Raw genomic sequence first — 114,747 nt, forward strand, 5'->3', positions numbered from 1 at the left:
AATCCTAATTCACTTTTGACTTTGTCTATCCCTAGAACTGTCATTCGAGTGAAACCCAAAATAGCCTTCATAACTCCAAAAACTAGTTCTACATCAATTTTTCTTTGACTGTAGATTTTTTTTAGTCTCTGGTTCTGAAAGTTGCTGATTAATTTGAGATTTAAAATACTTTCAATTAAAATGCATTATTATCTTCTTATTAGTTTTTGAATTGCTTTCATACATAAATTTTTAAGTGGACATTTTAAACATTACATTCGTATAATTTGAGTCAAGTTATAATTTTTTTACATAAGTAAGGCACCTCGTTAATTTGGTTTAGTAGTGTTTATTAAATTATACGAAAGGGTCTTACTTTTTGAATAAAAATGCAAATTGTACTGATTTTGTAACGTGCTGACGCCCGGGGAAATGATATGAGCGAGAGACTACAGTCTCGAGCTATATCCCCAAGCAAGCATGCACGATCAAAATCGGAAGATTTTAAATATAAAGAGGACAAATCCATTGTTAAGGATTTGTCCTCTTATTTTGAGAATGGGGATTTATGCCCCAGCCTCCTCTATTTTATTTGAGTTTACTGTCTCATACTTATTTTCGTTTATTAAAACCAAAAGTTATTTGATTTGTTCTATTAAAATTATTTTTCTGATCTTAAATTCTCAAATTTTAATACTGGTTGACGAGCAGCTTTCGTTTCATCTAAACGATCAATAATCGTTGTATGAGGTGCTTCTAAAACTTTGTCAGGGTTTTCTTTTGCTTCTTTCGCTATTTCAATCATTGTGTCACAGAAATAATCTAATGTTTCTTTAGATTCTGTTTCAGTTGGTTCAATCATCATACCCTCTTCTACATTTAATGGGAAATAAATAGTAGGTGGATGAACGCCAAAGTCAAGTAAACGTTTTGCCATATCTAACGTTCGTACGCCATATTCTTTTTGTTTTGAACCACTTAAAACAAATTCATGTTTACAATATTGTTCATAAGGGATTTCAAAATGTTCTTTTAATCTTGCTTTAATATAGTTTGCATTTAATACTGCTGCTTCTGAAACTTCTTCAAGTCCTTTATTACCCATAGTTCTAATGTATGTGTAAGCGCGTAAATAAATACCGAAGTTACCATAAAATGGTTTAACGCGTCCGATTGAATTTTCGATATCATTATCATATTTATACACATCATTTTCTTTAACGACCATTGGTTTTGGTAAGAAACTTGCAAGTTCTTTTTTAACACCAACTGGTCCTGAACCAGGTCCACCACCACCGTGTGGCCCAGTAAATGTTTTGTGTAAATTTAAGTGAACAGCATCAAAGCCCATATCTCCAGGTCTAACTTTGTCCATAATTGCATTTAAATTAGCACCATCATAGTACAATAACCCACCGGCTTCGTGTACGATATTTCGAATATCCATGATGTTTTGTTCGAAGATACCTAATGTATTTGGATTTGTAAGCATAATTGCAGCAGTGTTTTCATTAACGAGTCGTTTTAAATCTTCTATATCAACTTCTCCACGTTCATTAGATTTCACTGTAACAGCTTTAAATCCAGCGAATGCCGCTGAAGCTGGGTTTGTACCATGAGCAGAGTCAGGAACGATGACTTCGTTACGGTGTCCTTCGCCATTTTTTTCATGAAAAGCTTTGAAAATCATAAGTGCTGTCCATTCTCCATGAGCACCAGCAGCTGGTTGTAATGTAACTTCGTCCATACCAGTTATTTCTTTAAGTTCTTCTTGTAAGCTATGAATAATCTCTAATGATCCTTGTACCTGTGATTCATCTTGTAGTGGGTGTGATTCAGCAAATCCAGTTATTCTTGCTATTTTCTCATTTACCTTTGGATTATATTTCATGGTACATGATCCTAGCGGATAAAATCCTGAATCCACACCAAAGTTTTTATTTGATAACTCTGTATAATGACGCACTAAATCTAGTTCTGCTACTTCAGGAAATTCAGCTTTATTTTTTCTGATAAATTTGTCATCTAATAGTTTATTAACTGCCCCATTATCAATTTCTTTTTTTGGTAAGGAGTATGCATAGCGACCTTCTTTAGAACGTTCAAAAATTAATGGACTAGATTTACTTACTGCCATTTATTTCACCTGCTTTCTTAACAAATGTATCAATTTCATCTTTCGTTCGTAATTCTGTTACTGCAATTAACATGTGATTGTCGAAGTTTTCTACGATCTCGCTTAAATCAAATCCACCTATGATGTCTTCTTGAATTAAAGCATCGTTTACATCTTTAACAGGTTTATCAAATTTAACAACAAATTCATTAAAAGATGTACCATTACTAACTTCAAATCCTTGTTGTTTAAATTGTTCTTTAGCATAGTTTGCATTTTCAAAATTTTGAACCGCAATATCATAGATACCTTGTTTTCCTAAAGCAGACATACAAATTGATGAAGCCAATGCGTTTAATGCTTGATTTGAACATATATTTGATGTTGCTTTATCACGTCTTATATGTTGTTCACGTGCTTGAAGTGTTAACACAAAACCACGGTTTCCATCTTGGTCTTCAGTTTGTCCTACTAGTCTACCAGGCGTTTTTCTCATAAGTTTCTTAGTAGTAGCAAAGAAACCACAATGAGGACCACCAAACTGTGTTGGAATACCAAATGGTTGCGTATCTCCCACTACAATATCTGCACCAAAACTACCTGGTGGTGTCAATAAGCCTAGTGCGATTGGATTTGTATAAACAATGAATAATGCTTTTTTATTTTCGATAAATGATTGGATTTTTTCTAAATCCTCTATCGAACCATAAAAATTTGGATATTGAACTGCAACAGCAGCAGTATCATCATCAATTGCATTTTCAAGTTTTTCTAAATCTGTAATTGTACCATCTAAATCAACTTCAACAACTTCAAATTCTTCGCGTGTTTTTACATATGTGTGTAACACATGTAGTGCTTGATAATGCATACCTTTTGAAACAACAATTTTATTTTTACGCGTTTGGTTAAATGCTAGAATACAAGCTTCTGCAAAACTTGTCATACCATCGTACATGGATGAGTTGGCAATATCCATATCTGTTAATTCACAGATTAATGTTTGAAATTCAAAGATAGCTTGTAACTCACCTTGTGAAATTTCGGGTTGATAAGGTGTATAGGCAGTATAAAATTCAGAACGCGAGATCATTGCATCTACAACTGCTGGTGCATAGTGATCATAAACACCTGCACCTAAAAATGTAGTATGTGTTTCTTTAGTGATATTTTTACTAGCAATTTTATTAAGCCTTTTAGTTAATGTGGTTTCAGATTCAGCATCAGGAATAGCTAATTCTCTGTTTAATAAAATGTCTTTGGGAACATCTCCAAATAATTCACTGATCGATTCAGCGCCAATTGTTTGAAGCATTTCATTTTTATCTTGATCTGTTAATGGAATATAACGATGACTCACAGTAACACCCCTTTAAATTATTTAGTAATTTGATTTTTCTTAACAATTTTTGCTTTTGCTTGTCTTTTTCTTATTTGTACTATAACTTCCTTGCCCATTTCAAATGCATCTCTATCAATTATAGCTAAACCAATAGACTTACCACTTAACGGAGATTGAGTACCTGAAGTAACTTCACCAATTTCATTTCCATCGATATCATAAACAGTGTAACCAGTTCGTGGAATTCCTTTGTCAATCATTTCAATTCCTACTGTTCTTCTCTTAGAACCATTTTCTTTTTGATCTTTTAACACGTTCTTACCTATAAAATCAGCGTCGATTAATGGTTTAGCAGCAAATGCAATTCCACCTTCATATGGTGTGATTGATTCACTTAAATCTTGTCCATGAAGTGGTAAACCAGCCTCTAATCTTAATGTATCTCTGGCACCAAGACCACATGGTTCCACATCATATTCTAATATTGATTCCCATAGATATGGTGTATCTTCTGATTTACAATAAATTTCGAAGCCATCTTCACCTGTATAACCAGATTGTGATAATATTACATTTTTTCCAAAGAATTCAACATCTTGTAGGAATTCAAATGGAGTCATCTGTGATACATCTTGATTCACATGTTCTTGAACAAAATTACGTGCTTTTGGACCTTGTATAGCTAATTGCCCATATTCTGTTGAAACATTTAAAACTTCAGCATCGAAATTTTCTGCTTGTTTTTTCATCCAATCAAAGTCTTTATCAGTATTTCCAGCATTAACGACTAGTAAATATTCTTTTTCACTAAGTTTATAGGTAATTAAATCATCAATGATACCGCCTTGTTCGTTACACAATGCTGTATATTGTGCTTTCTTTGTGTCTAAATTATCAGTATCATTTGAAAGTAAGTATTGCACTAATTGATCTGCTTCAGCACTTTTTATTAAAATTTCTCCCATGTGACTTACGTCAAATAAGCCCATATTTGTTCTTACAGCATTGTGCTCATCTTTAATACTTGAAAATTGAACTGGCATAGCCCAACCACCAAATTCAACAATTTTTGCACCAAGATCCACGAAGTTTTGATAAAGTGGCGTGTGTTTTAATTCATTTACCATTGCTAAACCCCCTATTATTGTATTAAAAAAGACAGAGTAGACTAAGCCTACCCTGTCAAAAATCCAGGAATGCGTCTCAGTATTATCCTTTTGCCTGAGAGTTTCGTTAAACTTGCACCTTCGGCGATGGTTAAAATCAATTATTAACCATTCTCTCTAATACTGGTCATTCGCTTTCATCGATTCCAATATTTTTTTATATGTAACTGGAAGCGACTTATTACTATTCACTTTGATGAATGCGATTTCATTATATCTTGAAACTCTAGTTGAATACAAGCTTTTTAGTTTAAAAAGCGGTTTATTATTTGCATTGGGTCTGTTGCTATCATTTTTAATTCTATCGTATAGAATTTCTATATCACAATCTAACCATACAACATGTTTTTGTTCTATTAATAAGTTAAAAGCATCATTGCCCTCGATGATGCCTCCACCTGTAGCAATGACATCAAATTGATTAACACATTCTTTTAAGTATTTAAACTCCAAGTTACGAAAACCTTTTTCACCTAATTGTTCAAAAATCTCTGGTATTGTTTTCTCTTCTTGTTGTACTATAAATTCATCTAAATCTACAAAAGTTAATTGATTGTGTTGTGCAATATATTTCCCTAATGTTGTTTTACCTGTACCCATAAAACCTATTAAAATAAGCGGTGTTTTAATTTTATTGTTCAAAAATATCTTCCTTTTGTAATTGTAGTTTAATTTGTTTATCATAATAAGACTCAATATTATCAAGTGTTTTTAGCTGAATATTAAATTGAGAAGAATATATTGCTATTAGTGATAAATATAGCATATAAATAACCATCACAAAAGGGTATATGTACCCGTTTATATTAGAATTGAATTGTTTTTTCAAAAGTACCTCCTTCATAATGCATTTTCAATTTTAATTTTATGTGTTTATTTTTTAATAATATGAACTGTGCATTTGTTACATTATTTAATAAAGTTATGTTTCCTGTATTATTTATTGTTTTGATAATCTTATTGTTTTTGAACTCATATCTATTAGTATTTTCTCTTGTGTCGAATTTTAATATTCGTCCCTTTTTTTCAATTTCTATTGCCGTTGAATTTCTTTGCAATAGTGCTTCGGTTAAGTCTCTAGAAAAAAACTCTATGTCAATGGATGATTCAAAATTAGACTGATGTTTTACAGGGGAGATTGATTTATATAACAAAGGTAACATTGTAAATATCAATAAAGTGATAAATAGTGCAAATAATACTTCAATGTAAGTAAAACTTGAATATTTATTTGTAAAAACATTTTTCATTAACTTGATCCTTTTTTCTTATACATAAATTTGAATTGGTTAATTTAATTTTGTATCCTTCAATATCGATGCCTTTTAGTAAACTTTCACGATCATTATGTTTTAACGTTAATAATATTATTCTTTTCATGTTTAAACTGTCAATTTTATCGTTGAAAGTATGATTTAATTGTAAAATCATAGGCAAAAAAACACTGCACATTAAAAGCATACAAACAAAAGCAATATATGCATCCATAAGTATACTACCGTTAATGCCTCTGTTTCTCATATCTTAATCTTCCTTTTTCAATATGAAATATTAATTTAAATAATTCGTTATCTACTGATAAAAAAATACTACCAAATTTATTTGTATTACCTTTATTGTTGAATGTTAAATATTTTAAATTACTTTTAGGATGTATATAAGTATTTATTGGAAAATTTATATCTTTATTTTCAGTTGATTGTTCTCTAACAATGATTTTATTCGAATAGTCGTTAAATATGAGTGTTATAGATTTATCATCTTTAATCGCTTTAGATTTCAAATAATTTAGTTGAATGATTAAAGTATTCATAAAGTTATTGTTTTCATTAATTTTCTTATCGTTTATTGATAGATGGTTTACTTGAATAAATAATAAGACACTAATGATACCCATAACTAATAGCATTTCTATATATGTAAATGCTTTGCTAGTTTGCAATTACTTCACCGTTATTTATAGTAATGGTTGATCCTGATTTACATTTTTTTTGATTTTCTTTGATATAGCCATCCGCAATCAGTTCATCTATAGACTGTGGTTTTTTATTATGTTTTAGAGTAAATTCTTCAACTTGACTTTCAATCATTTTTATTTGTGCTTCGCAACCAGTACTTTGAATATGTGAAGATTGTTTTGCAATATTGGGTATAATCAAAATCAATAATAAGCTTATAATTAATAATACAAGGAGCATTTCAATTAAAGTAAATGCACGCTTATTAAAAGACTGTTTTATTTTGTTCATTAAAAACCTCCAAATGTTATTATTTAATCGTTTGCATTAGATCGAACATAGGTAACATTATGACTAAATATAAGGAAATGATCAGTATCCCTAGCATGATAAATATAATTGGTTGTATAAATTTAATTATTAATTGTAAATACCGTTCAATTTTTGTAAATATGATTTCGCTATATAATTTTAATTCTATGTCTAGTTTCCCTGTCTTTTCACCCTCCTCAATAAAATTAATCAACCCTTCTTCAAAACAAGAAATCTTTTTTAAAATCTCACTTAACTTATGACCGCTTTGTGTACCTGTTGCTAATTTTCGAGCAAGGTAAATTAAATATGTGTCGTTTTTTTGCTTAGAATATATATCAACGATTGATTGTAAGGTCACGCCGTTTTTGTAAAACAATGCAAATTCTGTAGAAAGTCTGTAAGTTTTATAAAATTTAAAAAAGTACGTAAAATAGGGATTTTTAATATAATACTGTACTTCAAGTTAATCGATAATGTTTTTATGATTTTATAAAATAAATAGGAAAAAATTAAGCAGATTAATGTAATAATAAGCAATGCTTTAGGTAGATATATTAATATAGAGGATAAGATTAATTGAGTTTTTGATATTTCAACATCAAAGCTATTATAGAATGCTTGAAATTCAGGTATAATAGTATGATTTAAAATTATTAACATTCCTATAAAAATTGTGATTAATAGTAAGGGATATTGCAGTGTTCTAATTAGTTGTTGCTTTGCTTTGTGATTTCGAATCAAATAGTCTTTTGCATGTGGTAGTGTTGATGTGAGTTCACTAAATAATTCTGAGAAATATATTAACATGATAATAATTTTAGGATATTTTAGAAGTAATAGGATTTCATAACATTGTGCACCTTGATCTAGACGCGTATTAATCAAAGAAACTAATTTGGGTGATTTTATTTTTATATGTTGTAATAAAAATTTAAATGATTCCGATAATGTGAAACCATGTTGAAGTAAATCATGTAATCTTTGAAGTAAGTCAATTTGATTCTTTTCGCTGATAAGCATAAATCGAGGTGTATTAAAGATATCTATTGAGTGTTTCTTCACAAATTTCTCCTTCTTTTGCCATTTCTTGCAACTTGTAAGATAAATTTTTGAATGTGTTCGGAAGTGTAAGTTGATTTTCAAAATAAAAGTCTATATCTTCACGGTTTAATTGTTCATAAATAAGAGAACGTTCATTCTTTGAAGTGATTACTAATCTCTGATTAATAATACTTAATACCGTCTGTCGCAGTTCTTGAATCGTAATGCCCATTTCTAATAATCTACTCAATGCGCCTTTACAATTATTTGAATGTATCGTTGAAAGTACTAAATGCCCACTTAAACTTGCATGAATTACTTGTTTAGCAATCATTGCATCCCTGATTTCACCAATGAGTATTATATCAGGATCACACCTCAAAATAGCCTTAAAAGAATTAGCGTAATTAATACCTGCTTTTTCGTTGATAGACACTTGAGTAATTCCCTCAACTAAACGCTCTACAGGATCTTCTACGGTAATGATGTTAACATTTAAATGCTCCTTTGCGTGTACTATGAGCTGATACATTAATGTACTTTTTCCAGATCCCGTCGGACCGCTAAACAGTATTAACCCTTGTTTTTTATGAACTAGTTTAAATAATTGATTAATACTAAGTGCTTTTGCAGAATTTTGAAAGTATTGAGGTATAATTCTCACTACACAACTTTCAAATCCTAGAGATAAAGGTAAAGTTGAAACTCTTAAATAATATAATTGTTTGAGTTTGTAAGCATATCTTCCACTTTGCGCAGTGCTATGTGTTGAGACATCTAAGCCAGCCTGATATTTCATATATGTGAGCAATTTCCTATAAATATGAACTTCAACTGTTTCTATAGTGCTTAAATATTCTTTTTTCCTAAATTTAATGTGTACTTTGTTTTGGTCAGGGATAAAATGTACATCTGATACATTTTCATTAATAGCTTTATCAATAATGTTTTTAAAGAGTAACTTCAAAAAAACACCTCCTACAATAATACACGTAGGAGGTGTTAATATTACTTACTAAAGTTAAATTAACCATGCAAGTATGGATTAAGTTGTTCATCTTCAATCGTTGTATATGGCCCATGACCTGGGAATAAAGGTAAATCATCATCTAGCTTGAATAATTTATCTAATATCGAGTCAACTAATGTTTCATAATCACCTTTATATAAATCAGTTCTTCCTATACCTTGTTTAAATAAAGTATCACCAACTACAGCAAATTCGTCAAATATAAAAGATAAACTACCAGGCGAATGTCCAGGCGTATGAATTACTTTGAATTTAAAGCTTTCAATTTCCATAGAACCTTCATCAATCTTTTGTGGTGATACGCGACTTGTGACAGGCGTTAATCCATATTGCTTAAATTTCTGTGAACCATTTTTATCAGTATTAGTTAAAAAATCAAATTCACTGTAATGCATATAAACGGGCACCTTATATTTATCAACAATTTGATCTAAAGCACCAATATGGTCGAAATGAGCGTGTGTTAACAATACTGCAATGACAGGTTTATTAATTTGGTTTAATTTTTTTATAATTAATTCATAATCAGCCGCTGGATCAACTATAATGACATGCTTATCATTTTCAATAAAATAAGTATTCGTCTTAACTAAGCCCAATGCTAAACTAGAAATTTGCATTGTTAGCGACCTCCATTATCTAAATGATTTTGAACTGATTTTAGTTTATCATTCATTTTGCGAGATTTATCTCTTCTATCGTCAATTCTGATATTCGTACAAACTCTATCAATACCTTTATCAAAAGGTAATTCATGAATGGCTTGAACGACTTCAAATAAATCTTTCAAATCTCCTTCAATTAAGGTATTCATTGGTGTTAATTGATAGTCAATTTTACCTTGTGCTTTAAATTCTTTTAATTTCGTTTGTATCTCAGCAATATATTTGCTAACACTTGGTCCTTCTGTACCCACAGGTATAACTACTACATCTACTATAGCCATTATTTCACACCTTCCTTTTCAATTATATAAGTATAAATTAAGCCAGCAGCACCAGTAATGCCCGCATCATTACCTAATTTAGCTTGAACAATTTCTGTTCCTTGTTGTGCTGGTGTAAAAGTTAGATTATGATACTCTGTTTTTATATTTTCAATTAAAATCAAACCAGCTGTAGACATTCCTCCACCTAAAACAATATATTTAGGGTTACTTGTCACGCTGATAATACTGCACAAATATGCAATATAATTAGCTACACGCTCCGTAATAAAGATACAGAATTGATCTCCAGCTTTCGCTGCATCAAATACTGCTTTTGCGGTAACTTGATTATCTTTGATTAATTGAAGTATCGAAGATTTAAACGTTAATTTAGGATAATAAAAATTCACTAAATTAACAACACCTGTCGCGGAAGCAACGGTTTCAATACAACCTGATTTACCACAATTACATTTAAAGCGTTGATCATGGTCAACTCTAAAATGACCAATTTCAGCACCAGAGCCATTATGACCGTGCACAATTTCTCCGTTAGAAATAATACCGCCACCTAGACCAGTGCCTAATGTGATTGCAACTACATCGTCTGCACCATGTCCTGCACCTTTGTGCTTTTCACCTAACGCTGCAACATTAGCATCATTATCAACATAAACAGGACATTCTACAAATTGTTTGAAAATTTCTCTGACATTAACAGTTTCTTTCCAATATAAGTTAACTGCACCATTAACCTCACCTGTTTCAAAATTCACTGGTCCTGGTACACCAATACCAACACCTAACACATCTGAAAAAACAAAGTCAGAATTATCGACATGTTCAACGAAAGATTCATAAACATTTTTCAAAAGTGCATAACCTGTAACATCTGACGTATCAGTTTTTATAGACCATTTCTCAATTTGTTCTAATTGTTGGTCGAATATACCTAGCTTACAAGTTGTACCACCAATATCTGCTGCTAAGATAATTTTTTTCATGTATTTTATTCATCCTTCTCTTATTTTTAAGGAATGTTAAATTAAATCTTGATTTCATCAACAGTCTATTTTAATGTTTTACATGTTAAAATAGTTGTCTTCTTCCTTAAAATATATTTTTTCTCTGTATAAAACATATATATCTATATTAATATTTTTCATTTCACAAATGCAATGATAACGAATATAAAGATATATTATATAATCAATAACAAAAAATGTGGCTATTGATTGTTAACTGTTTAAACTGCCAATATGGTGTGTATCCATATTATAAAAACCACTTACTCATATAATGATTCAAGAAATTAGCGTTCATTTTTCCGTTGATTAATAATTAATTTAGATTTAATATAATCATCTTTGGTAATTAAACTATATTCATACAATGAATGTAATTCTTGTTCCATCATTTCATAAATATCTGACTTATCCTTAAAGTAAATGATAAAACCAAATTTTTTTAAAAGTTGTTGTACATCATAAAATGTATTAATCTCATGAATCACTGTCATCGCTCAATTCTTTATTTAAATTAATATAATCATGATTAGTTGGATCTATTTTTAATGCAGCTTTAATATGTTTTTTTGCTTTATCTTTGTTATCGATAGATCTATTTGCTACCGCTAGTTTGTAATTTAATAATGCAGAATCTGGAAAGTTTCTTAAACCTCTTTCCCATGTTGCCATTCCTTCTGATTTTGAATCTGTTGTCGCATTAATTAATCCTTTTAGGTAGTATGTTTCATCATCGGCATAACTTTTATTTACCGTGTGTTGTACCATATCTTTAGCACTTTTATAATTACCATGCTTCATTTCCTTTTCAATGATTGTATTATAAATATTATCCTCTTGAATCGTAAAGATGCGAATTTGAGCTGCAATAAATAAAACAATCATTAAAATTAGAAAAATCCAGAATTTATTTTGGTTGATTTTAAAATAATATCCTATAAGTGTTATTAGTAAACCACCAATGAAACCACCCACATGTGCTACTATATTTACATTTTGCATTAATAATGAAGCACCAATTAAAATGACTAGGACAATCAATAATTGGCCAATTAACTTTTGATTAAATTGTTTACCAATATACATAAACGCAAAAATGGCTCCAATTAAACCAAAAATAGCACCACTTGCACCAACGGAAACAGTATCCGTATTAAAAGATAAGGAAGCAAAATTACCAAATAAGCCAGAAACAAAATAAATAATTAAAAATCGCCAATGCCCAACAATAGCTTCCACTATTTTTCCAAAAATAAATAAACTCAACATATTCATTAATATATGTTCAAAATTATAATGTAAAAATATAGATGATATGAGTCTGTACCATTCTCCATGAACGACGTTAAAATGTACAAGACCTCCAATATCTAAAAGTTTCAAATCAGAAAAATGATTTAAAAATAGCACCATCGAAAGCCAAATAATAATATTAATTACAATTAATAAATATGTAACTGGCGCAAATTTAAGCATATGTTTTTCAATAGGATTATTATTTAATGCTCTTTGCTTATAAAAACCTTTTGTATGTTTCGTACTACGGTTAAACATAAATTTCATTAAATAATTGGGCATTATTTTATCCAAATGTTCAACTTGTCGAATAATCTTCACTTTGAATTTAACTGATTTTAGTTCGTCCAAATTTTCATTTGTAAATGTTTTATCAGTGTAAATATATAAATAATAATTTTGGGGTTTGAAACCTAAAAATGTAATAATATCTTCTTCATGGTCTTGAATTCTACTTTTATCAAATCTAACTTCTTGTGTAGAATTAGCACCAAATTTAAATATTGCAACAGATTGCTTTCTTTTATTTGCAAGCCAAATTTCAGAATCATCTTGATTACGATGTACAACTTGATAGTTTAAATATTTTGTCCAAGTATAAATTGACTTCCAAAAGTGCTTTTCAGTTATCATTTTTTCCTCCATTAATGCGTAGCCGCTATAATTAATTTTTGCACAGGTTGATCATGTGCTTCTATTTCAAAATCATTTATTTGGAAGTCATAAATTAAACTTATTGTTGGCTGTTGATGATGTGATAAAAATTTATCAAAATAACCCCCACCATAACCAATTCTGTAGCCTTTGTTATTGAATACTACACCTGGTACTATTAACAAATCTAAATCATTCGTTATTTCTGTATTACTTGTAACATAATTAATTCCTTTATCGTCAGGTGCAAGATTCGATAAATCATCTAAACCTTTAAATGACATTGTTTTGGTTTTATAATCAGTTTCTGGTACATATACATTTTTATCATCATTTAGCATTTTTGAAATGATTGGATAAGTATCGACTTCATGTGCCATTGACAGCACAATACCAATACGTTTTGCTGATTTATATTCAGATAAATTCAATAATTGTTGTGTTAAGTATTGATCAGCAGATAATTTTTGCTCTTGTTCGGAAAATTGTTTCATCTTTTTTATTATTTCTTTTCTTAATGAACGTTTACTCATATATGACACCTTCCCATTTTATATCCTCTTTTATTATAACGATAAAAATATGTTATGTCATCATACTGCTATTTCAATATATTTTTGAAAAAAAATAACCAGATTCAAATTTTAGAATCTGGTTAAAATTTTCATTATTTTGTTTCACGGTGCAAAGTATGTTTGTTATCACGAGCACAGTGTTTTTTCATTTCGATACGTTCAGGATTAGTACGTTTATTTTTTGTTGTAATGTAGTTTCTTTCTCCACATTCTGTGCAAGCTAGTGTTACGTTTACGCGCATGCTAATTCCTCCTTACCTTTTCAAAATACGACTTATTTATCATACCATTTAGTTATAAAATTGAAAAGTATTATTTTTTAATATAGACCATACCCATAGGTTTTAAAGAGAAAATAGGTTGTTTATGGTTTACTTTTTATCTTTTTCCTTAAAATAATAGTTAATTATATCGCGACCTAAGTCACCACCATTAAGCCAAGGTTCTGGAACAGGCTGATTCGTATATACAATTGAAAATGCTAATTTTGGATTTTCTATTGGTGCATAACCAACATAAGTTGAATTTACTTTTGGTTCACCATCTTGGAATACTTCTGCAGTACCAGTTTTACCAGCTGAAGGGACAACGGTATCATTGAAACTTTGATAGCCTGTACCTTCTTTTTCATTAAATGCCATTTTAAACCCTTCTTGTACTTGCTTAACTTGGTCTGATGTATTGTTAACTTTATTTAATACATCGCCTTTTACTTTCTGTTTAACTGGACCTAAGGAGTCTTTATTTGTTGCTTTTCTAATTTCTAAACCTACATGTGGTTGAATTCTATAACCATCATTTGCAATTGTAGAAGCATATTGTGATAACTGTAATGGTGAATAAGTATCATATTGTCCAATTGCTAAATCTAAATAATTTCCTGGATTATCTGTTAATGATTCTATCTGACCCCCAGTTTCATTTGGCAAATCGATACCTGTTTTAACACCTAAGCCAACTTGATTTAGCCCTTTTCGTAATTTTTGACCTGCTTCTGAAATATCAGTAGGCAATGTCATGTTTGGTGTGTATGGGGAACCAGCAATTTTTAATGCTGTTTTAAACATGTATACGTTTGATGAATGCATTAAAGCTTCTTTATCATCAATCGTTACTTTACCATCTTGGTTGAAGTATGAACGTTTAGAAAGACCCCCTGCAAATTTTAATGGTTCATCAACCATTTTCTCACCAACATTAATGGCATCGTTTTGGTAACCTGCTAGTAATGTTCCCCCTTTAACAGACGATCCAACAGCGTATTGTGACGTGAACGTTCCGATATCATAATCAGTTAAATCACCATTTTTATCAATTTGTTTCCCAGCCATTGCTAAAATATCACCATTATTAGGATTTTGGACAACCACTAAAGCATTGTCCATATCTTTAGCACCTTCACTACGTAATTTGCTTATTTGTTTTTCCAAATACTCTTCTGTTTTCTTTTGTAAATCAATATCAATACTTAAAACAAGATCGTCTCCACGTGATCCTTCATGAATTACTTGTGAATCAATGACTTCTCCTGATTTATCTGTTGTGTATTTCATTTCTTTCTTTTTACCCTTGAGAATATTATCGTATTGATATTCTAAATAAGATTTTCCTACACGATCATTTCTTGAATATCCTTTTGATAAATATTGTTCTGTTAATTCTTTTGGAATACCTTCTTGTGTAGTAGAGACATCGCCAAAAATACCGCGTAATGTATCATCATATGGATATTTTCGATCCCAATCCATCGTAGTATTAACGCCTGGTAAATCAGAAAGTTTTTGTGACACTGCAGCATATTCTTCATCTGTAACATCTTCGTTTTTAATCATTTGAGGATCTAATGCAGAACCAGACATCATTTCTCTAAATATTGCTAAAACTTGTAAATCTTTATCAGAAAATGAATCAAATTGTTTCTTTCCAATTTTTTTATGTAATGTTTCATCATATTGTTCTTGAGTAATACTTCCATCGTCTAATAATGATTGCTCTTTTTTCATTAATTCATCAGCTTTATTAGGATGTTTTAAAATCCAAAAATCTTGTTTATCTCGATCTGTAATTTTATCAGTATCCATTTTTATAAGTTTTGACAAATCATTAGCTATTTTTAAAACCTCTGATTGCGATGTTTTTCTTCCACGAGAAAAGGTAATGGCTTTTTTAGATGCATTATCTACTAGGACTTTACCATTTCTATCGAGAATTCTCCCTCTTGGAACAGCTTCATTAACAGTTAAATTTTCACTGTTTTTAATTAATTGCTTATAATGAGAGCCCTGCGCAATTTGCAAATAACCTAATCGTAAAACAATAATCGCAAAAATAAATACAATTAGACCAAACACAAAGCTTATTCTTTTATTCATCGTATTTCTTATTTTCTCATCGTTTGATTTTTCCTTTAATCTTTTTAGCAAAACAACATACCTCTATTCAAAAGTGATCACTTTAAATGATATATGAAATTGACACAGATTTCTATTATTTTAAATAAAAAAACGACGACCTGTGTAAGGCCGTCAAAAATAGAAGCTTAATTATTTAGCAGCGTTATATAATTCATCAACTTTTTCCCAATTTACAACGTTCCAGAAAGCACTAATATATTCTGGACGTTTGTTTTGGTATTTAAGATAATAAGCATGTTCCCAAACGTCTAAGCCTAGGATTGGTGTTTTACCTTCTGTAAGTGGGTTATCTTGGTTTGGAGTTGTAACAATTTCTAAATTACCATTATTAACAACTAGCCAAGCCCATCCTGAACCAAAACGAGCTGCAGCTTTATCTGCAAATTCTTCTTTAAATGCATCTAAAGAACCCCATTGTTCTTTAATTTTATCAACTACAGTTCCTTTTTCTTCAGAGTTTGGAGTTAATAATTCCCAGAATAATGAGTGGTTTAAGTGTCCACCGCCATTATTTCTAACAGCTGTTTGAATATCTTCTGGTACACTGTCTAAATTTGCAATAATTTCTTCAATTGATTTAGACTCTAAATCAGTACCTTCAATTGCTGCATTTAATTTAGTAACATAAGTGTTATGATGTTTGTCGTGATGAATTTCCATTGTTTGTTGATCAATATGTGGTTCTAATGCATCAGAACCATAAGGTAAGTTTGGTAATTCAAAAGCCATAAATAATCATCCTCCTAATTAATCTGTAAATAAAGCATAACAACTAAAAATGATTACAACAATGAATATGCTTACAAACTTATTCAAAAGTCATAAAATTATATTTGTTATCTTTAGTTCCTTTATTATTATATCTCAAAATAGTGGATTTTAAACATAATAGCCAAAGTATTTTAAAAATTCAATATAATTCAGACTAATGACCTATGTTTAGAAGGAAACTTTTTTGTAATAAGCGTCGATTGGTGCCATTTTACATTTAGAAATGCGTTGGCAATTTTAAGCATGCTGACAAGCTTCACATACTCCATAAACTTCTAATTTGTGGGTATGGATTGCAACTTTAGGTAAAAACGCCTTTATCTGTTCAATTGGACAAAAATCGATTATTTTTGTATCACCACAGGATTCACAAATAAAATGATGATGATGGTGATCAGTACACGCAATTCTAAATTTCATTTCACCATCGAGTTCCGTGCCCTCAACGATACCTAAGTCTTTAAATAAATGTAAATTTCTATATATCGTGTCAAAGGAGATACCTGGATAATCCTTATCTAATTTTTGCTGTATATGTTTTGCGTTAATATACTTATCTTTTTCTATAAAAACATTTATCATATCTCTTCTTTTATTTGTATATTTGTGTCCTTCTGCTTTTAGAATATTAATTGCTTCGTCTATTTTCATTATTAATAGCCCCTTTCACAGTTTTTAATTTGAACTTTTGATATGACATCATTATTGCTAATAAAAGAACAAGTAGTACGACAATCACGCCACCAGGGGAAATATTCATATAAAATGCTAATACAAGCCCTGCTATAACTGAAAATTCTCCAATTAATACACTCAATATAATAAGTTGTTTGAAACCTTTCGTCATACGCATTGCTATAGCTATCGGCAATGTAATTAATGCACTTACTAATAATATACCTACTACTCTCATAGATGCTGATATGACCATCGCGACTATTATGATAAATAAAAACTGTATCCATTTTGGAATACCTATAACTTTACTATATTCTTCATCGAATGATAGTATGAATAACTCTTTGTAATATAATAATATAAATGCTAATACGATGATAACGATTGCGATAATGGTTGATAAATCACTGATAGTTACAGCACTAATAGAACCAAATAATAAACCAACAATTTCTTGATTAAAACCATCTGCTAATGAAATAAAAATAGCACTTAATGCTATGCCTGCACTCATTATAATTGGAATAGCGATTTCTTGGTAATTACTATACGACGTCCTAAGCTTTTCGATTAATAATGCACCAATGACTGCGAATAATATGCCGAACCACATAGGATTAATAAATGTAAGTGCAGGTGCAATCGTCACGAAAAACATGCCAAAAGAAATACCACCAAGTGTAACGTGGCTTAATGCATCTGCGATTAAAGATAGCCTTCGAACAACAATAAATGCACCGATTAATGGGGCAATAAAGCCAATCAAAATACCACTTATCAGAGAGTATCTCATAAAATCAAAATTTAATAATGCCTCAATCATGATGAACAACACTCCCTATTATGTTGATGGTCTACAAACTGAATAGGATGACCGTATATTTTAGATATTTCCACTTCATCTAACGACTTAAAATCCTCTGTCGTGCCATGAAAATGTAAATGCTTGTTTAAACATGCTACTTCCGTAGCAGTATCTGCTACAACACCTATATCATGGGTAACTAAAATGATTGTTACTCCTTCATTTTTTAAGGTCTCTAATGTTTCATAAAATTCACTAACGTGTTTTGCATCTATACCGTTCGTCGGTTCATCTAGTATAAGTACTGAGGGATTGCTAATTAAAGCTCGCGCTATTAATACACGTTGTTGTTGCCCACCCGATAATTCTGCAATATTTTTATTAATTAAGTGACCTATATTCAAACTATTTAATACGGCTACCACTTTATGTTCATCATTTTTATTAAACCATTGAAATAACTTTTTACGTTTTGTAAGCCCGCTCATAACAACTTCTTTTACACTCGCAGGAAAGCCCGCTTTAAATGCTTGAGCTTTTTGTGAAACATAACTAATTTTATATAGAGATTGCTTTCCATTATATGCTTTGCCATCTACATATATTTCACCTTTTTGCAAAGGTAATAGTCCTAATATGATTTTTAGCAAAGTTGATTTGCCAGCACCATTTGGTCCTACTATAGCCAAAAATTGACCTTTATTAATTTTAATATTTATGTTTTCTAATACTTTTTTATTTTCAAAATAATAATCAATATTTTTTAATTCAAACACTGGAGTAGTCATCTTTTCACCTCGTTCTATACTATACAACTTGTTAACAATTATGTAAATAGTAATGTTTACGAATTAACAAAAAGGATGAAATAGAGCTCAATTATAAATTGAGTTTACTATTCCATCCTTCAAAACATTATTTGGTTATTATTCAGTCTTTTTAAGTGTTATTGCATTAAGATTTTATCTTTTAACTCAGGATCAAATTGCTGTTGTTTAAGCATTTCAATTTCAAATTTATACGGTGGTTTTTTATTCTTTTTATCTTCACCTACATATGGTGTTTCAAGTATTTTGGGAATATCTTTGAACGTATCATGATGAACGATATAATTTAAAGCATCAAAACCGATATAACCAAAGCCTATATTTTCGTGTCTATCTTTATGTGCGCCAATATCATTTTTACTATCATTTACATGAACAACCCTTATTCTATCGATACCAATAATCTTATCGAATTCATTTAATACACCATCGAAATCTTCTTTTACATTATAGCCTGCATCATGCGTATGACAAGTATCGAAACACACGGATAAACGTTCATTATGCTTAACGCCATCTATAATTCGAGCGATTTCTTCAAAATTCCTTCCAATTTCTGACCCTTTACCGGCCATTGTTTCAAGTGCGATGCGTACATTATTATCATTTGTAAGTACTTCATTTAGTCCTTCTATGATCTTATTAATACCAGCATCTGCACCTTCTCCAACATGTGAACCTGGATGCAATACTATATCTTTAGCTCCTATTGCTTGAGTTCTTTCAATTTCACTTTGCAAAAATTCAACACCTAAATTAAATACATGAGGTTTGACAGTATTCGCAATATTTATAATATAAGGTGCATGCACGACAATATTTGAAAGCCCATAAGTTTGCATCAATTCTTGACCTTGATCAATATTTAATTCTTCTATAGGCTTTCTTCTTGTGTTTTGTGGTGCACCTGTATAAATCATGAAAGTAGATTCACCGAATTTATGTGCTTCTTCAGCTGAACCTGCTAACATTTTCTTGCCATTCATAGATACATGAGATCCTAATAACATAGTAGTCACCAATCCTTTATTTATTTTTTCTGGCTTGACGATTTTGTTTCTTGCTGAATTTTTTACGCTCTTGACGTTTTAAATGTTCTAGATCACGTTGGAATTTTTTCTTATAGCCAGGTTTTACTTTTTTCTTGTTTCTCTTCACTTTGTTTTTTAATTCGTTTGTTAAATGATCATCTTTATTCTTACGTGATTGTCGTGTATTGTGTGCCTTTATTGGTGTCAATTCATCGTTTTTTATATCAACATTCTCAAATTGATAACCTCGCTGTTCAATTAACGCGATGTTTTCTTCTTCCTCAGGGCTGTATAGTGTAATTGCAACACCTTTATATTGACCTCTACCAGTACGTCCAACACGATGCGTGAAGAAATCAACATCATTTGGTACATCAAAGTTAATGACATGACTTACGCCTTCAATGTCTATCCCACGTGATGCTAAATCACTTGCGATAACAAATTGAAATTCTAAATTACGAATACGTTTCATTTGTTGTTTACGCTCTCTAGGCGTTAAACCACCATGAATCATACCTAATTTTAACCCGGCAGCATTTAACTGGTCTGCAAGTTCGTTTGCATTATCGCGACTATTACAAAATATAATACATAGGTATGGATTTAAAATATCAATGAGTTTTATCGTTTTTTCTATCTTTGCTTCTCCCTTTGTTGGAATTAAAAAGAATTCAATGTTTTTGTTATTCTTTTGAACATTTTCAATTTCAACGTATTCAGGATTTTCTAAATATTTATTTAAAAATGGATGTAATGATTTAGGTATTGTAGCACTAAATACAGCTATATGAGATTGTTCATCTAAGCGTGTAGCAATATGGTCTACCTCTTCTATTAATCCTAAATCAATCATTAAGTCAGCTTCATCCACAACTAAATAAGAAGCTAAGTGCACATGTAAATCCCCATGTTTAGCTAGGTCGTTTATACGTGTTGGTGTACCTATAATAAGTTGTGGTTGGTTCTTCGCGCGTTGTCTATCTTTTTCAATATCAGAGCCACCAATGAAAAGTTTAACAGTTAAGCCACCTTTATAATCAGCTAAATGGCTAGCAACATCAAATAACTGTTGTGCTAATTCTCTTGTTGGCGCAACAATGATTGCTTGTGGTTCTTTAACATCGACATTTATTAAATGTATCAATGGTAATAAAAAGGCATGGGATTTGCCAGTGCCTGTTTGTGATTGTCCAATTAAGTTTACTTCTTTTAATATTTTTGGAATTACTCTATTTTGTACTTCTGTAGGTTGATTAAAGTTCAAATTTCGTACCGCGTCAATTAAACTAGGATCTAAATTAAACTTATCAAATGGGTGATTTGCCATGATTTGGCCTCCTTAAATCTTCATCTTTTCTATTATAAAGCATTCACAAACGATTTTGAACTAATTATTTTTTTCTCTAACTGTTGATGGTAAATATAGTTTGAAAGTAAGAGAGGCTGGGACATAAAGTAATGCCTCAGCCTAAAGTAAATGGTAGTTCGTTGACTGAAATAAAATTTTAAATAGTATCTTTTCCAAAATCCAACTATTTTTAGTCGGAAGGATCAATGAAATTTTATTTCTTCTAGTTATATCAATAACAATTATAAATAATTAAACGGATCCGTATTGAGTTTAGATGCCTTAATTTCAAAAGTAATGTCATCCCGTCTAATCCAATTAATTAATAAGTCACATAAACCATCTTTCATTACATATTCACTATAATGATTAATATCTAATAAGTTAATACCCGCAATTTTTGCATCTAAGGCCTCATGATGTTTGATATCACCAGTTATAAAAATGTCTGCGCCTTGTTGATCCGCTTGATACTCAAATCCAATACCCGAACCACCTATAATCGCAACCTTTTTAATTGTTTGCTTTAAATTTCCAATAAATCTAACACTCGGCATTTCCAATTGTGTTTTGACATGCTTCACAAAAGTAGGTGCATCCATCTCAGATTCTAAATCTCCAATCATACCTAAACCATAATTCGCTTCTTTTTCCATTTCTATAAAATCAAAAACTGGTGTTTCATATGGATGGTTTGTTTTAATTAATTGTTCTGCTAAATACTTTTGGTTTTCATCAATCATAAATTCTAATTTAAATTCGTTAACTTCTTCAATTTTATCTAAGGTACCAATATGTGGTTGAGCATTAACAGTGGGTTTGAATTGCCCATTCCCTGGGCTCTCAAAGAAACAATATTTATAATTTCCTTCTTCAGCTAAACCTGCATCACTCAAAGCATCTTTAAATGATTTAAGATTTGCTTCTGGAATAAACACTTGCACTTTATAGTATTTTAAAATTTCTGGGTTTAAGATTTGTTGATTTTTCAATTGAAGTTTTTCTGCTAACATCGCATTAACACCTTTTGGGTAAACATCTAGATTTGTATGCAAAGCAATTAAATTCATATCATTTTTAATTAACTTTCGTAAAATAGCGCCATAACCATCTTGATGAATAATATTTTTAACACCTTTAAATATGAGTGGATGATGACAAATAATAGTGTTAAAATCATGATTTATTGCTTCATCAACGACCTCATTGGTACAATCTAAAGCGGTTAAAACACCCGAAATTTCAGCAGATTCATCACCGATTAACAAGCCAACATTATCCCATGATTCTGCAGTTTTAAATGGTACATGTTGATTTATTATTTGAAGTAACGTTTTAACTTTCATTTACAACACCTCATTAATTAAATTGATTTCGTTGTTAATTTCATTTAATCGCTCACTATGTTTTTCAGAGTTCAAATGACTTTTGATTTTTTGCAATGCTTGTCGTTCTCTTTCCCATTTTTTGAAAAATAATTCATGTTTCTTTTTTAATAAAATCGGTCCAAACTTTATTTCCGATCTAGTAAGTGTTTGTGGCTGTTCTTCGCAAAAATCTGCTACGATTATTTCATAGATATGACCTTTTTCTTCTAAAATTACTTCTTCAATAATATTATAATGCATGGATTCTAACAAATTTCTAATCGCGCTAGATTGTATGTTACTTTGTAAAATAAGCCTTGGATGTGCGGTTAATTTTTCTTTACCTTCCTCAAGGATTTTAGCAATTAATGGCCCACCCATACCACAAATTGTAATGGTATTAATTTGATCATTCGACTGTATTATCGATAATCCATCCCCTAGTCTAACATCAACATGATTTACCAAATCATGTTCTACAACATTCTTTTTCGAAGCTTCGAATGGACCTTTGATTACTTCTCCAGCAATTGCATTTTTGACTAAATTATTTTCAATCGCATAAATCGGAAGATATGCATGATCTGAGCCAATATCTGCAAAGCAATCTCCTAATATAAATGTACTCACTTTTTTTAATCTTTGATTTAATGTAACCATAAAAGCGCTCCTCTATGTAAATGTAAAAAGCTCTTTTGTACGACAAGGTACAAAAGAGCTGAAAAATTAATCCATAAAGTCTTTAAGACGTTTACTTCTACTAGGATGTCTTAATTTTCTCAATGCTTTAGCTTCAATTTGACGAATACGCTCTCTCGTAACACCGAAGACTTTACCAACTTCTTCTAGCGTGCGTGTTCTTCCGTCGTCAAGTCCAAAACGCAAGCGTAGTACATTTTCTTCTCTGTCAGTTAATGTATCTAAGACATCTTCCAGTTGTTCTTTTAATAATTCATAAGCCGCATGATCAGATGGACTTTGAGCTTCTTGGTCTTCAATAAAGTCACCTAAGTGGCTATCGTCTTCTTCACCAATTGGTGTTTCTAATGAAACTGGCTCCTGAGCTATTTTTAATATTTCTCTTACTTTTTCAGGTGGTAAATCCATTTCCTCACCAATTTCTTCTGGGGCTGGATCACGACCTAAATCTTGTAATAGTTGTCTTTGTACACGGATTAATTTATTGATTGTTTCTACCATATGCACTGGAATACGTATTGTACGAGCTTGGTCTGCAATTGCACGTGTAATTGCTTGACGTATCCACCAAGTTGCATATGTTGAAAATTTAAATCCTTTATTGAAATCGAACTTTTCAACTGCTTTAATTAAGCCCATATTACCTTCTTGAATTAAATCTAAGAAAAGCATGCCACGGCCAACATATCTTTTGGCTATACTGACTACTAAACGCAAGTTTGCTTCAGCTAATCTTGATTTAGCGACTTCATCGCCTTGTTCAATTCTTTTAGCTAATTCTATTTCTTCTTGCGCATTTAATAAATCGACACGTCCGATTTCTTTAAGATACATACGTACAGGGTCATTAATTTTAACACCTGGAGGAGCACTTAAATCATTAGGATTTAATTCAGCATCTTTGTCAGAACTATCTTTTTCATTTACCAAACTGATATCGTTATCTGTTAATTGATCAAATAGTTCATCCATTTGATCAGAATCCATCTCGAAGTTTTGCAATTTCTCTGCAATTTCTTCGTGGCTCAGATGCCCTTCTTTTTTACCTTTTTCAATTAAGTGTTTTTTTACATCTTCTAAAGTTAGAGATGGGTCAATTGTTTGCTTTTTAAGTGTAACTTTATTTCCAGACATGAAAAGGCCTCCCGAATATAATATCAACTTGAAACCGTGATATCATTTGATAGATAATCTTAATATTATCTACCCATAATTCATACGATTTATGCAAGTTGTTAAACCCAATAATATACAGATATATTCATTTTAAATTTAATTCATTCTATTTTTATTGAAGTCTACAATTTTTTCTAGGTAATATTTCTGCAACTCTAAATCACCTAATCTAGAAGCCTCCCGTAACTTATGATTAAGCGATTCAATCGTTTCTTCATTTCTATTTGTTAAAAGTGTGTTTAAATAATCATCGATTTCATGTTCATAGGGTTCTTCATTTATCATATAGTTATCCAATGATATAAATGCTTCTTTAATTTCATTTGAATCGATATATTGTAAAACATCACTAATATTAAACGTATCATTCTCAGAATAAAACTCATGTAAAGCATTAAATATACGCTTAAAATACTGATTTGTAAAGTCTTCTGTTTGAAGTAATTTATGATAATTCAAGAAAATATCCTTATCATTCATAAAATGTTTTAATAAAGCACGCTCTGCCTTTTCTTGTTTATTTAAATTAGTGAATTGTGGCACACTAGGAAATTGATATGACTGTGGTTGATAATAATCTTCACGTTGTCCTACTTCAATATTTAAACTGTCCATGCTTACTTTAAACAATTCTGACACGTCTTGCAATATTTTTTTACGTAAAATTGAGGACTTCATTAATGAAATATCATTCGTTATTTCTTTTAAATACCTTTCATATGCTAAATCATTATTTTCAATTTCTTCTTGATGCATATGCACTTTATAAAGAATGAATGCTTTTTTTTCATGTTCAACAAAATAATTAAATGCATCTGCACCGTGTTTTCCAATATACTCATCTGGATCCATGTTCTTCGGAAGTTGTACTACAAATACATTAAATCCTTGTTGTAACAATATTTGACCAGATTTTAAAGTGGCCTCACTACCAGCAAAATCCCCGTCAAACATCAGCGTCACATTTGAAGTGAGTTTTTTCATAAATGCGATATGTTCTTGTGAAATTTGTGTTCCCATACTTGCTACAACTTGATGTAATCCTGCATAATCGGCTTTTATCACATCCATAAAACCTTCGAGTAGTATAATTTCATCATTTTTACGTATCGCTTTTCTGGCTTGATCTACGTTGTATAATAATCTTCTTTTTTGAAATATCGGTGTTTCAGGACTGTTAAGATATTTTGGCTCTTGATTTGTATATGTTCTCCCAGAATAACCAACAGTTCGTCCTTGTGCATTTGTTAATGGGAACATAATTCTATCTCTGAAACGATCATAGTAGCTAAAATTTTCTTCGTTTCTAGACAATAAACCCGCTTCATATGCGAGTTGAATATCATAACCTTTCTTCTGTAAAAAGTCATGACAAAAATTTGCATTTTTTGGCGCATAGCCTATTTTCCGACTATCTATCAGTTCATCAGTAAAACCACGCTCTTTTAAATAATTTAACGCCGCTTCACCTTCAACAGTTTTTTTTAAGGCGTAATGATAATAATCTTGCATTAATTCATGCATTTCAATCATTTGCAAATCTTCAGAGGCAATTTGATGATTAGGATGTTGCTCTGACGCTGTTTGAGACGTTTCAACTTCAATATTTACACGTTCACCTAATAATTTTACTGCTTCAGTAAAAGAAACGTCTTTAATTTCTTGAGTAAATTGAAAGACGTTCCCTCCTTTTTTACAACCAAAGCAATGGCAAATTTGTTTGTCTTCAGAAACAGTAAACGATGGTGTTTTTTCATCATGAAAAGGACACAACCCAATGTAATTGCGTCCTCTTTTTTCTAATTTAACATATTCACTTACTAAATCGAGAATATCCGTTTTCTCTTTAATTTCATTAATTGTTGCTTGTTCAATTCGCAAAATTATCACCTATTAGACAGTAGTTATAATATTATAATAGAATTTCTTATTTTAGGAAACTATTTTGCTCAATGATACTAATAATATCATTTGCAGTTTCTTCAATCGCCTTATCAGTAACGTCTATCACAGGGCAGCCGATCTTTTCAACTAATTCATTGAAGTAATTTAGTTCTTCTACAATACGTTGCTCTGTAGCATATCTTGCATTATCTCCTAAGCCTAATTGTTTTAATCTTTCTTTTCTGATGCGATTTAATTTGTCTTCACTTATCTTTAATGCAATACATTTTGATGTGTCAACGTTAAATAAATTATCTGGAGGTGTTACCTCTGGCACAATTGGTATATTCATCACTTTATAACTTTTATGTGCAAGATATTGTGACAGAGGTGTTTTTGAAGTTCTAGATATGCCTAATAGAACGATGTCAGCTTTATCTAAACCTTTTGGATCTTTACCATCATCATATTTTACTGCAAATTCTATAGCATCAATCTTTTTAAAATATGCTTCATCTAATTGATGCACAAGTCCTGGTTCAAAATAAGGTTGTTCATCAATTTTATCTAATAATATATTCATCAGTGGACCCATAATGTCTACAGACTTAATTTGAAATTCTTTTATTTTTGCTTCCATATACTTTCTTATTTCTGGCTTCACTAATGTATAAACAACTATCGCTTCAGTGTCTTTTGCAACTGAGATTACTTCATCTACATTTTCTAAAGCTTCAATATACGGATACCTACTAATTTCACTTTCACATTGATTTGGGTTAAATTGTGAAATGCAAGCTCTTGCTACAAGTTCAGCAGTTTCACCTACTGAGTCAGAAGCAACAATAATTTTAATATTTTCCATTTAATACATACCACCTATTCATTTAGTAAAGAGACAAATATTTTTGTAATTGTTGTTTTAGATATACGGCCCTTAACTTCATATTTTCCATTTTCTTTTTTAATCACAATTGGTAAAGAATCTATTTCTTTTTCAATCATTAGATTTGCAGCAAATATTACACGCTCGTCTTCAAGTACAAAGCTTAAATTAGGCATACGCGTCATTATAATATTAACAGGCATCGTATGTATATCCTTACCTATCATTGACGCACGTAATAAATCCTTTCGGGAACAAACGCCTATAAAATCTCCTTCATTATTTATAACAAACAACGTACTAACATCCTCTAGAAATATTGTGCAAATCGCATCATAAACAGACATTTCATTTTTTACTACTACAGGGTGTGATGCGTAATCTTTAACAATATATTGTTTTAATTGATCAGCAATTAATTTATTTTTTGGCTTTCCGGAATAGTAGTAGCCAACACGTGGACGAGCTTCTAAAATACCAGACATCGTAAGTATTGCTAAATCTGGCCTCAAGGTCGCTCTAGTAAGACTAAGATGTTCGGCTATATGTTCACCAGTAATAGGTCCATTATTTTTGACAATATCAACAATTTGTTGTTGTCTTTTACTCAGTTCTATAAGACTTCACCCCTTTACTCATTACATTTAATTATACATTGAATTATAAATTGCTACAAATACATATATTTACTTGCTAATAATCAACCAATACATTAAAATTGTATTTAAAGCGAGTTAAGGGTGGTGAAAGCTTAACAAAACAATTGGCTACAATTTCAAATGAAGTTTCAAAAGCGAGTGTACACACTAAATTGGGTGGAACCGCGGGTTATTAAAAATTTATTAAAAACACATAAATTATATGTGATTAAAATTAATTAACTCGTCCCAAGACAATGATTAAGTTTTTTTTGGCTTTTTCTTTGTCTTGGGGCGTTTTTTATGTTAAAAGGAGTGTTTTTTTTGGCAAAAGATATGGAAACAATCGTTCAATTAGCAAAACATAGAGGTTTTGTATTCCCTGGTAGTGACATTTATGGTGGTTTATCAAATACATGGGACTATGGTCCATTAGGTGTAGAATTAAAAAACAATATTAAAAAAGCCTGGTGGCAAAAATTTATCACGCAATCTCCATATAACGTTGGGATCGATGCAGCAATTTTAATGAACCCAAAAACATGGGAAGCGTCTGGGCATTTAGGTAACTTTAATGATCCAATGATAGACAATAAAGACAGTAAAATTCGTTATCGTGCAGATAAAATAATAGAAGATTATATGGCAAATGAAAAAGGCGATGAAAATTTCGTTGCTGATGGTCTTAGCTTCGACGAAATGAAACGTATTATTGATGAAGAAGGTATTGTTTGTCCAGTAAGTGGCACTGCTAATTGGACAGATATTCGTCAATTTAATTTGATGTTCAAAACATTCCAAGGTGTTACAGAAGATTCAACAAATGAAATTTTCTTACGTCCTGAAACTGCACAAGGTATTTTCGTCAATTACAAAAATGTTCAGCGTACAATGCGTAAAAAATTACCATTCGGAATTGGCCAAATCGGTAAATCATTCCGTAATGAAATTACACCTGGTAACTTCATCTTTAGAACACGTGAATTTGAGCAAATGGAATTAGAATTCTTCTGTAAGCCTGGTGAAGAAATAGAGTGGCAAAATTATTGGAAAACTTTTGCCAGCCAATGGTTAAAAGATTTAAATTTAAGTGAGTCTGCTACGCGTTTACGTGACCATGATGCAGATGAGTTATCACACTACTCAAATGCAACAACTGATATAGAATATCGTTTCCCATTTGGTTGGGGAGAATTATGGGGTATTGCAAGTAGAACAGATTATGATTTAAAACAACATAGTGAACATTCTGGTGAAGATTTCCAATATCATGACCAAGAAACTGGTGAAAAATACCTACCATATTGTATCGAACCTTCACTTGGTGCAGATCGAGTTACTTTAGCATTCTTGTGTGATGCATATGCAGAAGAAGGTGTTGAAGGCAGTAAAGATTCAAGAACTGTATTACACTTCCATCCTGCATTAGCACCATATAAAGCTGCTGTTTTACCATTAAGTAAAAAATTATCTGGTGATGCAATTAAAATATTTGAACAATTAAGCGCAAATTTTGCAATTGATTTTGATGAATCACAATCAATTGGTAAACGTTACCGTCGTCAAGACGAAATCGGCACACCATACTGTATAACATTTGATTTTGATTCACTAGAAGACCAGCAAGTAACGGTACGTGATAGAGACACGATGGAACAAGTACGTATGCCGATTGCTGAATTAGAAAGTTTCTTAACAGAAAAAGTTAAATTTTAATTTCAATATATCTATCGACCTTTAAAAGTGGTCGAACTAAATGAAAAACGTCGATTTCTATAAATTGTATAGAAATTGACGTTTTTATTATTGTTTATAAAATTTAATGATTCATTGAAATTGACCCTATTTATAGAATTAATTTGAATTATCTAATCTTTGTAATTGATTAATAAGTTTTTGGCTTTTGAAATACATGCCAGCATATTCACTATACAACATTATCATCAATTGCGACATCTCATCAACGATATCTTGATGAATACTTAAAGCGCTCATTTTACTTATCGGTAAGTTTTGTAACACATCTAATAAATAAAGTGTTCTATTGGACAGTAGTAACGCATTGGGATCTTGTTGATATGCATGGGTTGAAATTGCACCATCAAATTTAAAACTATAGCCAATGAGCTTAGATTGGTCGTCATCACCAGTGACAACGCAATGATTAAATATTGCGCTGAAACCAAACTTAGCCATTGATTTAATCAATACGATGACTGACATCAGTTGGGCGGATACGCCACTTTTAATTTTAGCTAATACAAAGTGTAATAATTCGTAACTAAATTGTGACAGTTCATCATTATCAATGGATCGATCTATCGCTTCAGTACATAAGCTAGCGTAACTACTCTCATAAATATCTAATCGCAAATGGTAATTTTGATCGATGACATCTATTGAACTTAAAGTTCCCATGCCTTTCCATTTGGAATAAATAAACAAGCCATACACAAATAGTTGCGTATTAGCTTGCAAGCCACTCTTACTCTTTTTGGCGCGGCGAACCATAAGCGGAATTTTTGCACCGTATTCATTTAAAATTGTGATGATTTTATCGGATTCGCCATAATCAACTGTTTTAATAATAATTCCTTTTTGTTTGATTAACATTTTAGCTCACCGACTCTCAAATTAATCTTGATCTTCTAAATATCCCATTTGACGAATGAAGTTAACTTTGTTTCGCCAATCTTTTTGAACTTTTACCCATAGTTCTAAATACACTTTAGATCCTAATAATCCTTCAATGTCTTGGCGTGCCCTTTTCCCAACTTCTTTGAGTTTTTTGCCACCTTTACCTATAACTATCCCTTTTTGTGAATCACGTTCCACAAAAATAGTAGCTTCAATTCTCACTCGATCTTCATCTTCTTTAATCATTCGATCGACATTGACTCCAATCGCATGTGGAATTTCCTCATTTGTAAGATGTAATATTTTCTCGCGGATAAGTTCACTCACTACAAACTGTTCTGGATGATCAGAAATTTGGTCATCCGGATAATATTTAGGTCCTTCTGGTAAATAAGATTTAATAACATTGATAAAGTGCTCAACATTTAATCCTTCTAATGCAGATATAGGAACAATTTCAGTGAAATTCATATATTTTTTATATTTTTCTATTCTTGGCATAAGTTTATCTGGATGTACTAAGTCAATTTTATTTAAAACTAAAAATACTGGAGTTTTAACTGATTTCAACATTTCCATAATGTATTCATCACCGCGACCAATATCTTCATTAACATTGACCATAAACATAATGGCATCAATTTCTGATAACGTGTTAGTCGCAACGCGCATCATATAATCGCCTAATTTATGTTTAGGTTTGTGTATACCTGGCGTATCTAAAAATATAATTTGTGCATCTTCTTGAGTCATTACACCTTGAATTTTATTTCTTGTCGTTTGTGCTTTATCAGACATAATAGCAATTTTATGTCCGATGACGCGATTAACAAAGGTAGATTTACCTACGTTAGGTCTACCAATAATTGTTACAAATCCTGATTTATGTGCTGTCATTAGTTTAAATCCTTTCCAGAAAATCCTAGAGGTAATAAATCACTAACTGTAGATTGAATCATGTCACCCTTATGATTGGTCATATATACAGGCATTTCATCATCACAAAGTTCTTTTAACACTTGTCTACAAGAACCACAAGGCGAAGAAGGTGATTCTGCATCAACGGTTACAGTAATTGATTCGAAATCGCCAGGTCGATATCCATCAGCAATAGCTGCAACAAGGCTTGATCTTTCTGCACAAATACCTAATGGGTAAGCTGCATTTTCTACATTTGCACCGTGATATGTTTTACCATCTTTTGTAATTAAATATGCACCTACTTTAAATTTACTGTATGGTGCATAAGCATTACTTTGTGCTTTTCTTACTTCCTTAAAATAATCAGGTTGGTATGCCATAATTTAACACTCCTATTCAATTTTATTTTTGTATTGTTATTTCAAACTAACTACTGCATAGTATATAGATAGATTAAAAATCGTATTGTTTATTTTATAAAATATGGTAAAAAAACGATAAGTCCAATTGCCAACGCAATTACTGAAGCAAGCATAACACTAGCAGCTGCTGTATCTTTAGCTTTCTTTGCATAGTCATGATATTCATCTGTAATCAAATCCACTACATATTCAAGGGCTGTATTTATGGCTTCAAATGTTAACACGAATCCTATAGCAATGAGGATTAAAATCCATTCAACTGTATTTATTTTTAAATAAATACTAAGGAAAATAGTAATAACTGCAAAAATAATATGGATTAAAAACTTTTTGTCTTTACTAAAGAGGACCAGTAAACCTTGAAAAGCATATTTAAAACGTTTCATAACTACCTCTAATCTCTTGGCAAGCCATAGGCATTTAAAATTTCATCTTGACGACCAAACATTTCTTTTTCATCCACTTCATCCATGTGATCATAACCTAATAAATGTAAAAAACCATGAAGGGCGAGGAAGCCAAGTTCTCTTTCAAACGAATGTCCATATTCATCTGCCTGTGATTGAGCAACTTCAGTGCATATGATAATATCTCCGAGTACTCTAGGTATGTCTAAACCACTAATTTCGGGTTCATCTTCTTCTAAAGCAAAAGATATTACATCTGTTACCTTGTCTTTATCTCGATACATTTTATTTATTTGTTGAATTTCTGCTTTGTCTACAAATGTCACAGATAATTCAGCATCGTTTTCTATTCCTTCTTTTTCTTTTGCAAAAGTAAGAAGATCGTCTATTTGCTTAAACCAATTGTTATCAACTAATTCAGTATGATCATTAAAATCTATTGTAAACATTTACTCTTCTCCCTCATAACGATCAATTATTTTACTTACAAGCGGATGACGCACAACATCGTTTTGGTCTAAATGATGGATACTTAGACCTTTAACATTGTGTAACTTTGCTATTGCTTCTTTAAGGCCACTTTTAACACCTTTAGGTAAGTCAATTTGTGTCTTATCACCAGTTACAACCATTTTCGAACCAAAACCTAACCTTGTTAAGAACATTTTCATCTGAGCATGGGTAGTGTTTTGCGCTTCATCTAAAATAACAAATGCATCATCAAGCGTTCTCCCTCTCATATATGCTAATGGGGCTATTTCTATAACGCCACGCTCGATAAATCTAGCCGTTTGTTCTCTTCCTAAAACAGTATTTAAACCATCATATAATGGGCGCAAATAAGGATCTACTTTTTCCTTCAAATCACCAGGTAAAAATCCTAATGATTCACCAGCTTCTACTGCAGGTCTTGTCAACACGATACGTTTGACATTACCTTTTCGCAGTTGCTTAGCGGCATAAACAACGGCTAAAAATGTTTTCCCTGTACCTGCTGGTCCAACGCCAAATACCAAGTCATTATGATACATAGCATTGACATAAAGTCTTTGTCCCATAGTTTTAGCCCGTATTGTTTTACCAAACGCGTCTTTAGTAATTTCGTCATCATATAAATCTAATAAGTAATGAATCGTACCATTTTTTGCCATTTTAACAGCGGCTTCTACATCCTTGAGTGATATAGTTACGCCTTGTTGTATTACTTTTAATAAATTAATCAGTACTGATTCAGCTTGTTCTACATGCTCAACTATTTCACCTTTTACGGCTATTTCTTGTCCTCGAGCATGTATTATGACATCAAATCCTTCTTCAATTGATTTAAGATTTTCATCATTATTACCAATGAGTGCTTGTGCTTCATTGATGTCATCTATTTGAATAATTCCAGGCATATAGTTGCTCCTTTACAAATATATTCGTTTCTATTATTTTATCCTATTAGATTTTAAGTTACAAAAATAATCATGATGCATGATATGAAATAAGCATTATTATAAAATTAATAATTTGAATAAATCATACTGCAACTTCAATGTTATTATATCATGAAATATTCTCATATTATTTCAAAGTGAATTAAAAATTAACATAAATTGTTATTTTTATGTAAACCAGAGCATAAAGAAAGTATAGTATAAAAATTAACGATCATTATATATTTTGAAATTAAAAATAACTCAACTTATAAAGTCAAAATTCTAACTTTATAAGTTGAGTTTAAATAAATTTATAATTTTTTTGGTCTTTCTAAAACTTCAGACCAAATAATACCATTAACAACTTCATCATCAGCGAATCTATATTGAGCATTTGTGCCAGAGCTTTGAACAGAATGTGCATTCATTAACTGTTTTAAACGATAACGCTTAGTTCTCTCTGATAAATATTTATCAGAAATGATATCTCGTGCTTTTTTCTCGGTTCTTTGTATTTTTTTCTCAGTTTCACGATCGATTTCATTACGTACGTCTTCCATTTTGCCCATTAGATCAGCTTCAAGCTCTTTTTGAAGTGTATCATCTTGTTGTTTTTGCTCACGTTTTACTTTTTCAGCTTCGGTTTCATTATGTTTAGGAACCGTTGATGTTTCTTGTTGAGGCATTTCACCTTCCATCTTTTCAGCTCGTGTTTCAACAGGTTTATTCTGCTTTGGTGTATGTTCTTCCTGAGTAAAAGGACCATCATTAAATTGTTTTTCCAACTCAGAAAATGTTTTTCCTACTTCTTCAAGGAAACCGCGTTTTTTTGGTGGCGCTTCAGACTGACTTGGCTGTTTATTAGTTGGCGGTTGTTGTTTTTTTCGCTTTTTATGACTATCATCGTTAATAGCACCAATTATCGTAAAAATGACAGATACTACAAAGATAATAATACCTATATTCATTTAATCACCCCTATTTATTATTCCGGTGATTCATCATCTTCTTTTTTTGTACGTTGGTTAATAGAATTTCTCATACCAGTATCTGCTTCAACATTTTTTAGATTATAATAATCTTTCACTCCAAGATTTCCTGAACGTAATGCTTCAGCCATAGCTAGTGGAACTTCTGCTTCCGCTTCAACAACTTTAGAACGCATTTCTTGTACTTTTGCTTTCATTTCTTGTTCTTGTGCTACTGCCATTGCACGGCGTTCTTCGGCTTTTGCTTGTGCGATATTTTTATCAGCAAGCGCTTGTTCAGTTTGTAAATCTGCACCAATGTTCTTGCTAATGTCTACATCTGCAATATCGATTGATAAAATTTCAAAAGCTGTACCTGAATCTAAACCTTTACTTAAAACTGTTTTAGAAATATTATCAGGATTTTCAAGCACTTGTGTATGATGTTCACTAGAACCAATTGTAGAAACAATACCTTCACCAACACGTGCAATAATCGTTTCTTCTCCAGCACCACCGACTAATCTTGCAATATTCGCGCGTACTGTGATTCTTGCTTTTGCTTTAACTTCGATACCATTCATTGCAACACCAGCGATAAATGGTGTCTCAATTACTTTTGGATTTACAGACATTTGAACTGCTTCTAACACGTCACGACCTGCTAAGTCTATAGCTGCGCCACGTTCAAAAGGTAAATTAATATCAGCTCTTTGTGCAGCGATATTTGCATCAACAACACGGTCAACATTACCACCTGCTAAATAATGTGATTCAAGTTGGTTCGTTGTTAAGTTTAATCCTGCTTTATGAGCTTTAATTAAAGGTGATATTACTTTACGTGGAGAAACTCTACGTAATCTCATACCTACTAGGGTACCAATGCCTACTTTTACACCCGCTGCGATTGCTGAAATCCACAATCCAACAGGTACAAATGAAAATAATAACAATAATGCAATTACGACTATAACTGCTATAATTAAAATTCCAATCATACTCATTCTCCTTTATGTTTCTATTTCTCTCACAACAACTCGAGTACCTTCAACTTCCAGAATAGTAACTTGTTTATTCCGTAATATAAACGAACCATCTGAAACTGCATCGATACGTTCATTGTTATAAATAATAATTCCTGCTGGTCTCAAATCTGTAGATGTAGTTGCAACTTCTCCAACTAAATGAGAGCGATCTTTATGTGATGTATAACCTGCTTCTGCATTTGTAGAATCCTTCAATACAACTTTATCTAAAAACGGTATTTTACGTTTGAAAAATTTCACAAGTATCACCCACTCTATGATTGATAATATTAAGGCTACGACAACATTAGCAATCATGTACACTAGATTATCACCTAAAGTAACAATACTAAAAACGATTAATGCCATACCTATAATGCCAATAATTGCACCCACTACAAACAATTCAATGATAACGAATATCACACCAATAGCGAATAAAACAACAGAATAAAAGTTGACATCCCCTTTTACAAAAAATCCTAAAAAGAAAATGAATAATGCTAATGTTGATATAATTCCGACAATATTAATTTTATTTGAATATAACTGGTACAAAAAACCTAAGAAGATAATACAAGTTAATATCAAAGCACCTATTGGACTAACAATAAAGTTAGAGACATTGTCTATCCAGTTTCCGTTTTCAACAAGTTTGGTTGAAAAGATAGTATGTATACTGCTCATCGAAGGAATCACTTTATCACCTCACTCTCAATTTAATTATACATGAAATAAATATATGATTATACCGTTTACACAATAAAAATCATAATATTATTCATTTGTTATTAAATGATATTCCCAGAAAAACAATCAATTTCAACCTGCTGCACGAGTTGTACAATATTAACACTTGATTAACGTGATTATGGTGGTTTTTAAACTAAGTACTAAATTTTCTAATGCTTATGAAAATCATAAATAGGAATATATAAAATAGGTCATTTATTTAAGTTAATATATAAAAATAGCCTTAGCTGTATAAACAACTAAGGCTATTATGGTTTATAATTAATGTTGGTGTTGAGGGAGTCAACGAAACAATTAATTATTTGAATTTACGTTTACGTGCAGCTTCTGATTTCTTTTTACGTTTAACGCTAGGTTTTTCGTAAAATTCACGTTTACGTACTTCTTGAATTGTACCGCTTTTAGAAACTGTACGTTTGAAACGACGTAACGCATCTTCAAGTGATTCGTTCTTTTTGACTACTGTTTTAGACATGTGTATTTCCCTCCCTCCAAATATCAACGAAACTTTATAATCATTACACGGTAATTACCATGTATTAATTAGTATAATATATCTGATTAATGTGGTCAATTAGTAAAATTTTAATTTCATGATTCATTTTACACCATGCGAATGTGTTTCCATTGAATCATTGTCTATTAAATCTTATACAGTAACAGAATGTTCTGTTGTATTGGTAGCATGATGTACTACTCTTAGTAATTCGCCTTGATTGATTGGGTAATCAGGTTGAGTGATTTTTACCTTTACGAGTTCACCGATTAGAGATTCATCACCAGCGAATTGAACTTTCATATAATTATCAGCAAAACCTATTAATGTCCTTGGCTCACTGCCAACTTCTTCTGGAATAACTTCAAGTACTTCTTGATCGAATTTTGATGCATACGTCTTAGCAAGCTGATCACTCAAATGAATTAAGCGATGTACACGTTCATTTTTAATATTTTCATCAACTTGGTCGTCCATTCTGGCAGCTGGTGTGCCGATTCTTGAAGAATAAGGAAATACATGTAATTCTGAAAATTTGTGTTCAACAATAAAATCATATGTTTCTTGGAATTCTTCTTCAGTTTCACCTGGGAAACCAACAATGACATCACTTGTAACTGCTAATCCAGGTAGTGCTTCATGTAAAACGAGTCAATCGCTCTGAAAAATGAGCCATAGTATATTTTCTTCTCATTCTCTTCAATACTGAATCAGACCCAGATTGTAATGGGATATGAAGATGACGTACAACTTTGTTTGATTGCTCAATTACACTAATAACTTCATCTGTTAATTGACTTGCTTCAATCGATGAAATTCTAATACGCTCTAAGCCATCTACAGTTTCTAAGTCACGTAATAATTGTGCTAAATTATAATTTTTTAAGTCCTGACCATATCCACCTGTATGAATACCAGTTAAAACAATTTCTTTATACCCTGAATTTACCAGTGTAGTTGCTTGTTCTATAACTTTTTCAGGGTCTCTAGATCGCATTAAGCCACGAGCCCAAGGAATAATACAGAAAGTACAAAAATTATTGCACCCTTCTTGTATCTTCAACGAAGCTCTTGTTCTATCTGTAAAGTATGGAACTTCTAATTCTTCATATGTACGATTTTTCATGATGTTTCCCACACCATTAATTGGTTGTCTTTCTTTTTTAAACTCATTGATATAACCGATTAACTTCGTCCGATCTTGAGTGCCGACCACAATATCTACGCCAGGTATTTCCATAATTTCAGCAGGAGATGTCTGTGCATAACAACCAGTTACACATACCACTGCCTCTGGATTTTGTCTTATAGCACGTCTAATGACTTGCCTGCTTTTTTATCACCTGTATTAGTGACCGTACACGTATTTATAACAAATACATCAGCATTTGTTTCAAAATCAACACGGTCGTAATCTGCTTCTTTAAATAATTGCCAAATTGCCTCTGTTTCATAATGATTCACTTTACATCCTAATGTATGAAATGCAACTGTTGACATAAATATCACCCCAATAAATCTTTTTGAAAGCTTACAGCACTTAAAGTATATAACGGTGCAGTTTCAGCTCTTAAAATCCTAGGCCCTAGACCGACTTGGTATGCTGAACTACCAAATAACTTAATTTCTGATTCAGACAAGCCACCTTCAGGCCCAAAAATGATTAACACACGATCACCAGGTTCAAATTTTTGAACAACTGCCTTAAAAGTACTTTTTTCCCCACACTTAGCAGATTCTTCATAAGCAATCAATACATAATCATATTCATTTATAATATCATAAATTTCCTTTAAATTCGACTTATACTCTATTTCTGGAATAATTAGCCTATAACTTTGTTCAGCAGCTTCTTTTATAATTTTTTGCCAACGTTCTAACTTTTTAACAACTTTATTTTCATTTAGTTTTACAACAGATCTTTGCATACCAACAGCGATAAATTGTCTTGCACCTAGCTCTGTGGATTTTTGTATCATCCATTCATACTTATCCGCTTTAATTAACCCACTGCAAATTGTTATATGTTGTGGTAATTCAGAATCGATATCTATTTTTTCTATTAATGTAATTTCAATTTCCGCCATAGTCATATTTTCGATTTTACATTTATAAACGCTTTGATCTGAAAAAGTAATAATGATTTGGTCACCATTTTGATATCGCATTACCTTTGTAATATGATGTATATCATTTTGATCCGTAATAAAAAAACGCTGATTTATATCAGCGTTTTGGTCAATAAAATATCTCTGCATTGCTTAATCGCTCACTTTCTGTCCAACGATACATACCCAACCGTTGTCATGATTAATAGAAATGATTTTAAACCCTACACGCTTCATCTGTACTAAAATTGTTTCGTGTTTCTCTGTTATAATACCAGAAGTTATAAAATAACCATCTTTATTTAACGTATTATAAGCATCTTCAATCATTTCTTCAATAATATGAGCTAAAATATTTGCAATAACGACATCAAACTTTTCAGTTTCTTCTGTAAGTAAATTGCCTGGCGCAGCCTCAATAGCTTTAACACAATTATTTTTTTCAAAGTTTTCTTTCGCAACTTTAATGGCCATTTCATCTACATCAATCGCTTTTATGCGTTCTACACCTAATAAATATGATGCAATGCTGAGTATGCCTGAACCTGTGCCAACATCAATCACTGAATCATCTGACTTCACGAAAGTTTCAATAGCTTTCAAGCACATACTTGTCGTTGGATGATCACCTGTACCAAAAGCCATACCTGGATCCAACTCAATACACATTTCATTTTCGTCTTCTTTTTGATATGTTTCCCAACTTGGAACAATTGTAAATTTAGCAGACGCTCTAAACGGATGAAAATAATTTTTCCATTCATTTTCCCAATCATGTTCTTGAATTGTTTGTTGTTGATATTCAAATATTTTTGCATCCAACGATTCAATACTTTTAATTTTTTGAATCAAATCAATTTTAAAATCCTGAGTATATTTTATTTCATTAAAATATGCTTTAACTCTTACGCCATTAACTGGGTAATCATCAGGATTTAGTTCATAAATTTCACCAAATTTGTCAGCAAAATCATTTCGAAGATCTAATGAATCTTCAATAACGACTCCGTTTGATCCATGTTCTTCTAAAATATTAGAAATAATTGGTATGGCATCATGATTTGCAGTGATTGATATTTCAGTCCAGTTCATATTTTATTCTCCTTTAAAGAATCTTTTTGCTTTATCCTTAAAATTTGACGGTTGCTCAGTTAATGATTCACCATCAATTTCGGCAAATTCTCTTAACAATTCTTTTTGACGTTCATTTATCTTAGTAGGTGTGACAACTTTCACGTTGATAAATAAATCACCATAGCCATAGCCATGAACATTTTTTACACCTTTTTCTTTAAGACGGAATTGTTTTCCTGATTGTGTTCCGCCAGGAATTGTTAACATAACATGACCTTTTAAAGTTGGGACTTTAATTTCATCACCAAGTGTTGCTTGAGCGATACTGATATCTTGTGAAAAGTAAATATCGTCGCCTTCCCTTTCAAATGTTTCAGAAGGTTTAACTCTAAATACAACGTATAAATCACCTTGTGGTCCACCATTTTCTCCAGGCGCACCTTCACCTGCTAATCTTATTTGTTGTTCATTATCTACACCTTCTGGCACTGTCACATTAATTTTAACTGTTTTGTTTTCAGTTCCTTTACCGTGACATGTCGGACAAGGTTCTTCAAATTCTTGACCAGAACCACTACAAACTGGACAAACTTTTTCAGTTCTAACTCTACCTAATATCGTATTCTGTTCTACAGCAACATGTCCTGAACCATTACAGTAATGACACGTTTTTTTCTTAGTTCCCGGTTTTGCACCTTCACCATCACAAGTATGACAAGTTACATCTTTGCGTATTGAAATCTCTTTGCTTGTACCGAATACAGCTTCTTCAAAAGTAACAGTCATTGTATATTGTAGGTCATCACCTTTTCTAGGTGCATTTGGATCTCTTTGACGTCCACCACCGAAGAATGAACTGAATATATCTTCGAAACCGCCGCCGAAACCACTAAAGTCTTGACCACCAAATCCTTGGCCGCCAAATCCACCTTGTGGTCCATCATGACCAAATTGATCATAGTTTGCACGCTTGTTTTCATCACTTAACGTTTCATATGCTTCTGAAATTTCCTTGAACTTTTCATCTGCACCTTCTTCTTTATTGATGTCAGGATGATATTTTTTTGATAATTTACGGTAAGCCTTTTTTATTTCATCTTTAGAAGCGTCTTTACTGACACCCAAGATATCATAATAATCTCTTTTGGCCACTTTTATCTCTCCTTTTACGTTTGATTAAATTACTTATTAAAAAGGAAAAAGTCAAAGCCAATGTTCAATTGACTTTGACTTAATTTGGCTAAGCAATTGTGTCATATTCTGCTTTCAATAGCAATTAATAACTAAACTTATTTTTTGTCGTCTTTGTTATCATCATCATTTACTTCTGTGAAATCAGCATCTTCAACATTGCTATCATCTGAACCACTTGCTTGTTCACCTTGTGCTTGTTGTTGTGCTTGAGCAGCTTGCTCGTAAACTTTAGCAGACAAGTCTTGAACTACTTTTTCTAGTTCTTCTTTTTTAGCTTTAATGTCATCAATATCTTCGCCTTCAAGCGCAGATTTTAAAGCTTCTTTTTTCTCTTCTGCATTATTTTTATCATCTTCACTGATATTTTCACCTAAATCAGTAATTGTTTTTTCAACTTGGAATACTAAACTATCTGCTTCGTTTCTTAAATCACTTTCTTCACGACGCTGTTTATCTGCTTCAGCGTTTTCTTCAGCATCTTTTACCATACGATCGATTTCATCATCAGAAAGTGAAGAACTTGATTGAATAGTAATGTTTTGTTCTTTATTTGTACCTAAATCTTTTGCAGTAACATTAACGATACCATTTTTATCGATATCAAAAGTTACTTCAATTTGTGGTACACCACGTGGAGCTGGTGGAATATCAGTTAATTGGAATCTGCCAAGTGTTTTGTTGTCAGAAGCCATTGGACGTTCACCTTGTAATACGTGAATATCAACTGCTGGTTGATTATCTGATGCCGTTGAATAAACTTGTGATTTAGATGTAGGGATAGTAGTATTTCTTTCAATCAATGTATTCATACGTCCACCCATTATTTCAATACCTAATGAAAGAGGTGTTACGTCTAATAATACTACATCTTTAACATCACCAGTGATAACGCCACCTTGGATAGCAGCACCCATTGCTACTACTTCGTCTGGGTTAACACCTTTGTGAGGATCTTTACCTACTTCTTTTTTCACAGCGTCTTGAACTGCAGGAATTCTTGTTGAACCACCAACTAAAATAACTTCATCGATATCAGAACTACTGATACCAGCATCTTTCATAGCTTGGCGAGTTGGTTCCATCGTTCTTCTGATTAATGAATCAGCTAATTCTTCAAATTTTGAACGTGTTAAACTTAATTCTAAGTGTAGCGGACCATTTTCACCTGCAGAAATAAATGGTAATGAGATTTGTGTTTGAGAAACACCTGATAAGTCTTTTTTAGCTTTTTCAGCAGCGTCTTTTAGACGTTGTAATGCCATTTTGTCTTGTGATAAGTCTACGCCATTTTCTTTTTTAAATTCTGCAACTAAATAATCGATAATAACTTGGTCAAAGTCGTCCCCACCTAGTTTATTATCACCTGCAGTTGAAAGTACTTCGAATACACCGTCACCTAATTCAAGGATAGATACGTCGAATGTACCGCCACCTAGGTCAAATACTAAGACTTTTTGGTCTTGTTCTGTTTTATCTAAACCATAAGCTAATGCTGCTGCTGTTGGTTCGTTAATAATACGTTCAACTTCTAAACCAGCAATTTTACCAGCATCTTTTGTAGCTTGACGTTCACTGTCATTAAAGTATGCAGGAACAGTGATAACTGCTTTTTCTACTTTTTCACCTAAATAATCTTCTGCAGTACTCTTAAGGTTTTGTAATACCATCGCAGATATTTCTTGTGGTGTGTATGATTTACCTTCTACGTCTACTTTGTGCTCAGTACCCATATGACGTTTGATAGATTGAATTGTATTAGGGTTTGTAATTGCTTGACGCTTAGCAACTTCACCTACTTGAGTTTCACCATTTTTAAATGCTACAACAGACGGCGTTGTTCTAGCACCTTCAGGGTTTTGAACAACTTTTGGTTCGTCACCTTCCAAGATTGCTACACATGAATTTGTTGTACCTAAGTCAATACCTATTACTTTACTCATAAATAAATTCCTCCTGTTTGTTTTAAAAATTCGGTATTTTCATCAATAAAATTATTGATTTACTTTAACCATTGAAGGTCTTAAAACACGTTCCTTCAATTTATAACCAGTTTGTAGTTCTTGAGTAACTTGACCTGATTCATAATCAGGATTATCGTCTTGTACCACAGCTTGATGTACATTTGGATCAAACTGTTGACCTTCAGCCTCAATTTTTTCTAAACCGTTATTTTTCAATGCGTTCAACAAGCTTTCATAAACCATTTCCACACCTTTTTGTAATGATTTAAATTGCTCATCTTCGCCTTCAATTTGTAAAGCTCGTTCTATATTATCTATAGTCGGTAAAATGTCATTTAAAACATCTTGAGCTTTATATGCTTTCATCGTTTGATTTTCTTTTTGGATTCTACGCTTATAATTTTCAAATTCAGCATATAATCTTAAATATTTTTCTTCTTCTTCTTGAACATTATTTTTTAATTGTTGAATTTCTTCATCTTTAGGATCGATATCTGCCTCAGTATCCTCAGAATTTTCCTCTTGCAGATTATCTTGTGATTCGTTAGCTATTTCATCAGCATCTTCAACTGAAGTTGTTTGATTCGTTGGTGTTTCTTGATTGATATCTTCAGTTTTTTCGTTTTCATCGAATACTGATTCATTTTTTTCTGTCATTTTCTGCCCTCCAATACAATTCTTAATTACCAAATCGTATTTAGTAATTGTATTACATTCTGATAATTCATTGCTGTTGGTCCGATAACCGCAATTTGACCTTTAAGTCTATCGTCGATGTGATATTCTGTAGTGACAATAGAAATATCGCTCAAGCTTGATTCGATTTCCTGTCCAATCTTAACATTAATTGATGAATTTGACATTTCATCAAGTAGCTGAGTAATTTTGTTTGATTCAATATACTGCAATATGGGTTGAATAGAAGAAACGTTTGATTCGTTTAGTGCATCAATTAGTTTAACCTTTCCACCCATGTAAATGCCATTACTTTGATTATCAAAATGAACATCTATTGTATCTAACATGTCCTTTATAAAGTCTTTTTCAAAATCTGACTTTGCAAAGGCATTTAGTTCATTTTCTAAGCGTTGTTGATTTAACGCATTATATTTTGCAGTCACAAAATTAGCTATATTTGTCAATTCATCACTCGATAAACGTGCTTTGGATACTAAATGTAAGTGTTCAACATGACCAGATGTAAAAACAACGACCATGATTACTAAATATGCATTTGCTCGAATCAAGTGAATGTTATTAATAATATCTTTTTTGTGATTTGGACGCATTACCAACGTTGTATACTGAGAAGCGATTGAAAGTTCATTCGCGAATTCACTCAAAGCTGAGGAAATATCATAATGATTTTCAACCAGTAAATCTTCTAAACGTTGTATTTTTTTGTGTTGTTGATGAGATGTTTGTTGCAATAATTGATTCACATAATATCTGATGCCTGACTCTGATGGAGAACGTCCTGATGAAGTATGCGTTTTTTCTATTAAATGAAGTTCCTCTAGTTGTTTCATTTCGTTTCTAATAGTGGCAGGACTAACATTTAAATTATGTCGTTCAATCAGTGTTTTGGAACCAATTGGTTGACCTAAATCAACATAATCTTCAACAATTGCATTTAAAATGCTCAATTGTCTATCACTAATCATGTTTTCACCTCATTAGCACTCTTTTGTTTCAAGTGCTAATTATAATTTATCAAATTGGTCAAAGTAAGTCAATGTTAAAGCCTCAGTTTTTTTAAAAAATTAAACATTCAGTAAAAACGCTTCAAATACTAGGTTGCCAATTACTTTACCTCTCTCTGTTAAAGAAATGTAGTCACCTGTATCATAAATTAATTCTCTCTGTTTTAAATCTTTGATTGCTTCGTCATAAACGTCGTCAATCGTTTTATTAAACTTTTGATTAAAGCGTTTTCTACTTACACCTTGGTTCATTCTTAAACCTAGAAACATCTCTTCTTCCATTTGTTCACTTTCTGTTGGATATACTGAGTCAAGAATAGGTCTTTCGTTATTTTGTATCTTTTTAATATAGTGATTCACAGGATTTACATTATTGTAACGTTCGCCATTAACGTAACCACTTGCCCCTGCACCAAATCCATAATAACCTTCGTTTTTCCAGTAAACTTTATTGTGTTCTGATTCATGTCCTTTTTTACCAAAGTTTGAAATTTCATATTGATGTAACTCAGTCTCATGCATCCTATTTAATAAATATTCGTACATTTCTTCTCCGACATCTTCGTTTGGGATTTTCAGCTGCCCTTTACGATACATATTATAGAACTGAGTTTTAGGCTCTAAAATCAAGCCATAACTTGAAATATGATCAATATCCATCGATAATGCTTTTTCTAAACTATCTTTGAAATCTTCTAAGCTTTGTTGTGGTAAATGATACATTAAATCTAAACTTATAGAAGGTATCCCGGCCTGCCTTGCATTCGATACGGCTCTGTATATATCTTCTGTCTTATGAGAACGTCCTAATATCTCTAACAATTCAGGTTTAAATGTTTGAACGCCCATCGACAATCTATTCACACCATAATCCCTTAACAATTGCACTTTTTCTAAAGTTAATTCATCCGAATTCGCTTCAAAACTAAATTCTCCTTTAATTTCAAAGATTTCTGTAATTGCAATCAATAATTTCTCAAGTTGCTCATATGATAAAGCAGTAGGTGTCCCACCGCCGACAAAAACTGTTTCTAAGGATCTAACTTCACTTTGCTTCATTTCGTTTATTAAGCAATCTAAATACTGATCCACTGGTTGATTTTGTATAAAATATTTATTGAAATCGCAATAAGTACAAATTTTGACACAGAAAGGAATATGGATATATGCACTTTTAACTTCCATTTTGAGATAACCTTCTTTCGTTAAATAAAATAGATTAACATAACAAAAAACTGGGGCATAAATCGAATGGATTTAAGGCCCCAATATTTAATAAGTAATAATATTAATCTTCGTCCATCTTAAGCACTGCAAGGAAAGCATCCTGTGGTATTTCAACATTACCAACTGATTTCATTTTTGCTTTACCAGCTTTTTGCTTTTCTAATAGTTTTCTCTTGCGGCTAATATCTCCACCATAACACTTAGATAAGACATTTTTACCCATTGATTTTATGTTTGTACGGGCGACTATTTTTTGTCCAACTGCTGCTTGTACAGGTACTTCGAATTGTTGTCTAGGTATAAGTGTTTTTAGCTTTTCAACTAACGCTTTTCCTCTTTCGTATGCGAAATCTTTATGAACTATAAAACTAAGTGCATCTACTTTCTCTCCATTTAGTAATATATCCATTTTGACTAGGTCACTTTCTTTATTATCAATGAATTCATAATCAAAAGAAGCATAGCCTTTTGTGTTTGATTTAAGCTGATCAAAGAAATCAAATACAACTTCAGATAATGGTAACTCATAAATAATATTGACACGAATATCATCTAAATATTCCATATTAATAAATTGTCCACGTTTACGTTGACATAATTCCATAACTGCACCCACATAATCATTTGGTACCATCATTGTCGCTCTTACAAAAGGTTCATAAACTGTATCAATTTGATCTCTTTCAGGCATATATGCTGGATTATCAACAGAGATTTCATCACCATTTTTAAGAATACATTCATAAATCACAGATGGTGCTGTAGCAATTAGTTCTATTCCAAACTCACGTTCAATACGTTCTTGGATAATTTCCATATGCAGCATACCTAAGAAACCTGTTCTATATCCAAAACCTAATGCTTGAGATGACTCAGGTTCAAATTCTAACGAAGCATCATTTAATTGCAACTTTTCTAATGCCTCTCGTAAATCATTGTAATCTTTATTATCAATAGGGAATAAACCACAGAAAACCATCGGATTCATTTTTTTATAACCTTTTAGCGGTTCTGCTGCTGGACGATCTAGGTGTGTAATCGTATCTCCGACACGTGAATCATCTACATTTTTAATACTGGCAATGACATAACCTACATCCCCTACCGTTAGCTCGTTAACTGGTAATTGTTTAGGTGTATTGATACCTACTTCGGTAACTTCAAAAGATTTTCCCGTAGCCATCATTTTAATTTCATCACCCGTTTTCAAAGTTCCTTCAACAATTCGAATTGAAGAAATAACGCCTCTGTACGGATCATATTCTGAATCAAAAATCAATGCTTTTAATGGCGCTTCTGGATCTCCCTGTGGTGGTGGCACCACTTCTACAATTTTTTCTAATATATCTTCAATGCCAATATTTGATTTTGCACTGGCTAATACGACATCATCTTTATCAAGTCCTATTACATCTTCTACTTCTTGTTTTACACGCTCAGGTTCTGCTGCTGGTAAATCAATTTTATTTACAACTGGTAATAACTCTAAATCGTTATCTAATGCCAAATAAACATTGGCTAATGTTTGAGCCTCTATGCCTTGAGCAGCATCTACAACTAATATAGCACCTTCACAGGCAGCTAGTGATCTAGAAACTTCATATGTAAAATCTACGTGTCCAGGTGTATCAATCAAGTGAAACGTATAAGTCTCACCATCTTTTGCATCATATTTTAAACGCACAGCATTTAACTTTATTGTTATACCGCGTTCTCTCTCTAAATCCATTGAATCCAATAACTGTGATTGCATCTCACGTGATTCAACAGATTTAGTATTTTCCAAAATTCTATCTGCTAATGTAGATTTCCCATGGTCAATATGTGCAATAATAGAAAAGTTTCTTATATTTTCACGCTTGCTTAAACGATTTTCTTTATCCATGTATTATCAGTCTCACTTTCATAATTCTAGCCCGTAAATATGTATGACATTCTTTGATATAATAACGTTTTTATTTACTAATTGCAAACTTGATAAATTTAATAGTGATTTTTAAAGTTATGTGTATATTTTATCGTCTATGTAACTATTTTTATGTATATCTTTTGTCATTGTAATTAATATTGTACCATTTATCGCGACTTTACGCGTCTTAATATAAATAAATGATTGCAGAAACCTGGTTGTTTTGATAAAATATTTCTTGTTGTAATCAAATTAATTTTTGATAGCGAAGATCACACTTTTAGGAGGTGACAGACATGCCAAACATTAAATCTGCAATTAAACGTGTTAATACTACTCATGTAACTGAAGAACGTAATATTTCACAAAAAAATGCAATGCGTACAGCTGTGAAAAGAGCTCATACAGCAATCGACACTAATGCTGACGATAAAGCTGAATTAGTAAGCTTTGCATTGAAAAAAGTAGATAAAGCTGCTCAACGCAACTTAATACATTCTAACAAAGCTGCTAGAATTAAATCATCTTTAATGACAGCTGCTAAATAATTTAAAGTTCAAGCTTACGCTTGAACTTTTTTTATTTTAAAAATAACGTATTTCATGCTTCATAAAATCAGCCCAGAAATGTTTTGCAATAAGTAAAAATTCTTCTGGGCCTTTTTTCTCTCTATTTTATGATTTTATAAGATTAGCATTATTAGTGCACACTTTTGTTATAATTCATCGACAACATTATATACATTATGTACGGTTAGCTAAACCTAAAAACCGTCTAATTTATAAGGATAAAATAAACAGTTCAAGTATAAGGTGTTTATTCATATAAGATGACTTTAATTTATAATCTGTTTCTGCACAATTATCAATGATATTTAATAAACTTTCTAATTCATAGTGTCTTGCTTGATTTAAAGCTAACTTCACTCTATAAGGATGGACATTGATTGTTTTGGCAATTTGTTGACCACTATAACCCTTTTGTCCTAATATTTTACTTTGATAGAAAAGTCGATAATTACTCGTAATTAGAGCTAATAATTTTATAGGTTCCTCTTTCATTGCTATTAAGTCTTTAACCAATTGAATAGCTTCTGTTTTTTTATTTTTTTGGATATATTCAGTCAGTAAAAAAACATTTTGTTCCAAACTCCTATTAACAATTTGATGAACATCATTTTTGTTAATTGTCGTTCTATCACCTAAAAATAAAATGAGTTTTTCTATTTCTTGTTTAACAATATTAAAATTAACTCCAGTTAATTCAATAACTAGATCTAGTGCATCTTGTTTAATATCTTTATAATTTTCATGCAGTTGACTTTTTATCCAACGCTTTATGTCTTCTTCTGACATTTGTTCTATTTTTTTAATTTGTGCATGCTTTTTCAAAGATTTAACAACTTTTTTTCTTTCGTCTAGTTTAGAATGATTTACTTCAAATAATATTAAAGTGTCACCATCGTATTTTTCTATAAATTCTATCAGTTGATCAATATTATGATTTAATTCTTTAGGTGGCTTCTCACCAGTAAATACATATGCATTTTGTACTAGAACAGCCTTTTTATTAGAGAAAAATGGCATTGTCAGCGTTTCTTCAATTATTGGAGCTAAATCATTTTCATATAAGTTATATTTAACGAAATTGAATTCATCTTTTGGGTCATCTAAATATTGGTCAATGACTTCAGAAGCTTTTTTTTCAATTAGTTCAGGTACTTCACCATATATCGTTATTATATTACTGCTCATTCTTAGCACCCTTTCATTTCTATTACACATTTTTTAATTATAACACGCGTCATAGCTTCTCACTAATTAAAAATTTTAATTGAATTGTGAGTGTATTTCAATTTGGTTTTTAAATAAAATGTTCACTTCTCCGTTGATATTTGTTTGAAATATTTTAATGTCAAAAGATTTTAGTCTATTAATAATTTGATGATTGGGAAGTCTATATTTATTTTTTTCACCTACTGAAATGAGAGCTATTTTAGGTCTAATTGCTTTCAATAAATTATTACTTGTACTCGTACGACTGCCATGATGCCCAACTTTTAAAATATCAACATTGTATAAATGATATTTATGTATTAAATTCTCTTCATTATTTATTGTTGCATCTCCCATTAATAAAATTTTATAACTTTTGTACTGTATTAATACAATGATTGATTGTTCATTTAAATTATCAGAATTGGAAATTGTAGCATCTAACAGTTTAACTTCCGCTTTATTCATAAAAAAATGTGATTTATTTTTGAAATCTATTAATTTGATATTCTTTTTTGAACAGGTATTTTTTAAATGATTTAGTTCTTTAATTTTAAAGCTATTTGCATTAATTATAATATTTTTAATTTTTAAACTGTTTGTTAAATAATCTAGTTCACCGATATGATCAAGATGTGGATGTGTAACCACAACGTAATCAATCTTTTTTATATTATGTCGTTTTAATGTTGGTAAGATATGATATTTTGAAATACTGTGGCTCGAAAAGTTCTGTGTCGAATTAAAATTACCGCCCGTATCGATTAATAATGATTCGTGTAATTTAGTTTCAAATAACAGTGCGTCACCTTGTCCTACATCCAACATTGTAAGTTGGTAAGCGCGTACTTGAGGTAGAATAGTAGAGACAATATATAAGGCAATTAAACTAATTATCATAAATTTATAGCATTTATGAACGAATAAAACTAAACATAGAAACGAAATGAGACATATTATAGTTATTTGAAGATTATTTAAATTGGGAATATACCATTGATAAAGGTTGAGTTTATCAAAAATTCCGACCACTTTATCATGCAAAACAATTAATTGATTATATAAGTTGATTATAAATAAAGGTTTGATTGGCAAATGTATGATAAAAGTAAGAAAAATAACGAAGGGAAATAATATGAAAGAATAGAATGGAACAAAAAAGAGGTTTGATATGAGACCAATCATTGAATTTGATGAAAATGGATACAACTTAAGATAAATGAGCTTAGTTGTGCAATAAACGTGATATAGCACAAAGATTGAAAAATACCTAAATTCTTTAGCAATGGGCTAACAAAAAGGATTGAAAAAGGATTGAAAAAGTGATTAAAAAAGAAAGTCGAAATCCGACATGATAAATTAACAAGGGATTTAAAAATGTTAAAAATACGAATAAAAACCCTAAAATGTTCATTGAATTCTTTATAATGTATTTTGGAAATATGATTATTAACAAACTCATAAATATTGCTCTAACAGCACTTGGAGACATATTTGTATACATGCAATAAATAGGTAATAATATTATTAATATTAGTTTGGTTAAAAACAATGGACATTTTATCCTGTTTAGGATAAAGCATATGATTGCAATAATAATAGCTATATGTGTTCCACTAATAGCAAGTAGATGCGCAATGCCAATCTTTTTAATTGTATCTAATTCTTCTTTGTTCATAAACGATGTATCGCCTGTAATTAATGCAATTGTTTTTTCAGGGAAAGCTATTTTCCATTGTTTCATTTTTTCATAAATAAACGTTTTATGTTTATTTAAAGTATCAGAAAAAGTGCTTGTGTCTTCGTAACAACTTGAAAGGTGAATATTTTGAAGAATAAAAATAAGATTAGGTCTTGTATCGTTTTTTAATGATCTAAACTGTCCGTGTACCTTACAAGTTTTTTGGAACAAAAAATCAGAAACATTTTCTATTTCTATATTTTTTGATGCATGTATATTATAAACGTAAGTATAAAGCTTTTTATCTATTTTAATTTTACCTTTAAGTATACGATGCTCCAAATTGGGTTTTGTGATTAATTTCGCTTTTCCTTGAAATACTTTATTTATCATTGAAGAATGGTATTCTTTTTCTGATCTCAAGTCATTTTGAAACATCATAAAACTACTTAAAGATATGATAACTATTATTATAAAATGGATTAAATTAAAGCTTTTTCTTTTCATTATAATGACTAGCCCAAGTATTAAAATAAAAGATAAAAATTTATTAAATAGTAGCAAGTTACCAGCCAAATAAGCTAAAGCATAATAAATCAATTTTATTTATTGATTAAATATTGTGCTACGTGTTCTTGATTAAATGGAATTTTTTTATACACAATACCTGATTGTTTTAACAAATCTAAAGCATAATGATGATTATGATAGTCTTCAGCATAATAAATCGTTTTAATACCAGCTTGGATAATTGACTTTGTGCAATTCAAGCATGGAAAATGAGTAACATAAATCGTTGCGCCTTCTGTTGACACCCCTTGTTTTGCACATTGTAGCAACGCGTTCATTTCTGCGTGTATCGTACGAATGCAATGACCATCTTCCAACAGACAATCTTCATCAATACAATGTACTTCTCCAGACACAGAACCATTATACCCTCCAGCTATAATTCTATTATCTTTTACAATCGTTGCTCCCACAGACAATCTTTGACATGTAGAACGCAGCGCTAATAAATGGCTTTGCGCCATAAAGTATTCTTCCCATTTAATACGATCCATGATACTAAACCTCCAATTTATGTAAATTTTTAATGTGATATTTATAGATTAAATCGATTTTCGAAAAAACACAACAAAATTTTAGATTGTTAAATGTGAACTTAATTTTTCTATTGTTTTAGTACCGAATCCATTAATTTCTTTCAATTGATCAATAGATTTAAAATTACCGTTTTGCTCACGATATTCAATGATAGCTTTAGTTTTAACCTTTCCTATTCCAGGCATACTGGTGAGCTCGCTTTCTGTTGCAGTATTTAAATTTACTGTTGCAGCATCAATATCTTTTTTTCTGAAAAATTTGTTGCGGTTTCACTTTTATTCAATTGATTCTGAGCTTGTAAATGAGGTTGCTCCCCTTTTTCAGGAATATATATCATTTTCTGATCTATTAATCGTTCTGATAAATTAATGTTCGTTAAATCTGCATGTTCTGAAACGATAGCTTTATCCAACAACTGTTTGACGCGATCATTATTTTTCATTTTATAAACATTTGGATATTTTACCGCACCTTTGATATCAACATAAACAAATGAATCTTTTGTAGGGTCATTGCTTGGTGTTTCAGTTTTACTTGGTGTTTCAGTTTTATTCGATGAACGTTCATTTTTTTCATTTGGTTTGAGTTGGTTATGCTCTGATAATTCTATTGGTGCCATATCATTACTTTTTTTCATTTGTTCGTTATCACGGTTCATTAAAAATGATAAAGTTAAGGCTACAGTCACTATTATAAATAGCATAACACAGACTTTTATTGTAGAATTAAATTGACTAAATCTTTCTTTAAACAATTCCCATAATGATAACAAAAAATCACTCCTTTATAGTTTACACGCATAAAGGAGTGATTTTACTTTTTTATTTTTTAACAATGAAGAACAAGCGCTCTCCATCTTGATTATCATTCTGGTTTTCAAATTCAAAATCAACAAATGTCGTTATATGTTTAAAACCACATGATTCTAACATTTTAGTGTAAACTTCCTTTGAATAAGTCCTTTGGTAATGTGACTCATCAAATCTTTTATATAAGTTATCACTTTGTTTTATAAAAAATGTCATATCATGCCATACGCTTAATGGTTCTTCGCCACGAATAGCTTCCCAAGCTAAAAATACATTTTCTGTTTCATCAATATAACTTTGATTATTGAATAATGTATTCATCTTGTGTTCAGTATGGACATCAAACATAAATACACCCTCATTCAGCTCTAGATGATGATATACTTGCTGAAAAGTGGATAACACATCTCCATATTCTGTTAAATAATTTAAAGAATCACAAAAAATGGTTATTGCATCATATTGTTGGTTAAGGTCGAATTCTGTCATATCACCTTCTATCCAATTCACTTCACTGGATTTTTGCATTGCTATCGAAAGCATATCAACACTTAAATCCATACCTGTTATATTATCAAAGTCGTTTAATTTTGAGGTGAAACTACCTGTACCACAACCAATATCTAAGATAGTTGATTTGTTTTTAGCATAATAATTTACAATATCAAGCCATGATTCGTATGGCTGATCTAAAGTTAATTGATCATAGTAATAGCTCATTTCTTCGTATTGAGCCATTATTAATAAACTGCCTGTCCATAAGATTCTAATGGTGCATCACGATATAATTTCTCCAAGTTGTAATAATCACGTTCATCTTTATGGAATACGTGTACTACTACGTTGGCCAAGTCAATTAAAATCCATCTTGCTTCATTAAAGCCTTCCATTCGTTTTACTTCGACTTCCGCTTCATTTGCAGCATCTTTAACTGCACGTGCGATGGATTGAACTTGTCTTTCATTATTGCCGTGGCATACGATAAAATAGTCAGTCATATCGCTAATACCTTGAATATTTAAAGAAATAATATCTTCTGCTTTCTTATTCTCAGTTGCATTGACAGCTAAATTTAATAATTGATCTGATTTCATTTAATCATCCTTTACTCTTTTGTCACTATAATTGTAATAATTCAAGCAAGCAATCGTGGCATCATAAACGGTAATATCTTTCGTGATTAAATATAAAACAGTTCGCTTAGATATTTCATAAATGGTTTTATCTAAGCTACCTTGATTGTATGCTAAATCTCTAATTTCTTCAACGCCTGGGGTTTGACGACCAGGTTCAATATAATCTGCGATAAAAACTAATTTTTCTGTTTTAGTCATTTGAGCACGACCAGTTGTATGATTTTTAATGGCAAGTAACACTTCTTCATCGTTTACACCAAATTGTTGCTCCATTATAACAGCACAGACTGGACCGTGTAAGATTTCAGATCCGTAACTCAACAAGTTACTATCCAAATCATTTTGTCTAACAATCTGATACATAGATCCCAAATCATCGTACTTGCTATAATCATGTAAAATACCTGCGAGTTTTGCCTTATCTTTATCCCCATCATACTGTTCAGCTAATTTAACAGCAGTTTCTGCTACTCTTAGTGAATGATTATATCTTTTCTCAGGTAATTTGTCTTTAACTATGGAGACAGCTTCATCAAATTTCATATAATCCTTCCTCTCTGATATATTTCTCTACACTTTGAGGCACCAGCGTTTGAATATTGTTATGTTGTTTTACCCTTTCCCTGATGAGTGTTGAACTTATATCTATGCGTGGAATATTAATTGCTATCATATTATTTGGAACTTCTTGCTTTGCTTTACCACGATTCACAATTACAAAGGTTACCATTGATTTCAAATTTTCAATCGCATACCATTTTTCTAATTGAATATATTGGTCCGTGCCTATAACAAAAAATAGTTTAGCATTTGGATGTTTTTCTAAAATATGTTTAATTGTAAAATAAGTGTAACTTTGTCCCTTGCGTTCGACTTCGTCTAAATAAACAGATCCAAACCCAAGTTCGTTAATTGCACAATGGATCATATCAATTCTATATTTCGCATCTAAGTAATCATCATGCGCTTTGAGTGGTGACATATAACTTGGAATAAAGTAAAACAAATCTGGTTTAATAACATGATTCACTTCGCTGGCAACAACCATGTGAGCTGTATGAATCGGGTTAAACTGCCCACCATATAAGACTATCTTTTTAGACATTATGGTAATTGAATTTGTTTATTATCTTGTGATTCTTTATACAAGACAATCATAGACCCGATTACTTGAACAATTTCACTATGAGTTGCATCGCTTAAAGTTTGCGCTAAATCATTTTTGTCTTCAAAGTTATTTTGTAGTACATGTATTTTTATTAATTCTCTATTTTCTAAAATATCATTTAATTGTTCTATCATATTTTCACCAACACCAGCTTTTCCGATTTGGAAAGTTGGGTCAACATTATGTGCTTTACTTCTCAAAAATCTCTTTTGTTTACCTGTTAACATAAAATGCTCCTTTTATAAATAATTTAAAACTGTGTGTTTCATAACTTGCACGTCCGGTTCTGTATCTGTCCAAATTTTAAAACTTTCTGCACCTTGATAAACAAACATGTCCAAGCCATTATAGATTGGGTTACCTTGGGCTTCAGCTTGTTCTAAGATCGGTGTTTTAAAAGGTACATACACAATGTCACTCACTAACGTATCAGACTCTAAATGCTTCAAACTAATTGGTATTTCTTGGTTTGTGTTCATTCCTGCCGGTGTCGTATTGATGATAATATCGAATTCGGATAATGCTAATTCAGCATCGGATAATCTAATTTTATTTACATTCAAATTCCATTGTTCAAATCTGTCCAGAGATCTGTTTGCAATAGTAAGTTTAGGTTGTACATATTTAGTTAATTCATTCGCAATGCCTTTACTAGCACCGCCTGCACCTAAAATTAAGATATAGGCATGTTTTAAATCAGGATACACGCGTTGCAAGCCTTTAACATAACCTATACCATCTGTATTATAACCAATCCATTTACCATCTTCTATCTTAACCGTATTCACGGCACCTACAGTTTCTGATTGTTCATCAATTTCATCTAAAAAAGGTATAATACGTTCCTTATGTGGAATTGTTACATTAAAACCAGAAAGTGCTTTATCTGAAATAATTTCTCTTATTAGATGAAATTTATCTTCAGGAATATTAATCGCTTCATATGTTGCATTATAATTTAAAGATTCAAAATTAGCATTATGCATCACTGGAGATAAAGAATGATCAATTGGATGGCCTATTACTGCATATTTCATATTTTACACACCTTAACCTTACATAATTGAATTTCTTAAAATAACATCAACATTTTTTGGCACGCGCACAATAACTTTTGCACCTGCGTCTATCGTGATAAAACCTAATCCAGAAATCATTACATCACGTTTTTCTTTACCAGTTTCTAACCTTACAGCTTTAACATTTCTCAAATCAAAATTTTCAGGATTATGAGGTGGTGTTAATACAGATCCTAATTGATTTCGCCATAATTCATTTGCTTTTTCTGTTTTTGTTCTATGAATATTTAAATCATTAGAAAAATAACAGACTAACGGTCTTTTCCCGCCACTTATATAGTCTATACGTGCAAGTCCACCGAAAAATAATGTTTGTCCTTCGTTAAGCTGATAAACACGTTGTTTAATTTCTATTCTAGGCATAATTGTTTTTAGTTCATGTTCAGATACTAAATGTGTCATTTGGTGCGCTTGAATAATTCCTGGTGTATCATACATAAACGTCGTTTCATCAAGTGGAATATCAATCATGTCCAAGGTTGTGCCAGGAAACCTTGAAGTTGTAACAACATCTTTTTCGCCTACACTGCGTTCTATTAATTTGTTAATTAAAGTTGATTTACCTACATTTGTAGTTCCTACAATATATACGTCTTCATCGTTTCTGATACTGTTAATAGAAGTTAATAGATTTTCAATACCTTCATTTTTGTCTGCAGAAATAAGCACAACATCTTCAGCGTCAAGTCCATATTTTTTAGCTGCTTTCTTCAACCATTCTTTTACACGACGTTTATTTATTTGTTTTGGCAAAAGATCTATTTTATTCGCTACAAGAATAATTTTTTTGTTGCCGACGATACGTTTAATTGCATTGATAAATGAACCCTCAAAATCAAATACATCCACAACATTTACTATTATTCCTTTTTTATCTGCCAAGCCATTGAGTAAATTTAAAAAGTCATCGCTATCTAAACCTACATCTTGTACTTCGTTATAATTTTTCAGTCTAAAACATCTTTTACACACAACGTCTTCACGAAATAAGTTATGTTCTGGAACATAACCTGGTGCATCAGAATCTTCAGACTGTAAAGGTGCACCACAACCTATACATTTCAATACATCCAATTCACTCAATCAATTTTCCTCCCATTTTATATATCCTTTTTTTCTAAAATGTTGTAATAATCTGCGTTCAATAAGACGATTAAATTTAGTAATCAAGCCATCCGTTTGTTTAACAGGTACTACCATAATAGTAAATAAACCTCGTCTGTTACCACCAAATACATCCGTTAACATTTGATCACCAATAACTACTATCTCTGATGGGTGTAAACTCATAGAATGCATTGCAGGATCAAACGCACGCCCTCTTGGTTTTCTTGCTTTAAAAATATAATCTACTTTTAAAGATTTAGAAAAGCTACCTACTCTTTTTTCATTATTATTAGAAACTATTGTAATCGTAATGCCTTTTTGTTTTGCTTCTTCAAACCAAGTTTTAACTGCTTCTGTAGGATAGGCAACATCCCATCCCACTAGTGTATTATCTAAATCAGTAATGATACCTTTTACGCCAGATTTTGCAAGCTTATCTATATCAATTTGAAAAATTGATTGCACATATTCATTTGGCATAAAGTATTTCTTTATTATACCCATTATTTCTATTCACCTTTTTTATATTTTTTTAATTAAATTTTCTACCATAGTACTAGAAGATTTTGCTGCTTTTGTTAAAAATTCATCAAATGTGATACCAGCGTCTCCATCTGCTAAATCTGATATTGCACGAGTGATAATAAATGGTAAATTGAATTGATAGCAAGTTTGTGCAATTGCAGTTGCTTCCATTTCTGCAGCCATCGCTTGAGGGAAATTTGTTTTAATTTTCATTCGTTGGTCTTTTGTACCAATAAAACTGTCACCACTTACAATCAAGCCTACCTTAGCAACTAGTTGTTGATTTGTAATTACTTGTGTCGCTTTGTCAATCAATGATTTATCTGCTACGAATTGTGCAGGCATTTGTGGGATTTGTCCTAATTGATAACCAAATGCTCTGGCATCAGCATCATGATAAGCAACCATATCGCTTACTACGATATCACCAACATTTAACGATTTATCCAATGCACCTGCAGAACCTGTATTAATAATTAAATCAGGTTTAAACTTTTCAATTAATAATGTTGTTGAAATGGCTACATTTACTTTACCAATGCCACTTTGAGTTAATACGATTGCTTTATCATTTATATAACCTTTATAAAAATATACATGTGCAATATTAATCTCTTCTAAATTCACAAGTTTATTTTTTAAGATTGCTACTTCCTCTTCCATAGCTCCAATAATACCGATCATTGTTATTCACCTCAATTTAAAATCCTAACCTTAGTTATTCTATCACATTTAAACTGATAGCTCGACGATTGAAGCATATTTATATCAAATTATTACTTCATTATTTATCGTAAGAAATTTATGTAAATTTTCGCATTATCAATTTGATTTAACATGTAAATACATTGCTATTATTTTAAAACGAAATGGCAATGCTTATTTAATGCAAGTATAAATATAAAACAAACCATTCTCTAAGTCCTTATTATAAGCATAAAGAACTAGAGAATGGTTACTTAATAACTATATTCGTATTGTTAACTACCTATTAATTGTGTCAATCCTTGCAGTGAATATATACCTGTAACAATTGTGACTAAAACAGCTAAAATACCAAACCAAAGCATCCATGTCGGATGATGATAGTCCCCTACGATTGATTTTCGTTTACTAGCAATAAGTATTGTCGTTAATATAATAGGTAAGATAAGTCCATTTAAAGCACCTGCAACGATTAATAATGTTACTGGTTTTCCTAAGAATAGAAAAACAAAAGTTGAAATGACTATAAATGAAATTACAATAATATTTGTTTTGTTATAGATCGATTTATGCAATGTTTTTAAGAAAGTTGCACTTGTATATGCTGATCCAATAACTGAAGACATTGCTGCAGCAAATAATACAACACCAAATATACTTCGACCAATTGGTCCTAATACATGCTCAAATACTGAAGCCGGTGGATTTGTATCATTTAAAGTTACGCCCGTAACGACTACACCAAGTACCGCTAAGAATAATAATGCTCTAAGCACACCTGTTGTTAATATTCCTGAAATAGCCGCTTTGTTTACAAATGGCAAATAATGTTTACCACGGATGCCAGAATCTAATATTCTATGTGCACCAGCAAATGTAATATAACCGCCAACTGTTCCACCTACTAATGTGATAATAGGTAAAACAAGTGCTAAAGGTTGTTCTGGCATCACAAGATGTTTAGCTGCGTCAGCATATGGCGGGTTAGCTTTAAACATTACAAATGCAACAACTACAATCATTAAAACACCTAAAAACATCGTGACAACATCCATAATTTTTTGACCACTTTTACTTACAAAAATAAGTATTGCTAATACTGCTGTAATAGCTGCACCAATCTTTACATCTAAGCCAAAAATTGCATTCAATCCTAATCCCGCACCTGCAATATTACCAATATTAAATGCGAGTCCACCTATTGCAATTAATATCGATATAAAAGTACCTAATCCTTTAAATATTTCATTAGCTACTTCTTGTCCACGTTTACCTGTGACGACCAACACTCTCCAAATATTAATTTGCGCTCCTATGTCAATCAATATTGATAATAAAATCGCAAAAGCAAAACTTGAAGTGAACTGCGCAGTAAATACTGCAGTCTGAGTTAAAAATGCAGGTCCAATTGCAGATGTAGCCATTAAGAATACAGAACCTAATAATAACCTTTTATGATTTTTTGTAAATTCAAAATCCTTCGATTCTGTTTTTAATTTTTCTCCCATGTGTTAGCCTCCCAGCTTAGATATAGAAACGCCTTCTTTCGATAATCTTTCTCTTATTTTTGTAACAAATTCTAGTGCATGTTCACCATCTCCATGAACACAAATTGTATCTGCTTGAATATCAATTTCTTTGTTGTTTTTCGTAATTACTTTTTGTGATTTAACCATTTTAACAACTTGTTCAATGGCTTCTTCTGTGTCAGTTATTAAGGCTTCACTTTCTTTTCTACTCACTAATTGACCATCATCTTCATAACGTCTATCTGCAAACACTTCTGAAGCCGTAGTTAAACCAACAGCTTGCGCTTCTGTAACAAGTAGTGTATTTGATAATCCAACATAAATTAATGATTCATCAAAATCATATACAGCTTGAGCAATCGCATGTGCGATTGCTTTATCACGTGCACCCATTTGATACAGTGCACCGTGTGGTTTTACGTGATTTATTTTAACTTGGTGAACGTTACAGAATCCACTTAATGCACCGAGCTGGTAAATGACAATATCATAAATTTCTTTCGGTGACAAGTCCATATTTCTACGGCCAAATCCTTGTAAATCTGGAAGACCAGGATGTGCGCCAATACCAATACCATTTGCTTTAGCTAATTCCACCGTTTGATACATAACATGTTGGTCACCAGCATGAAAACCACATGCAATGTTTGCTGACGTAATTAACGGAATAATTTGATCGTCTCCACCGAATGAATAATTTCCAAAAGCTTCGCCTAAATCACAGTTCAAATCAACTTTCATTATGCTTCCTCCTTAATTATTTGATGTCTATCTAAAAATTTAATATCTACATCTTTTGCATCACCATTGGCATATTGTGGATATGATAAAACTGCATATAGGAAATCAGCTGTGGTAGTAAAACCATCAATTACCATTTCATCCAATGTTACTTTTAATTTGTTTATTGCCGAAGCTCTATTAGGTGCTTTTACGATAACTTTCGCTACAAGAGAATCATAATTTGGCGATACCGTATAGCCATGATAAAGCAAACTATCGATACGTACGTTAAATCCTTGTGGCAAATGTAACGCTTTTACTTTACCTGGAGAAGGCTGAAATCCTTTCTGAGGATTTTCTGCGTTGATTCTCACTTCAATGACATGTCCATCAAACAGTACCTCATCTTGGTTGAATGGTAATGAACCATACTTCATTAAATACAGCTGAGCTTGAAGTAAATCACGATTCGCTCTCATTTCAGTTACTGTATGTTCAACTTGAATACGCGCATTCATTTCAATAAAGTAATAAGCATCTTCTGTCACTAAATATTCGATAGTACCTGCACTTCTATAATTAGATGCTCTAGCCACTTTTACAGCATCATTACACATAGATGCTCTCATATTTTCGGATAATGCAGCACATGGTGATTCTTCAATTAATTTTTGATTTTTTCTCTGAACTGAGCAATCACGCTCACCTAAGTGTATGTAATTATCTTTACCGTCTCCTAGTATTTGTACTTCCACGTGCTTAGCTACAGGTATAAATGCTTCCACATATACACGATCATCATTAAAATATTTTTGCCCTTCACTTTTTGCTTCTTTAAATGACTTTTCCAAGGCTTCTTCTGCTTTGACAATTCTTATACCTTTACCGCCACCACCACTGGCAGCTTTTAATACAAGTGGGTAACCAATGTCATGCGCAATTTCTTTAACTTCTTCAATTGTCTCTACTGCAGAAGTAGAACCAGGTATGATTGGTACATTCGCTTGATCAACTGTTTGTCGTGCTGTTATTTTATCACCCATCATTTCCATGGTTTGATCAGTTGGTCCTATAAAATAAATACCATTTTCTTCAACATTTTTAGCAAATGAAGTGCTTTCTGATAAAAAACCATACCCTGGATGAATTGCATTCGCACCACTTATTTTTGCAGCACTAATGATTCTGTCTTGGTTTAAATAGCTATCCAATGCATTGGCTTCTCCAATACATATCGCTTGATCAGCTAAACTTACATGTAGACTTGACTCATCCCCTAAAGCATAGATAGCCACAGTTTCAATATCCATTTCTCTACATGCACGAATAATTCTTACAGCAATTTCTCCTCTATTTGCAATTAAACAACGATACAATTCAAATACCCCCTTTAAACTTATTTCACAGTTATAATTGTTTGATCATATTCAACATTTGAACCGTGATTGACATGTATAGTGTCTACAACACCATCCACATCACTTTTCACTTCATTCATTACTTTCATTGCTTCTATGTAACCAATGGTATCTCCTTTTTTAATTTCATCACCTTCACGAATGAGTGGATTTGTTAATTCTTTTTCATCTTGTAAATAAAACGTACCAACCATAGGTGATTTGACAGCTTGATTTGATTGTTCTTCATTTGATATATCTTGCCCATTTAAACTTGATTCATTATTTGAAGCTAATTGTTGTTGCGCGGGCGATGCTGATGTATTATCTGTAAAATCAATCGTTATTTCATTTTCATAATCTTTATAATTAAATTTTTTAACCCCGTTATCTTTTACGATTTTAATTAATTGCTCTACTTTTTCAAAATTCATTATAATTCCCCTTTCAATAAATGATTAATGCGTATAGATGTATTTCTCAATTGTGTAACATCAAAAATAGGTTGTTCATAAATACTTTTAATTGTATTTTTAAATGCTTCTTCTTGTTGCTCTAATTTTTTAACTGCTTCATCGATTGTAGTCCATTCAAAACGAATCGTATCATTGGGTTGCATTTGAGCTAATTTATGTAAATCAGATGCACAAACAGTCGCTATTTTTGTATAGCCACCTACTGTTTGTTTATCATTTAATAAAATAATAGGATTACCATCATTTGGAACTTGTATACTGCCTAAGGCAACAGGTTCTGATATTATGTCTGCCGATGTGGTTGGTGAAATCGTTTCACCTTGTAATCGATAGCCCATGCGGTCTGACTTTTCTGATATTTTAAATTCATTGGCCACTAATTTTTGTTGCGCTTCTTGGCTAAAGTTTTCAATTTGAGGCCCCTCGATGATTTGAATAGTGTTTTCTTTAACCTCTGTGACATCAATAAGTAAACTCAAACCAAGATGACGTGTATACGAATGATTATTTTCACACTCTATTATATCACCAGATTTTAATGGTCGCCCTTTAAAACCACCAATTTGGCTTCGTGTATGAGTAGCATAGCTATTTGCAACTTTTTGAATTTTCAAAGGTTTACCAAATAATAAGTATCCTCTGGCCCCATTAATAACTTGACCAACTTTCAATACATCACCTTTTTTTACTGCTATTACAGTAGCTTCATCAATAGATATATCGTTAATGGTTGCGTTAAACTCAGCACCTATTAATACAAATGTATTATCTTCTAAGAATTCAATCGTTGGGCCAATAATAGTACATTCAATCGCTGGCCCTTCATTACCAATTAACGCTAGTCCAGTTCTATAAGCATATTGATCCAATACACCTGCAGTAGAAAATCCTTGGTCTTGATAACCGATTCTTCCTAAATCTTGAATCGTACTAAATAAACCTGGATTAATAATTTTAATACTCATATTGAATTTTCACCCATTTCTCAATATCAAATTCACCTTGTTGTGCTTCAACAATTTGTTCGAACGTTGATTCATCTATAGAATAGAATTTTATATAGTCTCCTGATTCGTATAAACACATAGGCGTTCTTAAAATATCAAATACCGTAATTGGTGTACGGCCGATGATTTGCCAACCTCCTGGAGATTGTTTTGGATATAAGCCTGTTTGATTATTCGCAATACCAACTGAACCTGCTGGAATACTTGTTCTTGGTTCTTCTCTTCTAGGAGTAGCTAGCTTTGAATTTAATCCACCTAAAAATGGAAAACCTGGCATAAACCCAAGCATATAAATTAAATATGTATTCTCTGTATGTAACTTAATTACTTCTTCTATTGATAATTGATTATGTGTAGCTACTTCTTGAATGTCCGGACCATAATTACCACCATAAAGTACTGGTAAACTAATGATTTTTACTTCATTTAAATTTTCATCAAAATCCAGTTTGTTTAATTGTTCTAGATTCAGTTCATTAACAACTTTCGCTAAACTTTGTTTAGTAATATCTATATGTAGCATTATTGCTCGATAAGAAGGTATAATTTCAATAATAGCTTCATGTTGCTGATCTTTAATATACTTTTCAACTTTTTGTACTTCCTTAAATGTCGAAGGATCAATTTGTTGTTCAAAGTAAATCATAATTGTCTCTTCGTTGATTAATTTATATTCCAACATTTTTCCCCCTTTGTAGTATATACATTAAACTATTTTTCAAACATTAATATGTGTACAACATTATAATTGTATCATTAACTGAGAGACTATGTTTAATTAAAAATAGTTATAATTGTTGATAATTAACTACTATTGTTAAATACAAATCAGCTCTAAATTATCTTAATATTTCAATAATTGTATCAATGATATAAATTTATCAAATAGTTGAAGATAAGTATATATTTTTATTTATAAAGTGTAAAATCCCCCTAACATTGGTTGTTAACGGGATTTTAATATTACTTGATATTTACAATTTTCACATTGATTTCAGCACCATTTGGTAGTGGCACACGAACCTCTTCGTTTAATTTTTTACCAATTAAACTTTTAGCCATTGGTGATTCATTTGAGATTTTACCATTAAATGCATCAGATTCAGCAGATCCAACAATTTGATATTCTTCTTCATCTTCACCCGGTAATTCTACAAAAGTTACAGTTTTCCCAATTTGTACTTGATTGTTGTCACCTGTATCTTCGATTATAAGTGCATTACGTAGCATATGCTCAATTCTTTGGATGTCTTGTTCGATGAATCCCTGTTCATCTTTAGCAGCATCATACTCAGAGTTCTCAGATAAATCTCCGAAAGAACGGGCTACTTTTATTTTTTCAACGACTTCTGGTCTCTTAACCGTCTTTAACTCTTCTAGTTCATTTTCTAGCTTTTCGAAACCTTCTTGTGTCATAGGGTATTGTTTTTGGTTTTCCATATTGTCATCTTCCTTTACTAAAATACTATTGTTTACTTACTAAAGTCTGAATTTTTGTCGTCATTATATCGATCGCAACTTTATTACTTCCACCTTCAGGAATGATAATATCTGCATATCTTTTTGTAGGTTCTATAAATTGATTATGCATTGGGCGAACTACATTTAGATATTGATTTATAACAGAATCCATTGTACGACCTCTTTCTTCTGTATCGCGAAGTAAGCGACGTAAGATTCGTAAATCTGCATCGGTATCAACATAAATTTTGACATCCATTAAATCTCTTAACGTTTTATTTTCAAGCGCAAATATGCCTTCTACGATAATAACATCTTTTGGTTTAAATGCAATCGTTTCATCGCTTCTAGTATGATTTGTATAATCATATGTTGGTACTTCAATCTGTTTACCATTTCTCAAATCGTTTAAATTTTCTATTAATAAGTCATTATCAAAAGCAAAAGGATGATCATAATTGGTCTCTAAACGTTCTTCGAAACTTAAATGCGATTGGTCCTTATAATAATAGTCTTGTGCTAATAATGCAACACTATGGCCTTCTAAATTTTTCATAATTTCGTTTGTGACTGATGTTTTACCTGAACCAGAACCACCAGCGATTCCAATAATAGTCGTACGTTTCATTATCCAATTTCCTTTCTCATCATGTTGTTGGTATAAATTGGATGATCAACTTTAATTTGCACAATTTGCAATGGGTGTCGTGCAGCATCAAGTTTGTTACCTTCTTCATCATAAATAGTGTCAACAACTTGTCTAAATGTATCAATTTCAGGACCAAAAAACTCTATTTCTTCCCCAGGCTCAAATTTATTACGCTGTTGAATCGTAGCGAGTTTGGTTTTTTCATCATAACCAAGAACTAATCCACAAAAATCATAAGCCGAGTTTTTTTTATTTTGTTGCCCAAACATTTGCTCTTCGTAACCAGGTGTGCCTTCAATAAATGCTGAAGCAGTGTCTCTATTAGCGCATTTTTCCACCTCAGTTAACCATTCTGGCTTAATTTTAAAATTATCAGGATCTTCTGCATAAGCATCGATGACTTTGCGATATACAGATACAACAGTTGCAATATAATGTATTGATTTCATGCGTCCTTCAACTTTAAGTGAATCCACACCAATATCCATCATTTTAGGGATTGACTCTATAAGTTTCAAATCTTTTGGACTCATTGCGAAAGGTGTCACTGCATTTTCTTCATAATATAAATCTAAATCACCGTCTTTATCAATTTCCAATAGGTCATAATCCCATCTACAGCTTTGACAACAACCACCTCTATTAGAATCTCGAGCTGTCATGTGATTACTTAATGTACATCTACCAGAATACGCAATACACATTGCACCATGAATAAATGATTCAATTTCAATATCTACTTTATCTTTCATTTTCTTCATTTCCATAGCACCTGTTTCACGTGCTAATACTACACGATCTAACCCTTCATTTTTCCAAAATTCTACAGCTTTATAATTTGAAAGTGATTGTTGTGTTGATAAATGAATTTCTAAATTCGGCGCTACGCGCTTACATGTTTCAATGATTAGTGGATCCGCAACAATAATACCAGTGGCACCGGCTGACTCTAAATTTTTTAAATATTCATCCAAACCCGCAATATTTTCATCATGTGCAATAATATTAGTTGTAACGTAAATTTTCGCCCCATATTGCTGTGCGAATGTCACACCTTCTTTGATTTCTTCCATCGTAAAATTATCCGTATTGGACCTTAAACCATACGCTTGTCCACCTAAAAATACAGCATCTGCACCATAATGTACTGCTATTTTGAGTTTTTCTAAATTACCTGCTGGGGCAAGTAGTTCAGGTTTTTTAATCTTATTATTAGTATTGCTTTCAACTTTTTCTAATAATTTCATTATTTAAACCTCCCTTAATATACTGTTTGCTTATACAAGAATCCTTCATCAAATGGACGATGTTCAGGCTGAATAGCTTCAATCGGATCTACGAGCATAAATTTTTCATCATCATAAGCTTCTGGATCTTCATTGAATAAATCAATTGCTTCTCTATATTGTTCTGTACAAACATTGATATATTCTTCGGTTTGTAATATACCGTCAATCTTGAATGCATCAATATTGGCTGCTAAAAGCTGTTCTAACTCTTCAATCAAACATATATCATTGGGCGACATAATATGCGTTCCATTGTAATCTTCAAAAACAGGATATTTGTTATCACGTTCTTCATCATATAATAACAACTCATTAGCTACTTTGTTTCGATGAATTTTCATTTGTCTTTCTTGGAAAGTAAAATAGTTACCTAATAACATGCGTTTTGATTGAAACATGCAGGTCATACCATGTACTTGTACTTCAATCTCTACATCTGCATGTTTCTTTATATTTAATATTTCATCTAAACTTAATTCTCTAGCTAGTTGCGCGCGTTGCGCCCCCTTTTCACCCCAATAGTTGCATTGGAAATAATTTGTGACTAATGCTTCTGCATCCCAATTTAATGGAATTGGGTTTTCTTGTTCATTTACATACATAACTACCGCTGGATCACCAAATATAATGCGGTCAACTTTTACTTCGTGTAAAAAATCTATATATGATTTTAGTGCATTTAAATGATAATTGTGAAATATACCATTTACTGCCACATAGGCTTTTTTACCATGTTTATGTATTAATTCCACTGCTTCTATCAACGCTTCTCTGTTGAATTCTCCTGCTAATCTTAAGCCGAATTTTTGCTCGCCAATTACAAAAGCATCTGCACCTTTTTCAATTAATGTCTCAATATGTTTAACAGATTTTGGCGTTACTAATAATTCTGTCATTTTGATTCTCCTTTAATCGAAATAGCTAGACCATCATCCATATTAAGGAAATTAGTTCTGAAATGAGGTTGAGCCATCAGCCATTCATTATATTCTTGTACTTTTTTTACCATTTGTCTAACATTTCTACTTCTCACTACGGAAATATCAGAAACAAAACCATGATACAAAACGTTATCTGTAACTACTATTCCACCTTCTTTGAGTAAAGGCGCATACAAAGTAAAAAACTTTTTTGATTGTGCTTTCGCAGCATCGATAAATATCATATCAAATGATTGATGTTGTATGTTTTCGAAAGCTTCTAAGGCATCTTTTTCAATTAACTCAATTTGAGTTTCATATCCAAATTTCGTAAAATTTTCTTTGGCTTTTAATTGCATGTCATCATCACGCTCGATAGTAACCACTTTTATTTCCTTAGAAACAGAAGCAAATTGCATACTACTATAACCAATTGCTGTGCCTATTTCCAAAATACGATTGGGTTTATGTACTCTAATCAGTTGCTTAATCATATCTAAAGTTAGCCTATCCACAATTGGAACATGATGTTCCACAGCATATGGTCTAAGTTGTTCAATAGCGATATCATTCTCTTTGTGCAATTCTAATAAATATGATTGATTATTATCCATTTCAAAACTTCCTTCAATGTAAATATTTCAAAGTGTTTTTGACAAATAAAATAAATCAGCCAATGATAATGACTGATTGTATTTCAATTAATAACAACAGCTATATGTTCTTATATTACGAACCACTTTTATATAATTCTTTGAAATTATCTCATAAATTTAATTTTAACTTTATATATTTTACCACAAAGCCATTTATATTATAAGTGTAAATTGTGATAACTAACTTGTTTATGTAGCTATAATGAATATTACATCAATTTCACATATTAAATGTGTATAAGAAACTAATACAGAAGGCTCTTGGATTAAATAGTGTAGTCATTTGCGTTGGCTTTTGGAGTAAAATAACACTAGTCTAAGATTTCAGGTTGAGTTAGTACCCGACATAATGAATACAAAAAAACTGCCAACAAAGTTAGAAACTTGTCGACAGTATGAACTGAAATTTTTAAATTCAGTTTAATAACATGATATTTATACTCGATGACCAGATTTTTTACAAATTAGCTTTTGTAAAATTATTGGTAAAAAAACAGTGTCACCTAAGACAAAGTGTAAACAATAGCGAATCGATTTGTAATTCAGATTCACACTTTATATATCAATGTATATTTTTAGTGTAGTCCAAATATTATTCATGGTTATGATCATGGTCGTCCATTTCAGTGTTAACGACTTCTTCAATCATATCCCATTCTTCATCAGTTTCAACTGGTAAGAATTTTCCGCCTTCACCATCTTCGTCGGGTTCATTAATCATTGGTACTAATTCGATTAAATCGTCATCATCTGATTCTGCTCCTTCTTCAGCAAGAATCACATATTCTTTTTTAAATTCAGGATGGAAAAATTCTAATACTTTTCGATAAAGCACTTCGTTTCCATCTTCATCATATAAAGTTAATAATTCCTCTTGGTTGTTAATTTCAAATTCAGATTCATGGTTGTGTTCAGTCATTATAAAACGCTCCTTTTTATTGTATAGAATCTAAATAGCCTTGTAATATAAATACTGCAGCCATTTTATCTATTACTTTTTTTCGTTTTTGTCTAGAAACATCTGCTTCAAGTAAAGAACGTTCTGCAGCCATGGTACTTAAACGCTCATCCCACATGATTATCTCTACAGATGGCAATGCTTCCTGCAGTTGCTCCTTGTATTGTAACGAAGCTTCGCCTCGAAATCCAATAGAATTATTCATATTCTTTGGCAAACCTATGACAACCGTACCAACTTTTTCTTTCTCTATGATCGTTACTAGTCTGTCTATACCTAGTTCATTCTTATCTTCGTTTATATGGAGTGTATCTAATCCCTGGGCTGTCCAACCCATGAGATCACTTATAGCAATGCCAACAGTTTTACTTCCTACATCTAAACCTAAAATTTTATGTTTTAGCATTAATTACTTTGAGTTCTCTTGTAAATAATTTGAAACTAATTCTTCCATGATATCGTCGCGATCAATACGACGAATTTGGTTTCTAGCTTCATTATTACGTGGAATATACGCAGGATCACCTGATAATAAATAACCGACAATTTGATTTACAGGGTTATAGCCACGTTCATTCAGTGTGTTATAGACATTTTGAAGTACTGTTTTGACATCTTCTTTTGGAATTTCGTCATAATTAAATTTCATTGTTTTATCAAAGTTTTCCATTTTGTAACACTCCTTCATATCGACTAAAAAGTACTTATTGTTAATTCTACATTACAAAACGTAGAACTTATAGAGATTTAATGTAATCTTTAATGAAACGTAATGATTCTGTTATGTTTTCAGGTTGAGTGCCCCCACCTTGAGCCATATCTGGGCGGCCGCCACCTTTACCACCTACAATAGGTGCCATGTTTTTAATAATGTCACCAGCTTTTACACTGTCTGTTAATTCTTTTGGAACTGTAGCTACTAAAGATACTTTGCCATCTATGTTACTGATTAAAATTATAATAGCATCTTGCAACTTAGATTTAAAGTCATCCATTGTCTCACGAATCGCTTTTGCGTTTGCGACTTCAACTTCAGTTGCAAGTACTTTAAATCCATTAATATCTTCTACCTGATTTGTAATATCACCCATTTTCAATGTAGTGATTTCTTTATTTCTTTGTTCAAGTTGCTTAGATAATTCTTTTTCATCCACTTGCATTTGGATAACCTTGTCTAAAACTTGATCATCTGATTTCACTTTAACTTGTGCTTTCACCGCATTAAATTGTTCTTGTATTGTTTCTAAATATAAAAATGCTGATTTTCCAGTAAATGCTTCTATACGTCTCACACCAGCACCTGTACCTGATTCGCTCACTATTTTAAACAAACCTATTTCAGAAGTATTATTAACATGGATACCTCCACATAATTCAATGGAGAATGGTGCCATATTGACAACTCGAACGACGTCGCCATATTTTTCACCAAATAATGCCATCGCACCTAATTTTTTAGCTTCAGCAATAGGCATTTCTTGTATATTCACATCTATACTATTCCAAATTTCTTCATTAACTCTTCGCTCAACGTGATCTATTTCATCTTGAGTCAAAGGTCCGAAATGCGTGAAATCAAATCTTAATCTCTCCGCTTCAACAAGTGAACCTGCTTGATTAACATGATCTCCAAGTACTTCTTTTAATGCTGCATGTAATAAATGTGTTGCGCTGTGGTTCTTTTTAATATCTCTTCGTTCAACATGGTTTACACTAGCAAGCACTTCGTCATTCTTTTTAACAGTTCCAAATTGTATTTCACCTTTGTGTAAATTTTGTCCATTAGGTGCTTTGGTTACTTCAGTAACTTTGATTTCGAACTGTTCATTACTTATTGTACCTTCATCTGCTACTTGTCCACCACTCACTGCATAAAATGGCGTTTCTTTTAAAATAAAATAAATGATTTCTCCAGCTTCGGCTTCGTTTACAAAATTTCCATTATAAATGATATCAGTAATAAACGTTTTTTGATCCATGACGTCATAACCTACAAATTGACTCTCTGTTGTTATTTTTTTCAATATGTCACTTTGTACTTGCATAGATTGAGAGTTTTGACGAGCTTGTCTAGCTCTATCACGTTGTTTTTGCATTTCATCTTCAAAAGTATTCATATCAACAGAAAGGTTTTCTTGTGTTGCAATTTCTTCAGTAAGTTCGACTGGAAAACCATATGTGTCATATAATTTAAATGCATCCTTACCACTGATTTCATTTGTCGTTGATTTTGCTTTTGCAATTAAATTATTTAATATCGCTAAACCTTCTTCCAGTGTTTCATGGAAACGTTCTTCTTCCGATTTGATCACGCGTTTGATGAAATCAGCTTTTTCTTTAACGTTCGGATAATAAGGTTCCATTATATCTGCAACGATATCAACCAATTTATACATAAATGGTTCATTAATATCTAATGATTGACTAAACCTTACAGCACGACGTAAAAGTCTACGCAATACATATCCTCGTCCTTCATTTGCTGGTAATGCACCATCAGCGATTGCAAATGAAATTGTGCGTATATGGTCAGAAATGACTTTAAATGCTACAACATAAGTATCTTTTTCAAGATACTTTTTACCTGAAACTTTTTCTACTTCATTAATGATTGGCATAAACAAATCAGTTTCGTAGTTTGTACGAACATTTTGCGCTATAGATGCCATTCTTTCAAGCCCCATACCAGTATCAATATTTTTATTTGGTAATGGTGTGTACGTATGATCTTTATTATGGTTAAATTCACTAAATACTAAATTCCAAACCTCTAAAAATCTTTCATTCTCACCACCTGGATACATTTCTTCTGCAGGATCATCTTGTCCAAATTGATCACCGCGGTCATAGAATATCTCAGTATTAGGGCCAGAAGGTCCTTCACCAATATCCCAGAAATTTCCTTCTATACGAATAATTCTACTCTCTTCTAAACCTATGTCTTCATTCCATATTTTATAGGCTTCTCTGTCCTCAGGATGTATCGTTACATACAATCGTTTTGGATCCATAGCCATCCATTTTTCATTCGTTAAAAATGCCCAAGCAAATTCAATAGCCTCTTTTTTAAAATAATCACCAATTGAAAAATTACCTAACATTTCAAAAAAGGTATGATGTCTAGCTGTAAAGCCAACATTCTCAATGTCATTAGTTCTTATAGCTTTTTGAGAATTAACAATACGAGGCTTTTTAGGTGTTTCTCGGCCATCAAAATATTTTTTTAATGTCGCAACACCAGAGTTAATCCATAGTAAAGAATCATCATCTATAGGTACTAATGGTGCAGAAGGTTCAACCATATGTCCTTGTTCAACAAAGTAATCAATAAAATTCTGTCTAATTTCACTTGCTTTTAAGTTTTTCATACTTAAAATTCCTCCATCTCAACTCAAGTTATATCAGTTATTTGATAAAAAAGAAAATAAAAAACGTCCATCCTATCAAAAGGGACGAACGTTTCGCGGTACCACCCTAGTTATAAGCATTAATAATGATTACTAATTTCGCTTATCACTTTAAATAAGTATATTTATTATTTAACATAAAGTAGCTTTCAACTATGCTACCTGTACTTTTCACCAACCAGTACATCTCTTGTCGACTACCATAGTTTACTCATCTTTATGCACAATCAATTATATTGTATTTACTTTAACCTACGTTGTCAATGTTCAACAAAATCATATGGTGAAATATCTCCCATATTAATCATAGGATTAATTTTATATATATTTTCTTCTGTTAAAACAGTCGTCGAATCAAATGTATCATCAACTTCATCTTCATCATTTCGATCATCATTATTAAAATACGTTTTTAAGAACGTACAAAGCTGTGTCATTCTCACTTGACCATTTGTATTTAAACCGATTTCGAAAGCTTGTGGGTCCCCCAGAAACACCAGTGATTGCTTAGCTCTTGTTAGTCCAGTATATAATATTGGTTTTTGCAGCATTCTAAAATATTGCTTAACCATAGGCATAATAACGATTGGAAATTCGGAACCTTGTGATTTGTGAATAGACGTACAATATGCATGTGTTAGTTCCAATAAATCTTGCCTTACAAAAGTAATTTCATTTCCGTCAAAATCAACGACAATCACATCTTTATTTAAGGCATTTTCTTTTGCCCAAAATATACCAACAACCACTCCAATATCACCATTAAATATATTATCACTTGGTCTATTTACTAGTTGTAGTACTTTATCTCCTTTTCTAAAGACAACATCCCCGAATTCAACTTCACGTGTTTCTTTCTCTTTAGGGTTTAAAATTGTTTGCAATACAGCATTTAATTTTTTTATACCCGCTGAACCTTTATACATCGGAGCTAATACTTGTATATCACTCATATCATAACCTTTATTTACAGCGCTTGAAACCACCTTTTCAACTACTGAAGGTATTTGATCTGTTGAACAGTTGATAAAGTTACGATCGTGAAATCTTTGTGTAATATCGATAGGTTCACCCAATTTCATTCTATGTGCTAATTCTATGATACTAGATCCATCTTGTTGTCGGTAAACTTCAGTTAGATTCACTCTGGGGATTACTTTAGAATCAATGAGATCTTTAAAAACCTGACCTGGGCCTACAGAAGGCAATTGGTCTTCATCACCTACTAATATGACTTGAGCATCTATTGGGACGGCACTAAGGAATTGATGAAATAACCAAGTGTCGACCATTGACATTTCATCTATAATAATTAATTTCGCTGAAATCTCATTATCTAAAATATCCTCTGGTTGTGTGTCTTGGTTCCAACCTATTAACCGATGTATCGTCATAGCTTCCAAGCCCGTAGATTCTGCCAATCGTTTTGAAGCTCTACCTGTCGGGGCTGCTAATACAACTGGATAGTCATCATTTTGATAATCATCATAATCTAAAGATAAACCATGTATTTCTGCATATAATTCAACAATACCTTTAATCACAGTTGTCTTTCCTGTTCCTGGTCCGCCAGTTAACAGCATAATTTTAGTATTGATTGCAGTTTGTAACGCATCTCTTTGAGAATTTGCATATGTAACCTGATTACGTTGTTCTATTTCACCAATTTCTAATTGTAATTCAGATTGTTCTATTTCTTTTAATTTATTCGTATATGTGTAATTACGATATAAGTTTTGAACACTTTTAAGTTCCGAATAATATAAACTAGGAATTGCTATTTCACTTTCTTGTTTTACTAATTTAGTATCTTCAACAAGGACTTGAATCATATTTTCTAACTGTTGATGTTCAATCACTTCATTAGGTGGTTGCGACAACATTTCTTGTGTCATTTCTAATACAGTTTGTGTCGGCAAGTATGTGTGACCTTGCTTAATGCATTCTTCTTCTAATACATACAATAAACCAGCTTTTAAACGCTCATCATCGTTATACTGAATACCCACATTTCGTGCTAAAGTATCTGCTTTGTTAAAGCCGATACCTTTCACATCGTAAACCAATTGATAGGGTTTGTTTTCTACAATATTGAGTGTATCGCCTAAATAAACTTGATAGATTGCCATCGCGAGTTTAGGCCCAAACCCTAAATCATGTAATCGAATAATGATTTGCTCTGTTTCTTGATTACTCGCAATTTGTTCAGCGATTTGCTTTTGCTTTTTCTTTGGCAAACTAGGTACCTTTTCTAAAATAGATGAGTCATTTAAAATATCTGAAATTGCATTTTCTCCAAGTGTGTTTACAATATTTTGAGCTGTTTTTTTACCTATGCCTTTAAATAAATCACTAGATAAGTAGCTAATTATAGCTTCTTTTGTTTGAGGTAACTCTTTTTCAAACGTTTCAGCCTTTAACTGTTTACCATATTTAGGATGTGAAACGACTTGTCCTTTAAAAGTATAAACATCGCCTTCAGCAATTTCTGGAAAAAACCCTACAACTGTAGGCATAGAATCAAATTCTTCATTAGATTCTATCGTATCTACTTTTAAAACAGTATAAAAATTGTCTTTGTTTTGAAACAAGATAGCATCTACAGTACCTTTAATCATTGAATTATTAAATAATGTAGGGTTATCCATGTAATTACTCCTCCTCTGCAATTGATTTAAACGTTTTGATGGCATGTTGACTCATCAAATGTTCTGGGTTGATAGAAACTGCACGTTCAAAATATTCTATGGCGCTTTCAGTATCTTCAGTTAACATATAGGTTGCTAAACCTAAGTTATATAAAGCATCCGTATGGGCTTCATCTAATGTGAGTACATACTTTAATTGTGAAACGGCTTGTTCATACATTTCTAAGTGGCACAACACTAGTCCATACTGAAATTGTACTTCTACATCATTGCGATTATCCTTTTCAGCGGCAGTCATTAAAAAGGGAAGTGCTTCTGTAAAAGCTTCTAACTGGTTAAAAGACATACCAATCATGTAATTTGTATCTATTTCGTCCACTTTATATTGCAAGGCTTGTTGATATAATTTAACCGCTTCTTTATAACGTCCCTCATTGTAATAGACATTAGCTAAATTGTAATAAACAGCACCATTTTCTGGGTCGATGGTTAGTGCTTTCTGGAAAAATTTTTCTGCTTTATCTATTTCACCCGCTTCAGCTATTAAAATACCTGCATTGATATAGTTTTCGACTTCATTCGGGTTTGCTTCTATATTTTCAAATAGTGCTGCTAAAGCTTGCTCAAAATTACCTTGTTTTATCAGCGTATAAATTTGTTCTTGATTCATGCTATCCCTCTCTCTCAACGTCTTATTATAACATTTAAGAATGAAAAAACAGTAAAAAAGGAGTAAGTGACAAATCAAAAATTTAAATTTGATATTGTACGCTTACTCCTCAAAACATGTTCATCTATAAAACTTTATATTTAATTAACAATAAATCATTGTTATTTACTATTTGCCAAGATAATTAATTTATTTGTTTAAACAACATAACTTAATTGACCTGATGTTTTGTATACATCATCTATAGTAGCGCCACCTAGACATACATCACCATCATATAAAACAACTGATTGACCTGGAGTGATTGCGCGTACAGGTTCATCAAATGTTACGCGAATCGCATCATCATTTTCTCTTTGAACAAAAACTTTTGTATCTTTTTGACGATATCTAAATTTTGCTGTACATTTAAAGCCATTTTCTAGATCAACAGGGTTAACAAATGAAATATCTGAAGCAATCAAATAATCACTATAAAGGGCTTCATGATGAAAACCTTGTTCTACATATAAGACATTTTCATTTAAATTTTTGCCTACAACAAACCAAGGATCACCATCTCCACCAATACCTAAACCGTGACGTTGTCCTATTGTATAGTACATTAATCCTGTGTGTGTGCCTATTTTTTTACCATCTAATGTTTGCATTTCACCAGACTGTGCAGGTAAATATTGAGATAAAAATGTTTTGAAATTACGTTCACCAATAAAACAAATACCAGTAGAATCTTTTTTCTTAGCGGTAGCTAAATCTTGTGCTTCAGCAATTCTACGAACTTCTTTTTTATCAATATCACCTATCGGGAACATTACTTTTGATAATTGAGATTGTGATAATTGATTTAAGAAATAAGTTTGATCTTTATTATTGTCAACACCGCGCAACATTTCAACATGTCCATCTTCATGGCAACGTACACGTGCATAATGACCTGTAGCTACATAATCTGCACCTAACTTAAGTGCATGTTCTAAAAATGCTTTGAATTTAATTTCCTTATTACACATCACATCGGGGTTTGGTGTGCGTCCTTTTTTATATTCATCTAAAAAATAAGTAAACACTTTATCCCAATATTCTTTTTCAAAATTAACTGCATAATATGGTATACCAATTTGATTACATACAGCTATGACATCGTTATAATCTTCCGTAGCTGTACACACACCGTTTTCATCCGTGTCATCCCAGTTCTTCATAAAAATACCAATAACATCATAACCTTGTTCTTTTAATAAATGTGCTGTAACGGAACTATCTACGCCACCTGACATGCCAACAACAACACGTGTATCTTTATTTGACAACTAAACTTCCTCCTTGAATTTATGATAAATTTTGTGAATTTCAGTAACTAAATATTTTATTTCTTGTTCGGTCGTTTGTTCATTAAAGCTAAATCGTACAGAATGATTTGCTCTTGTATCATCACCATACATTGCCAATAAAACATGTGAAGGCGATGTGGAACCTGCAGTACATGCTGAACCAGAAGCTACATATATATTGGCTAAATCTAGCAAGGTTAACATGGTTTCTACATCAATAAATGGAAAATACAAATTAACGATGTGACCTGTAGTGTCTGTCATTGAGCCGTTTAACTCAAAAGGAACTGATCGTTCTTGTAATGAAACAAGAAATTGATTTTTCAAATTCATCAAATGGACATTGTTTTCATCTCTATACTGATTTGCTAGTTTTAAAGCTTCAGACAACCCTACAATTTGGGGAACATTTTCTGTACCTGCTCTTCTTTTCACTTCTTGTTCTCCACCTAATTGTGGAAACTTGACGGTTGTACCTGTTTTTATTAGTAAAACTCCGATACCTTTTGGCCCGCCAAATTTATGTGCTGTAATACTCATTGCATCGATATCAAATTCATGAAAATCTATGTCTAAGTGGCCGATTGCTTGTACCGCATCTACATGAAATATGGCATTTGAATGACTTACAATTTCATCAATATCATACATTGGTTGTACTGTACCAATTTCATTATTAACAAACATGATTGAAACGAGTATCGTCTCATCAGTTAATGCACTTTTTAATTGTTCTAACGATATCAAGCCTTCCACATCTACATCAAGGTATGTTACATCAAAACCTTCTTTTTCTAATTGTTCAAAAACATGGAGTACTGAATGATGTTCTATTTTAGTTGTAATAATATGCTTGCCTTTATCTTGATTTGCATACGCAATACCTTTAATCGCTGTATTATTAGATTCTGTTGCTCCACTTGTAAAGATTACTTCACTCGGCTTAGCATTGAGTTGCTTTGCTACGAAACGACGAGACTCATCTAAATATTTACGTGCATCTCTACCTATACTATGAATAGAGGACGGATTACCGTAATGCGTTGTATAGACTTCCATCATTTTATCTATTACTTGCTGTTTAACTGGCGTTGTAGCAGCGTAATCTGCATATACTTCCATGTTTGACACTCCTTACAAATTTATCAATGTTCCAATGATAGCACCATCTATTTAAATTTTCTAGTTGTCTGTTTCAAAATGTCCATTTTCATCTATCATTTCATATTCATCTAACAATGCTAATGTTTCGTCTACATTTGATTTTGTCATATGATTTAACGTTAAGTTGTATAATTTTTTATCTTTGATTTCCCAGTGTGTCGCTTTAAATCTAGATTGAAAATACGCATCATGTGTTACAACTAATACTTGACCGTTAAAACTTTTTATCATATTTAAAATTAAGTCCTGAGTTGAAATATCAAAGTAATTAGTTGGCTCATCTAAAATTAATAAATTGGCGCCAGAGAAATACAGTAGTACAAATTGAAATCTACTTTTCTCGCCCATAGATAATTGACCAATTGGTTCATTAATTTTTTCTTCATTAAAACCAAATGAAGCTAAAATAGTTTGTGCCTCACTTCGTAATATTTTATTTGTAGTTAATAGCATGGAAAGTGGAGATTCTGCTTCATTTAAGTTTTTGTTTGTCTGATCAAAATATCCAATTTTTAGTGAAGGCGTGATTTTTATATTTCCTTGATTTGGAAGTATCTTTTGTCTGATCATTGCAATTAAAAGTGATTTACCACTCCCATTTAGCCCAGTAATTAAAATATTTTCTTTTTGTTTCATTTCAAAATGAGCATGTTCAAATATATGATGTTCATTTATAGCAACATTGAAGTCTTCAAAATGAATTAAAAAGCGTTTGCGTAAACGATCTTGATGATTAAAGTGATAATGTTTTTGTTCATTATCTGGCTGATTTATCGTCTTCTCATTTAATTTTTCGGTCATTTGTTTTTCTTTTACTTTAGCCTTTTGAGCTAACTTACTGAGCTTCTTCTGCTCAATAGGGCTACGGACACTTGCTTTTTGTTGTGCTGAATGATGCCATGTTTGGATTCGTTGTATCGTGCGATTAAGTTCTGCTATTTCTTTTTGTTGCTTTTCGTACATATTTTGTTGTGTTTGTAACGTTAAATCTTTAATTTCACGGTACTTGGAATAATTACCATGATATTTATTCGTTTTTTCAGATGTTACTTCAATGACATGCGTCGCTGTTTGATCGATAAAATCACGCTGGTGTGATACATAAACAATCGTACGTTTTGATTTTTGAATTTTTCTAATCAGTTGTTCCAACATTTCTATATCTAAATGATTCGTGGGTTCATCCAGTAAGATCAATGGTTTGTTTGACATGAATGCTTTTAATAATGCCAGTCGTGTTTGTTGACCACCACTTAAATCTTGAATTTGTTTTTCTAAATCTTTTTCTGTTAAATTCATTTGATTCGCTTGCGTAATAATACTTTGTTCGAATTCGTAACCATTTAATGCACTATAATTAGCAATATACTTATAATTACTTTTAATCTTCTGTTTTATCTGCAGCAATTCAGGATTTATAGCCATTACATAGTCTATTCCTGTTAAGTGTTCATAAACAGACATATTTTGATGCATTAAATAAGCTTCATCTTGATATTTCATCTTTATTGCTTCTAACAATGTTGTTTTCCCTACGCCATTGTTACCAATCACTGCAACATGTTCGCCCTTATCAATTTGAATTTCTACAGAGTTAATTAATTTTTTACCAAATTTTTCAAATGGCTTTTGAACATAATAAAAAGACATACCAATTCCCTCTTTCTCAAGAGATACGATATGCCTTAACCATCCGAACATTATATATGTTAGGTATTTTCCTGATCACTTTTTATTAAGACATAATCGTATCCCATATATTACTTTTTGATTAAATAAACTGTTTTGATTGTTCTTATGAGATATATCCATTGTCTTAATAAGACCACCTAACTTTTTTTAATTTCATACAGTATAACAGTGAGCAATTTCTTACGCAAGTTTTATTTAGACTGTTATACTGCAATATATTAATATATTTAAGGAGGACATCGTGTAATGAACGATTTAAAATTATCTGCGCTTAATCTCGTTCCTATTAGAGAAGGTCAAACCGATCAAGATGCAATTAGCGATATGGTTAAATTAGCACAAAATTTAGAAGAACTGGATTATGAGAGATATTGGATTGCAGAACATCATAACGCACCTAACCTTGTCAGTTCAGCCACTGCGTTATTAATACAACATACATTAGAACATACTGCTAAAATAAGAGTAGGTTCTGGTGGTATCATGTTACCTAATCATGCTCCACTTGTTGTTGCAGAACAATTTGGGACAATGGAAACTGTATTTCCAAATCGCGTTGATTTAGGTCTAGGTCGGGCGCCAGGTACTGATATGATGACAGCGAGTGCCTTACGTAGAGATCAACACAATGGTGTTTATGAATTTCCTGAAGAAGTAGAACAACTTGCGACTTATTTCGGACCGGGTAATCAACAAACTTATGTCCGTGCATATCCAGCAGTTGGTAAAAACGTTCCTCTTTATATATTGGGTTCTTCAACTGATTCAGCACACTTAGCTGCACGCAAAGGATTACCTTATGTCTTTGCTGGGCATTTTGCACCACAACAAATGAAAGAAGCAATTGAAATTTATAAAGAACTTTTTGAACCCTCGGACGTGTTGAGCAAACCATATGTGATTGTTTGTTTAAATGCAATCGTTGCTGATACAGATGCTCAAGCAGAATATCTGGCAACGACACAGGCTCAAGTTATGGTAAGTATAACTCGAGGAAGAATGCAACCTGTACAACCACCTACTGACGACTTAAGAGGACTACTCACCCCTACTGAGTATGAAATAGCAAAACAACGTATGCAAAGTTCACTTGTTGGTTCTGAAGATACCGTCAAACAAAAATTACAATCATTTATAAATGAATATGGTGAAATAGATGAATTGATGGCTATTAGTTACATTTATGATCAGGAAGCACAACTCGAATCATATCGTAAGCTTAAAAATATGATTACAACGCTAAATTAAATATAAAAAAAGCCGAGTTCTTATGTAAGAAACTCGGCCTCTTTATATTTAAGCGAAAAAGCTTAAACTTTTAAGACAATTTTATTTTTTATCGTCTTTTTTATCATCTTTTTTATCGTCACTGCCACCAGTGAAATTATCGATTTGTTCAGATGCTTGTTTTGCTTTTTCGTTATCAGTATCTTTTAATTTGTCAGAAACGTTTTTTGCAGTTTCTTTTGCTTTATTTAAGAAATCAGCCATAATAAAACCACCTTTTTAGTATTAGTTAACGATTATTATTTTTTAAATTTATCGATAACTTCATTTGCTTTATCTTTTGCATTTTCTACTACTTCTTTGGCTTTACCAGAATTTTTATCTTCTTTGCCTTCTTTTTCTAATTCTTTATTGTCGGCTACGTTACCAACTGTTTCTTTAACGTTTCCTTTTGCTTGTTCGAATTTATTTTCATCAGCCATAAATAATACCTCCTTAGCAATGTATTAATTAAATACCACAATACTTAAGTCATAAACATTTAAAACAAACTTTTTTAAATATTTTCAATTAATGTCAAAAAATGTTTAATTAACAATGTTATTCACATCTTAAATATAGAACATATATCCATCTAAATTATTCGTTTCATTATAATCTGCTAGGTATTTCAATGTTGTATTATCTAATACTTCTCTTACTGCATCTCTCATTCTAATCCAAAGTTGTTTCTGTGCAGGAGGTTCAGAATCAATACTTTCTACGAATGTAATTGGTCCTTCTAACAAACGAATAATGTCACCAGCCGTAATTTCTTCAGCTGAAACTCTCAATTGGTAACCACCTTTTGCACCACGAACACTTCGAATTAAACCTGCATTTCTTAATGGACCCACTAGTTGTTCTAGATAAAGATCACTTAAATTATTTTCTTCAGCTATAGATTTTAACGAAACACATCCTTGCCCTTGTTTTTTGGCTAAGGATATCATTAGTGTTAAGCCATATCTACCTTTTGTTGATATTTTCATTATATAACCTCACTTAATTCGAATACTATATATTAACATTCTATCATTTTTTACGTTAAGATAATATTAGAAAGGTGTGAAAGATTGTGACGAACGAACCACTCGCTTCAAGAATGCGACCAAATAATATTGATGAGATCATTTCACAGGATCATTTAGTTGGTGACAAAGGTATTATACGCAGAATGGTCAATACCAAACGATTATCGTCCATGATTTTTTATGGTCCCCCTGGAATTGGCAAAACGAGTATTGCTAAAGCTATTTCAGGCAGTACCCAATTTAAATTCCGCCAACTAAATGCTGTAACTAATACAAAAAAAGATATGCAACTCATAGTTGAAGAAGCAAAAATGTCTGGACAAGTCATTCTATTACTAGATGAGATTCATCGTTTAGATAAAGCGAAGCAAGATTTTTTATTGCCACATCTTGAAAATGGAAAAATTGTATTAATTGGTGCTACAACTTCAAATCCATATCATGCAATTAATCCTGCTATTCGATCAAGAGCACAAATCTTTGAGCTATACCCATTAGATGAAAACGACATAAAAGTTTCTTTAGAGAGAGCTCTAACCGATGAATCACGCGGTCTAGCTTCATACAATCCAGTCATTGATGAAGAAGCGATGAATTATTTCACAACGCAAAGCCAAGGAGATGTCAGAAGTGCGCTGAATGCTTTAGAATTAGCCGTATTCAGTTCAGAAGTGATTGATAACCAAAGACATATTACATTGGAAGATGCTAAAGATTGCTTACAAAAAGGTGCTTTTGTCAGTGATAAAGATGGCGACATGCACTATGATGTGATGAGTGCATTTCAGAAATCAATTCGAGGAAGTGATGTTAATGCAGCATTGCATTATTTAGCACGTTTGATAGAAGCTGGAGACTTACCTACTATTGTCAGAAGATTATTAGTTATTAGTTATGAAGACATAGGTTTAGCTTCGCCAGGTGCTGGACAACGTACTTTAGCAGCGATCGAATCTGCTGAAAGACTCGGTTTTCCAGAAGCAAGAATTCCTTTGAGTCAAGCGGTAATTGAATTATGTCTGTCACCTAAATCTAATTCTGGAATCACTGCTATCGATGCAGCACTGTCAGATATTCGTAAAGGTCATGTAGGACAAATTCCTGATCATTTAAAAGATGGGCATTACTCAGGCGCCAAAGATTTGGGTAGAGCGATAGGCTATAAGTATCCTCATAATTATGACAATGGTTTTATACCACAACAATATTTGCCAGACAAATTAAAAAACAAAATTTACTATACGCCTAAAACAACATCAAAAACTGAACAACAGCTTAAATCTATTTTTGACAATATCAATAAGGCGCAACAAAATAAAAATTAATTTACAACCATATCAAACAACCGCGTTGACACATTACAGAAGACTACATGTGTTAAACGCGGTTGTTTATTTCTTTTATTTATCTTTGATTCTTGTTACGGGTATATCTTTTAAAATATCATTCACTACATAGCTTGCACATATTAGTCCTACAACACTGGGTACAAATGCATTTGAGGATGGTGGCATTTGGCCTTTTCTAGTTGGCGCATTTGCATCGCCAACAGTTTCTTTGACATCTTCTCTTATGACGATTGGACTTTCATCTGAGAATACTACAGGAATCCCTTTGAATATACCTAACTTTTTCAATTTACGACGTATCAATTTAGCCATTGGGTCCATATAAGTTTTAGAAATATCTGCAATCTGGAAACGTGTAGGATCTGTTTTATTTGCGGCACCCATACTTGAAATAACAGAAATACCTCTTTCGAGACATTCTTTCATAAGATGAACTTTGTAAATAAGTGTATCGCTCGCATCTAAAAAATAATCTATATCATAGTTATTAAACAAGGCTTCATAAGTTTCTTCTGTATAAAACATATGAAGTGATGTAACTTTACACTCAGGATTGATTAATTTAATGCGCTCTTCCATTAATGTTACTTTACTTTGACCAATTGTAGATGTTAATGCATGTAGTTGACGATTAACGTTCGTTATATCAACATCGTCTTTATCTATTAATATAATATGGCCTATATTAGTACGAGCTAAAGCTTCAGCTGCAAATGAGCCAACGCCTCCTACTCCTAAAACAACAACGGTTTTTTGTTTTAATAAATCTAAACCTTCTTTGCCGTATGCCAATTCATTTCTCGAAAATTGATGTTTCATTTTTAAACTCCTTATTTAGCGAATACTATTATCATAACATTTTTGATTGATGATTATTTGTAAAACAATATTTTTTGTTAATTTATAACGATATAAAAAATACGCAAGACCGAAGTCTTGCGTACCGATAGAGTCCGTGCGTGCCGTAGTTATAAATTGCTTGATCATTCGGCCTGCTATTAACAGGTGGGTGCCCTGTTTCTTGTTTTGCAAGTCCTCCTTGAGAGGCGTGTGCGCTGCAAGAAAACCTATTGGGCTCCCGGATCAAAGAGTGTTAGGCCCAAATATGAAGCAAACTTACGAACACGACAGATGACTACCTTATGCAAGTATAATAACACATTATTGGAATTTAGCAAGAATAAAGACTTGGTAAAAATTAATGTCTAATTCTTAATGATAATTCTTCTAATTGATTTTCTGATACTTCGCTAGGCGCATTTGTTAATAAACAAGTTGCAGATGCAGTTTTAGGGAATGCAATTGTGTCACGTAAATTCGTACGACCAGTTAACAACATCACTAAGCGGTCTAAACCTAAAGCAATTCCACCATGTGGTGGTGCGCCATATTTAAATGCATCTAATAAGAAACCAAACTGTTCCCTAGCTTGCTCTTCGGTAAATCCTAATACTTCAAACATTTTTGATTGTAAATCTTCATTATGAATTCTAATAGAACCGCCACCGAGTTCATAACCATTTAGCACAATATCGTATGCATTAGCTTGAGCATTTTCAGGTTCAGAATCTAATTTATTAATGTCTTCTTGTTTTGGTGCTGTAAATGGATGATGGGCAGCAGTATAACGTTTTAACTCTTCATCATATTCAAGCAATGGCCAGTCTGTTACCCATAAGAAATTTAATTTACTTTCATCAATTAAATCTAATTCTTTAGCCAATTTTAATCTTAGCGCACCTAAACTTTGAGCAACAACATTAGGTTTGTCAGCTACAAATAATACTAAGTCTCCAGCTTTTGCACCAGTCAACGATTTTAATTTTTCAACATGGTCTGCTTCAAAGAATTTAGCTATAGGGCCGTTTAAACCTTCTTCAACTACTTTCACCCACGCCAAACCTTTCGCACCGTATATATTAACAAATTCAGTTAAAGCATCAATATCTTTTCTAGTGTAATTATCAGATGCACCTTCAGCTACAATTGCCTTCACTTGTCCATCGTTATTTACTGCATCTTTGAAGACTTTAAAGTCCATGATTTCACCAAGTTCTGAAACGTTAATTAATTCCATACCAAAACGTGTATCTGGTTTATCAGAACCAAAACGTGCCATTGCTTCATTATAAGTCATTCTTGGGAATGGACGCGCCACTTCCACTTCTTTCACATCTTTTACAACTTTTTGTAACATTTCTTCGCCCATATCCATGACGTCTTCTTGATCAACAAAGCTCATTTCAATATCAACTTGTGTAAATTCTGGTTGACGGTCTGCACGTAAATCTTCATCACGGAAACATTTAACAATCTGATAATATTTATCAAAGCCACTAATCATTAACAACTGTTTAAATATTTGTGGTGATTGAGGCAATGCATAAAATTCACCTTCATGAACACGGGATGGTACTAAATAATCGCGCGCACCTTCAGGTGTTGATTTAGTTAGCACAGGTGTTTCTATATCATAAAAACCTTCACCATCTAAATACTGTCTAATTGAACGCGTTGTTTGATGTCTCATCTTAAATGTTTGTGCTAATTCTTGACGTCTTAAATCTAAATATCTATATTTTAGTCTTATGTTTTCATCCACATTTTGATTATCTTCATTTAATGCAAATGGTGGTGTTTCGGCTTTATTAATAATTTCAATCTCTGAAACTTGTACTTCAACTTGACCTGTTGCAATTTTTGGATTTACTGTTTGAGGGTCACGTTTTTTTACAATACCTTTTACTTGTACAACGTACTCAGATCTAATTGTTTCAGCTATACGCAAAGCTTCTTCGGAAAAATCTGGATTAAAGACAATTTGCACATAACCTTCACGATCACGTAAATCTACAAAGATAAGTCCACCTAAATCTCTGCGATTATGTACCCAACCTTTTAATATAACTTCTTGTTCTAATAATGATTCAGTTACTAAACCACAATATGTTGTACGTTTACTCATGATATCTTCTCCTTAATTTCTAAAATAGTTAACAAGTTCATTTAAATCAATACGTTCTGATGTTCCAGTTTCCATATTTTTTACATTAATATTTTTTTCTTCTAATTCTTGATCACCAATAACAACAGTATGTTTGGCATTCAGTCTATCAGCTTGTTTCATTTGTCCTTTAACTTTACGTTCCATATAATCTTTATCCGCTTTAACACCATTTTTACGTAAATCATTCAATAATTTTACTGCAAAACGGTCTGCTTCTTCACCCATAGTAACGATAAATAAATCAAAATCATGGTCAACATCCAAATCAATGTCTTCTTCTTCTAATGCCATTAGCAATCTTTCAATGCTAAGTGCAAAACCAATACCTGTTTGACTTGGACCATCTAGCAATTCAAGTAGACCATTATAACGGCCACCACCACATAAAGTCGTAATCGCACCTTCATAATTTGGATTATCAATCATCAGTTCAAATGCTGTGTGTGTATAATAATCTAAACCTCTTACTAAATTAGGATCTTCTTCATATTTGATGTCTAAATCGTTTAAATGCTGTTTTACTTCCTCAAAATATGCTTTTGAATCATCATTTAAATATTCTGTAATGCGCGGTGCTGTTTTCACTGCTTCTTTATCTTTATCAACTTTACAATCCAAAATTCTCATTGGATTAGTGTGCAAACGCGCTTGGCAATCCTTACAAAAATCGCCAATTACTGGTTCAAAATGTTTAACCAGCGCTTCAATATATTCTTTGCGCGAATCAATATCGCCAATACTATTAATAACTAATTTTAAATGTTTAAGACCAAATGACTGATAAATATGCATGACCATTGCTAAAATTTCAGCATCAATACTAGGATTTTCTGCACCTATGGCTTCTACACCAAATTGTGTAAATTGACGATAACGTCCTTTCTGTTTTCGTTCATAACGGAACATTGGACCATTGTAGTACAATTTAATCGGTTGGTTAGGTAATCCTTGCATTTTATTTTCTATATATGAACGTACTACTGCAGCAGTACCCTCAGGTCTCAAAGTGATACTGCGGTCGCCTTTATCTTTGAATGTATACATTTCTTTTTGAACGACATCCGTAGAATCGCCAACGCCACGTGCAAATAATTCAGTGCTTTCAAAAATAGGCGTGCGAATTTCTTCATAATTATATAATTCCATCAATTCGTCTAATTTTGCTTCTATATATCGCCATTTTTTTGTTTCGCTTGGTAAAATGTCTTGTGTTCCTCTAGGAATATTTATCATAAAACCTCTCCTTTTATACAATAAAAAGCCCCTTGCATAACTATACAGTTATACAAGGGACGAATATCCGTGTTGCCACCCTATTTGGTTGACATAGTTTATCAATAAGCTATATCAACCCACTTCATACGGATAACGTTCGTCACACGGCTTTAATTTCATAAAGCACCTCTTCTTGCGTTTTAATAACTAAACTACTAAGCATAATTTTCCAGCCTCGAATTATGTCTCTACACATTTTAAATGTTGACGTTTCATTTAGCATAGTCAAGAATAATAACGGTTTTAATATAGAATTCATATCTAATAATAACGAGTTATTGATTAATATGCAACCTTTTTATTCTGAAAAATATGCACGTAAACCATCGACAACTGCTTGTTCAACAATGTGGCGATGTAATTGATTCGTTATCATATTTTCATCAGTTGGGTTACTAATATAACCTAACTCTAGTAAAACAGCGGGAACATTCGTCTGTCTCAATACTTGGAAGTTTTCTTGTCTAGCGCCTTTATTTGTCAGTAACGCTTTCTTTTGTATGTAAATATTTAATGTTTCTGCAAGTGCTTTTTGATTATCTTGAAGCCAATAAACTGTAGTTCCATTAGCTTTAGAAGATTTTAGCGAATCATTATGTATGCTGATAAAAGCATCACCTTTAATATTACGATCGTCCAAACTAACATAACTATCTGAACTTCTCGTCATACTTACAGTCGCGCCTTCTTTTTCAAGAAGACTTTTCAATTCTTTTGCTGTTTTCAGTGTATAAACTTTTTCAGTGCTCTTCTTTTTTGTATTACTTGAAGCTCCCTGGTCACTTCCCCCGTGACCAGGATCAAGTACAATTGTTTTATCTTTAAGTGGTTTATCGTTTGCATTAGCATCTGCTTGAATATCTAGGTTTGTATGCCAACCAGCCACCCAACCTTTATCTTTATGATTACTTGATTCAACTTCAATCCATTTGCCGGATTTACCAATTTTATTATAACTTTGACCTTGATTAGCAGGTTTAATAGTAGGATATACAGCATTTGGACCTGTTCTCAAATCAGTATCTTCCGTTATATATATCGTACCCGCATCTTCATCATTGTGATTTAAAAAAGCAATGAGCATAAAAATAAATATGACAAATGCTAACGTAACAATAAGCATTGGGAAATTTTTTAAATTATGTTTATCTAGCCAAGTATTGATTGTTTTCATACGATTTTGCCATCCTGACTTTCATAAATAATTGTCACGGGGCCATCGTTGGCAATATTAACAAGCATATCTGTACCAAATTCTCCTGTTAATACATTTATGTTATAAGTGCGTAATGCCTCATTAAATTTTTCATAAAGTTCATTTGCTTTTTCAGGTGGCATTGAATTGGTAAAACCAGGTCTATTACCTTTTCTTACGTCTGCATATAGTGTGAATTGTGAGATAGAAAGAATCTCTCCACTTACTTGCTGTAAATTCAAATTAAGTTTGCCATTCTCATCTTCAAACAATCGGGCATTCACTATTTTTCTTACTAATGTATCAATGTCCGCTTCAGTAGACGATTTACCTACTCCAACAAGCAAACAAAAGCCTTTATTAATTTTATTATCTATTGAACCATTAGAAACGGATGCTTCTTTCACTCTTTGAACAATAATCCTCATGTGTATTTCACCTCTAATTCCAAACTCTTGTTACTGTGTAAACATCTCCAAGTTGTTTAATCTTATCAACAACTTGATAGACTTCATTTACATTTTTCACCATAACACCAATATTAATGATTGCATTTTTATCAATATCTGAACGACCAGAAACTTTAACTAAGTTACTTTTAGTGGAATTAACGGCTTGTAAAACTTCATTTAATAATCCATTTCGGTCATAAGCGGTAACTTCTAAGTCAACTTGATAACGTTGTGTCGCATCTTTAGAGCGTACCCATTCAACACTAATTAATCTGTCTTTTTCATTTTTGATATTAGGACAATCCGTGCGATGCACCTTAATACCATGCCCTTTAGTGATATATCCAACAATATCATCACCAGGGATTGGATTACAACATTTTGATAATTTAATCAGTACATTTTCAATTCCCTCGACGTATACGCCACTATCTGTAGTGATGTCGTCCTTAATTGGCACAGATTTTTGTACTTCTTGTACTGAATTTAATGCTTTTTGTTTGTCTTGAATGCGTTGCTTTTCTGTTAATTTATTAACAATTTGTAACGCTGTAACACCACCAAATCCTACTGCGGCAAATAAATCTTCTTCATTAGAGAAATTATATTTATCTTTTACGACTTCAATATTATCATCCGTTAAAACTGCATCTACACGGAACCCTTGGTCTTTTATTTCTGCTTCGACCATAAACTTACCTTTTTCAATATTAGAAGAGCGATCTTGTTTTTTAAAGAAACTACGTATCTTACTTTTAGCACTAGAAGATTTAACAATTTTTAACCAATCGCGACTTGGACCATAAGAGTGCTTACTTGTTCTGATTTCAACGATATCACCAGTATTGAGCACGTAATCTATCGGCTCAATTTTTCCGTTAACCTTAGCACCAATCATTTTGTTTCCTACTTCGCTGTGTACAGCATATGCAAAGTCAATTGGAACAGCACCATAAGGTAATTCTATTACATCACTTTCTGGCGTAAAAGCATAGACTTTATCACTTTGTAAATCAAATTTTAATGTTTCCATAAACTCTTCTGCATCGGTGGTAGTACTATCCGTTTCAGCGAGTTCTTTAATCCAATTTAATTTTTTATTGAAATTTTGTGTTTTTTCAGTAACTTTTTTGCCTTCTTTATATGCCCAATGCGCTGCAACCCCGTGTTCTGCAATTTCATGCATTTCATAAGTTCTTATTTGAATCTCTAAAGGATCGCCATTCGGTCCAACAACCGTTGTATGTAAAGATTGATACATGTTTTGCTTTGGCATAGCGATATAATCTTTGAATCTACCTGGCATGGGTTTCCATAGTGTATGCACAAGACCTAGTACTGCATAGCAATCATTTATTGAATTAACGATAATTCGTATGGCTAACAAATCAAATATTTGGTCGAATTGTTTCTTTTGTTTAACCATTTTTCTATAAATGCTATATATATGTTTAGGCCTACCATTAATATCGCCAATTATATTCATTTTTTCCATGTCTGAATCTATGCGATTAATAGCATTTTGTATATATTCTTCTCGCTCACTTCGTTTTTTCTTCATCAAATTAACAATTCTGAAATATTGCACACTATCAATATATCTCAGTGCTGTATCTTCTAATTCCCATTTAATCGTATTAATCCCTAACCTATGTGCCAATGGTGCATAGATTTCTAAAGTTTCTTTTGATATTCTTATTTGTTTTTCTCTTGGCATTGCTTTCAGTGTTCTCATATTATGTAATCGATCCGCTAATTTTACTAGAATAACACGCACATCTTTTGCGATTGCAATAAATAACTTGCGGTGGTTTTCTGCTTGTTGCTCTTCTTTGGAACGATATTTCACTTTTTTAAGCTTCGTCACACCTTCTACGATTATGGCAATTTCTTCATTAAACATGCCTTTTACATCATCAAACGTATAAGGTGTGTCCTCAATCACGTCATGTAAAAAACCTGCAACAATGGTTGGGCCATCTAAATGCATTTCAGTTAAAATCCCAGCTACTTGTATGGGATGCATAATATATGGTAAGCCATTTTTTCGAAATTGACCTTCGTGTGCCTCATAAGCTAGATGGTAACTCTTCAATACATACTCATAATCTTCTTTTGACAAATATGATTTTGCTTTGGATAATACTTCGTCCACACTGTATGGATATTCATTGTTCACTTAAGACACCCCTATACTAAATATTAATCACGATTAGATACCCAGTATTATTTTATATCGATTGTAACGTATTTTTACGCTATTAGGTCAAATTATGTATAATAGTTATATAATACTACATGTTATTAAATAAATAAATGCGTACATAAGACAATTGGCAAAATGTAGCTGAATTTTAATTTTTTAATTCAAGCAAAAGATAATTTAAGTTAACGAATCATATTACTATTTTATAAATATAAAAAGATTTCAGGACATAAATGTCTCTGACTAAACAAAAAACGATAATTTCTATTGAAATAGTGTAGAAATTGTCGTTTTCTTTTTTATCAAATAGTGTAGCTCATTGAACTACTATTCTCCATACATTCAATGCCATTAGGACAAATCCTTATTCTCTTTTGACTTTGTCTATCCCTCAAACTGACATTCGAGTGAAACCCAAAATAGCCTTCATGAATCCAAAACTGGTTCTACATCAATTTTTCTTTGACTGTAGATTCTTTAGCCTCTGGTTCTGAAAGCTGCTGATTAATTTGAGATTTAAAATACTCTCACTTAAAATACTTCATTATCTTCTTATTAGTTTTTGAATTGCTTTTCATACATCAATTTTTAAGTGGACATTTTAAACAATCATCACATTCGTAACATTTGAGTCATGTTATAATCTTTACACATAAGGACCTCGTTAATTTGGTTTAGTAGTGTTTATTAAATTATACGAAAGGGTCTTACTTTTTGAATAAAAATGCAAATTGTACTGATTTTGTAGCGTTCTGACGCCCGGGGGCATAGTATGAGCGAGAGACTACAGGCTCGAGCCATATCCCCACGCAAGCATGCACGATCAAAATCGGAAGATTTTAAATATAAAGAGGGCAAATCCATTGTTAAGGATTTGCCCTCTTATTTTAAGAATGGGGAGTTATGTCCCAGTCTCTATAAAATTTCTTTAATTATAAATGTGATTATTCATCGTATGAAATTAAACTCATTACGTCGTAATCTTTAATTTTTTCAATACCTTTTAAATATTTTAATTCTATAATAAATGCAATACCTACAACAATACCACCTAATTGTTCAACTAACTTAATAGCCGCTTCAATCGTACCGCCAGTAGCTAATAAATCATCTGTAATTAGCACACGTTGCCCTGGTTTAATTGCATCTTTGTGCATGGTTAATACATTTGTACCATACTCCAAATTATACTCAAAACGAATGACTTCTCTAGGAAGTTTGCCTTCTTTTCTCACTGGTGCAAAGCCAATACCCATGGAATATGCAACAGGACAACCAATGATGAATCCTCTAGCTTCCGGCCCTACAACTACATCAACGTCTCGTAGTTTTGCATATTCAACTATTTGATCCGTGGCATAACCATAAGCTTCGCCATTGTCCATTATTGTTGTAATATCTTTGAAGTTAACACCTGGTTGTGGCCAGTCTGATACTTCAGATACATATTGTTTTAAATCCATACAAACTTCCTCCTATTATTCTACCAATTCATCCTTTATCCATTGCTTCAAACGATTAAAATCCTCATAAAGCAATAACTTTTCAACTTCAATTCTATCGATACGACTTTGATAATATTTACTTGAAGCAATATCACGTTTTGTTGAAACATTATTTAATTTAATTATACCATTTTCAACTTGAATAAACTCTAAATCTAAGAAAACTTTCAAGATAAATTTAAGTATATGTGGTTGAATGTTTAAAAATTTACTTAATTGTACACCTTCATTAGCTAAATTTGTTTCTTTTTTAGCTGCAAGTGCTTTAAAACATTGTTTAAATGTTTCCATTTTTGGCATACCTTCAAAGTATATTGATCTATCATGATTTAACACGAGATAAATTTGAGATATATCAACTGTTTTTAATGTTGTTTTTAAATCATTAATGGATGTTGGCAAATCTCTAAAGACGTATTTTTCATACTTATTAATAATTTCATCACCATAATAGTGATAATTTTCACCTAACTTTTCACTTCTTTGATGAATCAAGTAAGCAACATTCTCAGTATCTGCATTTAAATCATTTACTTTGTTTTTGCTTCTATAATCTAAAATCTGTAAATTATGACTTGCTAAATCTTCAATCATAAATTGAGGAGATTGAAATCCATTCCATTCATTAATTTGTAATGTTCCAATTACATTGATAGGTTGTTGCACACCCAATTCTTTTACTAAGTGACCGCTTTGCCAAAAGATTGCTTGTAATTGACTTTCTCCAATAACGAGTTTTAAGTGTTTTTTTTCTTGACCAATACCCTTTACTTGTTGAACAAGGACGTCTTGTAATTCGAAGCACGGACTAGTGAAGTCAGTACCAAATGGTCGCAATCTTTGAATATCTTTAATATTTTGTATAGTAATATCACCTTCTGAAATAGTTACATCAACTTTTTTACGTGGTTCAAGTGAAGTTGTTTCTGCTAATTGTGCCATCCATTCATTTAAACTATTCTGTAACGGTTGAATATTTTCTATAGGCATTGTAACCCCAGCTGCCATATGGTGGCCACCAAATTTCGTGATTAACTGTGAATAATCACTTAAAATTTCAAACATTGATACTTGATCAATGCTTCGAGCTGAACCTTTTGCGTGGTTTTGGGCTTCATCAATATTTAAAATTAATGTTGGAAGACTGTAAGTTTCAACAATTCTTGACGCTACAATACCAAGTACGCCTTCATGCCAATCTGTTTGAGCTAACAGTAAGAATTTTGAGCCTTGCTGTACTTGTTCTTCTGCCATTACAAGTGCTTCTTCAGTAATTTGAGAAACGATATCTTTACGTTCTTGATTAAAAAATTCAACTTGTTCAGCTAAAAACATAGCTTCATCTTCTGTTTCAGTCATTAATAACTCTGCAGCTAGCGCAGCATCCTCTAAACGTCCTACAGCATTTAATCGTGGTCCTATAATAAATCCAACAGTTTCTTCATTTATTTCGTCATTATAACCAGCTTGGTTTAAAATAGCTTTTATTGATGGCGGACAATATTTATTTAATGCCGCTAAACCATTTTGAACCAGCGTTCTATTCTCATCCGTTAAAGATACTAAATCAGCAATTGTTCCAATAGCAACCAAACCAAGAAAATGAACTGGTGGTTCATCCAATAAACATTGAGCCAACTTATAAGCAACACCTGCACCACACAGATATTTAAATGGATATTCAAACTCAGGATGCATTGGATGGACAATCGCATATGCATTAGGCATTGTTTTACCAATTTCATGGTGGTCTGTGACAATAACGTCAACACCTAGGTCTTGAACCATTTGTATTTCATCATGCCCTTGAATACCATTATCCACTGTTATAATTAATGATATCCCTTCATCATAAGCATTTTTAAAAGCCAATTCATTTGGCCCGTAACCTTCAGAAAAGCGATTCGGTATATACCAACCTACATGAGCACCAAGTTCTTTCAATGTAGACACCAATATAGTTGTTGAAGTGACACCATCCGCATCATAATCTCCATATACTAAAATCTTTTGGTTTTGATCTATCGCTACATTGATACGCTCAACAGCTTTATCCATATCACTCATCTTCCAAGGATCATGTGTAATTTGAACCCCTTCTAAAAGATTTCGAATATCAGTTTCATCTGTTATACCTTTACTTTCCAAAACTTTTTTTACAATAGGAGTTAGCTTTAAATCTGTTGCAATATTTTCTGCTATTTCAACTTCAGGTAATTTAACGTCCCAATTATATTTTGATTTAATCATACTATCCTCCCTCATTTCCACAAGCAATTATACAAAAGAATTTGAAAAATAAAAAGTGGTAACCTTTATTTCAAACATGCTTAAAACTTAATACGATTTTGCATCGTGTTGACGCCCGGGGAAATGATATGAGCGAGAGACTTCAGGCTCGAGCCATATCCCCAGGCAAGCATACACGGTCAAAATCATAAATATTAACAATAAAAAAGGACCAATTCTTTATTACTTATTATTTCAAACTAATTCATATTATTAAGTTTTCAAAATAAGAACATCATTAATTTATTAGGATTAATGAATTGTTTCAAATGAGCCTTTACTTTTATATCTTGAGAAATATTTCAAACAATTTTGCATCGTGCTGACGCCCGGGGAAATGATATGAGTGAGAGACTACAGGCTCGAACCATATCCCCAGGCAAGCATGCACGATCAAAATCGTAAATATTAACAATAAAAAAGGCTCCCTTCAAGGTTTACATTTTTAAATGTCTACTTTGAAGGGAGCCTGTCAGAAACATGGATTAGTCTTTTATTTAGAGTGTGGGCTTTTGACCACCCTATTTTATATTAGCTCATTTTTCTATATTAATTAGACTAATATTTTTTCATCATTTGATTTTTTCTCTTTATATACAATAAGTTTATTGTCATTTGATTTTTTAAGCTGACGTTTTTTCATGATTCCCCATAAAGGAACAGCTATAAATACTGATGAGAATACGCCAGATATTAAACCAATTAATAACGCTAATGAGAAATTGAAAATACTTGGTGCACCGAATGCTAATAGTGCAACTACAACTATGATAACTGTCAATACTGTATTGATAGAACGCGTCATTGTCTGACGAATTGATCTATTAACAATATCATCGATTTGTTCAGGTTTCGTAATCACTTTAACTTTATGCAAGTTCTCACGTACCCTGTCAAACGTTACAATCGTATCATTAATTGAGTAACCGATAATAGTTAGCACAGCTGCAATAAATGTAATGTCGACTTCCAATCTAAACAGACTAAATACAGCCACAATCATAAACGCATCGTGTAATAGTGCTAACACTGAGGACAATCCCATACGCCATTCGAATCTGAATGTGATATAAATAATGATACCGATAGCTGCATATAATAGCGTCATCATTGCATTTTTTGCTAATTCTTGACCTATAACTGGTGAAACAGTATTAACTGTTGGATCATTACCAAATGATTTATCAATCGTGTCTTTAATTTTTGACACTTCATCTTTAGATAAATCATTTTTGAATTGTACTGTTGCGTTTTTGCCGTTTTCACCTAAAGAAACTTGGGTAGGTTTAAAATCTTGATCCTCAAGTGTTTTTGTCACTTTCGCTTCAGATATTTTATCTTTCGATTCAAAATCAACTCTTGTACCACTTGTAAAATCAATACCTAAGTTAAGTTTGAAAACAAACAGTATAACTGCACCGACAATTAAAATTAGTACGCTTAGTGACAATAATGGTTTGGCTAACTTCATGAAATCCCAACGCTCATACGGTGTTTTTAAATCATGAACTTCCTTACCTTCATTTATATCTGCAATATGATGCTTGTTGACACCAAATAACCAAGATGATTTCTTGAAGAAATTTGAAGAAACAAGTAGTGAAAGTAACCATCTTGATATAAATACTGCCGTTACAAAAATCATTAAAATGCCAAGTAGCAACATTGTAGCGAAACCTTTTACAGAACTTTCACCAAAGAAGAACAATACAGCAGCAGCAATGACTGTTGTAAGCTGTGCATCAACTATGGTTAAGAATGAACTTTTATTCGCTTTTTTATAGGCTTGTTTGAGCGTTCGTCCAATTTTCAGTTCATCTTTAATCCGTTCATACATGATAATATTCGCATCGACTGCCATACCGACACCCAGTACTAAAGCTGCAAGGCCTGGCAATGTTAATACACCAGAAATGAAATTAAATGCAACTAATGTTAAATAAATATAAACAGTAAGTGCAATAACAGCTACTAGCCCTGGTAAACGATAGAAACCTAACATAAATAAATAAATTACCGCTATACCGATAGCTGCAGCAAATATTGTTTTATCTAAAGCATCTTGTCCAAATTGTGCACCTACAGAATTAGAGTAAATTTCATTAAGGTCTACAGGTAATGAACCAGAATTTAATAAATCTGCAATTTGTTTTGCTTCTTCAATACCTTTTTCGCCTTTAAATCCACCAGAAATTTCTACACTATCTGAGTTGATAGGTTTGTCAACTGAAGCAGCAGACACATATTTTGGATCTTTTTTGTTCATTTCTTTATGGTAAGTATCACCTTTTTCGTGATCTAACCATACAACCATGACGTTTTCATCTTTTTTAGAAATTTCTTCAGTTACTTTTTTGAATTTATCACTATCTTTTAATTTAAAAGTAACTGCGGGTTGATTCGTATTCTGTTTAAATTCTTGTTTTGCTGAACCTTGTTGAATATCTTTACCCGTTAATTTGATATTGTCATCAGCATCACGAATCGTTAAATTAGCTTGTGAAGATAAAATTTCTCTTGCTTGAGATTGATTTTTTATACCTGCTAATTGCACACGGATTCTATTTTTATCTTCCACTTGAATCTTAGGTTCAGAAACCCCTAAAACGTTCACACGGTTTTCAAGTGTTTTTGCTGTGGCTTTTACAGCTTTATCATCAATTTTATCACCTTTTTGTAAAGGATCAACTTGGTATAAGACTTCAAAGCCACCTTGTAAGTCTAATCCGAGGCTGACGTTTTTAACTACATTTTTATATGTAAGTCCTATCCCGCCTAACAATAGAACTACAAGTAATATAAATGCAACTATTCTACTACTTTTCTTCACTTGAACACCTCATTGTAAGCTTATGTTATAAATTCATAATTCAATCGCATTCGATTTCATATACTAAACGATTAAATTTTCTCAATAACCTTTCATATTTTAACACATTACATAAAGTGTAAAAACAAACTTAACTTATTTGTAACTTCTTTTTAAATGTAAGTGTTACCAATTGTAATGATTATTTAAGCTATTTAAAAATTTGATTTTGTCTATCTTTCATTATAACACCAACTATGTCTTTAAAGTCCAGTATCTTTAGGTTTTATTAAACAAAAAACGAACTGATAGTATATATCAGTTCGTAATCATAACTTCATTTATGAAGGATCAACTTGTTTAATAGCTGGTTTTTCTAAAGTGATTTCTGTACCATTACCATTTAAAGTTAATACAACTGTAGTTTCGTCAACGCTACGTACAGTACCTTTAATTCCACCTATAGTAGTAACATGTTGACCTGATGAAATTTGGCTAATCATTTCACGATGCTCTTTAGCCTTTTTTTGTTGTGGTCTAATTAAGAAGAACCACATTAATACTAATAATAATATCGGTAATATCAATGAAGTAAATTGCATATAGTTATTTCTCCCTTTTAAAAGTTTTTTGGGTTTTCTACATTTAGTCCATACTGTTCAAAGAATTCTTCTTTAAAATCAAGTAAACGATCATCGCGAATAGCTTGTCGGATGTTTTCCATTAATTTCAGCAAGAAATGTAAATTATGATAAGTAGTAAGACGGATACCAAAAGTTTCTTCTGCTTTTATTAAATGTCTTATGTATGCTCTACTATAATTTTTACAAGTATAGCAGTCACAATTATCATCAAGTGGACCTAAATCTTCAGCATATTTAGCATTTTTTATAGTAACACGACCATGTGAGGTCATACATGTACCATTACGTGCAATACGTGTAGGTAATACACAATCAAACATATCCATCCCTCGAATGCTACATTCTATTAATGCATCTGGTGAACCCACACCCATTAAATAACGCGGCTTATCTTTAGGCATAAATTGTTGTGTATGCGAAACCATATCATACATTACTGGCTTTGGTTCTCCAACAGATAAACCTCCGATAGCATAACCGGGAAAATCCAACGCCACTAATTCTTCAGCGCTTTGTTGACGTAAATCTTTATATTCTCCGCCTTGGATAATACCAAATAAAGCTTGATCTTCAGGTCTTTGATGCGCTTGTAAACATCTGGCAGCCCATCTACTTGTTCTTTCGATTGAATCTTTTACATATTTATATTCAGCTGGCATAGGTGGACATTCATCAAATGCCATCATAATATCTGAACCAAGATCATTTTGAATCTGCATTGATTTTTCAGGACTCAAGAATAATTTAGAACCATTAGTATGATGACGGAATTCAACACCTTCTTCAGTAATTTTCCTTAAATTACTTAAACTAAATACTTGAAAACCACCTGAATCTGTCAGTATTGGACCATTCCAGTTCATGAACTGATGTAATCCCCCACTCTTTTTGATAATATCATTTCCTGGTTGCAACCACAAATGATATGTATTTCCTAATATTATTTTTGCTTCCATCTGATGCAATTCTTCAGGACTCATCGTTTTAACTGTGGCTTTAGTTCCAACAGGCATAAACATTGGTGTTTCAAACGATCCATGTGGTGTATGCACGATTCCTAATCTTGCTCCAGATTGTTTACATGTTTTTATATGTTCATATGTTACAGCTGGCATACAAAAACTCCTTTCGTTTCATTCCTAAAAAATTAACATTGCATCGCCGAAACTAAAAAATCTATATTCTAATTTGACAGCCTGTTGATAAGCGTTCAAAATATTATCTCTTGAACTAAATGCCGAAACTAACATCACTAGCGTTGACTTCGGCAAGTGAAAGTTTGTTATTAAACCATCTATTGCTTTAAAATCAAAACCAGGATAGATAAAAATATCAGTCCATCCACTCTCTGCTACAAAATTATTATGTGTTTGCATAATGGTTTCCAATGTTCTAGTAGAAGTTGTACCTACTGAAAAGATACGATGCCCATTTGCTTTTGTAGCATTTAGTAAATCTGCTGTTTCTTGATTCATTTGATAATATTCACTGTGCATTTCATGATCATCAATATTTTCAACACTCACAGGTCTAAATGTACCTAACCCGACATGTAAAGTAATAAAAGCAATATTAACACCTTTAGCTTTTAATTGTTCAAGTAGTTCATCAGTAAAATGAAGTCCTGCTGTAGGAGCTGCAGCTGATCCTGATGCTTTTGCATAAACAGTTTGATAACGATCTGGATCATCTAAGCGTTCTTTAATATATGGAGGCAGTGGCATTTCACCCAATTCATCCAAACGTTCTTGTAGTATACCTTCATAATTTAAACGCATGATTCTTCCGCCTTGATCTAAAGTTTCAAGACATTCAGCAACTATTTTACCTTCACCAAAAGATAATTTGTCGCCTACTTTAATTCTTTTTGCTGGCTTCAATAAGACTTCCCAGTCATTATCTTCAAGTTGTGTTAGCATTAACATTTCTACTTTTGCACCAGTCTCTTCTTTTAAACCAAATAAACGTGCTGGCATCACTCTGGTGTCATTAAGTACTAATGTATCTCCTGATTCAATATAATCAATAACATTTTTAAAGTGCTTATGTTCGATATTTCCAGTTTTTCTACCAAGCACAAGCAATCTACTCTCATCTCTATTTTTCAGAGGCGTTTGAGCGATTAATGATTCTGGCAAATGATAATCAAATGCTTCAATATCCAAAACTATTCCTTCTTTCCATTCTTACTAAAATGTTCAAAAGCATACGCTGTCGCTTTACGCCCTCTTGGTGTACGTTCAATAAATCCTTTTTGTATTAAAAATGGCTCATAAACATCTTCAATTGTGACACGTTCTTCACCAATTGAAACAGCGATTGTATCTAAACCTACAGGGCCACCTTTATATTGCTCTAAGATACAGTTCATCATCTTATGATCGATATAATCTAACCCTTCATCATCAACTTGTAATAATGCTAGAGATTGCTTTGTAGTTGCAATACTTATCAATTCATCTTCTTTAACTTGTTGAAAATCTCTAACTCGTTTTAACAGCCTATTCGCCACTCTCGGTGTACCTCTGCTTCTTTTCGCAAGTTCTATGGCACTTTCATCATCTATAGTCGTACCTAATACTTCTGCGGTACGGATTATAATTTCTTTCAATTCATGTTCTTTATAATATTCTAACCTCAGATGAACCCCAAATCTATCACGTAAAGGTGCAGTTAAACTCCCAGCTCTTGTTGTAGCACCTATTAATGTAAAAGGCGGCAAGTCAATACGTATACTTCGCGCTTCTTCTCCTTTACCTATCACAATATCAAGAAAGAAATCTTCCATTGCTGGATATAAAACTTCTTCTACGACACTACTCAATCTGTGAATTTCATCGATAAATAATACATCACCAGGTTGTAAACTAGACAAAATAGCAGCCAAGTCACCCGGTCGTTCAATAGACGGTCCAGAAATAGTTCTAATATTAACTTCCATTTCATTAGCAATGATATTGGATAAAGTCGTTTTACCTAATCCAGGGGGGCCAAATAAAAGTACATGATCTAACGGTTCTTTCCTAATTTTAGCTGCTTTGATAAAAACTTCTAAATTTGATTTAATCGTTGATTGTCCTATATATTGACGTAATCTTTCTGGTCTTAAAGATAATTCAAATGATGATTCATCCTCATGCATAGACTGATCTACCATTCTATCATCCATTTATATTTCCCCCTTCATAAAAATTCAGCAAACTTAAGATATAAGCAACTGTAAACCTCGCTTCACTGCATCATCTATTGATTCAAAAGATTCCTTAGCTAAAGTTTTTTCAACTTTATTCAACTCTCTCTTAGAATAACCCAATGCTTCTAAAGCTAATAATGCTTCTTTTACAATTGCAGAATTTTGCGGATTATTTTGGTCCACATTAAACAATTGACTGCTATCTTCTTCTGTTACTTGTACTTTACCTTTGAGATCTAAAACAATTTGCCGTGCTGTTTTTTTACCTATACCAGGAAATTTTGTTAAATAAGCATCATTTTCATTTTCAATTGCAATTTTCACTTCGTTTGGTGAGCTACTAGCTAAAATTGCTAAAGCTGATTTGGGACCGATACCTGTCACTTTAATTAAACTTAAAAACATGTCTTTTTCTTCTTGATTAATAAAGCCATAAAGTAGCTGTGCATCTTCTCTTACAATCAATGAAGTATGAATCAAAATCTCTTGGTCTTTATATTTTTGAAATCGATATGAGTTTGGAGTTTGAATCTCATAACCTACACCTGAAGCCTCTAAAACTACATGCGTGGGATTTAAAACGGTTAAAGTTCCTTTAATATATGCGTACACAGTCACACTTCCTTATATAGTCATACTAATGAGTTCCACATTAGAAATATGTTCAATCTTTTTTAATGCGTTTATGACTTCATCTATTTCTAAATCTGTGCCTTTGCCATCTAATGATAATGTAATGGTAGCTCTACCGTCCATCGGTATACTTTGATGAATCGTCAACACTGACAAATCTAATTTAGAAAGTGTATTTAAAACCTCAGCTAACATGCCTATGATGTCATTCACATACAAAATCAATGTAAACTCTCTTGTTTCTTCTAATTTCTCGTCAACTGGAAATATCGTATCACGATATTTGTAAAACGCACTTCGGGATAAATCGAATTGTTTCACTGCTTCAAATATGGACAATGATGGGTCATTTTTCAAAACTTCTTTGATTTGTAAAGTTTTAACCACTGATTCAGGTAACACATCTTCACGTATTAAATAAAACTTTTTATTTTCATTTTTGTCCATATCATACACTCCTATTCAACAAATTCAAATTCTCCACCAAGTATTCTTACAATATCTCCATTTTCACAACCACGTTCACGTAACGCATCATCAATACCCATTGAACGCATTTGACGCGCAAAACGTCTAACTGCTGGATCACTATTAAAGTCAGTCATCTTGAACATTCTTTCTATGGCTTTACCACTCACTACGTAAGCAGCATCATCGTCTCTAGTAATCGTAAATGCATCCTGACTAGGTGTATATTTATAGACTACTCTATTTACACCTAAATCTTCTTCTTCCTTATTAAAATCTACATCTTTGACCTCTTCTAATGTATCAGCAATAGCATATAATAATTCATCAATATTGTCGTGCATTACAGTAGACAAGGGAATAATGCGTACACTTTTGTCATTTAATTGCTCTTTAAAAATGGTTAAATTATCTTCTGCATCAGGGATATCCATTTTATTAGCAACTACAATTTGTGGTCGTTCTTCTAATCTATGTTCATAAGCTTTTAATTCTTCATTAATAACTTGATAATCTTCGTAAGGATCGCGACCTTCTGAACCACTCATATCAATCATATGCACGATTACTTTAGTTCTCTCAACGTGTCTTAAAAATTGGTGACCCAATCCAACACCTTCAGAAGCACCTTGTATAAGTCCAGGTAAATCTGCCATCACAAAACTACGATGATCTTTGGTAGAAACAACGCCAAGATTAGGTTTAATTGTTGTGAAGTGATAAGCTCCAATCTTTGGTTTTGCTTTAGAAACCGTTGATAATAATGTAGATTTTCCAACACTAGGGAAACCGACTAAACCAACATCTGCGAGTAGTTTCAGTTCCAAAGTAACCTCAATTTCTTCACCTGGTTCACCGTTTTCACTAAAATCTGGTGCGGGGTTTCGTGGAGAAGCAAAGCGGGAATTTCCACGTCCTCCACGACCACCTCTTGCAACTGTAGCACGCTGCCCATTCTCTACTAAATCAGCTAGGACTTCTTCGGTTTCTACTCTTTTAATGATTGTACCTGGTGGTACTTTTAATACTAAATGCTCAGCATTTTTACCGTGCATATTACTGCTTTGACCACCTTCACCTCTTTTAGCTTTGAAATGTGTTTGGTATCTGAAATCTAATAACGTTCTTAGACCTTCATCTACTTCGAACACAATTGAAGCTCCGTTACCACCATCACCACCTGCTGGACCGCCAAATGGTACATATTTCTCTCTTCTATATGCAGTTATACCATTACCGCCATCACCAGCTTTGAGTGATATTTTAACTTGATCAACAAACATGATTTCACCTCTTTTTTATAAAACTTAATTTACATATCTTGTATATTATAGCATTTTCTATATAACTAGAAAATAAAGACAAAAAATAAACACCAGAAGTCATCACTTCTGGTGTTAACATGAACAAAAATTACTCAGCAGCTGCGTATACAGATACTTGTTTTTTGTCTCGACCTTTACGTTCAAATTTTACAACGCCGTCGATTTTAGCGAATAATGTATCGTCGCCACCACGACCAACATTTTCACCAGGATAAATTTTAGTACCACGTTGACGGAATAAAATAGAACCGCCAGTAACGAATTGACCATCCGCACGTTTAGCACCTAAACGTTTTGATTCAGAGTCACGTCCGTTTTTTGTAGAACTTACCCCTTTTTTAGATGCGAAGAACTGTAAGTTTAATTTTAACATTTGGTTGCACCTCACTTATAATTTAATCTAATATTTTCTTTGTATTCTTCTTCAATGGTCTGCAAAGAGACTAACATTGCTTGAAGAATTAATTGCGCTTTTTCATTATTCGTCTCGACACTTCTAACATGGAAGTATCCACCGTCATCACTATAGTCAATGTCGGGTTTCTCAGATGTTAATCCCATTATAGCATTAACACTTCCGAAAATAACTGCAGATGCTCCTGCACATACAATATCGTAACCGTAGTCACCATGATCGGCATGACCCTCCATGATAACGTCTGTTACTTGACCCGAATCGTTTAATGTAACATCTACATTAATCATAATTACGCGTTGATTTTGTCGATTGTTAATTTAGTGTATGGTTGACGGTGACCTTTTTTACGTTTAGAGTCTTTACGACGTCTATATGTGAAAACAGTAATTTTTTTACCGCGACCTTGTTTGTTTACAGTAGCAGTAACTGTTGCACCTTCAACTGTTGGTGCACCAACTTTAACTGAATCTCCACCTACAAATAGTACTTTATCAAAAGTGAAAGAATCACCTTCATTTACGTCTAATTTTTCAACGAAAATTTCTTGTCCTTCTTCAACTTTTACTTGTTTTCCACCTGTTTCAATAATAGCAAACATACTTTGCACCTCCTATAATTTAAGTCACGCCAAACTCAGGTGACATCTTTGTACTTAAACCTGAATCCGAGCGGTTGTATGTAGCTAGAAACTACTCAACTACTGCATTTTAGCATTACGATCTTTCACTGTCAATCTTCAATTGAATTTTTTTGAGGAATTTTGTTATTAGCGGATACAAAATAATTAATAAAATTAAATTTAGAATTAATGTCGGTATCATTCTAAAAATCACAAACTCAAACAAATTAAATTGAACTAATCCTAAAACACTATATATAACTGCTACATAAATTTCTAACACGAGTGTACTTAACAAAACGATAGTAAATAACATCGTATGATCTCGATAAAATACTTTAAAGAAAAAATCCATGATAACGACTAATAAAATATAGCCAAATAAATATAATCCGTAAAAGCTACCATAATATAAATCGGTAATTAATCCTAATACTGTAGATAAAATCAGAGCTACACTAAAACCTCTATAGACACTAATGATTAAGATATACATAATCGTTAAATGAGGTACAAAAATGATCTCTTTCCCAGAAATTTGCATAGGTATGACAAGTGCAATTGCGGTATCAATATAAAAAAGAATGATGCCTATAAGAAAGTAGTAAAAAGCTCTCATTAATTATCACCACTTTCACTATCAGGTACTGAATTAGGGTCTCTTTTAGCAACATAAACATGACTTAAATCAGCTAAATCAGTACCAGTTTTCACTCTTACTTCTTTAGCTAAACCATACTCATCGTTTTCAACCTTTGCTACTTCACCTATGTATAACCCAGTTGGAAGCTGATCTGCTAATCCACTTGTAACTACCTTATCTCCTTTTTCAACACTGTCTTTATTGTTAATATCAGATATTACTAGCTCTTCTTTTTTTGCATCATAATGGTCTATGAGGCCAAACACGTTTTTATCATCATGTTGAATATTGACAGATAAACGATTTGCCCTTGTGTTTGTTGATATTAAATCTACTTGTGAAGAAAATTGATTCACTTTAGAGATTCGACCAACTAAACCATCAGAAGTCATTACTGCCATATTATTTTTGATTCCATCTTTTGAGCCTTGATTAATCACTAATGTATTCATCCACTGATCAGGGTTTCTAGAAAGCACTGTGCTGGAAATTGGGTCGAATTTAGATATGTCTTCAATATCTAATTCTTTTTTGTATTTTTTATTCTCTGACTTTAACCTTTGATTTTCCGCCTCTAACTGTTTCAATTCACTTGATTGTTTTTTTGAATCACCACTGGTAAAAATACTATTGATAGATCCAGTAATAAAATGGACTGGATAACTCACAGCCTTTTGGCCAAAAGCTACTGTATCCCCAACATACTGTTCAACATATGATTGGGATTGGGATCGCAATGACACACCAATCAAGGCGATAAAAACAATGATTGCACATAATATAACAATCAATTTGTTGTTACTAAAAAACTTTGACAACCTAAACACCTCTATTAACCAACTATTTTATCTTCTTCCTATCATTTTATATTACTACTTAAATGAAATAAAGCACGAACATAAAGAATATGAAACAAAATTCATTTGTGAATTTTAATATGAAGATAAGTTTACTATATTTTACATTCAAACATTGTGATAACTTGTATTATAGCAATAAATATAGAAAATAGTGTATTATTTAGTATTAATTTAAGCACTCCATTTAATTTTTGTAATAGTCATGGAAAATTCCATTTTAGGACACCCCATTACTCAATTTTGTAAGTACCCAATCTCATTAAAAAAGAACGAATAAAAATCAATCATATCCATATTGATTTTCACTCGTTCTGGTTATTTATCATATTAATTTTTCAAACTAAAAAATACCTTGAAGCTGCATAAACTACAGCTTACATACATATTTCATTAACTGACTGTACTCGTATTAAATGAATCCTATTTCTGCTCTTCATCTGATGATGTTTTAGAGTCATTAGACTTACTAGATTCTTTTTCATCTTCTTTATATAGTGTTTCTTCTTTACGCCAACGCGCAAATAAATTTTGTGCTTTTGCTTGTTCGTCTGCTTTTTTTTCATTAGATTTTTCACTCATTATAAACACCAACCTTTTCATATTACTTATATAAGGCTAACTTATTTATTAAAAGAATTCAAACCCATTACTCATAATTTGAAGCTGGCTTCAATTCTATATGTTCGCCCAATTGATTGAGGTCTTGATTCATCTCTATTTCAGTTTTATAAACTCTCATAGATTCAGAACCAAATTTATAAATAATAAATTCATCTCCACGTTGACCAGCTAAATATGTTTCATTATATCCCATTCTTTCGATACCAGTTACTGACATAAACTCCCGCTTATCAATCCAATTAAACATATTTTTTGTTTGACTAAGTGGAACATTATTCAAAATATCATTATCTTCTACTGAATATCTTTGTCCGCCTGTTAGATGACCTTTATTTGCGCTATTATTTAAGGATGATTCATCATTATGAATTGGGTTCCAATCTTGGTCCTTCAAAAAAGGTGCATATTTGAGTGCGAAAAATACAATTACTATAATTGCAATAATAGCTATAATATTCTTTATAATACTAAATATGAAACGCATGAACCATCCTCCTATTTTATTCATCAAAATTATAGTATGTTTAATAAAGTTTATCATCAGACTATAGGTGTATTTATATCTTAACTATAGACCGATGTATGTTTCATGCATTAATATTAAACTATATTAAAAGGAGTGAATAGACAATGAGTATTTTATCTATAATCCTGCTTGCACTCTTAGTTATCTTATTATTTAGAGTAGGTTTATCTATTTTAAGATTTTTAATCTATGTTGGCATAATTGTATTATGTATTTATCTAGGATACCAAGGCATTCTTTGGTTAATGGAAAATTATAATCAATTTTTTAGTTTTATAAATTAAAATTTTAGCGCTTATAGACGTTGAAGTCCATTAAGCGCTTTTTAAGTATTCAAATGATTATTTTTTCGCAAGTATTTGATAACAATAATAACAACCACACAATAATAGCACCCAAATAACTCCAAGGATAATCGCACTAAAACCACATTAAAAGCAGATGATCATAATTTTTTAAAAGCTTAGTACTGTTGAGGAAATAGTAACACCTATCGTTGAAATCAATACAGTACTACAGTATATATGTTTCATTCTCATATTCGTTTTCATTTTAATCATTTACATTAAATAAATCACAGGTAATAATAGCGCACTTAAAGTATATTTTCTACTACTTAACCTCCCAATTTGATGCCTCAAATATAATATGCTCGTTAAGTGTAAGATGACAACTTAATCAAACATCGTTAATAACATTATATTTAAACCACTGTTATTTAATCAAAGTAACCCGCTTCTACCATGCTTAAATATTCATGGTCGCCAATAATGACATGGTCTAATAAATCAATACCTAATAGTTGGCCACAATCTCTAAGTCTCGCAGTGGTTTTAATATCTTCATTTGAAGGTGTTGTATCACCGGAAGGGTGATTATGTAAAACGATAATCGCATTGCTCGCACATTTAATCGCTTCGCTAAATATTTCTCTTGGATGAACAATTGAAGAATTTAGCGTACCTACAAATATTGTTTTCTTTTTTATAATGACATTTTTAGAATTTAAAAACAGCACAATAAATTTTTCTTGCGTCAAATGTTCCATCTTACCCATCATAAAATCCGCCACATCTTTAGGGCTAGTGATTTGAATTTTATCATCAACACTTCCGGAATGTATACGTTCACCTAATTCAAATGCCGCTTTCAATGTAAGTGCTTTATACAGTCCCACACCTTTTACTTTATTTAAATCATTAATAGATAACATTTTTAATTCTTTTAAACTATCTACTGATTTTAATAATTCATTAGCTATATCTAAACTTGAACTACCTTTTCTTCCTGTATTAATGAGAATAGCTAATAATTCAGCATGTGATAAATACCTGGCACCATGACACAACATACATTCTCTTGGTTTTTGATGATCTGCAAGTTCATTTATTCTCAATAAACAACAACTCCTATGAATTATCTAGATGTATTTCAGTATTAAAATTAGTAATTTTGTAAGGTCATTGGAATAACAAATTTTAAAGAAGCATTCAAAAGCAAGGTGTATTTATTCTACTACGAATGAAGTGTCATGTTGACAAATTTCTCATTAATTTAATAATTGCTTATTTCTATCTAAAAAATTTAATTCAGAATAAAAATTTAATTATTTTATAAATTATATCAAGATGTTTCTTTACCTTTTTGTGCACTGTCCCACTGTGCAAATAAAAATAAAAGACCTATAATTCCTAATATTACAGTTCCCCATATATTCAAAGGTAATATATCATTAACATATAAATAAATAAGTGTAATCACAAATAAAGTTGGTAAAATGGCGCCCAATAGCTTATTTTCTGTTTTAGATATAAAATATTGCACCGCTAACAATACAGCATAAATAATTGCTGGTGATAATGTCATTAAAAATTTCAAATAAAATCCCTTCTTTTTTATTATATTTTATGATCATAACAAACCATAACTAATTAAAAATTGTGATTATCATGCTTATACTTTGTAATAGCGTCTATTAAAATACAAATACCTAAGCCGAAAATAATTAAAGGAAGTATGATGATTAAATATATTGAGAATTTTCCAAATGTATTAGTAAAAAAAGCTACAGCAAATATAATTAAAAATATAAAAATTAATAAATTCATTCCCGTTGTTTTATTCAAGCCCTTTCACCTATCATTTTAATAATGTGCTCAAATTATATTAGAGTTAGTCAAAATTTAAAAATGAAATAAACTATATTTTACTACAAGGTTAAAAAAGCATAGTAAATTTCAAAATGTAAATTTTACAAATTAAAATAGCTATGCTTTTAATTAATCTATTCTTCTTTTTTAACTTCTTCTACTGTTTTTTCAACTTCTTCACGTGTCATTTTTTCACGCCCATTTTTCATTGCTTTTAGGGTTTTATGTGCGAAAGCTAGTGGTAAACGACAGAACAATAAAATCGTCCTTTTATTGATTGCTTTCATATATTCATCCGCTTTTGCTAAATTTTCTTCAGCATAAGCAAATAAATCCTCACGCGTCCAGTCGTCAGGAACAAAACTCACATCACGTTCCTCAAGATCTTCTTCTTCATTTCGCAGAATGTTTACAGCCTGAAGTCCTCTTCCATAACCTATTGCTAAATCTCTATCAGTTTTAACATTTGCACAGACATCCCATAGTTTAGATAGCATTACACCTACAAGTCCTGCTACATAATATGTATAATCATCTAAATCCTCACAAGATTTAATTCTCCAGTTGGCTTTGGCCCATTTTGCCATACCATATGCCATTTCACTAGAAGATTCTCTAACGATTGCCCGAGTATGTTCAGGGCAAGCAGCCAACCAGTCTCCTAATCTCACTGAAACTTCTGGTAATTTATCTTTTACTGGACTTATTATTTTTAAATATTTTTCCGAATCAAAAGGCATATTTAATAATTCGCTAATTTGCATTAACAAACTATACTTTAAATCATTGTTAATTTCCTCATGATCTTCAATTTCATCAATTGCGCGCATAACTAAATATGCACAAGCTACAGAATGTTTTAGCTCTTTTTCTAAAAAAGTAATTGGAATATAAAACGTACGGCTTGTCTCTTTTAAAACGCGCATTGCATCTTTTGGGAATTTCTTTTCTGCCATTTTATGAGTTCCCCTCCCTTTTCTTGATATTATCATATTTTTACATTTTAAAATAGCAAATGCTATGTTGATAGTATTTTTACACTTTGATGATTAAAATAAATTAAAAAGCGAGAACAAAATCGACAGTTGTTAATCGATTCCATTGCCCGCTTCTAGAAATTAGCAAACACGAAATTTAAAACTATACTTTAAAATATTTTAAACTAAAATATGAATTTATCCTTTGTTATATTATACAAATTCTTCATATTCATAAGGATTCTGTCCTTCAACACGACCATCTTCACCTTTATCTAACGCATCTATTTTAGCTATATCTTCATTTGATAGTTTAAAATCAAGATAATTAAAGTTATCTTGTTGATGAGTATATTGTGAAGCTTTAACTACAGGGAAAACATGTTTCTGATTCACCCAATTAATAATGACTTGTGCTGTAGAACGATTATATTTTTCTGCAATTTCTTTAATTGTATTATTAGTTAACACATCGTTAATCTCACGGCCAAGCGGACTCCACGCCTCTGATAAAACACCACGTTTATCGTTTTCTTTGATTAATTCACTATTATTAAAATATGGATGAATTTCTATTTGATTTGTCGCAGGTGTAACACCTGTTGCCTCTATAATGTCATCTAAATGATCAGGCATGAAATTGGATACACCAATCGATTTTATTAATCCGTATTTTTGAGCGTCAACTAATGCTTGCCAAGCTTCTACATATTTACCTTGTTTAGGATTAGGCCAATGAACTAAATATTTATCAAAATAATCTAAGCCCGTTCTATATAGTGATTCTTGTATAAGGTTAATTGCTTTATCATATTCGTGAGCTGCACCAGGTAGTTTAGCACTCACATAAATTTCTTCTCTTGGAATACTAGAACGACGAATGGCTTCGCCTACCATTCCTTCATTATTATAGTTTGTGGAAGTATCAATAACTCTATAACCTAGATTCAATGCATTTTCTAATGCTTTAACACCCTTGCCACCTTGAATATTAACTGTACCTAATGCTATATGAGGTAATGTTGTTCCATCATTTAATAAAAATTTTTCATTTAAACTCAATTTATAACTTCCTTTCAATATTCAACAAATTATGTTACAAATCAACCTTAAATTGATTTTAAATCATTACATTTATATTTTACCCACATATGACCTTTTTAATCTAAATGGATGAGTGAATGAAGCATTGATATCATAAACTTCCCCAAAAAATCCTAAAATGTGATAATACTGTCTCTATACAAAACGCTATATATATAAATGGAATAAATGGTATTTTAATTTTTCGTTTTCTTGTTTTCAGCACTAATATTGTAGAAAATATACTTCCTATTAAGCATGTAAGAAAGAGTACATTGATAAAAATGGAATATGGTATTAAATATGATAAAAGTGAACAAATTAATATATCACCATATCCAATAGCATTTTTGAATAAAAAATAAAATATATGTAGCAGGAGTGTGGTAATAACAAAATAAAAGAGGTTGCCATCAATAATAACTGTACTACTAAAAGCAAATATTAAAAATGTGTGTAAGGGGATAGATAAAGTTTGTATATCATAGAGAGCAAAAACAAGGAGAAATAAGTATATGCATATGAAAGTGCATAACGACTTTGCACTTGGATTAAATATCAAATATAAGGCTGGCACCAATGACAATACCTCACCTAAAATATAAAGTCTGCTAAGCGGTTGTTTACAACATGAAGTTTTCCCTAAAAGTCTAATATAACTGAATATTGGTATGATATCTCTGTACCTCAATTGCTTATTACAGAAATCACACTTGGATCTTGTTGCCAAATACTTTAAGTTAAATGTTTCAACAAAACATAATTGATAAAGAAAGCTAAATAACACAGGACAAACAACAAACAAAATAAGCAATGAATCGCCTCCTCTTGCTTATTATAACAACACAAGTCTAGCACTTTAACAAAAACATCACTTTTCAAATAATAATAGAAAGATACAAAAATGAACTGCACCCTGTCAAGTAGACAGTGAAAAAAACAAAATGTTTATG

At 31.9% G+C, this 114,747-nt stretch carries 119 protein-coding genes, 1 other RNA gene, 4 pseudogenes, 1 riboswitch and 1 other annotated feature; of the genes and pseudogenes, 5 read left to right on the forward strand and 119 right to left on the reverse strand.

Annotated features, from left to right (window positions below):
* The 30 genes and pseudogenes from CD032_RS04840 to ccpN form a co-directional block, all read right to left on the reverse strand.
* Positions 1-251, reverse strand: a pseudogene (locus CD032_RS04840) (transposase); the annotation flags it as partial.
* A gap of 389 nt (positions 252-640) precedes the next feature.
* The gene (gcvPB, locus tag CD032_RS04845) at positions 641-2,116 is read right to left on the reverse strand and encodes an aminomethyl-transferring glycine dehydrogenase subunit GcvPB (protein ID WP_019469338.1); all 1,476 of its coding nucleotides are present in this window, start codon (positions 2,114-2,116) and stop codon (positions 641-643) included.
* Positions 2,103-3,455, reverse strand: a complete 1,353-nt coding sequence (gene gcvPA / locus CD032_RS04850; protein WP_103211233.1) for an aminomethyl-transferring glycine dehydrogenase subunit GcvPA — start codon at positions 3,453-3,455, stop codon at positions 2,103-2,105. Before gcvPA ends, gcvPB begins: the two co-directional genes overlap by 14 nt.
* Positions 3,456-3,472: 17 nt before the next feature.
* Entirely contained in the window at positions 3,473-4,564 is a 1,092-nt protein-coding gene (gene gcvT / locus CD032_RS04855; protein WP_019469340.1) for a glycine cleavage system aminomethyltransferase GcvT, read from the reverse strand.
* A 72-nt stretch (positions 4,565-4,636) separates the two neighbouring features.
* Positions 4,637-4,734: riboswitch (glycine riboswitch) on the reverse strand.
* Positions 4,721-5,245 (reverse strand): shikimate kinase, encoded by a 525-nt coding sequence (locus CD032_RS04860; protein WP_019469341.1) that lies wholly within the window; start codon positions 5,243-5,245, stop codon positions 4,721-4,723. It overlaps the preceding riboswitch by 14 nt.
* Positions 5,246-5,409: 164 nt before the next feature.
* Positions 5,410-5,853 carry a ComGF family competence protein gene (locus CD032_RS04870; protein WP_019469343.1) on the reverse strand — a complete coding sequence of 148 codons (444 nt, stop codon included), beginning with the start codon at positions 5,851-5,853 and terminating at the stop codon, positions 5,410-5,412.
* Between the two features lie 251 nt (positions 5,854-6,104).
* The gene (comGD, locus tag CD032_RS04880) at positions 6,105-6,545 is read right to left on the reverse strand and encodes a competence type IV pilus minor pilin ComGD (RefSeq protein ID WP_019469345.1); all 441 of its coding nucleotides are present in this window, start codon (positions 6,543-6,545) and stop codon (positions 6,105-6,107) included.
* Positions 6,535-6,852, reverse strand: a complete 318-nt coding sequence (gene comGC / locus CD032_RS04885) for a competence type IV pilus major pilin ComGC (RefSeq protein ID WP_040030035.1) — start codon at positions 6,850-6,852, stop codon at positions 6,535-6,537. The genes comGD and comGC overlap by 11 nt, the downstream gene beginning before the upstream one ends.
* 19 nt (positions 6,853-6,871) lie before the next feature.
* Positions 6,872-7,234: a type II secretion system F family protein gene (locus CD032_RS13305; RefSeq protein WP_230620688.1), complete on the reverse strand. Its 363-nt coding sequence runs from the start codon at positions 7,232-7,234 to the stop codon at positions 6,872-6,874.
* Between the two features lie 675 nt (positions 7,235-7,909).
* On the reverse strand, positions 7,910-8,884 hold the full coding sequence (gene comGA / locus CD032_RS04895; RefSeq protein WP_019469347.1) for a competence type IV pilus ATPase ComGA: 975 nt from the start codon (positions 8,882-8,884) through the stop codon (positions 7,910-7,912).
* Between the two features lie 59 nt (positions 8,885-8,943).
* On the reverse strand, positions 8,944-9,567 hold the full coding sequence (locus tag CD032_RS04900) for an MBL fold metallo-hydrolase (RefSeq protein ID WP_019469348.1): 624 nt from the start codon (positions 9,565-9,567) through the stop codon (positions 8,944-8,946).
* Positions 9,568-9,569: 2 nt separating this feature from the next.
* Entirely contained in the window at positions 9,570-9,893 is a 324-nt protein-coding gene (locus tag CD032_RS04905; protein ID WP_019469349.1) for an MTH1187 family thiamine-binding protein, read from the reverse strand.
* Positions 9,893-10,879: a glucokinase gene (locus tag CD032_RS04910; RefSeq protein WP_019469350.1), complete on the reverse strand. Its 987-nt coding sequence runs from the start codon at positions 10,877-10,879 to the stop codon at positions 9,893-9,895. Before CD032_RS04910 ends, CD032_RS04905 begins: the two co-directional genes overlap by 1 nt.
* Positions 10,880-11,187: 308 nt before the next feature.
* The gene (locus CD032_RS04915; protein WP_019469351.1) at positions 11,188-11,394 is read right to left on the reverse strand and encodes a YqgQ family protein; all 207 of its coding nucleotides are present in this window, start codon (positions 11,392-11,394) and stop codon (positions 11,188-11,190) included.
* Positions 11,378-12,829, reverse strand: a complete 1,452-nt coding sequence (locus CD032_RS04920) for a rhomboid family protein (protein WP_019469352.1) — start codon at positions 12,827-12,829, stop codon at positions 11,378-11,380. Before CD032_RS04920 ends, CD032_RS04915 begins: the two co-directional genes overlap by 17 nt.
* Before the next feature lie 11 nt (positions 12,830-12,840).
* Positions 12,841-13,383: a 5-formyltetrahydrofolate cyclo-ligase gene (locus CD032_RS04925; protein ID WP_019469353.1), complete on the reverse strand. Its 543-nt coding sequence runs from the start codon at positions 13,381-13,383 to the stop codon at positions 12,841-12,843.
* A 134-nt stretch (positions 13,384-13,517) separates the two neighbouring features.
* On the reverse strand, positions 13,518-13,667 hold the full coding sequence (gene rpmG / locus CD032_RS04930; RefSeq protein ID WP_019469354.1) for a 50S ribosomal protein L33: 150 nt from the start codon (positions 13,665-13,667) through the stop codon (positions 13,518-13,520).
* A gap of 129 nt (positions 13,668-13,796) precedes the next feature.
* Positions 13,797-15,848, reverse strand: a complete 2,052-nt coding sequence (locus CD032_RS04935) for a peptidoglycan D,D-transpeptidase FtsI family protein (protein ID WP_071562264.1) — start codon at positions 15,846-15,848, stop codon at positions 13,797-13,799.
* Positions 15,849-15,968: 120 nt separating this feature from the next.
* Entirely contained in the window at positions 15,969-16,568 is a 600-nt protein-coding gene (locus CD032_RS04940; protein ID WP_019469356.1) for a superoxide dismutase, read from the reverse strand.
* 279 nt (positions 16,569-16,847) lie between these two features.
* Complete coding sequence (locus CD032_RS04945; RefSeq protein WP_019469357.1) at positions 16,848-17,261, reverse strand: Fur family transcriptional regulator; 414 nt, start codon at positions 17,259-17,261, stop codon at positions 16,848-16,850.
* The gene (locus tag CD032_RS04950; protein ID WP_103211235.1) at positions 17,239-18,111 is read right to left on the reverse strand and encodes a metal ABC transporter permease; all 873 of its coding nucleotides are present in this window, start codon (positions 18,109-18,111) and stop codon (positions 17,239-17,241) included. Before CD032_RS04950 ends, CD032_RS04945 begins: the two co-directional genes overlap by 23 nt.
* Positions 18,108-18,881 carry a metal ABC transporter ATP-binding protein gene (locus CD032_RS04955; protein WP_019469359.1) on the reverse strand — a complete coding sequence of 258 codons (774 nt, stop codon included), beginning with the start codon at positions 18,879-18,881 and terminating at the stop codon, positions 18,108-18,110. The genes CD032_RS04950 and CD032_RS04955 overlap by 4 nt, the downstream gene beginning before the upstream one ends.
* Positions 18,882-19,039: 158 nt before the next feature.
* Complete coding sequence (locus CD032_RS04960; RefSeq protein WP_019469360.1) at positions 19,040-19,930, reverse strand: deoxyribonuclease IV; 891 nt, start codon at positions 19,928-19,930, stop codon at positions 19,040-19,042.
* 16 nt (positions 19,931-19,946) lie between these two features.
* Positions 19,947-21,281 (reverse strand): DEAD/DEAH box helicase, encoded by a 1,335-nt coding sequence (locus tag CD032_RS04965; protein ID WP_019469361.1) that lies wholly within the window; start codon positions 21,279-21,281, stop codon positions 19,947-19,949.
* A 263-nt stretch (positions 21,282-21,544) separates the two neighbouring features.
* Positions 21,545-22,648: a Nif3-like dinuclear metal center hexameric protein gene (locus tag CD032_RS04970; RefSeq protein WP_019469362.1), complete on the reverse strand. Its 1,104-nt coding sequence runs from the start codon at positions 22,646-22,648 to the stop codon at positions 21,545-21,547.
* On the reverse strand, positions 22,649-23,329 hold the full coding sequence (locus tag CD032_RS04975) for a tRNA (adenine(22)-N(1))-methyltransferase (protein WP_019469363.1): 681 nt from the start codon (positions 23,327-23,329) through the stop codon (positions 22,649-22,651).
* A gap of 66 nt (positions 23,330-23,395) precedes the next feature.
* Positions 23,396-24,502, reverse strand: a complete 1,107-nt coding sequence (rpoD, locus tag CD032_RS04980) for an RNA polymerase sigma factor RpoD (protein ID WP_019469364.1) — start codon at positions 24,500-24,502, stop codon at positions 23,396-23,398.
* Between the two features lie 138 nt (positions 24,503-24,640).
* The gene (gene dnaG, locus CD032_RS04985) at positions 24,641-26,425 is read right to left on the reverse strand and encodes a DNA primase (RefSeq protein ID WP_019469365.1); all 1,785 of its coding nucleotides are present in this window, start codon (positions 26,423-26,425) and stop codon (positions 24,641-24,643) included.
* 46 nt (positions 26,426-26,471) lie between these two features.
* Positions 26,472-27,293: a pyruvate, water dikinase regulatory protein gene (locus CD032_RS04990; RefSeq protein WP_103211236.1), complete on the reverse strand. Its 822-nt coding sequence runs from the start codon at positions 27,291-27,293 to the stop codon at positions 26,472-26,474.
* A gap of 14 nt (positions 27,294-27,307) precedes the next feature.
* A complete protein-coding gene (gene ccpN, locus CD032_RS04995; RefSeq protein ID WP_071560292.1) occupies positions 27,308-27,931 on the reverse strand; it encodes a transcriptional regulator CcpN in 624 nt (207 codons plus the stop codon).
* A gap of 345 nt (positions 27,932-28,276) precedes the next feature.
* Between ccpN and CD032_RS05000 the strand changes: the two genes are divergently transcribed.
* The gene (locus CD032_RS05000) at positions 28,277-29,668 is read left to right on the forward strand and encodes a glycine--tRNA ligase (RefSeq protein WP_040030033.1); all 1,392 of its coding nucleotides are present in this window, start codon (positions 28,277-28,279) and stop codon (positions 29,666-29,668) included.
* Positions 29,669-29,806: 138 nt separating this feature from the next.
* On the opposite strand, the gene recO is transcribed toward CD032_RS05000, so the two are convergent.
* The 21 genes from recO to lepA all read right to left on the reverse strand — a co-directional run bounded on the left by recO (position 29,807) and on the right by lepA (position 48,154).
* Entirely contained in the window at positions 29,807-30,565 is a 759-nt protein-coding gene (gene recO, locus CD032_RS05005; RefSeq protein WP_019469369.1) for a DNA repair protein RecO, read from the reverse strand.
* Positions 30,566-30,586: 21 nt separating this feature from the next.
* On the reverse strand, positions 30,587-31,486 hold the full coding sequence (gene era / locus CD032_RS05010; RefSeq protein ID WP_019469370.1) for a GTPase Era: 900 nt from the start codon (positions 31,484-31,486) through the stop codon (positions 30,587-30,589).
* Positions 31,486-31,890, reverse strand: a complete 405-nt coding sequence (cdd, locus tag CD032_RS05015) for a cytidine deaminase (protein ID WP_019469371.1) — start codon at positions 31,888-31,890, stop codon at positions 31,486-31,488. Before cdd ends, era begins: the two co-directional genes overlap by 1 nt.
* Positions 31,891-31,979: 89 nt before the next feature.
* Entirely contained in the window at positions 31,980-32,318 is a 339-nt protein-coding gene (locus CD032_RS05020; RefSeq protein WP_040030031.1) for a diacylglycerol kinase family protein, read from the reverse strand.
* Between the two features lie 8 nt (positions 32,319-32,326).
* Complete coding sequence (gene ybeY / locus CD032_RS05025) at positions 32,327-32,788, reverse strand: rRNA maturation RNase YbeY (RefSeq protein ID WP_019469373.1); 462 nt, start codon at positions 32,786-32,788, stop codon at positions 32,327-32,329.
* Positions 32,789-33,736, reverse strand: coding sequence for a PhoH family protein (locus CD032_RS05030; protein WP_040030030.1), 948 nt, complete (start codon positions 33,734-33,736; stop codon positions 32,789-32,791).
* Positions 33,737-34,071: 335 nt separating this feature from the next.
* Positions 34,072-34,728 carry a hypothetical protein gene (locus CD032_RS05035; RefSeq protein WP_019469375.1) on the reverse strand — a complete coding sequence of 219 codons (657 nt, stop codon included), beginning with the start codon at positions 34,726-34,728 and terminating at the stop codon, positions 34,072-34,074.
* A gap of 17 nt (positions 34,729-34,745) precedes the next feature.
* Positions 34,746-35,732, reverse strand: coding sequence for a flotillin-like protein FloA (gene floA / locus CD032_RS05040; protein ID WP_026034799.1), 987 nt, complete (start codon positions 35,730-35,732; stop codon positions 34,746-34,748).
* Between the two features lie 6 nt (positions 35,733-35,738).
* Positions 35,739-36,440 carry an NfeD family protein gene (locus CD032_RS05045; protein ID WP_019469377.1) on the reverse strand — a complete coding sequence of 234 codons (702 nt, stop codon included), beginning with the start codon at positions 36,438-36,440 and terminating at the stop codon, positions 35,739-35,741.
* Between the two features lie 364 nt (positions 36,441-36,804).
* On the reverse strand, positions 36,805-36,981 hold the full coding sequence (rpsU, locus tag CD032_RS05050; protein ID WP_002483157.1) for a 30S ribosomal protein S21: 177 nt from the start codon (positions 36,979-36,981) through the stop codon (positions 36,805-36,807).
* 174 nt (positions 36,982-37,155) lie between these two features.
* Positions 37,156-37,479: a hypothetical protein gene (locus CD032_RS13315; protein ID WP_258026225.1), complete on the reverse strand. Its 324-nt coding sequence runs from the start codon at positions 37,477-37,479 to the stop codon at positions 37,156-37,158.
* Between the two features lie 160 nt (positions 37,480-37,639).
* The gene (locus CD032_RS13320) at positions 37,640-38,290 is read right to left on the reverse strand and encodes a radical SAM protein (RefSeq protein ID WP_258026226.1); all 651 of its coding nucleotides are present in this window, start codon (positions 38,288-38,290) and stop codon (positions 37,640-37,642) included.
* 17 nt (positions 38,291-38,307) lie between these two features.
* Entirely contained in the window at positions 38,308-38,502 is a 195-nt protein-coding gene (locus CD032_RS13325; RefSeq protein WP_258026227.1) for a hypothetical protein, read from the reverse strand.
* A 5-nt stretch (positions 38,503-38,507) separates the two neighbouring features.
* Positions 38,508-39,260: a 16S rRNA (uracil(1498)-N(3))-methyltransferase gene (locus tag CD032_RS05060; RefSeq protein WP_019469378.1), complete on the reverse strand. Its 753-nt coding sequence runs from the start codon at positions 39,258-39,260 to the stop codon at positions 38,508-38,510.
* Positions 39,261-39,263: 3 nt separating this feature from the next.
* Positions 39,264-40,202 (reverse strand): 50S ribosomal protein L11 methyltransferase, encoded by a 939-nt coding sequence (gene prmA, locus CD032_RS05065; RefSeq protein WP_019469379.1) that lies wholly within the window; start codon positions 40,200-40,202, stop codon positions 39,264-39,266.
* A 3-nt stretch (positions 40,203-40,205) separates the two neighbouring features.
* Positions 40,206-41,336, reverse strand: coding sequence for a molecular chaperone DnaJ (gene dnaJ, locus CD032_RS05070; RefSeq protein WP_019469380.1), 1,131 nt, complete (start codon positions 41,334-41,336; stop codon positions 40,206-40,208).
* Between the two features lie 137 nt (positions 41,337-41,473).
* The gene (dnaK, locus tag CD032_RS05075) at positions 41,474-43,318 is read right to left on the reverse strand and encodes a molecular chaperone DnaK (protein ID WP_103211237.1); all 1,845 of its coding nucleotides are present in this window, start codon (positions 43,316-43,318) and stop codon (positions 41,474-41,476) included.
* A 51-nt stretch (positions 43,319-43,369) separates the two neighbouring features.
* Entirely contained in the window at positions 43,370-43,996 is a 627-nt protein-coding gene (gene grpE, locus CD032_RS05080; RefSeq protein WP_019469382.1) for a nucleotide exchange factor GrpE, read from the reverse strand.
* 26 nt (positions 43,997-44,022) lie between these two features.
* Positions 44,023-45,003: a heat-inducible transcriptional repressor HrcA gene (hrcA, locus tag CD032_RS05085; protein WP_019469383.1), complete on the reverse strand. Its 981-nt coding sequence runs from the start codon at positions 45,001-45,003 to the stop codon at positions 44,023-44,025.
* A 99-nt stretch (positions 45,004-45,102) separates the two neighbouring features.
* Positions 45,103-46,227 carry a radical SAM family heme chaperone HemW gene (hemW, locus tag CD032_RS05090; protein WP_103211238.1) on the reverse strand — a complete coding sequence of 375 codons (1,125 nt, stop codon included), beginning with the start codon at positions 46,225-46,227 and terminating at the stop codon, positions 45,103-45,105.
* 103 nt (positions 46,228-46,330) lie between these two features.
* Positions 46,331-48,154: a translation elongation factor 4 gene (gene lepA / locus CD032_RS05095; RefSeq protein WP_019469385.1), complete on the reverse strand. Its 1,824-nt coding sequence runs from the start codon at positions 48,152-48,154 to the stop codon at positions 46,331-46,333.
* 320 nt (positions 48,155-48,474) lie between these two features.
* On the opposite strand from lepA, the gene rpsT reads away from it, so the two are divergent.
* Positions 48,475-48,726: a 30S ribosomal protein S20 gene (gene rpsT, locus CD032_RS05100; protein WP_019469386.1), complete on the forward strand. Its 252-nt coding sequence runs from the start codon at positions 48,475-48,477 to the stop codon at positions 48,724-48,726.
* Between the two features lie 231 nt (positions 48,727-48,957).
* On the opposite strand, the gene holA is transcribed toward rpsT, so the two are convergent.
* From holA to sal, 35 genes and pseudogenes are all read right to left on the reverse strand, one after another.
* Positions 48,958-49,932, reverse strand: coding sequence for a DNA polymerase III subunit delta (gene holA / locus CD032_RS05105; RefSeq protein WP_019469387.1), 975 nt, complete (start codon positions 49,930-49,932; stop codon positions 48,958-48,960).
* Between the two features lie 75 nt (positions 49,933-50,007).
* A complete protein-coding gene (locus CD032_RS13330) occupies positions 50,008-50,853 on the reverse strand; it encodes a ComEC/Rec2 family competence protein (protein WP_019469388.1) in 846 nt (281 codons plus the stop codon).
* Between the two features lie 84 nt (positions 50,854-50,937).
* A pseudogene (locus CD032_RS13335) lies at positions 50,938-51,138 on the reverse strand (ComEC/Rec2 family competence protein); the annotation flags it as partial.
* 94 nt (positions 51,139-51,232) lie between these two features.
* Positions 51,233-52,141, reverse strand: a complete 909-nt coding sequence (locus tag CD032_RS13340; protein ID WP_258026228.1) for a ComEC/Rec2 family competence protein — start codon at positions 52,139-52,141, stop codon at positions 51,233-51,235.
* Positions 52,142-52,236: 95 nt separating this feature from the next.
* On the reverse strand, positions 52,237-52,698 hold the full coding sequence (locus tag CD032_RS05115; RefSeq protein ID WP_019469390.1) for a ComE operon protein 2: 462 nt from the start codon (positions 52,696-52,698) through the stop codon (positions 52,237-52,239).
* 81 nt (positions 52,699-52,779) lie between these two features.
* Positions 52,780-53,444, reverse strand: a pseudogene (locus CD032_RS05125) (helix-hairpin-helix domain-containing protein).
* 118 nt (positions 53,445-53,562) lie between these two features.
* The gene (locus tag CD032_RS05130; RefSeq protein WP_040030029.1) at positions 53,563-54,288 is read right to left on the reverse strand and encodes a class I SAM-dependent DNA methyltransferase; all 726 of its coding nucleotides are present in this window, start codon (positions 54,286-54,288) and stop codon (positions 53,563-53,565) included.
* A 2-nt stretch (positions 54,289-54,290) separates the two neighbouring features.
* Positions 54,291-54,644, reverse strand: coding sequence for a ribosome silencing factor (gene rsfS / locus CD032_RS05135; RefSeq protein WP_103211240.1), 354 nt, complete (start codon positions 54,642-54,644; stop codon positions 54,291-54,293).
* The gene (gene yqeK, locus CD032_RS05140; RefSeq protein WP_040030028.1) at positions 54,645-55,229 is read right to left on the reverse strand and encodes a bis(5'-nucleosyl)-tetraphosphatase (symmetrical) YqeK; all 585 of its coding nucleotides are present in this window, start codon (positions 55,227-55,229) and stop codon (positions 54,645-54,647) included.
* Positions 55,219-55,791 carry a nicotinate (nicotinamide) nucleotide adenylyltransferase gene (gene nadD, locus CD032_RS05145; protein ID WP_026034801.1) on the reverse strand — a complete coding sequence of 191 codons (573 nt, stop codon included), beginning with the start codon at positions 55,789-55,791 and terminating at the stop codon, positions 55,219-55,221. The genes yqeK and nadD overlap by 11 nt, the downstream gene beginning before the upstream one ends.
* Positions 55,791-56,081 carry a ribosome assembly RNA-binding protein YhbY gene (gene yhbY / locus CD032_RS05150; RefSeq protein ID WP_019469395.1) on the reverse strand — a complete coding sequence of 97 codons (291 nt, stop codon included), beginning with the start codon at positions 56,079-56,081 and terminating at the stop codon, positions 55,791-55,793. The genes nadD and yhbY overlap by 1 nt, the downstream gene beginning before the upstream one ends.
* Before the next feature lie 12 nt (positions 56,082-56,093).
* A complete protein-coding gene (gene aroE / locus CD032_RS05155) occupies positions 56,094-56,891 on the reverse strand; it encodes a shikimate dehydrogenase (RefSeq protein WP_019469396.1) in 798 nt (265 codons plus the stop codon).
* A gap of 18 nt (positions 56,892-56,909) precedes the next feature.
* Positions 56,910-58,016, reverse strand: coding sequence for a ribosome biogenesis GTPase YqeH (gene yqeH / locus CD032_RS05160; RefSeq protein WP_019469397.1), 1,107 nt, complete (start codon positions 58,014-58,016; stop codon positions 56,910-56,912).
* Positions 58,017-58,544, reverse strand: a complete 528-nt coding sequence (locus CD032_RS05165) for a YqeG family HAD IIIA-type phosphatase (protein ID WP_019469398.1) — start codon at positions 58,542-58,544, stop codon at positions 58,017-58,019. It abuts the gene before it with no gap.
* 18 nt (positions 58,545-58,562) lie between these two features.
* Positions 58,563-59,249 (reverse strand): 5'-methylthioadenosine/S-adenosylhomocysteine nucleosidase, encoded by a 687-nt coding sequence (gene mtnN, locus CD032_RS05170; protein ID WP_019469399.1) that lies wholly within the window; start codon positions 59,247-59,249, stop codon positions 58,563-58,565.
* Positions 59,250-59,545: 296 nt separating this feature from the next.
* Positions 59,546-60,778 (reverse strand): NRAMP family divalent metal transporter, encoded by a 1,233-nt coding sequence (locus CD032_RS05175; protein WP_040030027.1) that lies wholly within the window; start codon positions 60,776-60,778, stop codon positions 59,546-59,548.
* Positions 60,779-60,781: 3 nt separating this feature from the next.
* Positions 60,782-61,540, reverse strand: coding sequence for a 5-oxoprolinase subunit PxpA (gene pxpA / locus CD032_RS05180; protein ID WP_019469401.1), 759 nt, complete (start codon positions 61,538-61,540; stop codon positions 60,782-60,784).
* Entirely contained in the window at positions 61,540-62,898 is a 1,359-nt protein-coding gene (locus CD032_RS05185) for an acetyl-CoA carboxylase biotin carboxylase subunit (RefSeq protein WP_019469402.1), read from the reverse strand. The genes pxpA and CD032_RS05185 overlap by 1 nt, the downstream gene beginning before the upstream one ends.
* A 20-nt stretch (positions 62,899-62,918) precedes the next feature.
* Complete coding sequence (locus tag CD032_RS05190; protein WP_019469403.1) at positions 62,919-63,353, reverse strand: acetyl-CoA carboxylase biotin carboxyl carrier protein; 435 nt, start codon at positions 63,351-63,353, stop codon at positions 62,919-62,921.
* A complete protein-coding gene (locus tag CD032_RS05195) occupies positions 63,353-64,360 on the reverse strand; it encodes a 5-oxoprolinase subunit C family protein (protein WP_103211241.1) in 1,008 nt (335 codons plus the stop codon). Before CD032_RS05195 ends, CD032_RS05190 begins: the two co-directional genes overlap by 1 nt.
* Complete coding sequence (gene pxpB / locus CD032_RS05200; protein WP_019469405.1) at positions 64,350-65,081, reverse strand: 5-oxoprolinase subunit PxpB; 732 nt, start codon at positions 65,079-65,081, stop codon at positions 64,350-64,352. The genes CD032_RS05195 and pxpB overlap by 11 nt, the downstream gene beginning before the upstream one ends.
* A 284-nt stretch (positions 65,082-65,365) precedes the next feature.
* Positions 65,366-65,842 (reverse strand): transcription elongation factor GreA, encoded by a 477-nt coding sequence (greA, locus tag CD032_RS05205; protein WP_019469406.1) that lies wholly within the window; start codon positions 65,840-65,842, stop codon positions 65,366-65,368.
* Positions 65,843-65,867: 25 nt separating this feature from the next.
* A complete protein-coding gene (udk, locus tag CD032_RS05210; RefSeq protein ID WP_019469407.1) occupies positions 65,868-66,491 on the reverse strand; it encodes a uridine kinase in 624 nt (207 codons plus the stop codon).
* Positions 66,491-67,759 (reverse strand): peptidase U32 family protein, encoded by a 1,269-nt coding sequence (locus CD032_RS05215; protein WP_019469408.1) that lies wholly within the window; start codon positions 67,757-67,759, stop codon positions 66,491-66,493. Before CD032_RS05215 ends, udk begins: the two co-directional genes overlap by 1 nt.
* A gap of 14 nt (positions 67,760-67,773) precedes the next feature.
* Positions 67,774-68,697 carry a peptidase U32 family protein gene (locus CD032_RS05220; protein WP_019469409.1) on the reverse strand — a complete coding sequence of 308 codons (924 nt, stop codon included), beginning with the start codon at positions 68,695-68,697 and terminating at the stop codon, positions 67,774-67,776.
* Entirely contained in the window at positions 68,694-69,335 is a 642-nt protein-coding gene (locus CD032_RS05225) for an O-methyltransferase (RefSeq protein ID WP_040030025.1), read from the reverse strand. Before CD032_RS05225 ends, CD032_RS05220 begins: the two co-directional genes overlap by 4 nt.
* A 634-nt stretch (positions 69,336-69,969) precedes the next feature.
* Entirely contained in the window at positions 69,970-70,296 is a 327-nt protein-coding gene (locus CD032_RS05230) for a DUF1292 domain-containing protein (RefSeq protein WP_019469411.1), read from the reverse strand.
* Positions 70,297-70,312: 16 nt separating this feature from the next.
* Positions 70,313-70,741 carry a Holliday junction resolvase RuvX gene (ruvX, locus tag CD032_RS05235; RefSeq protein ID WP_019469412.1) on the reverse strand — a complete coding sequence of 143 codons (429 nt, stop codon included), beginning with the start codon at positions 70,739-70,741 and terminating at the stop codon, positions 70,313-70,315.
* Positions 70,742-70,744: 3 nt separating this feature from the next.
* The gene (locus CD032_RS05240; protein WP_019469413.1) at positions 70,745-71,005 is read right to left on the reverse strand and encodes an IreB family regulatory phosphoprotein; all 261 of its coding nucleotides are present in this window, start codon (positions 71,003-71,005) and stop codon (positions 70,745-70,747) included.
* 67 nt (positions 71,006-71,072) lie between these two features.
* Complete coding sequence (gene alaS, locus CD032_RS05245; RefSeq protein ID WP_046467732.1) at positions 71,073-73,703, reverse strand: alanine--tRNA ligase; 2,631 nt, start codon at positions 73,701-73,703, stop codon at positions 71,073-71,075.
* A 299-nt stretch (positions 73,704-74,002) separates the two neighbouring features.
* Entirely contained in the window at positions 74,003-76,390 is a 2,388-nt protein-coding gene (recD2, locus tag CD032_RS05250; RefSeq protein ID WP_040030023.1) for an SF1B family DNA helicase RecD2, read from the reverse strand.
* Positions 76,391-76,394: 4 nt separating this feature from the next.
* Positions 76,395-77,060 carry a tetratricopeptide repeat protein gene (locus CD032_RS05255; RefSeq protein ID WP_040030022.1) on the reverse strand — a complete coding sequence of 222 codons (666 nt, stop codon included), beginning with the start codon at positions 77,058-77,060 and terminating at the stop codon, positions 76,395-76,397.
* A 197-nt stretch (positions 77,061-77,257) separates the two neighbouring features.
* The gene (gene mnmA / locus CD032_RS05260; protein WP_103211243.1) at positions 77,258-78,370 is read right to left on the reverse strand and encodes a tRNA 2-thiouridine(34) synthase MnmA; all 1,113 of its coding nucleotides are present in this window, start codon (positions 78,368-78,370) and stop codon (positions 77,258-77,260) included.
* Positions 78,371-79,513 carry a cysteine desulfurase family protein gene (locus tag CD032_RS05265; RefSeq protein ID WP_019469418.1) on the reverse strand — a complete coding sequence of 381 codons (1,143 nt, stop codon included), beginning with the start codon at positions 79,511-79,513 and terminating at the stop codon, positions 78,371-78,373.
* A 60-nt stretch (positions 79,514-79,573) separates the two neighbouring features.
* Positions 79,574-81,205, reverse strand: a complete 1,632-nt coding sequence (sal, locus tag CD032_RS05270; protein WP_019469419.1) for a Sal family ABC-F type ribosomal protection protein — start codon at positions 81,203-81,205, stop codon at positions 79,574-79,576.
* A gap of 288 nt (positions 81,206-81,493) precedes the next feature.
* Between sal and CD032_RS05275 the strand changes: the two genes are divergently transcribed.
* Positions 81,494-82,495: an LLM class flavin-dependent oxidoreductase gene (locus CD032_RS05275; protein WP_103211244.1), complete on the forward strand. Its 1,002-nt coding sequence runs from the start codon at positions 81,494-81,496 to the stop codon at positions 82,493-82,495.
* 81 nt (positions 82,496-82,576) lie between these two features.
* Here the strand turns inward: CD032_RS05275 and CD032_RS13070 are convergent, their stop codons facing one another.
* From CD032_RS13070 to cymR, 3 genes are all read right to left on the reverse strand, one after another.
* Entirely contained in the window at positions 82,577-82,738 is a 162-nt protein-coding gene (locus tag CD032_RS13070) for a hypothetical protein (protein WP_019469421.1), read from the reverse strand.
* A 35-nt stretch (positions 82,739-82,773) separates the two neighbouring features.
* Entirely contained in the window at positions 82,774-82,956 is a 183-nt protein-coding gene (locus CD032_RS05280) for a CsbD family protein (RefSeq protein WP_040030019.1), read from the reverse strand.
* A gap of 129 nt (positions 82,957-83,085) precedes the next feature.
* A complete protein-coding gene (cymR, locus tag CD032_RS05285) occupies positions 83,086-83,505 on the reverse strand; it encodes a cysteine metabolism transcriptional regulator CymR (RefSeq protein WP_019469423.1) in 420 nt (139 codons plus the stop codon).
* Positions 83,506-83,591: 86 nt separating this feature from the next.
* Here cymR and CD032_RS05290 point away from each other — a divergent pair, with 86 nt between their 5' ends.
* The gene (locus tag CD032_RS05290; protein WP_103211245.1) at positions 83,592-84,872 is read left to right on the forward strand and encodes a replication-associated recombination protein A; all 1,281 of its coding nucleotides are present in this window, start codon (positions 83,592-83,594) and stop codon (positions 84,870-84,872) included.
* Positions 84,873-84,947: 75 nt separating this feature from the next.
* Here CD032_RS05290 and CD032_RS05295 read toward each other — a convergent pair whose 3' ends face one another.
* The 25 genes and pseudogenes from CD032_RS05295 to CD032_RS05405 form a co-directional block, all read right to left on the reverse strand.
* On the reverse strand, positions 84,948-85,715 hold the full coding sequence (locus CD032_RS05295) for a tRNA threonylcarbamoyladenosine dehydratase (protein ID WP_019469425.1): 768 nt from the start codon (positions 85,713-85,715) through the stop codon (positions 84,948-84,950).
* Between the two features lie 127 nt (positions 85,716-85,842).
* Positions 85,843-86,033, reverse strand: a non-coding RNA gene (gene ssrS / locus CD032_RS05300) — 6S RNA.
* Positions 86,034-86,094: 61 nt separating this feature from the next.
* Entirely contained in the window at positions 86,095-87,861 is a 1,767-nt protein-coding gene (aspS, locus tag CD032_RS05305) for an aspartate--tRNA ligase (protein ID WP_019469426.1), read from the reverse strand.
* A 12-nt stretch (positions 87,862-87,873) separates the two neighbouring features.
* Positions 87,874-89,136 carry a histidine--tRNA ligase gene (hisS, locus tag CD032_RS05310; RefSeq protein ID WP_103211246.1) on the reverse strand — a complete coding sequence of 421 codons (1,263 nt, stop codon included), beginning with the start codon at positions 89,134-89,136 and terminating at the stop codon, positions 87,874-87,876.
* Positions 89,137-89,476: 340 nt separating this feature from the next.
* A complete protein-coding gene (locus CD032_RS05315) occupies positions 89,477-90,352 on the reverse strand; it encodes an N-acetylmuramoyl-L-alanine amidase family protein (protein ID WP_019469428.1) in 876 nt (291 codons plus the stop codon).
* The gene (dtd, locus tag CD032_RS05320; RefSeq protein ID WP_019469429.1) at positions 90,349-90,801 is read right to left on the reverse strand and encodes a D-aminoacyl-tRNA deacylase; all 453 of its coding nucleotides are present in this window, start codon (positions 90,799-90,801) and stop codon (positions 90,349-90,351) included. The genes CD032_RS05315 and dtd overlap by 4 nt, the downstream gene beginning before the upstream one ends.
* A gap of 13 nt (positions 90,802-90,814) precedes the next feature.
* Positions 90,815-93,004 (reverse strand): RelA/SpoT family protein, encoded by a 2,190-nt coding sequence (locus tag CD032_RS05325; protein ID WP_019469430.1) that lies wholly within the window; start codon positions 93,002-93,004, stop codon positions 90,815-90,817.
* Between the two features lie 217 nt (positions 93,005-93,221).
* Positions 93,222-93,660: pseudogene (locus tag CD032_RS13345) on the reverse strand (transposase); the annotation flags it as partial.
* Positions 93,661-93,975: 315 nt separating this feature from the next.
* Positions 93,976-94,494, reverse strand: coding sequence for an adenine phosphoribosyltransferase (locus CD032_RS05330; RefSeq protein ID WP_019469431.1), 519 nt, complete (start codon positions 94,492-94,494; stop codon positions 93,976-93,978).
* A 15-nt stretch (positions 94,495-94,509) separates the two neighbouring features.
* Positions 94,510-96,786: a single-stranded-DNA-specific exonuclease RecJ gene (gene recJ / locus CD032_RS05335; protein WP_019469432.1), complete on the reverse strand. Its 2,277-nt coding sequence runs from the start codon at positions 96,784-96,786 to the stop codon at positions 94,510-94,512.
* Between the two features lie 592 nt (positions 96,787-97,378).
* Entirely contained in the window at positions 97,379-99,655 is a 2,277-nt protein-coding gene (secDF, locus tag CD032_RS05340) for a protein translocase subunit SecDF (RefSeq protein ID WP_040030016.1), read from the reverse strand.
* 320 nt (positions 99,656-99,975) lie between these two features.
* Complete coding sequence (gene yajC, locus CD032_RS05345) at positions 99,976-100,236, reverse strand: preprotein translocase subunit YajC (RefSeq protein WP_019468514.1); 261 nt, start codon at positions 100,234-100,236, stop codon at positions 99,976-99,978.
* Between the two features lie 17 nt (positions 100,237-100,253).
* A complete protein-coding gene (gene tgt / locus CD032_RS05350; RefSeq protein ID WP_019468513.1) occupies positions 100,254-101,393 on the reverse strand; it encodes a tRNA guanosine(34) transglycosylase Tgt in 1,140 nt (379 codons plus the stop codon).
* Between the two features lie 24 nt (positions 101,394-101,417).
* Positions 101,418-102,443 (reverse strand): tRNA preQ1(34) S-adenosylmethionine ribosyltransferase-isomerase QueA, encoded by a 1,026-nt coding sequence (gene queA, locus CD032_RS05355; RefSeq protein ID WP_103211247.1) that lies wholly within the window; start codon positions 102,441-102,443, stop codon positions 101,418-101,420.
* A 2-nt stretch (positions 102,444-102,445) separates the two neighbouring features.
* Positions 102,446-103,447, reverse strand: coding sequence for a Holliday junction branch migration DNA helicase RuvB (ruvB, locus tag CD032_RS05360; RefSeq protein WP_019468511.1), 1,002 nt, complete (start codon positions 103,445-103,447; stop codon positions 102,446-102,448).
* Between the two features lie 33 nt (positions 103,448-103,480).
* Positions 103,481-104,083, reverse strand: coding sequence for a Holliday junction branch migration protein RuvA (gene ruvA / locus CD032_RS05365; RefSeq protein ID WP_019468510.1), 603 nt, complete (start codon positions 104,081-104,083; stop codon positions 103,481-103,483).
* Between the two features lie 12 nt (positions 104,084-104,095).
* On the reverse strand, positions 104,096-104,551 hold the full coding sequence (locus tag CD032_RS05370; RefSeq protein WP_019468509.1) for an ACT domain-containing protein: 456 nt from the start codon (positions 104,549-104,551) through the stop codon (positions 104,096-104,098).
* A gap of 11 nt (positions 104,552-104,562) precedes the next feature.
* Positions 104,563-105,855 (reverse strand): GTPase ObgE, encoded by a 1,293-nt coding sequence (obgE, locus tag CD032_RS05375; RefSeq protein WP_103211248.1) that lies wholly within the window; start codon positions 105,853-105,855, stop codon positions 104,563-104,565.
* Between the two features lie 130 nt (positions 105,856-105,985).
* On the reverse strand, positions 105,986-106,270 hold the full coding sequence (rpmA, locus tag CD032_RS05380; RefSeq protein ID WP_019468507.1) for a 50S ribosomal protein L27: 285 nt from the start codon (positions 106,268-106,270) through the stop codon (positions 105,986-105,988).
* 11 nt (positions 106,271-106,281) lie between these two features.
* On the reverse strand, positions 106,282-106,602 hold the full coding sequence (locus tag CD032_RS05385; protein WP_019468506.1) for a ribosomal-processing cysteine protease Prp: 321 nt from the start codon (positions 106,600-106,602) through the stop codon (positions 106,282-106,284).
* A 2-nt stretch (positions 106,603-106,604) separates the two neighbouring features.
* Positions 106,605-106,913 carry a 50S ribosomal protein L21 gene (gene rplU / locus CD032_RS05390; RefSeq protein WP_019468505.1) on the reverse strand — a complete coding sequence of 103 codons (309 nt, stop codon included), beginning with the start codon at positions 106,911-106,913 and terminating at the stop codon, positions 106,605-106,607.
* Between the two features lie 12 nt (positions 106,914-106,925).
* Positions 106,926-106,999, reverse strand: a sequence feature (ribosomal protein L21 leader region).
* 29 nt (positions 107,000-107,028) lie between these two features.
* A complete protein-coding gene (mreD, locus tag CD032_RS05395) occupies positions 107,029-107,553 on the reverse strand; it encodes a rod shape-determining protein MreD (RefSeq protein WP_019468504.1) in 525 nt (174 codons plus the stop codon).
* Complete coding sequence (gene mreC / locus CD032_RS05400) at positions 107,553-108,395, reverse strand: rod shape-determining protein MreC (protein WP_019468503.1); 843 nt, start codon at positions 108,393-108,395, stop codon at positions 107,553-107,555. Before mreC ends, mreD begins: the two co-directional genes overlap by 1 nt.
* A gap of 462 nt (positions 108,396-108,857) precedes the next feature.
* The gene (locus tag CD032_RS13075) at positions 108,858-109,016 is read right to left on the reverse strand and encodes a hypothetical protein (RefSeq protein WP_019468502.1); all 159 of its coding nucleotides are present in this window, start codon (positions 109,014-109,016) and stop codon (positions 108,858-108,860) included.
* A gap of 67 nt (positions 109,017-109,083) precedes the next feature.
* Positions 109,084-109,542, reverse strand: a complete 459-nt coding sequence (locus CD032_RS05405; RefSeq protein WP_019468501.1) for a DUF4930 family protein — start codon at positions 109,540-109,542, stop codon at positions 109,084-109,086.
* Between the two features lie 146 nt (positions 109,543-109,688).
* On the opposite strand from CD032_RS05405, the gene CD032_RS05410 reads away from it, so the two are divergent.
* The gene (locus CD032_RS05410) at positions 109,689-109,868 is read left to right on the forward strand and encodes a hypothetical protein (RefSeq protein WP_019468500.1); all 180 of its coding nucleotides are present in this window, start codon (positions 109,689-109,691) and stop codon (positions 109,866-109,868) included.
* A 434-nt stretch (positions 109,869-110,302) separates the two neighbouring features.
* Here the strand turns inward: CD032_RS05410 and radC are convergent, their stop codons facing one another.
* The 5 genes from radC to CD032_RS13610 all read right to left on the reverse strand — a co-directional run bounded on the left by radC (position 110,303) and on the right by CD032_RS13610 (position 114,581).
* A complete protein-coding gene (gene radC / locus CD032_RS05415; protein WP_040030015.1) occupies positions 110,303-110,980 on the reverse strand; it encodes a RadC family protein in 678 nt (225 codons plus the stop codon).
* A gap of 227 nt (positions 110,981-111,207) precedes the next feature.
* Complete coding sequence (locus CD032_RS05420; protein WP_019468498.1) at positions 111,208-111,462, reverse strand: hypothetical protein; 255 nt, start codon at positions 111,460-111,462, stop codon at positions 111,208-111,210.
* A gap of 406 nt (positions 111,463-111,868) precedes the next feature.
* The gene (locus tag CD032_RS05430) at positions 111,869-112,690 is read right to left on the reverse strand and encodes a squalene/phytoene synthase family protein (RefSeq protein ID WP_103211249.1); all 822 of its coding nucleotides are present in this window, start codon (positions 112,688-112,690) and stop codon (positions 111,869-111,871) included.
* A gap of 234 nt (positions 112,691-112,924) precedes the next feature.
* Positions 112,925-113,773 carry an aldo/keto reductase gene (locus tag CD032_RS05435; RefSeq protein WP_040030014.1) on the reverse strand — a complete coding sequence of 283 codons (849 nt, stop codon included), beginning with the start codon at positions 113,771-113,773 and terminating at the stop codon, positions 112,925-112,927.
* A gap of 133 nt (positions 113,774-113,906) precedes the next feature.
* Positions 113,907-114,581 carry a prepilin peptidase gene (locus CD032_RS13610; RefSeq protein ID WP_369076460.1) on the reverse strand — a complete coding sequence of 225 codons (675 nt, stop codon included), beginning with the start codon at positions 114,579-114,581 and terminating at the stop codon, positions 113,907-113,909.
* Positions 114,582-114,747: the final 166 nt, after the last annotated feature.

The organism is Staphylococcus cohnii subsp. cohnii (genome assembly GCF_002902365.1).
In the GTDB taxonomy this organism is placed as follows: Bacteria; Bacillota; Bacilli; order Staphylococcales; family Staphylococcaceae; genus Staphylococcus; species Staphylococcus cohnii.

Coding starts and splice junctions, on each gene's coding strand:
- rpmA (WP_019468507.1), bottom strand. CDS start 106,270: ATGTTAAAATTAAACTTACAGTTCTTCGCATCTAAAAAAGGGGTAAGT.
- CD032_RS04920 (WP_019469352.1), bottom strand. CDS start 12,829: ATGATAACTGAAAAGCACTTTTGGAAGTCAATTTATACTTGGACAAAA.
- CD032_RS04870 (WP_019469343.1), bottom strand. CDS start 5,853: ATGAAAAATGTTTTTACAAATAAATATTCAAGTTTTACTTACATTGAA.
- tgt (WP_019468513.1), bottom strand. CDS start 101,393: ATGCCAGCTGTAACATATGAACATATAAAAACATGTAAACAATCTGGA.
- ruvB (WP_019468511.1), bottom strand. CDS start 103,447: ATGGATGATAGAATGGTAGATCAGTCTATGCATGAGGATGAATCATCA.
- CD032_RS04975 (WP_019469363.1), bottom strand. CDS start 23,329: ATGGTTACATTAAATCAAAGATTAAAAAAAGTGAGTACATTTATATTA.
- CD032_RS04900 (WP_019469348.1), bottom strand. CDS start 9,567: ATGCAAATTTCTAGTTTAGCATTGGGCTTAGTTAAGACGAATACTTAT.
- CD032_RS04960 (WP_019469360.1), bottom strand. CDS start 19,930: ATGTTATTAGGATCTCATGTATCTATGAATGGCAAGAAAATGTTAGCA.
- CD032_RS05430 (WP_103211249.1), bottom strand. CDS start 112,690: ATGGCAGAAAAGAAATTCCCAAAAGATGCAATGCGCGTTTTAAAAGAG.
- CD032_RS05385 (WP_019468506.1), bottom strand. CDS start 106,602: ATGATTAATGTAGATGTTACATTAAACGATTCGGGTCAAGTAACAGAC.
- CD032_RS05315 (WP_019469428.1), bottom strand. CDS start 90,352: ATGAAAACAATCAATACTTGGCTAGATAAACATAATTTAAAAAATTTC.
- aspS (WP_019469426.1), bottom strand. CDS start 87,861: ATGAGTAAACGTACAACATATTGTGGTTTAGTAACTGAATCATTATTA.
- yhbY (WP_019469395.1), bottom strand. CDS start 56,081: ATGTTAACAGGTAAACAAAAGAGATTTTTGAGAAGTAAAGCACATAAT.
- CD032_RS05255 (WP_040030022.1), bottom strand. CDS start 77,060: ATGAATCAAGAACAAATTTATACGCTGATAAAACAAGGTAATTTTGAG.
- lepA (WP_019469385.1), bottom strand. CDS start 48,154: ATGGATAAAGAAAATCGTTTAAGCAAGCGTGAAAATATAAGAAACTTT.
- yqeK (WP_040030028.1), bottom strand. CDS start 55,229: ATGAAATTTGATGAAGCTGTCTCCATAGTTAAAGACAAATTACCTGAG.
- mtnN (WP_019469399.1), bottom strand. CDS start 59,249: ATGATCGGTATTATTGGAGCTATGGAAGAGGAAGTAGCAATCTTAAAA.
- rsfS (WP_103211240.1), bottom strand. CDS start 54,644: ATGAAATCAGATCAATTATTAAATTTAGCTGTCAATGCAACTGAGAAT.
- CD032_RS04905 (WP_019469349.1), bottom strand. CDS start 9,893: ATGGCTATAGTAGATGTAGTAGTTATACCTGTGGGTACAGAAGGACCA.
- CD032_RS05265 (WP_019469418.1), bottom strand. CDS start 79,513: ATGGAAGTATATGCAGATTACGCTGCTACAACGCCAGTTAAACAGCAA.
- dnaK (WP_103211237.1), bottom strand. CDS start 43,318: ATGAGTAAAGTAATAGGTATTGACTTAGGTACAACAAATTCATGTGTA.
- CD032_RS05330 (WP_019469431.1), bottom strand. CDS start 94,494: ATGGATTTAAAACAATATGTATCTGAAGTATCAGACTGGCCACAACCA.
- CD032_RS05280 (WP_040030019.1), bottom strand. CDS start 82,956: ATGGCTGATGAAAATAAATTCGAACAAGCAAAAGGAAACGTTAAAGAA.
- CD032_RS04940 (WP_019469356.1), bottom strand. CDS start 16,568: ATGGCTTTTGAATTACCAAACTTACCTTATGGTTCTGATGCATTAGAA.
- dtd (WP_019469429.1), bottom strand. CDS start 90,801: ATGAGGATTATTGTTCAAAGAGTGAAAGAAGCATCCGTTTCTAATGGT.
- greA (WP_019469406.1), bottom strand. CDS start 65,842: ATGGAAAACCAAAAACAATACCCTATGACACAAGAAGGTTTCGAAAAG.
- alaS (WP_046467732.1), bottom strand. CDS start 73,703: ATGAAAAACTTAAAAGCAAGTGAAATTAGACAGAATTTTATTGATTAC.
- CD032_RS05370 (WP_019468509.1), bottom strand. CDS start 104,551: ATGGACAAAAATGAAAATAAAAAGTTTTATTTAATACGTGAAGATGTG.
- ruvX (WP_019469412.1), bottom strand. CDS start 70,741: ATGCTAAAACATAAAATTTTAGGTTTAGATGTAGGAAGTAAAACTGTT.
- aroE (WP_019469396.1), bottom strand. CDS start 56,891: ATGAAATATGCAGTAATAGGCCATCCAATTGATCATTCTTTATCTCCA.
- recD2 (WP_040030023.1), bottom strand. CDS start 76,390: ATGGATAACCCTACATTATTTAATAATTCAATGATTAAAGGTACTGTA.
- CD032_RS04945 (WP_019469357.1), bottom strand. CDS start 17,261: ATGAAAATAGACGAAGCAATTAATATTCTAAAAGCAGAAGGACACAAA.
- CD032_RS13340 (WP_258026228.1), bottom strand. CDS start 52,141: ATGAAAAGAAAAAGCTTTAATTTAATCCATTTTATAATAATAGTTATC.
- era (WP_019469370.1), bottom strand. CDS start 31,486: ATGACAGCACATAAATCAGGATTTGTAACAATTATTGGTAGACCTAAC.
- CD032_RS05240 (WP_019469413.1), bottom strand. CDS start 71,005: ATGGAAAACTTTGATAAAACAATGAAATTTAATTATGACGAAATTCCA.
- recJ (WP_019469432.1), bottom strand. CDS start 96,786: ATGATTAAATCAAAATATAATTGGGACGTTAAATTACCTGAAGTTGAA.
- mreD (WP_019468504.1), bottom strand. CDS start 107,553: ATGAGAGCTTTTTACTACTTTCTTATAGGCATCATTCTTTTTTATATT.
- CD032_RS04925 (WP_019469353.1), bottom strand. CDS start 13,383: ATGAGTAAACGTTCATTAAGAAAAGAAATAATAAAAAAGATGAAACAA.
- CD032_RS05030 (WP_040030030.1), bottom strand. CDS start 33,736: ATGCCTGGAATTATTCAAATAGATGACATCAATGAAGCACAAGCACTC.
- CD032_RS05115 (WP_019469390.1), bottom strand. CDS start 52,698: ATGGATCGTATTAAATGGGAAGAATACTTTATGGCGCAAAGCCATTTA.
- cymR (WP_019469423.1), bottom strand. CDS start 83,505: ATGAAAATATCAACAAAAGGTAGATATGGCTTAACACTAATGATATCC.
- CD032_RS04965 (WP_019469361.1), bottom strand. CDS start 21,281: ATGGCAAATCACCCATTTGATAAGTTTAATTTAGATCCTAGTTTAATT.
- CD032_RS04970 (WP_019469362.1), bottom strand. CDS start 22,648: ATGAAAGTTAAAACGTTACTTCAAATAATAAATCAACATGTACCATTT.
- CD032_RS05130 (WP_040030029.1), bottom strand. CDS start 54,288: ATGGCTCAATACGAAGAAATGAGCTATTACTATGATCAATTAACTTTA.
- udk (WP_019469407.1), bottom strand. CDS start 66,491: ATGAAACGTACGACTATTATTGGAATCGCTGGTGGTTCTGGTTCAGGT.
- hemW (WP_103211238.1), bottom strand. CDS start 46,227: ATGGAAGTTAAAAGTGCATATATCCATATTCCTTTCTGTGTCAAAATT.
- nadD (WP_026034801.1), bottom strand. CDS start 55,791: ATGTCTAAAAAGATAGTCTTATATGGTGGGCAGTTTAACCCGATTCAT.
- recO (WP_019469369.1), bottom strand. CDS start 30,565: ATGTTAATCAAACAAAAAGGAATTATTATTAAAACAGTTGATTATGGC.
- gcvT (WP_019469340.1), bottom strand. CDS start 4,564: ATGGTAAATGAATTAAAACACACGCCACTTTATCAAAACTTCGTGGAT.
- CD032_RS05020 (WP_040030031.1), bottom strand. CDS start 32,318: ATGAAACGTTTTAAATATGCTTTTCAAGGTTTACTGGTCCTCTTTAGT.
- CD032_RS05175 (WP_040030027.1), bottom strand. CDS start 60,778: ATGGGAGAAAAATTAAAAACAGAATCGAAGGATTTTGAATTTACAAAA.
- CD032_RS05230 (WP_019469411.1), bottom strand. CDS start 70,296: ATGACTGAACACAACCATGAATCTGAATTTGAAATTAACAACCAAGAG.
- CD032_RS05410 (WP_019468500.1), top strand. CDS start 109,689: ATGAGTATTTTATCTATAATCCTGCTTGCACTCTTAGTTATCTTATTA.
- rpsU (WP_002483157.1), bottom strand. CDS start 36,981: ATGTCTAAAACAGTAGTCAAAAAGAACGAATCACTTGAAGATGCGTTA.
- CD032_RS05195 (WP_103211241.1), bottom strand. CDS start 64,360: ATGAGTATTAAAATTATTAATCCAGGTTTATTTAGTACGATTCAAGAT.
- gcvPB (WP_019469338.1), bottom strand. CDS start 2,116: ATGGCAGTAAGTAAATCTAGTCCATTAATTTTTGAACGTTCTAAAGAA.
- sal (WP_019469419.1), bottom strand. CDS start 81,205: ATGTCTTTTTATTATGTTCAAAAGCCATTTGAAAAATTTGGTAAAAAA.
- CD032_RS04950 (WP_103211235.1), bottom strand. CDS start 18,111: ATGATTGAGGCATTATTAAATTTTGATTTTATGAGATACTCTCTGATA.
- CD032_RS05405 (WP_019468501.1), bottom strand. CDS start 109,542: ATGCGTTTCATATTTAGTATTATAAAGAATATTATAGCTATTATTGCA.
- CD032_RS05035 (WP_019469375.1), bottom strand. CDS start 34,728: ATGAATATAGGTATTATTATCTTTGTAGTATCTGTCATTTTTACGATA.
- CD032_RS13075 (WP_019468502.1), bottom strand. CDS start 109,016: ATGAGTGAAAAATCTAATGAAAAAAAAGCAGACGAACAAGCAAAAGCA.
- CD032_RS13330 (WP_019469388.1), bottom strand. CDS start 50,853: ATGATAATTAGTTTAATTGCCTTATATATTGTCTCTACTATTCTACCT.
- CD032_RS04915 (WP_019469351.1), bottom strand. CDS start 11,394: ATGACAGTGATTCATGAGATTAATACATTTTATGATGTACAACAACTT.
- CD032_RS13325 (WP_258026227.1), bottom strand. CDS start 38,502: ATGTCAACAGTTGCATTTCATACATTAGGATGTAAAGTGAATCATTAT.
- comGC (WP_040030035.1), bottom strand. CDS start 6,852: ATGAACAAAATAAAACAGTCTTTTAATAAGCGTGCATTTACTTTAATT.
- CD032_RS05225 (WP_040030025.1), bottom strand. CDS start 69,335: ATGGATAATAATCAATCATATTTATTAGAATTGCACAAAGAGAATGAT.
- CD032_RS05220 (WP_019469409.1), bottom strand. CDS start 68,697: ATGACAGAATTATTAGTAACGCCAAAATCTGTTAAACATATTGAGACA.
- CD032_RS05045 (WP_019469377.1), bottom strand. CDS start 36,440: ATGAGCAGTATACATACTATCTTTTCAACCAAACTTGTTGAAAACGGA.
- hisS (WP_103211246.1), bottom strand. CDS start 89,136: ATGATAAATATTCCTAGAGGAACACAAGACATTTTACCAAGCGAAACA.
- cdd (WP_019469371.1), bottom strand. CDS start 31,890: ATGGCATACCAACCTGATTATTTTAAGGAAGTAAGAAAAGCACAAAGT.
- CD032_RS05060 (WP_019469378.1), bottom strand. CDS start 39,260: ATGCAGAGATATTTTATTGACCAAAACGCTGATATAAATCAGCGTTTT.
- grpE (WP_019469382.1), bottom strand. CDS start 43,996: ATGACAGAAAAAAATGAATCAGTATTCGATGAAAACGAAAAAACTGAA.
- rpmG (WP_019469354.1), bottom strand. CDS start 13,667: ATGCGCGTAAACGTAACACTAGCTTGCACAGAATGTGGAGAAAGAAAC.
- CD032_RS13315 (WP_258026225.1), bottom strand. CDS start 37,479: ATGGACGACCAAGTTGATGAAAATATTAAAAATGAACGTGTACATCGC.
- CD032_RS05295 (WP_019469425.1), bottom strand. CDS start 85,715: ATGAAACATCAATTTTCGAGAAATGAATTGGCATACGGCAAAGAAGGT.
- CD032_RS04910 (WP_019469350.1), bottom strand. CDS start 10,879: ATGAAAAAAATTATCTTAGCAGCAGATATTGGTGGTACAACTTGTAAG.
- rpoD (WP_019469364.1), bottom strand. CDS start 24,502: ATGTCTGGAAATAAAGTTACACTTAAAAAGCAAACAATTGACCCATCT.
- obgE (WP_103211248.1), bottom strand. CDS start 105,855: ATGTTTGTTGATCAAGTTAAAATATCACTCAAAGCTGGTGATGGCGGT.
- hrcA (WP_019469383.1), bottom strand. CDS start 45,003: ATGATTAGTGATAGACAATTGAGCATTTTAAATGCAATTGTTGAAGAT.
- ybeY (WP_019469373.1), bottom strand. CDS start 32,788: ATGTTTACAATAGATTTTAATGATCATACTGAATTAGTTGATAACAAT.
- floA (WP_026034799.1), bottom strand. CDS start 35,732: ATGAGTATGATTGGAATTTTAATTATAGCAGTTATAGTCGTAATTGCA.
- CD032_RS05165 (WP_019469398.1), bottom strand. CDS start 58,544: ATGGGTATAATAAAGAAATACTTTATGCCAAATGAATATGTGCAATCA.
- CD032_RS05275 (WP_103211244.1), top strand. CDS start 81,494: ATGAACGATTTAAAATTATCTGCGCTTAATCTCGTTCCTATTAGAGAA.
- rpsT (WP_019469386.1), top strand. CDS start 48,475: ATGCCAAACATTAAATCTGCAATTAAACGTGTTAATACTACTCATGTA.
- CD032_RS05215 (WP_019469408.1), bottom strand. CDS start 67,759: ATGAAATTATTAGAAAAAGTTGAAAGCAATACTAATAATAAGATTAAA.
- CD032_RS04990 (WP_103211236.1), bottom strand. CDS start 27,293: ATGGAAAATATTAAAATTATTGTTGCTTCTGACTCAGTAGGTGAAACT.
- CD032_RS13070 (WP_019469421.1), bottom strand. CDS start 82,738: ATGGCTGATTTCTTAAATAAAGCAAAAGAAACTGCAAAAAACGTTTCT.
- CD032_RS05190 (WP_019469403.1), bottom strand. CDS start 63,353: ATGAATTTTGAAAAAGTAGAGCAATTAATTAAAATCGTAAAAGATAAC.
- rplU (WP_019468505.1), bottom strand. CDS start 106,913: ATGTTTGCTATTATTGAAACAGGTGGAAAACAAGTAAAAGTTGAAGAA.
- CD032_RS04955 (WP_019469359.1), bottom strand. CDS start 18,881: ATGACTACTCCAGTGTTTGAATTAAAAAATATTGATTATTATTTTGAA.
- holA (WP_019469387.1), bottom strand. CDS start 49,932: ATGAGCAGTAATATAATAACGATATATGGTGAAGTACCTGAACTAATT.
- prmA (WP_019469379.1), bottom strand. CDS start 40,202: ATGAACTGGACTGAAATATCAATCACTGCAAATCATGATGCCATACCA.
- pxpA (WP_019469401.1), bottom strand. CDS start 61,540: ATGAAAGTTGATTTGAACTGTGATTTAGGCGAAGCTTTTGGAAATTAT.
- yajC (WP_019468514.1), bottom strand. CDS start 100,236: ATGCAATTTACTTCATTGATATTACCGATATTATTATTAGTATTAATG.